We start from the raw sequence: 115,343 nt of genomic DNA, 5'->3' as shown, positions 1-115,343 counted from the left end.
GAGGTATTTTTTTAATTGTTGGATTAAGGATGAAATTTCCTGGTTTTTCTGTTCCAGTTCATTTTCTATCGTACTGCTGTGTTCGGCTACCGTTTCATACAAAATCTTTAAATCATGTACCTCCCCTAATAGGTCTTCTTTTTCTCTGGACCATTCGCTATTTGGGGTTTCTGGATTATTACCATACTGAGCCATAGGATTTTAAAATATTAAATCTTAATTTCCACTTCGTTCCAGAGCTTTTTAAAATTAGCTATTGATTTTTGCTGCCACGAGATCGATTCATTTCCTAAAACCGTAATTTTTGGATTTCCTTTTTTCTTGCAATTTAGAATAAAGAGACTAAGTGTAGTGATTCCCGAACTATTCAGGAACTGAAGGGGTTGCAAATCCAGGATGAGTGTATCAGTGGATGATTCACTGGAAGTTTTGAGGAATTGTGATACCACATCGTACTCTTTCATGTTTGCCAGGCGCATTGATCCTTCAAAAGTTAATGATGACTCTGACTGATTGTATGTTATTATTGAATCTCCAGCGTTTAATGTATTCATAAGATTATTGTTCAATGTAGTAATATGATTGAATAGTTACTTTATATTGTCCCGTTTCTTCTATGTGTCGAAATTGGGCTCCGATCTTCAAGTTATAATCTTTTACCAATAACAACAAACCAATTCCTGAATCTGATGTAGTATCAGATTTTGCTGCTAACGTTTTTATATAAAGTTCGTCGAGGTCTTTTGCTTCTGTAAGCTCCTTCAGATGCTTACGTAATTTTTGAAAATGGGATTCAGGGGTATAATTTTCAGTTTGAATCTTTAGGACCGTGTTGTACAATTTCATATGTATGCCAACTTCCGCATTTCTTTTCACAGAATACTTAGATGCATTTTCGATCAACTCGTTAAAAATTGTTGAAATAATATTTTCTTGTACACTGGGTTGGTCTTGTGTATACGCATAAAAGGCAGCAGCAAAATCAGCCATAATGCCACATCGTTTCCAATAAGCTATTAGATCTATGGGCCTTACTTTGATCGCTACATCACCTTCAGCTGGAATCGAGTCAGGGATTTTGTCAAATTCTCCAATGGTGTCAATAAGCATATTATATTGTTTTTAAATTTAAATAATATGACCTAATTACTAGGTTAAAATTTCTAGGGGTGTTCATATACTTTTGCGTTTTACAATCATGAGGGATATATCATCCAGGATGTTTTTATCCCCAGTAAATTGATAAATATTGTTATATATATATTCTACTATTTCATGTGATTTTTTACTATTGTGTTTATGTAAAAGTTCAACAACTCGTTCTTCTCCAAAAAATTCACCTTCTATATTTTCGGCTTCCGTTAATCCGTCAGTATAGAGGAGAAGGATATCATTTTCTGAAAATTCAAATTCCAATTCCCCTACATGTGGTTCTATGTCTTCAATCAACCCTACATAGATCCCCAGGTCGTCAGTTGGTATTATCTCTACCTCATTTTTACTGGAATTATATTTTAAAATATTTTCGTGTTGTCCGCATACGGTTATACTATTCTTGTTAAGTCTTGCCAAACACATCGTTAGGTTTCTGAAATCCTGCATACGATTTCGTATGTTTCTATACATGATAGTATTGATACGGTTCATAGCTTTCGTGAGAGTTACATCTCTACTTCCTGTGTCCAGGATGGTACGTATGGTACTTTGGACCATGAGCATTACCAGTCCGGATTGTAACCCGTGATCTGTGACATCACCGATGGCTAGAATTACTGATTCATCTTCCTGGGGTAGTACTTCGTAGAAATCTCCTCCGACTTCTGTCGCCGGGTCCATCCTCGCTGATATTTCAAGGTAATTAAACTGGTTGTAATCTTCTACTTTTGGCAAAAGGGTCATTTGTATTTTGCGTGCTACATCCAGTTCTAGCCCCATGCGCATATTTTCATTTTGAAGTTTATTTTTTTCGCGAGAGGCAATTGAAATTTTGTTAATTACTGCGGGAATCACACTGAGTACCCTGGATATCATATTGGATTCAAAATACACGGCAAGAAAAAGGGTAATCATAAATATAAACCAGACACTAGCAAATAGACCTATAGGAAGAGGGGCTAATTTATGTTCATTTAATTCTTCCAACCTTTTTACAGCATCAGGGTCTCCCTCGGAAAGGGATTCTTTAAACTCCTGCACTTCCTGGTTGGTAAGTAAATGGTATTCAAAGTTCTTTCCAATATTTTGGTATGCAATAAATAGACTGATGGATGAAATAATAAACCAACCTATTGCAGCATTTCTCCCTATTACTGTACCGACAATGAAAATCATTATGACAGAGAATCCAAAATCAACCAGGATACTTGTGGCCGTATTGATATTGGCGTGTACAATGAGCAACGCAAGAATTAGAGAGATGCCGATAGAAGACCAAGCCGTAAATCGGTTCATCCATTGTACGGGTTTAATTCTACCTAACAATACACGGGCATTGTAAAATACGGATATCGAATTGATAATGAGTATTATGGGGTACAGGACAAGGTCTCGAGCCGGATCGGGAAGCCTACCAAATTCAATAAGTTGTATAGTGAGGTGTAAAACAATAGCGGCGATAAACACAAAATTGAATGCTGTCAAAATCCTCCGTTTAGTATTTCTACTAGGTTCGGAAAGCATTTGACTCGCTTCCTGTAAAACATCCATTTTGGGTTTGTCTTCCTGCACGTTGATTATTTCTTTTTAAATATTCTGCTTTGTATTTCTACTGAAAGGGTAGAATTTGTATTAAAGTAATGTTGTTCAGCCGCTTCAAATTGATCCTTGACCTCACTTCTTTGTCCCAAAAAGGAAAACATACCCCATAAAGACCATTTCCCTAACTTGTAGTGTCGTTCATTTAATTCTGCTTTTTGATCAGTTCCTGTGTTATCTACTTTCAGGTCGTCACTTATTACTTGTTCGAATCCTGAATCTTCCGCTAATATGTGGATCGAAGACATAACCATTCGATTCCCTTCATATATTTCATTATGGGCGTCAATGAGATCCCGGATCTTTTTGGGACCATCAAATGTGCTATCATTTACATCCGAAATATAAAGAATCCCCTCCGGTGATAAAATTCTATAAATTTCTTTTAGTGCCAGGAATGGATTAAGGAGGTGGATAAATAGAAAGCTACAAAGAACAATGTCTACAGATTCTGCTTCCAAATGAGTGTTATAAACAGTTCCTACTTTCCAATCCATCTCAGAGTGTGAAAATTTTGCGTAGGTAATTAATTCATCACTAATATCGATTCCCATTAAATTCCGGTCATTAGCTTCTTCAAGTTTTTTTAATTGAGAAAGATAAATACCGGGCCCACATCCAATATCTAAAATATTTTTGTGTTGCGGATAGTCAGCTAACAGTTTTTGCCATATTCCTTTTTGGGATTTATACAACATCCTGGCTTGTGCAGACAAACGCGGCAGTTCATCCTGGAGGGAAAGAGGTTTTAAATAGCGGTTGACCTGATCACCTTTTAAACTCAAATATTCTTTTAGAATTTCGTGCTTCATTATGTGATGGGTCATATCCGGTAATGAAATATTGAGTGTCTCAGACAATTTTATACTTTGAGACCTCAATTGAGTTGCCACCTTATCAATGATGTCCTGGTCGTCCATTATCAAAAGGAAACCATCCCCATCCTCACTGCTGAATTCTTCATATCTATTAAAGCGATAAGAATTGATGTAATAATTTTTTAATCTTTTGTGCGGCCCCATTAATATAGCAAAAATACAATCTGGCTGGAACAGCTCATAAGAGCTGCGCATTGCATGTGCCAGCATCAAAGTAGAATATCCCCGGGAGCGGTATTCAGGTAATTCGACCCTTCTGGAAAATTGTATTAAATAGGGCCTTTTGGAATTAAGTTTTATTTTATTTTTTATAAAATCATTATCATTTTTAAATGGAAAAATACTTACACTTGATACTAAGTATTTTTCCTCAAATAGCCCTAGATGTAATCCTTTTTCATCAGCTGGAGAATCTAATACAAATTCATCCAAACCCTGTTCCTCAATAAAAACAGCTCTGCGAAGGCTTTGTATTTCGCTACGGTAATTTTTATAATCCAACCACTTTAGCGTTAGGTTGTTATTCTTTATGACTTTTCTTTCATATTGCATTCTTGGAGGTATCGTGTTTTGCGTGATCAAAATTAAAAATAATGCCAGTATTACCTTATTTTTAAAGGAAAAAGATTAGGATACTTTGATATTTTAAACAATAGTAACTTATATTTGCGTCCAATTTTAACAGCACATTCTATGCCTAAAGATCAAAGTATTAAGTCTGTCCTTATAATTGGGAGTGGTCCAATCATTATCGGTCAAGCCTGTGAATTCGATTATTCAGGGTCCCAAGCATCTCGTTCATTACGCGAAGAAGGAATTGAAGTAACACTTATTAATTCCAATCCCGCGACGATAATGACCGATCCTGTTACTGCGGATCACATATATCTTCTTCCATTGGAACCGGAAAGTATAGAAAAAATTCTTCAGGAGAGAGACATTGATGCTGTCTTACCCACCATGGGTGGACAGACTGCTCTCAACCTTGCTATCGAAGCGGGAAAACTGGGAATTTGGGATAAATATAATGTCCGGCTCATTGGAGTGGATCTGGAGGCCATTGAGGTTGCAGAGAACAGGGAAGCTTTCAGAAAGCTTATGGTGGAGATCGGAATGGGGGTCGCGAAATCTTTTATTGCAAATAGTTTTTTGGAAGGAAAAGAAGCTGCGCAAAAAATTGGATTTCCCCTCGTAATAAGGCCATCCTACACCCTGGGTGGTACCGGAGGAGGTTTTGTGATGGAAGAAAGTGAATTTGAAGAGGCGCTGAGGAGAGGTTTAGATGCATCTCCTACGCATGAGGTATTAGTTGAAGAGGCTGTTTTGGGATGGAAAGAATACGAGCTTGAATTGCTAAGAGATCGGAATGATAATGTAGTAATTATTTGTACCGTGGAGAATATGGACCCCATGGGAATACACACGGGCGATAGTATCACTGTCGCTCCAGCAATGACGCTGGCAGATAGTACTTTCCAGGAAATGAGGAATATGGGCATTGTAATGATGCGCGCTCTTGGTAATTTTGCAGGAGGATGTAATGTCCAGTTCTCTGTAGATCCTAAAACTGAAACGATTATTGCTATTGAGATAAATCCCCGGGTATCGAGATCATCTGCCCTGGCTTCCAAAGCTACGGGGTATCCTATTGCAAAAATTGCTGCCAAGTTGGCCATTGGATACACACTGGATGAACTGGGTAACCAGATTACCGGGAATACTTCAGCTTTATTCGAACCTACTTTAGATTATGTAATTGTCAAAATGCCCCGGTGGAACTTTGATAAATTTTATGGATCCAGCGATAAGCTTGGTCTTCAAATGAAGTCAGTAGGAGAGGTAATGGCTATTGGAAGATCATTTATTGAAGCGCTACAGAAAGCTTGCCAATCCCAGGAGAACAACCGTATGGGACTTGGTGCAGATAAAAAGGAATGGATAAAAACAGATGATATCCTTCAGCGATTGGAACAACCCTCAGATGATAGGGTGTACCGGATAAAAGATGCTCTTCGTTTGGGAGTGCCCATTAGTACCATACACCGATTAACCGGAATGGATCCTTGGTTTTTGAATGAAATAAAGAAGTTGGTAAAGTTAGAGCAGCGATTAATGCAATATAATGTAGCAGAGGATATTGATGCTGATTTTATGCTTGAACTCAAACAACACGGATATTCAGATGCCCAGATTGCGTGGTTAATGAGAATCGGAGAAGATGAGGTATCTAGTCGACGTAAGAAACTGGAAATTAAGAGAACATACAAACTTGTTGATACTTGTGCAGCAGAATTTGAAGCACAAACTCCTTATTATTATTCCACTTTTGAACAGGAAAATGAAAGTACACCGTCAGACAAGAAAAAAATAATTGTTCTGGGTTCCGGTCCCAATAGAATTGGTCAGGGTATTGAGTTTGATTATTGCTGTGTACACGGTATTCTGGCTATCAAAGAAGCGGGATATGAAGCAATTATGGTCAATTGTAATCCGGAGACAGTGTCGACAGATTTTGATATCGCGGATAAACTTTATTTTGAGCCTGTTTTCTGGGAACACCTTGAAGAAATAATAGAATTAGAACAGCCGGAAGGAGTGATTGTGCAGCTGGGAGGGCAAACAGCTTTGAAGTTGGCAGAGAAGTTCTATGAGAAAAATATACCTGTCATTGGAACAGATTTTAAATCACTGGATTTGGCAGAAGACCGGGGAAGGTTTTCAGATATGCTCAAGGAATTGGGAATACCATATCCCAAATACGGTGTAGCGGATGATGTGGATGAGGCTATTAAAATTGCCAATAAGGTTCAGTACCCTGTTTTGGTCAGACCTTCTTACGTTTTGGGAGGGCAACGGATGCGAATTGTGATTAACGACAGGGATCTGGAACGCCATGTGCTTAGTATTTTCAAGCATTTACCCGATAATAAGGTTTTGATCGATCACTTTTTGGAGCGGGCACGGGAAGCAGAAATTGATGCGATCTGTGATGGTGAAGATGTACATATCATGGGGATTATGGAACATATAGAACCCGCAGGTATTCACTCAGGGGATAGCAGTGCCGTACTACCCACTTATAGTCTCCCAGAAGCAGTAGTTCAAAAGATGGTAGAATATACGGAGAAATTAGCAAAAGCCTTGAATACCAAGGGATTAATTAATATACAATTTGCTATACACAACGATGTAGTATATGTGATAGAGGCCAACCCAAGAGCCAGTAGAACTACTCCGTTTATCGCCAAAGCGTATGGAGTACCGTATATTCAGATCGCTACCCATATAATGATGGGAGATAAAAAGTTGAAAGACTTTAAGATCGAAAAGAATTTGGAAGGATATGCAATCAAGATTCCGGTATTTTCTTTTAATAAGTTCCCGAATGTCGATAAGAGTCTGGGTCCTGAAATGAAGTCAACGGGAGAAAAGATCTATTTTATCAAAGATCTTCAGGATCCGTATTTCAGGGAATTGGACAAAAGACGTTCTATGTACTTGAGTATGTAATGCAAGTGGCCTTCGAGGTGAGCAATAGCCACAGAAATCTATGTATTGTAAATGAAAAACATGAACCTGAAGGCAGAGATTCGTCTGCTGTCGCATGAATTCTTTCTGTTTTGGTATTGGAAAAGTTTATCAACTTCCAATTAATTGTATCAAAATAATTAAATTTGCATTTGAATCAGGTTTATAGGGAATCCGGTGATTTGAAATGTAGTACCTTGTGTTCGTTATTACAAATACATTTTTGCATTTTCAAAAATTCCGGAGCTGTCCCCGCAGCTGTAATTCTTTGAGCTTCGAATGTTTTTTTATAATGTTTTCGAAGCCTTTTGGGCATTGGACCACTGCAATGATTTTTATAGGAAATATCATTTCGGGAAGGTCGTCCAAAATTGAAATAAATCTTCACAGATAAGATCACAAAGAAAAGCCAGAAGACCTGCCTGATTTATTATTTAATTCCAGGCTTTCGGGAGAAAAGCACTGAATTGTATATCCATCGAATCATGATTCAATGGAGTGCATTTCTTGTTTTGTCCTGATGTGAATAAAGTAAATAGTATCAGGCATTTAATTTATATATTATTTTTTTCGTTTTACTTGATCACTTCGATTGATTCCCAGGAAATAGATACTGCTATCGAAATGTCAGTCATAGAGATTGAAGATCAAAATGTCCTTACGCGTCAATACGATTCAGTAGAATTTAATGAAATATTGGAATTCCAGCATTCTCTTTCTGGTGTTTTGCGGAGTAAGTATAATGTGTATTTCAAGGATTACGGTCCAGGAAGTTCATCTACGATAGCCCTCAATGGGGGAAAGGCAAGTGAAGTGGCTTTGGTATGGAATGGAATACGATTGAATAACCCCATGCTTGGGCTTAATGACTTTTCAATGATCCATGCTTCGGATATTAGCTCATTGAAAATGGTAGGTTTGACATCTAATAATATTTATGGAGCAGGGTCCGTGGCAGGAACAGTTCTAATAGATACGGATGCCGGGAAGGGACTATATTCCAGTGGCATTAGCAGTGGTTTTTCTACTTTAAACCAATGGAAAATAAATCTTAAACTGGGCTGGAAAGTCAGTGAGACTAATCATAAAATTTCATTATCTACCTTACAAGCCCAAAATAACTATAAATACGAAGATAGATCCGGTGCTGTAAAGCGTTTGCCTCATGCCAATCATCATTACTATAATGCCAATTATGACTTCAATTATAAGTTAAGGGGAAATGCAAAAATAAAGGCCTCTATCTGGGTGAGAGATCAATTCAGACAAATCCCTCCCATATTAACAAGTACCTATAATGATGCAACACAGGGAGATCAGTTTGTCAGATCAATGGTTCAATATTCAAGTATTTCAACGCATCACTTATGGGATGTCCGTGCATTTTATTCCATTCAAAATCAAAACTATACCGATCCGGCAATAAATTTGGATGCCCATCATCAATTTGATAATTTCCAGTTAAGGATTGACAATCAATGGCTGTTACCCAACTCTTGGTCCCTGCGGTATGGTAGTAATTACAGTTATTTTTCTTCCAGATCTGATAATTATCGCGATCCTTTGAAAGAATCAAGGATGGGTATTTATGGGCAGCTTTCTAAACGTTTAGATAAGATTCCGTTAAATGTTTCATTTTTGATCCGGCCGGAGATAATTTTTGGATATTCGCAAGATTTAGTGGCGGATGGAAGGATAAACTATGAACTTGATAATGGGGGCAATATTGCCGTTTATGGAGGGAGGAATGTAGTCTTACCTACCTTCAATGACAGGTTTTGGGAGCCCGGGGGAAATCCTGAGCTTCTACCGGAGAGAAACTGGATGTATGGAGTACAATATCAATTTGAACTGCCATATCAATTAAACTCCAGGATTGAAATCTTTGGAAGAAGTGCCACGGATTGGATTCAATGGTTGCCCAAAGGAGGGATTTGGAGTCCAGATAATTACCATAAAGCTCGCAATTACGGTGCCAAATTATATTTGGAAAAGAATCTGAATCATTTTAAAGCGCAAGTGGGGTACCAGTGGGTAAGAACATATTTACTAGAGAATAGAAATGAATATAAACAGACTATTTATACTCCGAAGCATTTGGCTTCTGCAAATTTTAGCTATGATTTTGCACGATTTTTTTCGGCCAACGTTGATTTGGAGTATACTTCAAAAAGGTATACACTTTCAGACCACAGTGACTATTTACCGGGGTTTTTCCTTATTCACCCTGCACTTCAATTCAGGTCAGGGAATGGTAAATGGAAAGTTGTAGTGGGCATTCAGAATGTATTAAACCATCAATACCAGGGAATCAAGAATCGCCCCATGCCGGGGACAACATTTCAAATAAATACAAATTATAATTTTAACTTATGAAACATTGCAATCAGATTTTAATTTTAGCAGCTCTGGGAATGGTCTTCCTGACTTCGTGTGAAAAGGATCCGGTAGGGCAGGGGGAACCGGAACCAATAACTTTTGAGGAAGGAATATTCATTAGTTGTGAAGGAGCTTTTGGCCAGGGGAATGCTTCGGTTCGATTTATACATCCTCAGGGATTGGTAAATGGAGATATATACAGTCAGGTTAATTCTGAAGATTTGGGTGATGTATTGCAGTCATTAAGTTTTATAGACGAAAAGGCTTATTTAGTGGTGAATGGTGACAAAAAAATAGTTGTTGTCGATCAAAGTAGTTTTGAGAAGCAAACCGAGATTACCGGTTTTAACTCACCTAGATATTTAGTAGAAAGTGATGGTTTAGGATATGTTACTAATTATTATACCGATTATATCCATGTTGTTGATTTAGGGACAAATGCGATTGTAGATAGTATTGATCTTGGCAAAGGTTCTGATCTTGCTATGAAATCCGGCAATACTTTTTGGACGATTAGCCCTAAAGAATGGATGGGTAGCGATGTAAACCATATTTATAGTGTGAACTTGACGGATTCTACTGTTGATTCGCTAGAAGTAGGATGGAATCCATCTACATGGGCGTGTGATGAAGGTTCAGATATGCTTTATGTATATTGTCAAGGAAAAGAAATTGATAATGGAGATGAAGGTGCCCAAATAGTATCCATTGATTTGATTTCAGGGGAAGTGGTGAATACCCATGACTTGGGATATACAAATAAAACAAGTGTAGTATCATATGATTCTTTCAGGGATCGTGTATTATTTTCCCAGGAAGATGGAATATATTCCTTTGATGTGAATACAGCGACAGTTTCTTCGAACCCTTTGATTCCAATTACAGATATTGACTATATCTATTCAATCGCAGCGTTCCCAGCCTCAGGGGAAATATTTGTGGGAGATGCCAATGATTTTTCAAGTGCGGGGGATATCTTCCAATTTGATACGGATGGCCAATTAATTGGACAGGCACAGATAGGAATTGCCCCCAATGGCTTTTACTTCGAATAGATTAAATACTTTGTTATAGAATGTGATAACCCTTGCTATAACCAAGATATAAAATGAGGGCTCGATTATAGAGCCCTCTTTTGTTTTATTTTTTCAGGGCATCCCGTATTTCCAAAAGGACATCCAATTCAGATGGTCCTGCGGGTTCCGGAGCTGCTTCCTCCTCCACTTTTTTCTTTTCATTGATTTTATTCAGGGCCCTGACGATAATCCAGAGAGCGAAGGCTACCAGTATAAATGCAATTAGGGCATTTATAAAATTTCCGTATGCTAACGCTACCCCTCCAGACTCCCTGAATGCATCCAGAGAAGTTATTTCATCTACGGATGTTACTCCTTCGGGAAGCGTAGTAGGAGCCTTTAACCTGATAAACAAGTTTGCAAAATCCGGCATATTAAATGCGGCTGCAATAATAGGAGTTACAATATCGCTGACCAGGGATTTGACAACTGTACCGAAGGCAGCACCAAGTACAATACCAACAGCCATATCTACCATATTCCCCTTTACGGCAAATTCTTTAAAATCTTTTATCATGCCCATATGTAAGAAATTTAATTAGGTAATTATTTTGTGTATATGTGTTTTGTGCTATAATATTACGATGTTTTTATTTTAATAAAAAATTGTTTTTTTGATCTGAGTCATATAGAATATTATAATGCAATTAAAAGTTTTTACGCTTTTAAAAATCAAAAGGAAATAATAAATTGTTCTGTGGAGGAAGCTTCTCTTTTGAAATAGCTATTTTTTTGATAACTTAATGCCCTCAATTACAAACAATACATCATGAATAATAAGACGAGAAGAGATTTTATAAAATCTTCAGGAACATTGGCATTGGGAAGTGCTATTTTGCCAACCGTTGATCTTTCGGGAAAAAGTATGGAGAACAAACCAAACAAAGTATTAAAGGTAGGTTTAGTCGGATGTGGTGGCCGTGGAACCGGAGCTGCTGCCCAGGCAATGAATGCAGACCCTGATGTCGAATTGATAGCTATGGGTGATATTTTCCCCGATAAATTAGAGAATTCGTATATGGCGTTGAAGGAGGAAAATCCTGAAAAGATGAAGGTTGATGCGGATCATAAATTCATAGGATTTGATGCTTATAAGAAAGTAATTGATTCCGGAGTTGATGTAGTTTTGTTAGCTACTCCGCCTTGTTTCCGGCCGGATCATCTAAAGGCAGCCATTGCTGCGGGTAAGCACGCATTTTGTGAAAAACCCGTCGCTGTGGATGCACCCGGTGTGCGAAAGGTAATTGAAGCAGCTAAAGAAGCTGAACAAAAAAGACTTTCCATTTTAAGTGGATTTTGTTACAGATACGATATTTCCAACCGTGCAATATACGATCGCATTTTTAATGGTGATATCGGAGAGATTCGTAGCATTACTACTTTCCGATTTGGTGGGGAGTTGTGGTCAAGACCAAGAAAAGCAGATTGGACCGATATGGAATATCAATTGAGAAACTGGTTGTATTACAATTGGCTATCAGGTGACTTTATCACGGAACAAGCTGTCCATAGTCTTGATCTTATGTCCTGGGCTATGGGTGACGAGGTTCCCCTAAAAGCTATAGGAAACGGTGGACGTCAGAAAAGAACGGATCCTATTTATGGAAATGTGTACGATCACTTTGCTGTAGAGTATGTATATAATGGGGGAATAAAAGCGAGTCATTTTACCCGTCAACAGGCTGGATGTGCAGGAAAAAATACGGTTGATGTTTTTGGTTCAGACGGACATGCTTTTTTCAGACCTGGGCGTGAATGGGAGATTACAGGTAAGAATCCGTGGAAATATGAAGGGGAGCGCAATAATATGTACCAGACAGAACACGATGAATTCTTTGCGGCGATAAGGAATGATAAACCAATGAATGATGGGGTCTGGATGGCCAATAGTTCTATGCTGGCGGTGCTGGGAAGAATGGTTGGTTATAGCGGGCAGGAAATTACCTGGGATGAAGCTATAAATTCCGATGTTAAACTGGGACCTGATATTGAAGATTATGATTGGGACCTTGAATGGCCGGTATCGGATGTTCCTGTTCCGGGCATCACACAGGTTCTGTAAGATGGTAGCTTTTGGATGATATAAAAGTGATTTATCGTAAATTGTGAATGTGGCACTTCGTTTTACTTACATTCACTGTAATTTAAAATAGAAAATGTTTAAGTATCTTTCAGTCCTTTCCGTTGCTCTTCTGACGTTTACGCTTGCGGCCCAAAATCCATTATTTGAATTCGGGGAAGTTATTCCACTGGACCAAGCGCTTCTTACAGAGTCCGGCCGTTCACAAAATCTTATAAAATGGTATAATGTAAACACCGAGGAATCCACCTGGGAAAAGAAGGACGATATTTTGGTGTGCTACGGAAACCCCATTGGCGTTGTAAGAAGTGAACAGCAATTCGAAAACTACATCCTGCATGTAGAATGGAAGCATATGGAGCCGGGTGGTAATTCCGGAATGTTTATGTGGAGTAGAGCCATACCGGGGGACAATCGTTTACCTGATGGTGTGGAGGTTCAAATGTTGGAATTGGATTGGGTAAATTTGAATACCCGGAATGGAGAAAAGCCACCTATAGCCTATGTCCACGGAGAATTATTCGGCGTAGGAGGTGTACAGACAACCCCAGATAACCCGCGGGGCTCCAGGAGTAAATCTATTGAAAACAGATGCAAGCCCAGAGGCGAATGGAATACTTACGATGTAGTGTGCGTCGATGGTGAGATAAAGTTATCCGTTAACGGTAAATTCGTCAATGGAATTAGCAAATCGACACAGAGAAAAGGGTACATGTGCCTGGAATCTGAAGGTGCGGAGATCCATTTTCGAAACCTGAAAGTTATAGAATTACCTGGAGGAATGGCTAAGGGAGAATAGTGCCTGAAGTATTTGAAGTATCTAAAGTACTTCTAAAACTAGAGCTCACGAACTACAACTTTAGGCACTCATAACTTTGAATATTTCAGGCACTTATCCCTTCAACCATTTATCCATCCATGCAAATGCATCTTCCTGCATTTCGGCGTCAAATTTATGCGGACCGGAGTACATTTTTGCTGAAAACGTATCGGAAGATCCGGCTTTTGAATAAACCCCTTTCAGGATTTCTACAGCTTTTTTCATCTCAGGAACAGTATAGAGACTGTCCTCAGAATTATTGAGAACCATGGTAGGCAAGGGAACTCGCATCCCAAGAATTTCTGGGAAATTCATATATTTAGGGAGCACAGGGGTATATGTCATCCAGGTATGGGTATAAGATTTATTGAGCATAAAATCTTTCCAGGTACTCATAAATCCGACGCACACCGCACATTTAATTCTGGAATCAAGTCCCCCAAGATAAACAGTCCTCAGCCCACCCCCTGATAGTCCGGCGCACCCTATTTTGTCGCTGTCCACATCTTCTCTTGCACTCAAAATATCCAGCGCTAACTGATCTTCGTAAAGAAATATTCCCGGCCAGGTATATCCCCCTGAAAATAGGGATTTGGCCATGATGTGTTCATGGTTGCCTGCCCATGTATTATACTTTTCTATATTCTCACTATTTTCGGGATTGGAATCGGTCAATCCATCGGTATTACATTCACCCCAGGGTATATCCGAAATGTCATCATATTGTACTCTACGGGTACCAAATGTAAAGGTGTCGTGGACTAATACAGCATATCCCTTTTTTGCGATTTCGTTGGCCCATGCTTTCCCACTGTAATAATGATCCTGATGATAATCCATAAGTGGATGATTGTCCCCTGTTTTAGTGATTTTTCGGCGACCAAAATACTTATTCCCGCCATGGTCATGGAGCCCCAAAATGGCAGGAAGTGGGCCTTTTGCTCCTATCGGTTTTAAAAACAAGGCTTTTGCAGGCCGACCATAAGGTAAGTCCCAGGAAAGTTCATCAATTTCGAGCCCATCGTATTTGTATTGATGTATTAATTTGGGGTTGGGTGAAAAATCAATTTGGGGAGAGGCAATAAATTCTTCGATCCTTGGAAGTATTTGGGTTTTCCATGATTTTATATCCTTCCACCTGTCATTTCTGAAAGAATATTCGCCAGCATCGTGATGGTTGAGTTTCCATAATTGTGGTCCGTATTGGCCAATTATACTTTTAGGTGATGAAGGATCCGGGCTTTGAGATGGTTTCATGGCAAGTGGTGATAATAGAGTTTGGTATTTTATAAAATTAGGGGTAAGAACTAAACCATAAAGAGCTGAAAATTTATTCCAAAATGTCCTTCGGGTAGGATTTGCTAAAGTGTTTGGCTTTCTATTTTTCATTTTGGCATATTTAATCTTAGATTATCTCCCCCTTTCAACCGTATTCATTTCATTTCCCCGGTCTTTGACGAGGTCTGCATTTAAAAAATCCCGATTATCCATATTTTCAAGGATCACTCCTGAAGCTTTGTCGACTTCAACTTTTAAACGGTTCGTTTCAAAATCCAATATGTGGCCTCCGGACTGCTGATCTTCGGAAAGATAATGAAAATGAAATCCGGGAACATTCATCCTGTCAATGTATTCCGGTAAATAAAAACCTACTGCAACGCCAAGCGTTTCTTCAAATGTAAATTCATGTTGATTGTCAGCCAGATAGTCTACTAAAGGCGGGTAGGGTTTTTGGGCTGGGGCAGGAGCCCGGGTATGCATCCGGGAAAATGGACCCGAAATGCGGATAGCATATAATTCGTTTGAATGCAAATTATTCCCAATCCATTCTTCGAATTGCTCGTAGTTTATTGCATTTCCGCTCCATTCAAAAATGGTGTCGGGTTGAAAGTGTTTGACAAATGCAAGCGGTGTTTGTTCGGAATCATTTACAGGGTGTACCGATCCATCATACCTTATTTTAAAAACTTCTCCATCGTTCATAAATAATTCCCCGTCAATCCTGTTAAAAGTACCTAAACCGAGATTACCTTTCGATTTGATTTCGCCAAAAGTCATCGTTCCGTCATATACACCCGCCAGTAGTGCATCAATGATGGAATATTGATACAGGTAGTCATTGTAATCAGAGTCAACAGGGTGGCTTATTAGTTCTTTATTTTCTGTATTTTCATGTGATCCACATGCCAGGGTAAATAAGCACAACAATGAATATATTTTTGATGTAACAGAGGATTTGAACATAATTTATAAAGCCTTAAATTTTTAGAAATAAAACCACATAGAGCTTGTTTAAACTTGCCTTTTGTAGTCCATTAATAGATTTTTCCTGAAGGATGCCCCTGGCAAAAAAAAACTTTCAATGAATTCCCTTTCCTCCTTTCAACCATCGAGGTATAGAGACTAATTATTTATCAATTTCATTGCACCTTCAGAATATCTTTCCCCTGCGATTGTAATGTTATCAGAAAGATCAGTTATTTTTTCCAACTCTTCTACTGTTAATTTTATATCGACAGCTTCTGCATTTTCACGTAAATATTTTATTTTCTTGGTTCCCGGTATGGGTAAAATATCATTCCCCTGGTGTAGTAACCATGCTATTGCCAATTGTGATGGGGTACAATCTTTATCATGGGCAATCCTTTTTAGTTCATTTACGAGTTTCAGGTTTTGCTCTAAAGACTCTTTTTGAAACCTGGGTAAGTTTACCCTGAAATCATCTTTACTTTCAGGTGCTTCTGTGATATTACCGGTAAGTAATCCCCTGCCTAATGGGCTATATGGAACAATGGATATATTCAGATCTCTACATGTTTGTAAAATTTCGCCTTCAATATCTCGTGTAAAGAGTGAATATTCAGATTGTAATGCTGAAATAGGATGCTCTTTATTGGCTTTTTGTAAAGAGTTGGAAGAAGCTTCGGATAATCCCAGGTACCGAACTTTTCCTTCCCGGACTAGCTCTCCCATTGCCCCGACGGTCTCCTCTATTGGTATATTTGGGTCAACCCGATGACTGTAATACAAATCGATGGTATCAATTCCCAAACGCTTTAGACTTGCTTCACAGGCTTCTTTGGCATATTCGGGATGCCCGTCAAAATAGGTTTTGTACGTTTTCATATCCTTGGGATTAAAGTCTTTATTGTACCGAAAACCGAATTTAGTAGCAATAAAAACTTTTTCCCTGTTCGACCTAATGACTTTTCCAACGAGTTCTTCATTGTGGCCCTGGCCATACATATCAGCCGTATCCCAGAAATTAATTCCCAATTCAAGGGCTTCGTGAAGTACTTTTGTGGAATGTTCGTCGTCCCTGGGCCCGTAAGCAAAACTCATGCCCATGCATCCCAATCCAATGGCTGATAATTTTTCATTTGTGTTAGCGAGATTACGATATTGCATTAAAGCTATTTTTAGTTTTATAATTTAATTATTAGATTTATTACGAATGGTTTTCCCGGAAAACTGAATATATTTAAAAATCTTAATTGAGACTTATATCAATGAAAATTAAGAAAGCTATTTTGTGATTAGTCTCAATAATAGTATTTTTAGCCTTTGGTATAGTTTTTTGCAACTCTATTCGTTAGTAGCATTGTTACAAAAGAAATGGCTAATTCCTGAAATTGCAAAACTTCCCTTCAAAAAACCACAACATAATTATTGAATTTACTTAAATTATTGAATGAAAAAAATACATCGAAGAGATTTTTTGAAAAGTTCTGCTATTTTATCCGGTGGTATTATTACGGGACCCCAGTTGTTCAATCCTGTTGATATTCTCCCGAAAAGACGATTGCAAATTGAAAAGGTATTCTCTACCTTTGAACGAGAGCCGCTGATTCATTCTTATGGTTTTAAAGGAGGGTATATTACACGATTATGGCAGATAGTATCCAAATTAGAAGGCAATGGTCAATCCGGAATAGGTCTCGGGGTGCAAAGCCCGTTGTGGTCAGATTCCAGGGTAGCAGGTAAGTGGGCTGAAGGAGGGAGTAATTCTCTTATGTATAACTTGACGACAAAAGCCATACAGCTTATTGAGGGAAAGTCCTATGCTTCTCCCATAGAAATGGTAGACGACATATTGGATGAGGTATATGAATATGGTGTAAAGATTACCGAGAATAAAGATTTGAGGAAAACCTTTGCACTGAATGCACTGGTGTCAGTAGATAATGCGGCCTGGGTATTATATGCTCGTCAAAACAACTTGAGTTCTTTCGACAAAATGTTACCCAAAGAATATAGTCCGGCACTATCTTATCAGCACAAGAAAGTGGCAAGCATACCTTCAATATCTTACTCAACATCTGAAAATGAAATTAAATCTCTCGTTGAAGACGGCTATTTTTTCATCAAAGTGAAAATTGGTTACCCGGGGGATCAGAAAGAGATGGTAGAAAAAGATATGGAGCGGATGACTTTAATTCACTCCTTGATTGGTGACGCGCGCACCAATAATACCAAGGACGGGAAAATCAGGTATTATCTGGATGCTAACGGAAGGTACGAGTCGAAAGAAGCATTGTTGAAACTTTTGGATCATTGTGAAAAAATTGGAGCAAAGGATCAGGTCGCTATTGTAGAAGAACCGATTAATGAAGATTTGGATATAGATGTTTCGGATATCGATTACAGGATAGCTGCAGATGAAAGTGCTCATACCTATGAAGACGCCTTGAAAAAAATTGAAATGGGGTATACGGCGATTGCCTTAAAACCGATTGCGAAAACCCTTAGTATGACTCTGAAGATTGCTCAATTGGCGTACGAAAAAGAAATTCCGTGTTTGTGTGCAGATCTTACTGTTAATCCGGTTTTAGTGGATTGGAATAAGTCTGTAGCTGCCCGGTTACATCCGCTTCCGGGTGTGGATGTAGGGTTGCTCGAAACCAATGGACACCAAAATTACCGAAATTGGTCTACGATGCAGGGATATCATCCGAAAGGAGACGAATCCTGGACGCACGTAAACAACGGAGTTTTTGAAATAACGGAGGGTTTTTATAATAAAAGCGGTGGAATCCTCAAGGATTCTAAACACTATACAAATCTATTTAAATAATGCATTATGGATCGTAGACAAGCACTTAAGAATACTTCCCGGATTATCGGGGCAGGGGTGTTTGCCCCTGCAATTTCGGTTTTTTTTCAGGGGTGCAATGATTCTGATATTCCTCAAGATGGACTACCTGTGGCATTGAGTTTGTCCCAATTTACAACATTAACCATTTTATCGGATATCATTATTCCCGGCACGAAATCCGCTTCGGCTTCAGATGCCAAAGTGCCGGAGTTTATAGATCTATTAGTGGCAGAAATTTTTGATTCTGAGTTATCAAATCAGGTCCAAAAGGGATTAAAAGAAATCGAAAACTATATTCCGGATAGCGGTCACCATCCTTTTTCTAATCTTTCTGCAGAAGAACAAGTTTTATTTATACAAAAACTGGACAATGCGGCCTATGGAAAAGGGGAAGTTGGTAAGTTTAAAAATGATCTACTGGAAAACTATAAGTCGATAAAAGGCCTCGTCCTTATGGCATATTTTACTTCGGAAAAAGGGGTAACTGAAAACCTCGATTATGCACCAGTACCTGGAGAGTATAAAGCGTGTATAGAGGCACCGGAAGAACCACTTATTACTATAGGAAATCATATGTAAAAATATAAAAATGGCTATAAATACATTCGATGCAATAGTGATTGGTTCTGGAATGACTGGGGGATGGGCAGCAAAAGAATTAACTGAAAAAGGACTTAAAACACTGGTTCTGGAAAGGGGAAGGGAGGTGAAACACCTGGAGGATTATCCCACTACCAATATGGCGCCATGGGAATTCAAGTATCGAAAATACGACGATCCCAAAACCAGGAAAGAATATCCTATCCAAAGCAAAAAATACAATTTTAGCGAAGCGTCAAAACATTTTTTTGTCAAAGATATCGATCACCCATATTCCAATCCGGAAGACAAACCATATTTATGGTTCCGCGGTTACCAAACAGGGGGAAAGTCTTTGTTATGGGGTAGGGGGTCTTATCGATGGAGTGATGTAGATTTTGGAGCAAATAAACGGGATGGAGTAGGAGTGGATTGGCCCATCAGGTACAAAGACATAGCTCCCTGGTATGACTATGTAGAAAAGTTTATTGGTGTAAGTGGCAGCAAAGAAGGAATATACGATTTTCCTGATGGGCAATTTTTGCAGCCCCTGGAAATGAATTGCACCGAAAAGGAAATAAAGAAAAGGATTGAATCTCATTATCCGGATCGGAAAATGATACCTAATCGTGTAGCTCATTTGACAAAAGTAGAGCCCGGACAATTCAAGGGCCGGTCACAATGCCAAAACAGGAATTTATGTCATCGGGGGTGTCCTTTTGGTGCCTATTTTAGTAGTAACAGTTCTACATTGCCTGCAGCTCATGATACAGGAAACATGACATTGCGTCCTCATTCTATAGTAGAATCCATTTTCTACGATAAAGATACTAATAAAGTATCCGGCGTACGAGTCATTGATGCTGTTACCAAAGAAGAGATGGAATTCAAAGCAAAAGTGATTTTTCTTTGTGCTTCGACATTGCCCTCTACAGCATTATTAATGCGATCTACATCTGATCGTTTCCCGGATGGATTGGGCAATTCAAGTGGAGTGTTGGGGCATTATTTAATGGACCATCACAAAAATGTAAGTGGTTCGGGTCATTTTGAAGGTTTTGAAGATAAAACATATCGAGGATTCCGGCCAAGTGGTGTAACTATTCCACGTTTTCGAAATATTCACAAGCAAGAAACTTCTTACCTTAGAGGATTTGGTATATGGGGTGGTGCTTCCAGAGGTGGATTGAATTTTAATCAGGCGGGAATAGGTAAAGAACTCAAGGAGAAAATAGTACAGCAAGGACCCTGGCGATTTGGTCTTTCAGCGTATGGTGAATGTTTGCCTTATCACGACAATAAAGTCGAATTGGACTATAATAATATGGACCAATGGGGCCTACCAACCTTGCGGATTACAGCTGAATTCAAGGAAAATGAATTTGAGATGCGTAAGGATATGAAGGCGCAGATCCAGGAACTCCTTGAAGTGGCTGGTCTCAAAGATATCAGGGTATCTGACGCTACACCTATTCACGGTGATGCCGTACATGAAATGGGTACTGCGCGAATGGGACGTGATCCCAAAACTTCAATGCTTAATGGGTATAATCAAAGCCACGATATACCTAATCTATTTGTCACTGATGGATCTGCTATGCCTTCCTGTGGACACAAAAGTCCTTCGCTTACATATATGGCATTGACAGCGAGGGCATGCGATTATGCAGTGAGGAAATTGAAGAGTGGTGAGATATAAATTCGCCTTTGCGAATCATCTACTCTTTATAATGGGGTTAATTGTGCTTGTATCCTTTGTAAAAAGAACTGTCCCATATCTCCAAAAGCAATAATAGATAGCAGGTAGTTAAACAAGAATTTCTTATAAATTTTTAGTAGTTTATAGCGTATCAAATATTGTACGCTATAAAACAGGCATTCATGAAAAGATCACAGAATTGGACGGAGACTTATACCCGGCTTTCAAAAGTTGATCGCGTGCAGTCTTTGGTGCCTGAGGATCTGGAAATTCTAGCTACATCCGCATACCTGACCGGTAGGGAAGAGGAGTGTATTGATGCAATGAAACGTGCACAAGCTGTTTATTTATCTCAAAATTTAATTCACAAGGCAGTCAGGTGTATTTTTTGGCTTGGGTTTATCCATTTAAACAAGGGGGACAAGGCGCACGGTAGTGGTTGGATTACAAAGGGAAAAAGGCTTCTTGACAAAGAGGATCAAAAAAGTGCAGAATACGGATTGCTCCTTATTCCATTAGCCCGTGGAGCTTTATCCGGTGGGAATGTTGCGAAAGCAATGAAACTCTTTGAACAAGCCGTGTCAATTGGAGAACAATGTAATGATGCCGACTTAAAGGCAATTTCACTATTTGGGTATGGTCTGGCTATGGTTCGCCAGGGAAATGTTAACAAAGGGATTAGCTTACTCGATGAAGCCATGATAGTTGTAGAAAGCGAAGAGGTACATCATATTGCCAGGGGAATTGTATACTGTGGAGCACTTTCAATTTGCAGAAAGGTGTGGGACTTACAAAGAGCAAAGGAATGGACGACTGCCCTAAGCAAATGGTGTAATTCACAGCCTGACCTCGTTCCATTCAGAGGCCAATGCTTGGTTCGTAGGGCGGAAATTTTGCAGCGATTTGGGGATTGGACGGAAGCTATGAAAGAAGCGGAACTGGCATGTATCCGATTTAGAACCTCCCTTCCCTCAGCTACCGGGGAAGCGTATTATTTGCAGGCTGAATTGCATCGGTTATTTGGTGCATTTGAAAATGCGGAAAGCTGTTATAAGAAAGCTGCCAAATGGGGAAGAAACCCTCAACCGGGACTAGCGCTGCTCCGTCTGGTGCAAGGGCGCATTGATGTAGCCGAAACTTCCATAAGAAACAATTTACGGGAACTTAAGGATCCCATGGTTCGGGCCGATCTCCTCCCAGGTGTGGTGCGAATTATGATTGCTGCCGGGCAAAATAGGGAGGCACGTGAGGCAACCGAAGAATTAAACGAAATCGCTTTTGACTTTGATGTGCCCTACCTTTATGCTATGTCATCCTATGCGCTGGGAACCGTTCTTTTTGCCGAGAAAGACTTTACTCAAGCCCTGGAGCACCTGGAAAAGGCACTAGAAATATGGATTAGTATGGACTTGCCTTATGAAACGGCACGGACTCGGGAAGTGAAAGGTCTCATTTATAGAAAAATGGGGGATAAAGAAAGTTCGGATATGGAATTTGTTGGTACAAAATGGACTTATGAGCAGCTTATGGCTAAGCCTGATCTGCAAAGAATAGAGCGATTGGAGAATAAAAGAAAGAACCGGGATGTGTATGGTCTTACTCTTCGCGAGCTCCAGATTTTGCGCCATGTAACTTACGGAAGGACTAATAAATCCGTAGCCTCTGAATTATTTATCAGTGAACGAACCGTAGATCGCCACATGAGTAATATTTTTAATAAACTCAAAGTAAATTCGAGAGTGAAAGCTACCGCTTTCGCTATTAAACACGGAATCTTTGAATAATAAGCCCATTTAATCAGACCTGGAATAAAATATGATTCTTCGTAGCATTTGTGCCACCGGTATAGCTATGGCGACATGCGGTCGAAGAAAGAGGTACGGCCCGCACTTGAAGTGAAAGCGTTAAGAATTTTTGAAACCCAAGGCCTTCGAACCCATAAATTAGAACAATTGTTCAACTTATTTTTAATACAAGGTATGTGCGAAGGCAATCGACAAAATAGGTGGGAGCGGGGGCCTGCTATGAGAAAAAGCAATTATTTTGTCTTGAATTTTCATCCCTTTGTTTCAAGACAAAGGGATAAAAAGGGCAATTGACCACTTCTGAATCTAGATTTGTTTCCATCAACTAACTTTGGATTATTAATTCTCTTTCATTTTCGCCACTTGACCCTACCTATAAGTTGCCGTATTCATTTATTCTCAAAATTATAAATTGGGGGCACGCAAATAGGATGAATGAAATTATGATTTACAATAACTTGCGTAAGGTATACTGAGTCCCACTAAAAAATTATTCACATTAAAAAGCGTGTGGACATATTGCCATAATTTTTGGTATTGGTGAGGTGAAAACCTAAACTATGTCCTCAAAATATGAAAACCTTTAAATTTATGAATGCAAAAATATCCCGGAATTTCTCACACTAGTGTTTGATGCACTAAATTTATGGGTAGAATTACCCATTTTTTACACCGTTAAAAATTGGGTAATCTCACCGATGCGATAAAGCTCCTGTCATTAGTAGGTTTGCCTAAAATAATATTAAGATGAGATATCCATCAGGTTTAGTACAGGGGGCAGTTCTAACTTTTGTCTTATTGGGAATGCAAATAATTGCTCAAACCCCATCATCAGCCACGAACAAGGAAAGGCTCCCTATCATTGATATGCATATGCATACGGGAATGCCTCACGAAGTACCTCCGGGGATACCCGCTATTTGTCGTCCGGTGCCTTGTGAAGGTGAAGGACATGCAACAGTTGATTCTAAGGAGTTGATGAAAAAAACATTGGAGATTATGGACCGCTACAATATAGTCAAGGGGTTTCTCAGCGGTGTGGATCTGTCAGCTGTAGATCAATGGAAAGCTGCTGCTCCTAAACGATTTATTGCTTCACCGTTTATTTTTAAAACTGGAACTCCTGCTTCCGAGGAACTAGAACAAGACATCCTGACCGGACGATTCGGTGGCATAGGTGAGATCGGTGCTCAACTGAATGGTGTTCTTCCAAACGATCCTTCACTGGAACCCTATTTTGCTATTGCTGAAGAGCACGGTCTTCCTGTTCTCATTCACACTTTGGGTATCGGTCCATACATGCCTCATTTCCGTTCTGGTGCAGGCAGTCCTTTACTGCTGGAAGATGTTCTTGTTCGTCATCCGAAGTTAAGGCTCTTTGTTGAAAATGCCGGTTACCCCTTTCGGGATGAGATGATCGCAATGATGTATCAGTATCCCCAACTTTATGCTGATGTATCCACAATTTCCTGGGTCATTCCTCGCACGGCTTTTTATGATTATCTCAAGGCCTTTATCAGGGCTGGTCTCGGGAAACGTATAATGTTTGGTTCGGACCAAATGGTTTGGCCGGAAAAGATTGGGGAAGCGATAGAAGCTATTGAGCAAGCACCTTTTTTGACAGAAAGACAAAAAAGGGATATTTTTTATAATAATGCTGTGTACTTTCTCCGGCTAGAAGATAATTTCCAGAAATAAAACCGAAAATTATTTCGAGTGGGGTTTAATTTCTCTAACAAAATAAAAGATGCCCCAAGCCAGATATCCAGCTTCGGCGCCTTCTACCCAGTGTCGAAGTCCTGATTTCATATTGGCAATGTACTCGGAGCTAATGGTGCTGACCAATTGTTCTTCGTACTTCTCCGTATTTTTCAGTACGGTAGCATAATGGTTTCTCAATTGAATAGTGAGATCTTCATATTTGACCATTTTTAGTCCGTTTTTGGCCCCTTCCGATTCGTAAAATCCGGGAGAGCCAAAGGCTGATAAGTGGATTCTCCTGAGAATATGGTCGAGGACGCCTTCGGGACATTGGTCGGATTGCATCGGGTCTGTAAAGATAAATTTCCCTCCGGGTTTGAGTATTCGAGAGACTTCTTTGATTACCTGTTCCCGGTCAGGGCTATGTAAAAATGCATCCTGAGACCAGGCTATATCAAAAGAATTATCATCGAAAGGGATGTCTTCAAAATAACCATCAATGACTTCAATTGTATTGTCATAACCTTTTTCCTTATTGAGTTGGCGCGCCTTTTTATTTTCTACGTCACTCAGGTTCAAAGCTGTGACACGACAATTGAATAATTTGGCCAAATAGCGCGCCGCTCCACCATATCCCGAACCTAAGTCAATGACTTTGTCGTTGGCTGAAATTTTACCAAGGTGTGAAAGCATTCGCTCTTGTGTCCTTTTACTGGCATCAAATATTTTATCGTTTTCAGTTTCATAAATTCCAACGTGTATATCTTCGCCGCCCCATATTGTAGCATAAAAATTATCTGCGTCCTCACTATTGTAATAATCTTTCGCAACATCAGCAGCCTGAATCTTTGATTCGTTCATCTTTTAGTTTATTATTGAGATAAATACTTTTTTTCCGCTACGTGAATGTAAAAATCGGGTTCTTCCCTTTTCTCTGTTTCCTGAAAATCACCGTAGGTATTTATCCGTTGGAAACCAACTTCTTTCATTAGCCTTTGGGTGTATTTGCACCTTAGTGGAAACATATTAAGGTAATACACAGAATCATCTTCAAAGTGGTAGCGGAACCTTGCCAACCCATCGTCTGTGTACTCTGGTTCAACCTCTACATCGTTTCCACAATAGTAGTACTTGTGTTTGCTGGAATATCCTGAATCCAATATTGCGTCGTAATTTCTTTGGTCGAGGATTAAAATACCATCGTGGCGAAGAACTGAATAAAATTCAGCCAAGGCTTTTCTACGGTCATTCTCAGAAAAGAGGTGAGTAAATGAATTTCCCAGACAGATTACAGCATCAAATTTTTCATGGATTCCCTGATTTAGCCATCTCCAGTCTATTTGTACCGTTTGCAATAAATGTCCCATCTCTTTTCCATTTTCAAAAGCACGATACAGCATTTCAGGGCTGCCATCGGCACTGACTACATCGAATCCTGCTTCCATTAACTGGACTGAATGATATCCAGTACCGGTAGCTACATCCAGTACCCTTTCTACCCCTTTTTTCTTTAGGACATCTATAAAAAAAGTACCTTCACCCCTGGATCGTTCATGCCAATTAATTAGCTCATCCCATTTTTTTGCAAATTTTTCAATGTATTCCAATTGATATTGATCGCTTTCCCTGACTTCAAGGGGGTTGCTTCCATAGTCTTGCTTTTCGAGTTTTCTCACGTGAAAGTTTTTTTAATTTTTGATAATATTTTACCAATCAATGTTCTGCCGAACAAAATGACACCAATATTGAATTACTGAAACAAACCATCAAAATTTATTTAATGGGCAGCTAGTGTCCAAAGGAGATAATATCGCCCGAAAATGATGTCATTTTCGTTCTCCATTCTTATAACCAGAGTTAGATGAATTTTTAAGACCCAGAGCACTTGAGAATAGGTAGATTCGACCCCAAGGGGGCGAATACCTAGTGGACTATTTAGTACTCTTTTTAGGAAGAAGATCACTGTTTTCATGTGATAACTCCATAATACACATTCTCAAGCTTGGATCAAGAAGTCGAATCTACTGTGTTCACTCCCTTTGCTTATCCCGATACAGCTTCAGAAAGCTGCCCTGCATATTTCCCTTCTGATCCCTCTGAACCTATAACTATCATTCGAGCTAAGGTTAAATCAATATCCTTAATAAAAGGATTAATTCCTAAATAACCAAATGAACCTTCTGGAATTAAAGATTTAATAACCAATGAATTGGTGAAAATTACTGGCACTCAGTGAAGAATTAGAAAGACAAAATACTTCTTAACCCGGAATTAAATACAAATAAGATTAGCCCCAATGGGATGCCTATGGCATAAGGCTAAAAGAGTTAACAAAATGAGGTTCTTTTCAGCCCGAGGACTCGGGGGCTCATGACAATTTATGGAAAGATCGTCAGTCAGTCCCGTCACTTAGTGATCCCTTTTGGGGCATTAACTGCGGGATGACGAGAACCGTGATGTGTGGTTTTGTTAGATAGAAATATTGTATTGAGTGCTACTACCCTTGATCAATAAACGTTAAAGGCATGTCAGATCCCGCTATTTTCAGAATGGCAGAATAAATATATTCACACACTTTTTGATGACCTTCAAAATTGATTTTTTCTACTGTATCCTCAGGACGGTGGTATTGGGGATGTCCTCCCGTGTGAAGTCCAATTACAGAAATTTGTTGCCGGTAGAATGATACGTGATCAGATCCACCCACACTTCCCGCGTGGACTATGGGCGTTAAGCCCAGATCTGGAGCATTGTTTTTCATGAGTTCTACCCCTCCCGGAAAGGTGCCTGCCCCGCCCATATAAATATGATTTTGATTATTCAATCGACCGACCATATCCATATTTATCATCAATTTTATTTGTTCTGCAGGTATGGGCGGGTTTTGCGCAAAGTGCTTACTTCCCAGCAGTCCTTGTTCCTCTGCCCCAAAGGCGACAAAAATGATACTTCTTTTTAGTGAGGTATTATTATGTGATAGTTTTTCGGCTATTTCCATCAAAGCAGCTGTTCCACTGGCATTGTCATCGGCCCCGTGATGGATCGCTACGGTGTCTGGTGCTTTGGACGATGGTCCTCCCATCCCAAGGTGGTCATAATGGGCTCCCAATACGATGTACTCATTTTTTAAACGAGGATCATTTCCTTGTATCATACCCACTACGTTCCAGGTCTTTACAGGGGGCATTGATTCCTCCCCTTTTTTGACCCGTATTTTAGCTTTGAAGTCCTGGAAAAAGCCACCTTTCATTTTTTGAAGTCCCGAGCTTTTAAATTCCTTCTTTATATATTTTATGACTTGTTTATTCGCTTTTGTACCTGGGAACCTTCCCATGTTTTCTTCCGAAGCCAAAAATGAAATGTGATCTTTGAGTTCGGTAATAGTAATATCTTCCTGACTAAAGAGGGTAGAAACGGACGTAAATATGATCAATGTATAAGTAGAAATCTTTTTAAAAAAAGAAATAAAAATTGTTTCCATTACAAAGTCTTTAGTTTGCCAAAGATAAGTTTAGTTTCGAGTGTATACAACATAATTCGCAATTACTCCTATTGTCCTATCCAGATTTCACTTTATGAATCTTACAAATATTCAAACCATGCTATCAACATGAATGTATAAGTACTTTGAATACCGTCATTTCCTAAATCGAGAGCAACTTGAATCAGCCACCAAGCTTTCTTCTATCGCCCTTTCGATCCGGAAATGGACCTCATTAAAGTCTATATTGTCCATTATAGTTTCTGGAAGCCTTGTTATATCACAGAAATATTGACATATAGTTGAATCACCCTTCCGGGTGCAAACAGTCAGAAATAATTTAACAACAACCGTGATATAGCTCGCTGTTTTCTCCCGTAACCCCTATTAGCCCACAGGGATAGGTGAAGACAGTAAGTATGACGCCCAAAAATTTTCAATAACTTTAATAGAAATTCTAAGGTATTGGTGCATACACTAGGGTTGTTTTTAGAGATTACATTTACCTGTTTGTGATTATTCAATGAGAAATCGATTCCTTGATTAGCCAAGGTTGATTAAAAAATTGGATAAAAGGGTGATATTTTAGATTGTCGATCCACGTAATAGTAAAATGCAGAATGATGAATCAGGATATATCCACATCGAATGAACGAGAAGTTTTATTTAAGCGATTGTATCGCGAAGTTTTTCCCGAAGTGGCTACATTTATTCAAGCCAGAGGAGGAAATCTGGAAGATGCCCGTGAAATATTCCAGGACGGATTAATTGTATTGTACGAAAAATTGATTAGCAACCATTTTCAGGTGGAAACCAATGAGGTAGTTTATTTGATGGGGGTCGTGAAATATCTTTGGTATGATCGATACCGAAAAAGTCAACGCTATGTGAAAATGGATATTCACGATGTATTGTCAGAAAAGTCCGAGATTAAAAAGGGAGGCTTTTCCAAAGGAAGGATGCTCATTTTGCTTGAACAATCGGGCAAAAAGTGCCTGGAGCTATTAAAATTATATTACTATGATAATGTTGTAGACATGGAAGAACTGGCCCGCAGATTTGGGTTTTCAGGTAAGCGATCAGCTACGGTACAAAAATATAAATGTCTGGAAAAGGTAAGAAATTCGGTAAAGGAAAAAACACTACAATATGAGGACTTCATGGCGTGAAACGCAAAATATCGAAGATTATATTTTTGACAGATTATCCCCGGAAGATCGAATTCTAATAGAAACAAATATTGATGGTTCTGTAGAATTGAAAGAAAAGTTGCAATTGCAAAAGCAATCCTATGAACTGATAAAAGAATACGGTCGAGAAGTACTTCGAAAGGAAATCAATGCTATTGACAGGGAAGTTTTTAGCAGTTATCGGCACAACAAGTTGAGGAAGAGAATCTTGAAGATATTTTCAAACAGCAAGTAAATGTAAAATGAATATTTCAGCACATACCATTCCTATGGTCATTGACAATAGCGATCGAAGTGAACGCGCTTTTGACATTTATAGTTTATTACTGAAAGAGCGTATTGTCTTTCTGGGTTCGGCTATTAATGACCAACTGGCTAATCTTATAGTTGCACAATTATTATACCTTAATAGCCAGGATTCCAAAAAGCAAATTGACCTTTACATCCATAGCCCGGGCGGAAGTGTTTATTCGGGGATGGCTATTTACGATACTATGAAAATGATTTCGGCCCCTGTATCTACTGTCTCCGTAGGCTTTACGGGGTCTATGGCAACGGCGCTGTTGACTTCAGGAGCCAGGGGGAAGCGGTACGCCCTTTCTCATTCTACAATCCATATGCATCCGACCAGTGGTGGGGCAAAAGGATATACGGAGGACGTCCGAATTGCGACAAAAGAACAGGAACGGTTGCAAGTTCAATTGTTTCATATATTGGGAAAAAATACAGGGCATACCTGGCAGGAAATCGAAGAAATGTTTCTTCGGGATAAATTTATGAATGCTCCTGAAGCGTTGGAAATGGGGTTAATTGATGAGGTGTTGGGAGAGACCAATGATATTTTGAGAATTAATATTCCTGAAGTCAAGGTTTCCCTTCAGGATCCTTCGGAGAATTGATTTTTTGTATTTGTATTTTTAGGTATTTGAGATTTCATATCAAAATGCCGATTAAAGAATTCATCACACCATAGACAAATATTCCCTAATTTCATCGCCCTTTCAAAACCTTCATCTGCAGATATTCCGATGCTTTCACCCATGCCGTAAGCATTTCCTTTATTAAGTTTTTGCATGACTTTGGAGGACGAAACCCTTTGGAGTACTTCAGAAATTTTTTCTTTGCGCGCATCGCCCATTGGTTCTACCGTACCCGGGCAACAAGGGTTGATTTTCCAGAGCTGTATAGACAGTTCCTGCATGACACTATTGTCTGTAGAGTCAAGAAAACTAATAGCTCCGGAATGGAGTTTACAAAAATTATAATGTCCATCTTTCTTCCAAATGTTGTTGTCAAAGGCCCGGCCCCGGGCCCAATTGCCTCCCAGCCACATTTCTTCAGTGGAACCGAAAAACCCGTAGGTGCGTGGTAATTCAGAAAACGGTTTTTGAATTTCGGGAGCTCCTTTGTGAAATACTATTCCGTGGTCTTCAAACATTTGTGCCAGTATAGATTTTCTTTCTCCTTTTTTCTTGTGATAACGGTCTATACTGGCGATAGAAAATCGATTGACACCTTTGTCCAATAATATCTGCAGAATAGCCTTTGTAAGCAGATCGCCATTGAATTGTAAAGTAATGAAAGTATTACTTGCGTATTTTTCTCGAAGTTTATCTAAAATGGCATATAGCAGTTTTTTGTCGGCCAAAGGTTCACCACCACTCAGGATTATTTGATCCAATTTCCCCGGTAGGTTGTCAATTATAGCCATACAATCCTTGTGTGAAATTCGTTCTCCCTTTGGACCGCTGCTGTTGTAACAATGATCGCAAAAGTCATTGCATAGTTGGGTGAAGACCCAATAAATACAGTGGTAATTTTCAAAAGGGTTGGCATTGAATTGTTGTTCGCTATTCATTGTGAATCAGCCTTTGATCCCAGCACTCCTTCCATAGCTTCCTCCACTAAATTTTTCCTTTTTTCCAACCCGATTGACAAAGGTAATTGTGCCAGCCCCAAAATCCTGCGTAATATTTCCGCTCCGGTAAATTGCTGCTGTAAAACTATGTCAAATGCGAGTTGGTCTGCGTATTTCCGCAATGCGTATTCAATTACTTCCCGGGGTTGGTCGGCCAGTTTCAAATGGGCGATCATTACCCCAATCTCGTATTCGACGGGACCGAAAAAGCAAAACTCCGGATCGATGATTTTGATCCCATCTGTAGTTTTTAACCAACTGCCAGGGAAATAATCACCGTGAAGGAGATACTCTCCATCTGATAAATATATCTTCCCAACTTCCCGAAGGACAGTTTGCAACCTGGTGTTTCCTTTTACAGCTTCGCCCACTGCTTTCAGGCCCGGTAATATGTTATCCAGATCCAGCCCATTATCTGCTAAGTAGGGATAAATGAAAATATGTTCATGGTTGAGCTTTCGCATTTTTTTATTGGAAATATAAGTGGGAGAATTTTCCCGGGTAATAGAGGAATGTAATTCAACTAAAAATGATGTAAGAACGTCAATTTTACTTTTTGAAAGTTTTCCGGTGTCCCGATATAGATAGGTGAAATCTACTCCGGCACCGAGATCGTCCATCATCAGCACATTATTATTGGGATCTACTTGTAGAAGATTGGGCATCATACTTTTTAAATACTCATTGCTTCCAATAAGCTTATAAAACTCTGCTTCCCTTAGGGCCCGGGTCTCAGGAGCAGAGACAGAAGGATACTTTTCTACGTAATCCCGGCTTTGTTTGATGATAAAGCTTCGGAGGTTAGTCTTGACCCGTAAGGTGAAGTTCATATTCCCATCGCCGGGTTTTTCAAGCCCTTCTATTGTTTCCTTAGGATGTAACCATTTTCTTGCTTTCAGGTATTTTTCTACAAACTCTTTTTCGTGCTTTAAATGTATCATGTACCGGTATTAAATGGTGCTTTATATTGTTTTTTAATCTAAAAAGGTTCTAATCAATTTATCATGGTAGCCTTTCACTACATCATAGCAATACGTGACAGGATATCCCGGACCCTTATCACAGATCAGGTACTGTTTGTACCCCGTAGAATTGTCATTTCCCAGTGTGTCATCAGGGTGAATTTCCAGACGGGCGTTTAAAGAATCAAAAATTATATCGCCGGGGAAAATGATGAAATGGCTGGCCAATACATCAAAAGGGTTGAATCCGGGGGCGCCAAGTTCCTGCCATTGTCGGAGCCAGGGACCAGAAGCCTCAGTGAGCCAGGCATTGGCTGGGCTTCCGTCGTCCAGTTGATCCAGGTCTTTATACGTGATCCATACTTTACTTGATATTTCAAATGGGCAAAGGACTACCGGAACCTCATTTTCAAATAAAATCCGAAAAGCATTATTATCAAGATCAAAATTGAGATCCCTGGCGCGGTTGCCTTGATTGCCAATATTGAAATAATCGGTGGGTTTTCTTCGGCCGGCTACAAGGACAACTTTCTCAATCTGTGACTTGACATCCGGATACGTAAGCAGCAACAAACCGATATTGGTGGCTGGGCCAATAGCCATTATTGTCATTTTTTGCTTATTCAGCGCATCATACAGGGCATCCACTGCTTCATTGGATTCTACGCTAGCCAGGTCAATCGCTTTTTTAGCTCCTTTGTATACAGGGATATTGTTGGAAGCAAATGATCCGGCCATTTTTTGACATAGTCCATATGCATTTTCGATTAACGTATTGCCGAATACGGCACTGATTCCGATAATATCTACTTCCGGGGATTTCATAAGTTGGAGAACAGCATATCCATCATCTACATCACAGTACCCTTCCCGTGTATGCCGTTTCATGCCAACGGATAAATCCGTATCGATCCATATTTTTTGTTTTGTCATATTGAATTGTTTTCTTCTACCGATTCACCGGTTTTGAGCTTATCCCAAAAAAGGATTTCATTCTGAACACCTGTTCCGGGATCATTAATAAATTCTTCTTTTGAATCGTATACTTTCAGATTGCCTTCCTTCATTAAACCAATTTGATCTCCCATCAAAAGTGCTTCTTTTAGGTCGTGTGTTACAAAAATGGAAGTAATGTTGTATTTCCGGGACAAATTCTTAAACAGTTTTTGCATTTTATTTCGGGTTAAAGAATCCAGACTCCCAAAAGGTTCATCCAAGAGAAGTAATGACGGATTGGAGATAATGGCACGGCCAAATGAAACCCGTTGTCTTTGCCCCCCGGATAACTCGTTGGGCATTTTATGATCCTGACCACTCAGTTCGAGGTTATCAAGCATTGTTTTAACTTTCGTAATTATTACCTTTTCCGGTAATTTGCGAATATGAAGGGCAAAAGCAATATTTTCAAATACATTTAAATGGGGGAATAGCAAGTCTTCCTGGTATAAGTAAATCGTATTTCTTTTTTCAGCCTTTTCCCGGGTAATATTTTTGGCATCGAGGAATATCTCCCCTTCCTCCGAAGACTCCAGGCCGGCTATGATTTTGAGCATTGTGGTTTTTCCGCACCCTGATTTACCCAGAACACTTAACGTTAGGTTGGCGTCCAGGGAAAAATTCAGATTTTTAACCACCTTTTCCTTTTTATAGCTTTTTGATATGTTTTTTATTTCGAGAAACATTATACCCTGTTTTTAAACACGTATTTTTTGTTAATATACAAAAGTAAAACGGGGGGAAATATCAAGAGGCAGCTGCTAATGGCACCATAATAGTAATTTGCCTCCTTAATAAATAGAAATACCTTGATGGTAAGGGTCTGGACTTTCCCCACCCCTATAATTGAAGTGAGTCCATATTCAAACCACGAAATCAGAAAGGTTTGAAAAAAGCATATTAACAGCATGCTTTTTGCCAGTGGGAATAAAACCCTTGAATATTTTTGCCATTGATTCCCACCTAGCGTAGCAACCAAATCTTCGTAGCTTTTTATTTTTTTATTCCAAAAGCTGCTAAAAAAAATCAGAGCATATGGAAAAGCTATCAAAAATTGCGCTATTATAACTCCTGTGATATTTCCAAATATTCCCATTTTCAAAAAAAAGAAACTCAAACAAGCACCAAAAACGACAGGAGCAAGTATGTATGGGAAGTAGGTAAATAGATTTAGCCATTTTCTTTGGGGGTGGTAATACAAGGATCGGCTTATCAGAAAACCGAACAATGTAGATACTATTCCGACAGATAACGATATCAGGAGGGAAATCAAAAAGCTATGTAACAGGCCTGTTTCCGATCGGAGTATGGTTTGCCAATTGTCCGGACCAAAGTATTGGGGGAGGATATTGGGAAATCGCCATTCCGGAGCCATCGATAACAACACCAAAAATATGAATGGGAAGAATATCAAAATGGTCAAAAAAACAAGAAATATATGTTTACTTTTAGGTTTCATGGCTGATCTTTTTCTTTGGTAAAAATAAAATCAAAGCTGCCAGGGAAACCATTATCGTATACATCACAGCAATAGCGTAACCTTCTGATATTTTCGTGAGATCGTATTGCTTGATTTCACGGATTATTAATACAGAAAGCATTTGGGGGTGTTCTTGTCCCAAAATAAGGGGGACCTCATACGATCCGAGTAAGAATATAAAATACAAAACGATAACGATCCAGGTTTTTTTCAGGAGGATGGGGACAATGATCCGACGAATAACCTGAGTAGAATTAGCTCCCAGTGATTTGGCCAGGGATGATAATTGCTCGATATTTTCATTTTTATAAACACTGAGGAAAAGTAATAGAAAGAAAGGTAAAACCAGGGTGATAAAAGCCAATACGATTCCAATGGCATAAGTGTCGTTGACCAGGTCAGGAAATCCGGAGGCACTTTCAATCCATCCTAATCGATGAAAAATCCGAGAAAACAACCCTCCTTTTGATAGGAGTTGGAAAGTAAAAAAAGCAGTTACAATTCCCGGAATCGCCAGTGGCAGATATATTATAAAAGAAAAGAACCTGGATTGGAAATTCCTGGTAAAGTTAATTGCTAACCATAACGCGCCACCAACCGAAAGAATTACAGATACAAGGGCAATAGACATACTATAGCCGAGTGATTTTACAAAATCTCCGGAATGAAACACGGATTTCCAAAAGAGAAATGTGAATCCTTCATTTAGGATACCAACTATCCCAAAACTGTATAGTACAGCATATAGTAGTGCCCCAAAAAAAGGTACCACTCCTATGAGAATAAAAAATACTATTCCTAGTTGGTGCTTGCTAATTTTCAATTACTTTTTTTCTAAAATCGTCATATAATCGTATCATATACTCAGGTGCAGGCTCCGGAAATGCATAATTTTCTAAATCCCTCAGAGCCGGCCCATATTTTCTGCCCGAAGCACTATTGAAGGAATCTTGCCATTCAACCGGCAACCTGTTTATATCAATCACCGGGTTTGCATCCATACCGTCTGCATGCGATTTCTCGAATTGAGCCTCAGGCGAAATCATAAAATTGATGACTTGCATAGCTCCGGCTTTGTTGGGACTGTTGGATAGAATTCCAAGGTAATTAGTATTTTTTATGGTACCGTTGTCCCATGGATAGACCCGGGTCGATTTTGGGTATAATCCGCTTTTTACTTTTTCTTCTATTCCTCCTTCCCCAAAACCGTAGTCAATATACAATTCTCCATTGGCAAAAAGTTGACTGACTTTCGATTGTTCTTTGGGGAAGGTGGTGCCTTTTTTCCAAAAGTATTGTTTATTTGAATTAATATAGTGCCAGAGTTGTGAAGAAAGATCGTTGTATTTTTCAGCGTTGAATGGGCCGTTAAGGCTATTAGTCCCTCCTCCGAGTTCTGCAAGGAAGCTTTTTAGTAAAGTCATTCCGGTAAAATCATTTGATATTGTAAAGGTACCCGGATATTTTCTCACATACGATGCTAATTCCCGGAGATTTGAAGGTGGTGAGACTATTTTAGAGGTATCATAGACCATAGCGAACTGGCCGATACTCCAGGGACATTCCATATAATTTACCGGTTGCTGGAAATCAGTATTGATGTATTGATCCTCAAAGTCAATGTATTGAGCATTGGGAAGTTTATCAACAAATGGTCCCCAAAGGCCTTTAATTTTTCTGAGTTGGAAGAATGTTTCCCCATTTATCCACACCATATCGATTTCTCCATTTGATATACCCGCCTGTTTTTCTCCCATTACTAATTGCACTATTTCAGCGCCCTGACCGCCACTAATTCTAAGATCGATATTAAATCGTTTCCGGACCTCCGGAATAAGATAGTTGTTTATGTAATTATTAATCACAGGACTTCCCTGCCACATCATAAAATTGACTGTCGTCCCTTCAGATTCTTCTGCGATATACTCCCAGTCTTTGCCTAAAAGTTGATTCTGTATATCTGGAGATTCATTACTACAGGAACTTCCCGCTATAATAAATCCAGCGAAAAAGATAAGTAGATAAGTATATTTTAGAGTATTTAAAGATTTATCCATCCGTATATTTTATTTTTCCCACCAACCTTTGGTGTTAATATTATCTCCGCCGATCTTGCTAACTGCCTCCTGGTAATTTTCTGCATTTGTTGCTTGCTCAGACTCAGGATACAAGTATCGAACCGGGTATTGGTCATTGTTGAGATTGTCTGGTCCGGGTTTTACAGAGGGAATTCCTGTTCTCCGGATATTAAACCAGGCTTCATGCCCTATTCCGATCAAAGAAAGCCATTTTTGAGTTAGAATTTTTGTAAGATTTTCGTTCCCGTCCAGGGCTACTGCACTTTGTTCTAAGTAGTCTTCCGGAATTCTTACGCCATAGTATTCAAAACTGGCGCGTATAGCTTCTTTATAGTAATCTTCAGGATTACCCGGAATAAATCCTCTCTCAGCAGCTTCGGCCAATGCAAATTGTACTTCAGAATACTGCATATATTGGGCGTTTATACCGTCTGGTACATCCCTGAAGATTGATCCGAAAAGCGAAATATCACTCAAATTTATGCCTTTGGCACTAATCGTTTCCCGGGTTTGGCCATTTAGGAGTCCTTTGTATTGCGGATTCCCATTTACGACACTTTGTTCGGTTGGTTTGTACAACACCTCTACTCGGGGGTCATTCCACAAACTTAATACCGAATCTACCGTACGTGTCATGCGGTGCTCCTGGTAAAGACCGAGTGCTGCTTCTGACATAGGCCATTGATTGGGTGCAGAACTGAGGTACGGAATTACCGCATTATGGTCATTTGATGAAATGAGTTTTCCGGATTGGGCAAGGTCCTGAATTTCGGAGTAATCCTGAAGACGCTTACTGATCCTTATGAGGTATCGCAGCCTTAGTGAATTAGCAAATCGTACCCAAAGATCCAGGTCGTTGTCGAACATGATGTCCCCATTAATAGAAGATGAAGTGTTTTCCAGTGTATTAGCTGCATTTTCAAGCACTGCTAAAATACCGGTCTCCGGATCCGTATAAATGGCTTCCTGTGTCTCGTACTCGGGAGAGAAGTTTCCATCGATTGCTTGAATAGCTTCGGTATAAGGGACATCACCCCATAGGTCGGTGAGTTGAGAAAATAGATAACTAGCCATTATATCGCCTACAGCCTGGTATGCATCATTAGTGCCTTCGAGTTCTTTGATAGATCGGATGTCAGATAATAGTCTGAAAATATGATCCCAGTAAGCACTATTGCCCCCCATTTCATACCGGTCAATTCTTTCAAATTCCTGACTGGCAGCAAACTGTGCAAGATAATTTGCCAAGCGAAACCCCTGATCATAAGTACTCATGTCTGCAGCTTCGAAAATGACATTGGTCAATAGAAACTGGGGGTGCACTTGCTGAGGGGAATTTGGGTTTTCATTGAGTTCTTCAAACCCGGAGGTGCAAGCATAAATAATAAAAAATAATATAGATAGTTTATAAATATAGATTTTCATGAATTGATTTTTAAAACTGGGTCTTTAAACTGATTCCAAAACTTCGGGTAGATGGATAGGAAATATCTTCAACACCGTAGATTATATTTCGCTCCTGAAAGGCATTAAGTTCGGGGTCAAAATGCGGGTTTTCCGTAAATAATAAAAGATTTGTTCCCACAATCCCCACTCTTATATGCTGAAACCCAATAGCTTTTACGGCATTATCTGGGAGGCTATAAAACAGACTCACCTCTCTGAGTTTTAGATAGGATACATCGTATAATGCACTTGCCTCATTGCCCCGGTCGTAAAAGTTGTTGTAAAATTGACTGGCGCTGACGGAAGTTGTATTAGTCACATATTCAGGACTCTCATCAGTTCCAATATTAACTATGCCTTTACCTACGATTCCTTCTTCCCGGCCCGTTAAGGTCTCTTTGAGCACACCCGAGGTGCTGGCTATTGCTTTTGTCCGGGATACTATGGTGCCTCCTTTTCGGCAATCCAGTAATAGCGAAAGGGTCAAATTTTTATAACTGAACTTATTTTTTAATCCCAATATGAAATCAGGATTATAATTGCCAAGCAATCTCAGATTCCCATCCTGTACAGGAAGGCCGTTGGGTCCGTAAACAATCTGACCTTCAAATTCTTCAAATCCTGTGCCATACATATCACCGACTCTTCCATTTTCACGGGCGATGTAAAAAACGGTATTAGAACCACCTCCACCTCCAAATATTTTTGCAGTAGCCGTTACAAATTGGTCAACTCCTTCCGGGAGTCTGGTAACTACACTATTGAAAGTCATAAAGTTGGCAGATGCTTGCCAGGTAAACATACCGCTTTCGAGAATATTAGCACTCAACATGGCTTCTAATCCTCGTGTGCGAACTTCTCCTCCGTTCACATTGTAATTTTGAAATCCTCCTGCAGAAGAAATTGGCCGGGAAATAATCTGGTCAATACTTACATTTTGATAAATGGACAGATCCGCCTGAATTTTGTCTTCCAGAAACCAGGCCTCTATGCCTGCTTCATAACCATTGAGCCTTTCGGGTTTGAGGTTGGCATTTTTGAGGACGGTTTCATTCGTTACTTTAAAATTACTTCCGTAATTCTGGTTGAAGAGATAATTCTGTGCATTTTGATAAGGCTCTGTGTCATTGCCTACACTGGCAGCACTTAGTCTTAATTTGAGGTATGAAATAGGTGCAGGTAAATTCAACCGATTTGAAATTATATAACTGAGCCCGGCGGAGTAGTAACCAAAAGAATTGTTGTTGGCAGGAAGTGTGCTACTCCAATCGTTTCGGAAAGTCAGGTCAAAATATAATGAGTTTTGCATAGCGATATTTCCGGTAGCGTAAACACTATTAATTCTCTTTTCAAATATTTGGCTATTCCCCTTTAAGGGAGTCCGGGAATTGGAAAGACTGTAAATCCCCGGGATAGCTAATTGAGAAGCTTCCGAGTACTGGTAATTGATTTCCTGGTCAAAGCGGTTTACCCCTCCTGCAAGGGTATATCGCCAGTTCTGGCCCAATTTTGATTGGTACGAAAGATGGGCATTTAGGTTGAGTTCATTAAATTTTACTTTATCCTCCCTATACGATCCCTGTGGATTGGCATTGGTACTTACCGCTCTTCGAAAAGAACGATCGTCATTATATGCGTCCAGCCCGGTTCGAAAAGTGATACTCAGTTTATCTGTAAACTTGTAGGAAGCAGAGCCGTTGGCCAATACCCGGTTTTTATTAAAACTATTAGTGTTTTCAAACAATGTCAGATAGGGGTTGGTAATCCACAAATAATTAAAGTCGTAATGTTGGATACCATCCTGGCCTGCCTGCCAGTAATTTCTAAGAGATTGGATATTAGTTTGTCGACCTGTCCAAATAAAACCATACATGGGGTTTTCATAGCCATAGCCCAGGTTGGGCCGGTTTGTACTTCGGGAATTTATGTAATTTAAAAATGCATTTACACTCAGTTTATCATTTGCATTCTGATCAAGGCTAATGGATAATCCGTCCCTTTTTAGGTCCGTATTGGGCATGATCCCTTTATTCCTTAGATTACTGTAGGCAATTCTGGCGCTACCTTTTTCCCCGGAAGCATTGAGTGCAATATTGTTCTGAAAAGTTAAACCGGTTTCCAGGAAATTTCTAACGTTGTCGGGGCGTGCCACCCATGGAGTTGGTGTGATGGGTGTATACGTTCCATCGGGAAGCGTTCGGGCGATGACGTCCCCTGCACGGACGGGATTGCCTTTGCCATCTACGGAGGGACTGTCGAATTGGGCGATCATTAAATCCTGATCGAGACGGGGGCCAAAACTACTGATTCCACCGTCATTAACCCCTCCACCCTGGCCGTTTTGAAATGAGTATTCCCCATTTGATCCACCGCCATAAGTGTTTTGATAATCGGGGAGGGTGAGTGGTGTTTCAGCCGTAATGGAACTGCTTGTAGTTATTCCCAATCCTTTACTTTTCCGGCCTTTTTTTGTTGAGATAAGAACAACCCCGTTGGCTGCTCTTGCTCCATATAGTGCTGCTGATCCTGCTCCCTTTAGTATGGAAATCGATTCGATATCATCGGGATTAATTTCGGCACCTCCATTTCCGTAATCTACTTCCTGGAGTGCCCCGTCATTAGTTAATTCACTTGTGATCAATTCGTTGCTTACCGGCATACCGTCCACTACAAATAGCGGTTGATTTCCACCACTCAATGAATTCTCCCCTCGAATGACGATGCGGGAAGAAGACCCTACTCCGGAAGAACCGTTGGTGATCTGGACGCCAGCAACCCTGCCGGACAAACTGTTGACCAGGTTAGTGGAAGGTACATTTGTCAATTCTTCCGAATTCAATTCGGAGACGGAAGACACCAGGGATTGTTTTTCTTTTTCGATACCCAGAGCAGTAACTACGATTTCGTCAATGGTTTCAGATGAAAGATTCAATGTAATAACCCCGGGAATATTGCCATTGGTAATAGTTATGTCAATGGTTTCATAACCTACTGAAGAAATACGGAGAGTGAAATCTCTGGAGCCCATGCTTAATTCAAAATATCCGTTCTCATCGGAAATGGTATAGTTCTGGGTGCCAAGTTCATTAATTGTGGCGAAAGGAACTGGATCTTTATTGACGTCTATAAGTTTGGAAGAGTATACCTCCTGGGCGTATGAAACCTCAATTAGAAATAGGAATATAGATAGTAAGATAATTCTCATTACACTAATTATATTATTTAATTTAAGAGTTTTAGAGCCTTTTTAATATTGTTATATACCTGCTAATGGATTTTCCACGAAGCGACATCATTGGTTAAACATGCTCTTATTGGTTACTTACGGAAAATACCCTTGTGCAGATTTATTGAGGGTAGATCTTTATTGAAATGATTTTAATTTGGCTGGAGGAGCCCTGAGAGGAAGGTGGTAGATGTAAAATGCAGACTTAAAACTTTGATATAAATTTGCATGTTGGATCTTCGGTCGAAATAAAAGGTTTTGTAATTTTCTAGCGAAGATTGATTTGGGCTTATGGGCAATAAAACATGTAATATCCTTTTTGGAATCAATATCAGAGTGTGTTTCAAGGCAATAAAATCCGATATTGTGGTCTTTTAATTTTTGTTGGATTGTAGCAAAAAGGTTAGTTTTTAACCACGGTAATTCCTTAAAACCAGAGGGATTGAATAACGCGTTATTGATGCCAATTAAATACACCCCACCGTCTGTTGCCGGCCCCAATACGATACCCTTTTCCTGTACTTGATATGAGGCGTTTATAAGGTCATTTACAGATAAGTCCGGACAATCATTTCCAATGGAAATAACATTCTCGTATCCCATTTCAAAAGCATCCGAAAACGCATTTGTTAATCTTTCGGAGAATCCTTTTCCTCTTTGAACGGATTCATCAAACCACAGGACATCAATGCCACTTTTCATTGCTACTTCCCGCGTACGGGAAATAAGTAAATCGTAAATTTTACTGTTTTTATCCTGATTGCTAAAAAAAGATAGATTCTTTCTCTCCTGTTCTTTTTTGGATGAAAGGGAAAATACCAGTAGGGCGGTATTCATTGTATTTTTTGTATCTTTTTTTACCACGAGCGTAAATGTAAACTATTTTTGATAAAAGGTATCTGCGTTGATTTGTCTTAATTCTGTAAGTATTATCTGATTACCGTCGAGATTTATTTTATTTGAATGCCTTTCAGATTTCAATAAGGATTCCTCAGACCAGTATAATTTCTAGCCCATATTTATTTCTGCCTTCTTCTTGGGAAGGTGTACATCCCTGTTTTATATTTTTCAGACTCCTTTTGATTTCGGCTTGTTGAAAGCCTGTTAAACTATCCCTCTAATTGTTTTTCGAAGTGCTTGAATATTTAATAATTATTTGATAACGCCAGTATCAGTATGCTTTGTAAGCTATTCAATGCAATCTAATTTGAACGCTTTTTGTGCCGTGACTTAATACCTAAGGTATAAAAAATAGAAGAAATTTTATCTATAAAAGCTACTTACCCCACTATTATTTTGAACTAAATGGAACTTTATAGCCAGTTTTATATTTTGAAATCATATTAAATCACTGCATCCTTCCACTGCCAAAGATACCTGCTGGCTGTTGTGCGATATGGGCGCCAGGGTTCAGCTATTTCAAGTAATTTTTTATTTAAAGCCCTTCCTTTTTCTCTTACGCTGTATAATTCGATCATTCCATTTTTAACCACCAGGTCATCTAATGGAAGAACATCGGGACGTTTTAGTGTAAACATTAAAATCATTTCGACTGTCCATTGCCCAACTCCTTTGATTTTCGTTAATTGTTTAATGATCGTTTCATCCGTTTCTTTTTGCCAATCGTGGTTCATCAGGTTTTTATCAATAAAAAAGTGCGCTACGTTCTGGATGTATCCCAGTTTTTGTCTTGAAAGGCCTGCACTTTTCAAGATTTCCTGAGGTGTATCAATAATACTTTTTGGCTCTGGATATTGATTGGGGAATAATTCTAAAAATCGACCGTGAATTGCGGAAGCAGATTTTCCTGAAAGCTGTTGGAAATTGATTGAGCGGAGCAGCGCTTCATAGACCGAGGGCTGTGCGGACCGGGGCTTGAGTTCCGGGGTTTTTGAAATTAGTTCTTGGAGGATGGGGTCTTTGGATAGGTGTTTTAGGATCAATGGATTCATAATAACTGAATGTAAGAATTTATTTAAAATTTAGAGTGCCTAAAATGATTGTTTTTATTTTTCTGATTGTCAGTTAATTATGGATTATATTGCTTTTGTAGATTCTGTAATGAATGTGAAGAAGGGATATATTTAGTTGATTATTAAGTAGTAAGTTGGGATTGAAATTAAAAATTTAATCATGGAACATACATTAACCTGGAACCCTGGTTTCTACAACAACAAGCACGCATTTGTTTTCAATTATGGAAGAGGGCTGATCGATCTATTGCAACCGAAGAAAAACGAGCGTATTCTTGACCTGGGTTGCGGAGCTGGGCAATTGACTGATGCAATTTCAAAATTCACCACAGATGTTGTCGGAATAGATAATTCTCCTGAAATGATCGAGGATGCAAGGAAAAGTTATCCTGATATTGATTTTCGGGTTATGGATGCTTCAAATTTCTCATTAGACAAACCTTTTGATGCCATATTTTCCAATGCGGCGCTGCACTGGGTGAAGAAATACAAGGAAGCAGCAAGATGCATGTATGATAACCTGAATGAAGGCGGCAGGTTGGTTATTGAAATGGGGGGGCACGGCAATGTAGAGACAATAACAAATTCTTTGCAAAAGTTGCTTTCCAAAAAGGGATATCTGGAGCAAAGCCGTTTTTTCCCCTGGTATTTTCCGACTATGGGTGCGTATGCTGCCGTTTTAGAGAATGTGGGATTTAGGGTATTGGTCGCTCAACATTATGACCGCCCTACGGAATTGGCGGATGAAGCGACAGGGATAATGGATTGGCTGAATATGTTTGGGGATGGTTTTTTTGCAGGTGTGGATGAAAAAGATCGCGCTGAAATTATTCACGAAGTACAGGAAGATGTAAAACCCGAATTATTTCACGATAGGAAGTGGTATGCGGATTACAAAAGACTGAGAATATTAGCCCATAAACATTGATGTTTCAAATACTAACATTAAAGCCATGGTCGAAGAAATTTGTCAGCCCAATCCACCTGCTTATAGAGAGATTGCCGAGGCGACAGAAAAATCCGGATTTACCATGCCTTTTCTACTCAAAAAGGGGAATACCGACTACTGAACCTTCCTTTATTTTCTGGCTTCCCAGGTACAGGGGTATTTGGAGTGGTTTGAGAAAAGTAAGGATCTCCTCTAAAGTTCAAATAAGCAGTAATTTAGAAATTTTGCAATCTCTTTATCTTTACTCCTTATCAAAATTAATGCTATATTTCATCTAATGAGATTCTTACTATTTCTTTTTGTCTTGAGTAATTTTGTTGGAAGTACCAAAGCCCAACAAAATTCCAGGTGGTTTGAGCCCAAAACCTTAGATACAATGCTTACCTTTTCGGACACTGTTGAGATCACTTTAAAGAATACAGAGCCGGTTGCTTTTGACGAATATTTTATCGCCCCTGAAATTTTAGATACATTGATCCAATCAAATGCTAATTATTACAGGAGAGCTTTGGCCATTGAAAAACATCAAATGAAAACATATGGTGATATTTTCAAAAAAGACACAAAAGGACTTCATCTCAAGTTAAGTAATGGAGCTTGGATAATTCTTACCCCTCATCCTAAATCAGATAGTGAAAGTTTTACATTTGAATATTTCTTTCGGGACCACGGATATTATTCCGTCCGTGTGCAGTACAGTGAAGGGAATAGATACGACATAGTAAATTATAATACCGGTAAAGTCACACATCTTTTTGGAAGGCCGTATTTCTCCCCGGATGGTCACTACATGATCTCAACAAGTGGGGATATTTCTGCAGGGTATAATTGGAATGGATTTCAATTATTCCAAAACAATAACGGACATTTGGAGCTTTTAGGAAGTTATGAACCCGTTCGGTGGGCTCCCGATGCCGGGAAATGGATAGATGAGAATAAGTTTGTATTGAAATGTAGGACTACTGAAATGAAAGATGGACTGTTTTATTATGTTCCATTTCATGCGGAATTGAAGATAAACTGAATCCTTTATTCTATGGTTTTAATCAAGGCTTCTTTCACTTTATTAACCATCAAGTCCTTTTCCGTTGAAAAAACCACCGTAGGTGTGCGCCCTGTAAGTGTACTTACAGCTTCTTCAATATCATAGGCGGAGCAAGTATTATCCATTAAATCCAGTTTGTTGATCAGGATAATTGCTTTTTGCCTGGGTGCCAACATGAGATTGTGGAATCTCTCTGCTATAATTTTATAATCTTCCGTTATTTCGGCCATCATTATTACGATATCTGACTTGCGGACCTGGTTAATTACCTTGCTTACATTTTCGCTGTATTTACCGCCTTCTTCACGGGGAAGAGAAAGAATACTTTCAATCCGGAATTCTTTTCCTTCAATTGTGAGGGAATGACCGTCTTTGGAAGTATCAAATTTTGAAATCAAACTCTTTTTACCGACATTCTCAGGACCGACTATGGATAAAGTATAGGATTTAATTGCGTTGACCATATTGTATTTATATTCTAAGGTTTTAAAATAGAATAAAGTTTTATTATTTGAAAGGTTAACCGAAAATTAATTATTTGTATTCGATGAAGACCTTACTTTTGTGGTAAATATTTTCGCTATGAAATTGATTATTACCATTGCTTTTTATTTAGGTTTTCAGACGCTGTTTGCCGGCGATATTGAAGTAGCTGTGCATCGTGGTGCTAATCGCCATGCTCCCGAAAATACATTTCCAGCTGCTCATCTCGCTGCCGAATTGGGAGGGGATTTCCTGGAAATAGATGTGCGTCAAAATAAGGATGGTGTTTTCTTTAATTTTCACGATGCCACGATTGATCGGACTACGGACGGAAGTGGACAATTTTATGATTTGTCAGAAGAACAGATAGTGAAACTCGATGCTGGAAGTTGGTATCGTCATTCCTATAAAGGAGAGAGGGTTCCTAAAGTAGAAAAGTTAATTAAAGAAATGAAAGGCAAGATCAAATTTTATTTTGATTTTAAGCATGGGGATATTGAAGTGTTTATTGACTTAATCCGCCAGTGGGGGGTTGCGAAGGATTGCTTCTTTACACTGAAAAAAGAGGACATTCAGGCTGTAAAAGATGCGGGATTAGACTTTAAAGTAAATATTTCAAATATTGAAGAATTAAAGGAGGTAGATGAAAAATGGAGTCCTCCCATCGTAGAGATAAGGGCTCCGGACCTGACGGATGAATTGGTCAGGGAAGCGCATGACCGGGGAATAAAAGTGATGCCGTATGTGCCGGGAGATCAATTTGAATTGTATCGATATTGTCTGAAATTTGACATTGACATGATCAATTTGGACAATCCAGATGTATTTCGCGAAATGGAACGCACCGGAAAGTACCCTGATCCCAGTTGGGTAGCTCATCGTGGTGGCATTGTCTCAGAAGAATATGAAGAATACAATCCCGAAGGAATCAGGAAAACCTTTGAAAATCCGGACTATTCGGGAGTGGAGATTGATATATGGGAAACCATGGATGGAGAATTGGTTGTCCATCACGATAAAGACCTTGAAAAAGTATTTGGCGTGGATGGTACTATAGAAGAATCTACACTAAAGGATTTAAAAAAGCTAGAATCACTTAACGGGGGGTACTCTATTCTTACATTGGAAGAATACCTTGAGCTCGTACCTGAGAATGCTTACCTGATGCCGGATATAAAAACCAGTAATCCCGACGGAGAATTTTACCAAAACCTGGAAAAGATTATCGAAAAGAGGCATAGCATGAGGCAATGTATTTTTCTTGGATCGAAACATAGAGATCGATTCTGGGGGCAAGTGCGATTTAGTGCTGGAGTGGATGACATTCCGGAAATATTTGAAAAATGGAAGTCTGGAGAAGATGTAGCATGTCACTATTTTTTATTTGATATTGCGGCAGACATGTCTCCCAATATGATCCGGTTGGCACAGTCGATGTCAATGGAAGTAATACCGGGGGTGAATACCTTTCGATATAAACGTGAAAATTATCTCTTGAGCGGACTGCGAGATATCCGGTACTTTCGTAAACTAGGGGTGCGGACGTTTCAGATTGATTCGGTGTACGATGGGGTACAGTTTGTGGAGAAATCGGATTGATGATCAGACAAGCCCGGAAAGAAATGGGCCTTACGCAAGGACAGCTTGCCCAAAAAAGCGGAACCACCAAGCACTATATTTCCCGTTTGGAAAACAATCGAACCGGTATTGAACTGGCTACGCTCAAAAGGATTATCGAAGGTGGATTGGAGAAGCATCGCAGGATTAGTATTCTTTAATTATGCGTAAAAAAGAAGTACTGCATGCATAAAACAGAACACCTCCTTGTATGAATATTTGACTTTATGGATCGAGATCTATACAATAGAATTCAATCTCTTCAAGATTAACAGAGTTGACCATTTCCTTATTTTTGAAAAAGAGATTTTTGCCCGTCACTGAATATTAAGAAATATATAAAATTTTACGGAAATTGTTAAAATATAGATGTATTTACAGGCTTTCAAACTCCCACCTCTTTCCACATCTCCAGACACAGCCCCACCTCTTTTATAAAGTGATTGCATTCTTCCTGACTTTCGAGAATGAATGCGTTTTCTTCTAATTTTCCTGTAACTACTTCCATTTCTTCTTTAGATTCGAAAGTTAATGAACGGAATGAGTTGTTGTAATCCTTGGCACGCGATTCATATATGGATTGATTGATCCATTTTTTGGTATCGATACTTTCCTCCAATAGCTCCTGCCATTTTTCCGGATGGCCTTTTAAAGTGATATGAAAAACTTTTTCATAGGCTGCTACAGCATGGATCAATCGGTTTTTAGGATAATTTTTTGCCTCCATTGTGTAGAATTGGTGAATATTATCCCATGTGTTAATTGTTCCGGATATAATATCCTTTTTCAACCTGTTTATGGAAGTCTGAGGGATGAGTTGGCCCCCAATATTTTCCCACTTTTCGAGAGGAAATGAATCACTTAGTGTATTATGTAATTGCTCAATTGATTTTTTATTCTGGATGTTCAAAAAATTCAGTGCAGATACAACGACATTATACCTGATCAATTTTTTAAAAATATGATATGCTTCATATATTTTTCGGATCACCACTGGGCGAGTACTGTTTTCCAGGCCGAATGACAGTACTTCTTGTCCTTGAATAACCTCCGGATGATGAGACAGAATTCTTCTTCCTTCTGCCCTGATGGAATCGATATTTTGAGACTGGTTGCTAAATATTTTTCCTGCCCAATATTCGAAATCCCTTATGGCGCATACCATTTCCGATACACTGTCTGGTTCCAGGAATTGATAGTGAAGCATTTGTCGTTTCTTCAAACGCTGGTCTCTTGCATAAGACTTTTGACAATTTCTCGCCAATGCATACATATTGTGGATAAACCAGTAGGCCGGCATAATTACCAATCGATTATTTTTTTCATCATTGGATACCAGTGAAAACGGAATGGTAATATTGAGTTCGGCTGGGTAATTACCTTTGGCAACGAGAACAAATGAGGCGAAATTGGAATTGTGTTTGAGGCTTACGCACAATCCCGGCCAAAATCCCCTTCCCGCTATGAGTTCTCCATCTGCCGCACGGGAATTGTGGTTGGAGCCGATGGTAGCACCGGCGGCCATGTTACTCTGACCTTTTACCAGTGATGCACACAGGAATGAATTATTGTGATGTTGTTCATGTCCCGGAAAGATCAAAGAATTCAAAACTTCACAGCATGAAATGGTGGCATTGTTTCCGAGAAAGGAATTGATAAGGCGGGCCCCATATTTTAATTGCGAATGAGACGCCATTATAAACCTAACGGCTTTGACGCCATAAAATATCCGACAACCAAAACCGATAATTCCATTGACAAGTTCACACCCTTCACCGATTTGAGAAGGAGCTTCTGCGCTGGAGCGAATGGTTATGTTTTTGATTTTATTGGCCCCCTTAATATAGACACTTGATCCGATTTTAGCATCTTTGATCATTTTTGTGTTCTTTATCACGGTATGAGAACCTATTGTGCCATAATATCCGGGTGTAGGGTCAAATCTTTTATCAGTAAACTCTACTAAACGAGACTGAAGTTTTTTATCAGAGCGGTAACGCGACCATAAATATGCATCTCCAGGTAGAATTCCTTCAAATGGAATGATACTCCGTCCTCCATTTTCGTTGCAGAGTTCAATAAATATTCGCTTGGATTCACCCTCCCCTTTTTTGATCATTCCATTACCAAATTTGGCTGAAGGCGTGGTGACTAATTCATTGATGTTGACTAACATTGCTTCATCCTCTACAATATAGTGGGACATATAGTTTACATTTTCGACAACTATATTATTTCCAAAATCGCAACTGATAATTGTACTGTTGTAGATGCCTACAGGCATAAGTAGATTGTGGTGTTCCAGTGCGTATGGTTCAAGGTTCCCAATACGTACTAGTCCAAAAAAATGGCAATTTACTACCAGGTTGGGATTAAATATTTCAGATACTCTGATATTATTCCAATCGTCTGCTGTATTCCTGTTATGCACGAGTGTTTCTATCTCTTTGGCAGTTAGGTTCCTATAAGAATGGATCCGTTTATTTTGTATATTTCGAATATGGTATTCATCATTTTTTCCATTAGTTCCTTTTTTCTTAACAAAATCATAACCTAATTGATGAATTGGTTTTTTTCGGATCGTATGCATACATGATAAATTTTATTCGACTGTTACAGATTTAGCCAGGTTCCTTGGTTTGTCTACGTCAATTCCTTTTTTAGTGCCCATATAGTAGGCGAGAAATTGCAAAGGGACTACCGTAAGTAAGGGACTGATTACCGGGTCACATTCGGGAATTTCGATGTATTCATCCAATATTTTTTTGGTACGCGAATCTCCTTCTGTAATAATTCCAATTACCTTACCTCTTCTTGCTTTAATTTCCTGGATATTACTCATTATTTTTTCATAGCATTCATCATTTTTCAAGGCAATAAAAATTACCGGAACATTGTCCTCTATCAGAGCAATGGGACCATGCTTCATTTCTGCGGCGGGATACCCTTCGGCGTGTATGTATGAAATTTCTTTTAATTTAAGAGCTCCTTCAAGTGCTATGGGAAATTGGTATCCTCTTCCGAGGTACAGGCAATTCTGAGACTGGCAATATTTTTCAGCAATTGAAGAAATATTGTTGATTTGTGTCTCGAAGATTGTCTCTATCTTTTTCGGGACAGACTGAAGTTGGGATAGCAGTTCTGAGTATTTTTTCTGAGACAGTAATTGTTTTTCTAATCCCACCTTCAAGGCGATCATATATAGAACGGCAAGTTGACCTGTAAATGCCTTTGTACTTGCTACGCCAATTTCTGGTCCGGAGTGCGTATAGGTGCCGGCATGGGTAATCCGGGAAATGGAAGAACCTACGACATTGACAATGCCAAATAAAAATGCATTTTGCTCTTTTGCTTTCTCAAGGGCTACTATAGTATCTGCCGTTTCTCCACTTTGGGAAATGGCAAAAATGATATCATTGGAATCTAGAATTGGGTTTCTATATCTGAACTCCGATGCATAATCCACTTCTACGGGAATGCGGCATAAGTCTTCAAAAATATATTCTGCTACAAGTGAAGCGTGCCATGAAGTACCGCAACCAATCATAATGATTCGGCGGGCAGATACAAATTTATCCAGATGGTCTTCTATTCCCCTAATTTGTATAGAACTGCTTTCTTCAGTAATTCTGCCTCGGAAACAGTCGCGAATTGTGTCGGGTTGCTGATAAATTTCTTTAAGCATAAAATGTTCATACCCTCCCTTTTCAATAGCTGCAATTTCCAGGTCAAGTTTTTCAATTAACGGCGTCTTTCGTTCATTTCCAAGATTTTTTAGGATTAATTCTCCTTCTTCGATAATTACTAGTTCATAATCGTTGATATATACTACATCTCGTGTATGGTCTACTATAGGAAGTGCATCTGAAGCCATAAAATATTCATCATCCCCTATACCTACCACAAGGGGACTTCCTTTGCGTGCTGCTATCAAAGTGTTGGGCCTTTCCTGGTCAATTAGAACAATGACATAAGTACCGACAACCCATTTTAATGCTATTCGCACAGCTTCTTCCAGGTCAAAATGGTTTTCCTGCTTTATACTTTCAATAAATTTCAATAAAACTTCCGTATCTGTTTCGCTTTCCAACGTATACCCTTTTGTAAGCAATTCTTTTCGTATTACGTCGTAGTTTTCAATAATACCGTTGTGTACCATGGCAATTTTCCCGTCTGAACTAATGTGGGGATGGGCATTGATGTCGTTCGGCTCACCATGTGTGGCCCAACGAGTGTGTCCGATGGAAACCTTGCCTGGCATATGAGTGCCCTCAAGAGCTAATTCAAGATCTTTTATTTTCCCTTTACGTTTCAATAATTGTAGGTTTCCATTCAGGACAGCGATTCCTGAGCTATCATATCCTCTGTATTCCAGCCTTTTGAGGCCGTTCAATACTAATGGAGTGGCATCCCGATGGCCGATGTATGCTATAATCCCGCACATGAACTATTTGAATTTGATTTTTGTGAATGATACAATGCAACCGAAAAATACTATTGTGTGATGTTGTTTTATAGTACACACTTCTTAAAACATAAAACTCCAAAAAATATTTTATTATGTAAAATTCTATTTTACAATAAGTCTATACATAATAAAATTTGTTATGTGTAATTAGTGGATTGTGTGGAGTGTTGTTCGTACACACTTTTTTGTGTAAAAAAAACTTAAAGTTTACCGTTGGCCAAATTTCACCGGTCCTAAAAATTAATAGCCTTTTTGTTCCAATTATACTGTTTCAATGGATATGTGAATACGGTATAGAAGGGAATAATGCACCGGATAGAATAAAGATGCATTGGAAATGCCCAACTTTTATTCAAAAAATCTTAATGAAAGTTTTGATAAAAAAAGAGCAGCCATTACATTTGTCTTAAATTTATTAAGACTAATTTTAAATAATAGAAGATGAGATATTTTTTTACCATTTTTTTTTCTGTTTTTTTTGTTTTGTCGACAATGGCCCAATCGGGCAGTATTAGAGGAACAGTATTGCGTAATAACGGTAAGCCGATAGTACAGGCTTCTATTCTCTTAATTGAAGAACAGTCCGGTACAATTTCAGATAACTTTGGAGAATTTAAATTCGATAATATAGAGGCCGGAGAATTCACATTGAAAGTCAGTTATATTGGGATGATGACCGTGGAAAAAAAGGTTATTGTAGAAGCTTCGGGAAATACGGATGTGGATTTTATCCTAGAGCCTACTTCGCTTTCCATAGAGCAAGTTGTGGTAAGAGATAATCGGGGAACTCGTTATAGCAGAGAAGAATCTGATTATGTGGCGAAGATGCCACTGAAAAATATAGAGAACCCACAAGCATATAGTACGGTTACGGAGCAGTTACTGAAAGAACAAAATGTAACTAATTTTGATGATGCTTTAAAAAACGCTCCCGGCGTTTCCAAATTATGGGAGTCAACGGGAAGAGGAGGTGATGGTGCGGGTTATTTTTCTATGCGGGGATTTTCAATCCAACCTACCCTTGTGAATGGACTTCCGGGATTGACAAATGGAAGCTTGGACCCGGCAAATATTGAAAGGATAGAGGTTCTGAAAGGACCATCAGGGACATTGTTTGGAAGTAGTTTGGTTTCGTACGGTGGTTTGATTAATACCGTAACCAAAAAACCGTATAAAGGCTTCGGGGGCGAGGCGAGTTTTACGATGGGGAGTTTTGGACTTAATCGAATCACTGCGGATGTTAATACTCCCTTGGGCGAAAATAAGGAAATAGTACTTAGAGTCAACACCGCTTTTCATTCTGAAACCAGTTTTCAGGATGCGGGCTTTAAGAAATCCTTTTTTGTTGCTCCTACGTTAGCTTACACGGTGAATGAGAAGTTATCATTTCTGGTTAGTGGTGAATTTTTGAGTAGTGAAGGGACGAATCAAACGATGCTTTTCCTGAATCGGTCCAGCCCATTGGAATATGACAACATGGAGGAATTAAATTATAACCCTAAGCTTTCACTGACGAGTAATGAAATATCCATCCGCAATCCCAGATATAATCTAAATGCCAAAATGAGTTACAAATTATCGGACTCCTGGACTTCTCAAACAGTGGTATCCCGGGGTTCTGCCCAGTCTTCAGGCTATTATACCTATTTATGGGATGCCGCTTTGACAACGGGTGATTTCGAATTATATTTAAGTGATCAAAATGCCAATACGTTATCTACGGATATCCAGCAGAATTTAATCGGCGATTTTAATATTGGAACTTTTCGAAATCGAATGGTTATTGGACTTGACTATTTTAACCGTAATTCCATTACCAATAGCTCCGGATATGTCTGGGTACATAATGTAACACCGCAGGGAGAGGTCAATTATATAAACTATTATACAGGTGACACCCTGGCACCTCGATACCTTTCGCGACAATCCATTGATGGATTATTAGAAAATGCTTCGAGGAATCTAAGCAATACAAGGGAAGAGATCTACAGTGCATATTTGTCGGATGTGATCAATATTACGCCATCTTTGTCGGTAATGGCAAGTTTACGTGTTGATCATTTCATAAATGAAGGTAGTACAATAACAGCGGGGGATGGTTTTAGCCAAACAGCATTATCCCCTAAGTTTGGTGTTATATACCAACAGGTCTTGAATCAATTATCACTATTCGCTAATTACCAAAACGGGTTTAATAATGTGGCCCCAAGGCAAGTCGCGGATGTAGATGGTAACAATCCCCGGGTCAAAACATTCACCCCGGAACAGGCAAATCAGTGGGAGGTCGGTATGAAAACACATTTATTTGCGGATATTTTAACCTCTACTATTAGTTATTATAACATTAATGTTTTTAATAAAGTGTTGATGGACCCTTCCAACCCTAACAATTCTATCCAGGGAGGTGAAGTTGAAAGTCGTGGATTTGAGGTGGATCTGGTCGCCAATCCCTTCCCGGGGCTTAATTTGATTATGGGCTATGGATACAATCAAAGTGAAGTGATAGAAGGACCAGAGAGCAGTACTTTTGAGGAAGAAGGAAAAAGACCCGGTGAAGCGGGACCCAAAAATTTATTTAATGCCTGGGCTACCTACCGTTTTCAAAATAACGCCCTAAGAAATTTTGGGGTGGGCTTTGGTGCCAATAGTGCCAGTGAGCTGTTGGTAATGGATAGCGAAGCCATAGGCCGTTTTATTGTTCCGTCATATACTGTGCTGAATGCGTCATTGTTTTACAACCACGAAGATTTTGAAGTTACTCTAAAATTAGATAATCTGGCCAATAAGGAATATTACAAAGGGTGGTCAACGATCAATCCACAAATGCCAAGACGGTTTTCGGCGTCTCTCAGATATACGTTATAAAATTTAGTTTTTACGGGTTCGTTCGTACCCGGATAAACGTTTCATGCAATTAAGGCCCTGGTTTGTTTCAGGGCCTTATTTTAACAAAGGGAGTCCTCTCTGAAAAAGTTTATTTATTATTTATTTTCGAAAGTGAGGCATGATCAAAAGTTTGTAGCTTTGTCTTATGGCTAATATATCTTCCAGGGATCTGGGAAGTGAATCAATTGGAAAAGTACTTATTAAGCAAGCAGTACCTGCTTCGATAGGAATACTTGTAATGTCACTGAATATCCTGGTTGATACCATATTTGTTGGTAATTGGATAGGTCCTACTGCCATAGCTGCAATCAATGTTGTCCTTCCGGCTTCTTTTTTTATTTCGGCATTGGGAATGGCTATTGGAATTGGTGGGGCATCTATAATTTCAAGGGCTCTTGGAAAAGGGGACCCGGGGAAGGCTAACATTACCTTTGGAAACCAAATTACCCTTACTTCTTTTATTACTATTGTCGTAGTATTATTAGGTTTGAGTTATGTGGATTTGATTGTTCCCGGGTTTGGTGGAAAAGGTGAAATCTTTGAACCTGCCAAAATATATTTCAAGATTGTCTTATATGGTGTGCCTGTTTTGGCAATGTGCATGATGGGGAATAATGTAATAAGGGCAGAAGGGAAACCTACTTATGGAATGTATGCCATGTTGATCCCTTCCATTGGCAATCTTATTTTGGATGTTGTTTTTATAAACATTCTGGATATGGGAATGTATGGCGCTGCATGGGCGACTACAGGATCATACGTGCTTTGCTTTATGTATATAGTCTGGTTTTTTACTTCGGGAAAATCGGAATTGAAATTAAATTGGAGTTACCTTCGATTGAGTTGGGGTATAGTTAAGGAAATTTCATCCCTGGGTTTTGTGACCCTGGCACGCCAGGCTGTAGTGAGTATAACTTATTTATTCGTCAATAATATACTTTTTAATATTGGTGGAGAGGCTTCAGTGACTATATATGCTATTATTGGAAGGATGTTGATGTTTGCATTATTTCCTGTACTTGGTGTTACCCAGGGGTTTTTGCCTGTAGCGGGATTTAATTACGGTGCGGGTAAATATGGTCGTGTGATCGAAAGTATAAATGTAGCAATCAAATATGCAGCTGTACTGGCTTTAGGTGTTTTTACATTAATAATGATTTTTCCGGAAGCTATTGTAAGTGTATTCACAGAAGATGATTTCGTGGTAAAAGGTACTCCCGGCGCTATGCGTTGGGTCTTTGCGGCAACCCCGGTTATAGCTGTGCAATTAATTGGATCGGCTTATTTCCAGGCTGTAGGCAAAGCGGTACCGGCATTCTTCCTTACATTATCCCGGCAGGGATTTTGTTTTATTCCGTTGGTGTTAATTTTGCCCAGGTTCTATGGTGAGCTTGGTGTGTGGATGTCCTTCCCCATTGCTGATGTACTCTCAACCATAGTGACAGGATACTTTCTCAATAGGGAGGTAAGGAAAAGATTAAAACCGAAAATAGTGCCGGATTTGATGGAATCATAGTAAAAATGGAGATAATTTTCTCGGTTAATGACCGTAAATTCTGAGTGTGTACAATTGGATTTCCAGGACTTGGGAATGTTAGTTTTTAATCTTTTCATTCCATTTCATAATCAGTAAGTTTTGAAGGTAAAGTGTGATCTTATACCCGGTCTACTTCTTCCCCGCTATGCGTTCTCCAAAAGTAAAGTTCTGCATATTTCCCCTTGTATGCATTCATTTTCACAAATTCCATTACTATAAAATTTTCAAACAATGCTCTTATCTCATTGAGATCGGTCAGTTGGGTTATAAACAGGTTGATTTGCGCATTTCAGACACTTGTATCAAGAGAATAATATTTAGTTTTGGTAGTACTTTCTTTTCTGAGATTTCTACTAAAATCTCCGATCCTATTAATGACAAATCTTTTTTCAAGTAAATCGAGATAACGTCCCAAGGTTTTAGCATCTAAATTTACCTGAGTGGCTTATTCATTTAAAGAAACTTCGTTATCAACCTGAAATGCAAGTCATTCTTATAAAATTACTTGTCGCTGTGCTCCCCTGCTATTATCCAGTTTCAAAATATCTTTGAGAAGATATGAATCTGTAAGTTTATTGAGAAGGAAGATTTTCTCATTAGTTGCCTGGTAGTTAAGACTTCGGGGTACGAACCAAAACGTAAGAAATCTTCTTCCTGTTTTTTTAGTTCAAATTTATTATAATGATTCCTCAATCCCATTAGGGAAAGAGGGTAAAGTGTAATAGTTCTTCTTCTGCAGGTCAAGGACTCGCCCAAACCTAGTGATAAGTGGAATGAAAAAGAGTCGGTCGCAATAATGTATTAGTTGGTTTGATGGTCTATTAAAAGTGTCAACCCCATCCAATATTGCCAATCCGTTGAGTTTCATAGATGGTAAGGAGTTTGTACCCCTGAACATATTCTTTCAATCGCTGGTGATCCTGGGAGTCAAACAATAGTCTTGCCGGACCCTATCCCCGCTGCCCAATTACTATTCTAATGAAGTTTCCTGTAAATAATTCGTAGGCCGTGTGGTTTTGTCTACACGTCAGGGACCGTAAATAATCTGGGTTTTTTATGATGTAAGAGTTCCGCAAGTTGATAGATTACGGTTGTAATAAGCCATTTTGTTCAATTATTGGAGTGTGAATCCATAAATTCATTGAATTTTATAGAATTAATACATTCAAATGAGCCATAAATTTGGTGTATATCGTTAATTAAATTTTAAAAATAACAAATGAAATAATGGAACGATTATTGATCGAATATTTTTAGTAATTTTGTATATTTAGAATTTACGATGAAAAATTTATTACATATTATGCTTTTGATTGCAGTATTACTTAGCTCTATGAGCTTTGTACTGGATAAGCATTTTTGTAATGATGAACTCAAATCCGTGTCCTTTTTCCTAAAGGCTGAAAATTGTCATGAACAACAGAAGACAACCTGTCCCATGCATTCCGCTCAAGATAAAGAAGACCGGAAGAACTGCTGTGACAATAAGACTGAACTGATTAAAGTAGATATTGATCAGAATTTTCATCCTGCAGAATACAAGGAACTTAATATCAATGTTCTTGTTTCCATAGTTCTATTCTTTGTAAAGGATCTTGTGACAGTTCAGGTCACACCCGATTTTGTAATAAAAAACTGGAATCCTCCACCCCCTGCTGATGTATATCTTCCTATGCATCAGTCTTTCCTCTGCTAGTCGTATACATGGTATTTCTTAATAACCTTGGTTGAAAGTGTAATCTTTTACCAACGGGTTTTCTAATTGTCAAAGAGAAATTTTGACTATTCTTTATACAATGTATATCTAAACTATGCTCAAAAAATTTATTAATGTCTTTTTGGACAATAAGATAATAGTGGTACTGTTATTTTTTATTTTCGTTGGATGGGGTGTAATTACTTCCCCATTCGATTATAAAATTCCATTTCTTCCTTCGGATCCCGTTCCGGTCGATGCCATTCCCGACCTGGGAGAAAACCAACAAATAGTTTTTACTGAGTGGCCAGGACGGTCACCTCAGGATGTGGAGGATCAAATAACGTATCCCCTGACCAGTGCTTTATTAGGAGTTCCCGGGGTGAAAAGTGTAAGGTCAAGTTCTATGTTTGGCCTTTCATCTATTTATCTCATTTTTGAAGAAGATGTAGAATTTTACTGGTCACGGAGTCGAATACTAGAAAAACTTAATGCATTGCCTGAGGGAGTAATACCGGATGGAGTTTCCCCTGCATTGGGGCCGGATGCTACTGCTCTTGGACAAATTTTTTGGTATACGTTGGAAGGTAGGGACCGAGAAGGGAATCCGACCGGAGGATGGGATTTGCACGAATTAAGGTCTATCCAGGACTTTTATGTAAAATACGGGCTATCAGCAACTCAGGGAGTTGCGGAAGTGGCTTCTGTTGGGGGATTTGTCAAGGAGTACCAGGTAGATATGGATCCTGAAGCAATGAGAATACATGGCGTGTCCATAACAGATATAATGAACGCGCTCAAAAAGACGAATAGTGATGTAGGAGCACAAACCCTGGAAATAAATAATGTCGAGTATTTTATTCGTGGATTGGGGTATGTCAAATCCATTGAAGATATCGAACAGACGGTTCTAAAGGAGACAGAGACCATTCCCGTTACTGTTTCTCAGGTTGCAAAAGTTAACATTGGGCCTGCCACGAGAAGGGGAATCCTGGATAAATCAGGAAGTGAGGCTGTAGGAGGAGTTGTGGTAGCACGCTATGGTTCAAACCCAATGGCTGTAATCGGAAACGTTAAAGAAAAGATTGCGGAGATATCAAATGGCTTGCCGAGTAAGACCCTTGAAGATGGAACGGTTAGTCAGGTGACTGTAGTTCCATTTTATGACCGAAGTGAATTGATCAATGAAACGATAGGGACGCTGGATGAGGCTTTGAGGTTGGAATTGTTGGTATCCGTAATTGTGATAATTCTGCTCCTTTTTAACATCCGCTCATCAATTATCGTATCGCTTAGTATTCCTATCTCGGTATTATTGTGTTTTGTAGCTATGAAGTATTTTGGGGTAGATGCCAATATAGTTGCTTTGTCGGGGATTGCTATTGCTATTGGAACTATGGCGGATATGGGAATAGTCGTAGTCGAGAGTGTAGTAAATCGAAGGGAGGAGTTTGGAGAAAAGGAAGAACTGTTGGACTCCATCCGGCATGCTACTCATGAAGTAGCAGGCGCCATAACTACGGCAATGGCTACTACTATTATAAGCTTTTTACCTGTATTTGCTATGGAAGCTGCTGAAGGGAAGTTGTTCAGGCCTTTGGCCTTTACGAAGACTTTTGCCCTTATGGCATCTATCATTGTTACCCTTGTTATCGTACCCACATTTTCTTATTGGATATATTCTCTTAGGAGTAATTATAAATGGTCGCGGATTATCGTTCCCCTTGGTTTATTTATAATGGGTGCCGGATGTTTTTTCTTCTCCCAGAATATGATCGCCTGGGTTCTCGTTTTAGTTGCTTTTCTCTTATTAATTGTGGAAGTAGGAAGACGTCTTCTCCCGCAAAGGAAGCAGCATTTTTGGAAGATCATACTCAGTGTCGGTTACGGTTTTATTGGAGTATTAGTCTTGGCAAAGTATTGGATCCCGTTGGGAGTGGAGCAGGGACTGTTGGCGAATGTGGTTTTCCTTACCCTAGTCATAGGAGCCCTGGTAGGAGTTCTATATAGTATTATGGTGTACTACGAACGATTGTTGAGATTTGTGTTCAAAGTCAGATGGATTTTTCTGATCGTGGTCGTTGGAATGATCTTTATGGGTGTGCGTATAATGATGAATACGGGTAAAGAGTTTATGCCTTCTTTAGACGAAGGTTCTTTTTTGTTAATGCCTACTTCTATGCCCCACAGCGGAGTGCAAGAAAACTTGAAAAACCTTCAATTACTGGATATGGCTGTGACGTCAATTCCGGAAGTGAAAAGTGTAGTAGGTAAGGCAGGGCGAGTAAATAGTTCTTTGGATCCGGCACCGCTGTCCATGTATGAAAATGTGATCCTCTATGAACCCGAGTACAAGACTAATGAAAAGGGATATCGAATACGCTTTAAAGTTGATGAGCAGCGCCACTTCATTCGTAATACTAAAGATGAACTTATTCCAGACCCCAATGGCCAGTATTATCGGAACTGGAGAGCCCATATTAATAGTCCTGATGATATATGGAATGAAATTGTAGAAGTTACCAAATTGCCAGGGGTGACATCAGCTCCCAAATTGCAGCCAATTGAGACTCGTTTGGTCATGCTTCAGACGGGGATGAGGGCGCCCATGGGTATTAAAGTTAGAGGGAATAAACTCAATGAAATTGAAGATTTCGGAAGAAACCTTGAACCTATTCTAAAGGATGTTGATGGGGTCAAGGAATCCGCTGTTTTTGCAGATCGAATTGTAGGAAAACCTTACCTCCTGATTGATATCAATCGCCAGGCTATCGCTCGTTATGGATTGACAATCTCTGATGTTCAGAATTATATTCAGGCTGGAATAGGGGGTATGAAAATGTCGCAAACGGTGGAAGGAAGAGAGCGATATAATATCAGAGTGCGCCTTCCCAGAAGCTGGAGAAATAGTCCTGAGCAGATCCAGCAGATTCTGATCCGGACGTCTTCAGGTGCTGAAATTCCTTTGAGTGATGTAGCGGATATTAGATATGAACAAGGACCACAATCCATAAAAAGCGAAGATGGTTTTCTAGTAGGCTATGTATTATTTGACAAAGAGGATGGATATGCTGAAGGAGAGGTGGTAGAAAATGCTCAGGCAGCTATCGAAGAGGCTATTGCAAAGGGAAAATTGGAACGTACGGCTGGAATTAGCTATGCTTTTGCGGGGAACTATCAACAACAGATCCGGGCCAATAAGAAACTCACACTCGTATTACCGATTTCACTTTTGGTAATTTTCCTTGTATTATTTTTCCATTTCAGATCGGTTCCGGTGACGGCAATGGTGTTTAGTGGTGTCTTTGTAGCTTTTGCAGGGGGATTTATAATGATTTGGCTGTATGGCCAACCCTGGTTTATGGACTTTGATATGTTCGGAAGTAATATGAGGGACCTATTCCAGATCCATGAAATTAATCTTTCTGTCGCCGTCTGGGTGGGCTTTCTTGCTTTGGCTGGTATTGCTACAGACGATGGGGTACTGATGGGGACTTTTATCCAAAACAGCATACGTCAAAATCAACCTCAAAACTATCAGGATGCAGAAGAATCAGTAATACAGGGGGGACTCCGTAGGGTCCGGCCGGCGATGATGACTACTGCGACAACAATTCTTGCATTATTGCCGGTGTTATCCAGTACAGGAAGAGGTTCTGATATTATGGTGCCTATGGCGATTCCTTCCTTCGGCGGGATGGTATGGCAAATTATTACCATGTTTACTGTTCCCGTCCTGTATAATTTTTATATCCGCTGGTCACTCCGCAATTCCAAACTTGTAAAAGCTTAAAATCGATGGAAATGAAAGTAATTATTAAAATAATATTTTTTAACATTCTGCTTCCCCTTCCAATGTTTTCCCAGCAACTCGATAGTCTTTTGCCAATGTTGGAAGCGAATAATCCGGGATTAGAGGCGATTCGCCAGGACTATGCTTCATCCCAATTTACAGCGGATCAATTTAGTGATCTTCCGGATCCTCAAGTATCAGTTGGTGTATTTCCTTTGCCGGTAGAGACCAGATTAGGGCCCCAGCAGTGGAAAGTAGGAATTACACAAATGTTTCCCTGGAACGGAGTGCTGGAGAATCGGGCGGAAGTAGCAAGAAGGGAGTCGGAGCTGAAAAATTTTGAAAGTAAAATTGCTAGCGAAGATTTGGCGCTACTGTTTAAGAAGCTATACATCCAGGCCTGGCAGTTGAGACGTCAGAAGGAAGTAATTGAAGAGCGATTGCCGCTTTTGGAATCCCGCTACGATCTCACTTTGAGAATGGCAGAACACGGAAAGACAAGTAGCTCGGATATATTTCAGGTACAAATGCTTATTAATGAAATAGAGAATTCAATTGATGTTGTTGAACAACAAAAAGTGCAAATCCAAAATAAACTGAATAAACTCCTGGGACGCGATCTGGGCGATAGTATTTCTATTGTTGGTGATTTTTCTGCAACCGTGGAGGATCATTTGATTGAATCCCACACGGAAGATGATCTGGAGTCTGTCCCAGACTTCATGATTTTTGAACAACAGCGAAAAGTGTCTGAGGCAAAAATTGAAAGAAATAAAAGTGAGAGATATCCCACTCTCGGTTTAGGAATTGATTACGTAGCTATCGGTCGTCGAACAGATGCTGATCCCCAACATAATGGGAGGGATGTAATTATGCCCATGGTATCTGCCAGTATACCGATTTTTAACAAGAACTACGAAGCCAAAGATAATCAGGAACGGGCCAAATTGGTTTCTTTCGATTTGTATGAAGAAAATAAACGAAATGAAGTAAATGAAATCATTTCATCTGCCAAAACAGAAGTATTGGTGCAGAATAAAAATTATAAATTTTACGCTCAACAGATTGAAGTGATAAAACGCACACTCAGAGTGCTGGAGGCCCAATACAGCGCTGAGGGCAATAAATTTGACGAACTAATTCTATACGAAAATAAGATAATCGATTATCAATTGAAGCAAGTAAATGCCATTGCTCTTTCTCAGATTGCAAAATCTGAAATTGAACGGTGGATCAGTAATTAAAAATATTTAACAGATGAAGACGAAATATATAATATTTGGAATTTTATTTATTGCCGGGGGAATACTGGGTTGGGGAATCAGCCATTTCGGAAGATCCGAAAAGGAAACTCATAGCCACTTGGTCTCAGAAGAGGAAACTATATGGACTTGTTCTATGCATCCTCAGATCCGGAGAACAGAACCAGGCAAATGTCCGATTTGCGAAATGGATCTCATTCCTGTGGATGACAGCGGAAATAGTTCAGTGAAGAATAACCCCCTACAGCTTACAATGACTCAATCTGCGGTTGAGCTTGCCAATATTCAAACCACTCAAGTAGGAAGTTCTGTATCCGTTGGTGATGCTGCTGACCCACTATTTTTAAATGGAAGAATACAAGTCGATGAGCGGAAGGTTTTTTCTCAGACCGCTCATTTTCCAGGGCGAATTGAAAAACTGAACGTGAAATTTGCCGGAGAATATGTGGAAAAGGGAAATGTGATTGGCGAGGTATATTCGCCTGAAATTATTACAGCCCAACAAGAATTGCTGGAAGCAAAGAAGCTATTAGAGGTAAATCCTGACCTGATAAAGGTTGCTCGTAATAAGTTGAGATTTTTAAAAGTATCTCAAGAATTTATTAACAATGTAGAAACGAGAGGAGTGGTGATAGAAACCTTACCTATTATTGCCGAAGAAAGTGGGTATGTTTTATCCAAAGATATTGAGGAGGGTGACTATATTTCTTCTTCCCAGGTTTTATTTAAAATATATAACCTGAGTTCGCTTTGGGCTGTATTTGATATATATGAAGAGAACTTGTCTTCGTTTTCTGTTGGGGACAGGATCAGATTCAAAGTACAGGCATTGCCGGGGAAGGAATTTACTACCCGGGTAGACTTTATTGACCCGGTTTTGGATCCGGCAACAAGGGCCGTTAAAGTTCGAGGGCAGGTTATTAATTCCGGAGGATTGTTAAAACCGGAAATGTTGATACGAGGCACTTTACAAAGTTCAAAAAACAAATTGTCCGAAGAATCCTTATATGTTCCCAAAACGGCAGTTCTATGGACCGGTAGATCATCTGTAGTTTATCTCAGGGACAAATCCCAAGCCATCCCCACTTTTGAATACCGGGAAATTGAATTAGGGGATGTGGTAGGTAGTTCATATCAAGTGAAAAACGGATTACAGGCTGGTGATCAGGTGGTGACCAACGGTGTTTTTGCCGTGGATGCCTCTGCACAACTAAATAATCAGAGAAGCATGATTAACCAATCCGTAAAAGTCAAAGGTGATCAAGTTCCGGAAAATATTCATCCTGACTTTTCAGGAGAATTGGATAAAAGCCATCGCGAATCTTTAGATAACGTGATAGATCAATATCTTGATTTTAAAGATAAACTGGTGGCGGATGATAAAGATAATATTCCGGGAACCATAGAGACGATTATATCAGGAATAGACAGGATGCCTGAGGCTGATATTTCCCAGCAGTGGGGAGAAGTTTGGAATGAATTCAGATCCGAATTGGAGGCCAGCGCCAAACGGTTGCCTCAAGTCAATTCGATAGAAGAATGGAGGGCAATACTCAAACCATTGTCCGAAACCCTGATCGCACAAATCAAGACCTTTGGAAACCCGGAAACCGGTACCGTTTATATCCAACATTGTCCAATGGCGGACGATGATCAAGGGGCTAATTGGTTGAGTTTACATCCAGACATAGAAAATCCGTATTTCGGTGAAAAAATGCTGAAATGCGGTTCAACAACCGATAGTCTTTTACCAATTAAAGAATTAAAGCAATAAAAATTTTATTAAACAATTGAAATTTATATTTATGAAAAATGTATTTGTAATGATTTTAGTGCCTGTATTGGCGTTATTTATCGCTTCTTGTAATAGTTCATCGGAAAATCAATCCACGGATAAAGAACATACCGAAATGCATGAAGATCATAGCGGTCACAATCATGAACATACCACAGAAGGAAAGGGTGATAAATCCGGCCCTGAGTATACGTCGGATTATGTATGTCCTATGCATTGTGAAGGAAGTGGTAGTGATAAGCCCGGAAAATGCCCTGTTTGCGGGATGGAGTATAAGAAGAATGAAGGCTGATGTTTGCCCCGTTCTTCGGGGCCGGAAGCCCTTTGCATAAAGCTATGGCATCCGAAGGGGTGACCGAAGCTGCGGGTTGTGGAAAATCAGGTAGTATTTAAAAAGAAAAGCCATGAAGGAATGTTGTAAAACAGGGGACGAGAAACCGGAACCGTGGTGGAAAATTTGGATCAACAAGGTTGTGTTGGGTATAATAATATTATTATTTGTTATTATAATTGCCATACGCACTTGTTGAAATAAATCAACGGTTATTCAAGCTTTCGCTTCAATCCCCTTTTACAGCTTTCGGCCAGGTAGGGATGATTCAGGGCTTTTTCGATGAAGCTTTTATCATTACCATGGTACAATTGCTGAAAGACGGTTTGCAGGTTAATCCGGTAGGAGTCTTTTTGGATAATTTTCAGGGTGTCTCCCGGCTCGACATATCCTGGAGTCAAGACTCGTACGTAGGTGCCAGAGTGTCCAAAGTTGATAAAGTCTTTGATTACTCTTTGATTGCCGAAGCGGACGCCGAGTTTGTAGCAGGGCTGCCTGGGTTCTGAAATCTGGATTTCGGCTTTTCCTACACGGATAATATCACCAATATTGAGGTCAGACTCTTTAAGGCCATCTACGGAAACATTTTCGCCGAACATTCCCCAATTCCAGGGAAGGTCAGGGTATAATTGTTTCCAGTAAGGGTAGTGATCGGTCGAATAGAGATAGCAGGCTTTGTCAATGCCGCCGTGGTGTTTACGGTCTACAACGCTGTCACTTTCTACATCCGTTATTCCAAGGTAGATAGCAGAAGGAGTTGGCATTTTATAGATACCTGTAGATACATTTTTACCACGCCATTCTATTATGGTAGGTTGGCCGGTATTGACAGAACGTACTTTCATTTTTTCAGGTTTAGACCATAAATTTATATAAGTTAAATTGAGGATAATGCAATATACATAATCCCGGCTCGAATTTTACCGGTTTACCATCATTTCATTTAATGAATAAAATAAGCATTCAATTATGGAAAATCATCACCATCATCAAGAAGATCACCAAAACCATTCACATCAAAACCATTCCAATCATCAAAATAATCACGGGGATCACCATGGACACATGATCCGGGATTTTAAAAGACGCTTTTGGATTTCATTGATTATTATGATTCCGATCGTCATTCTGGCGCCCATGATTCAAGAATTACTGGGATATGAATTACGATTTCCCGGGGATCGGTATGTCCAATTTGCCCTTTCATCCATAGTGTTTTTCTATGGTGGATGGCCATTTTTAAAAGGATTGGTAACAGAAGTAAAAGACCGTCAGCCCGGGATGATGACTTTGATTGCCCTGGCTATTTCTGTGGCATACTTTTATAGCTCTGCCGTTGTTTTTGGACTTGAAGGTAAAATATTCTTTTGGGAACTGGCCAGTCTGATTGTTATTATGTTATTAGGCCACTGGATTGAGATGAAATCTGTAATGGGCGCTTCCAATGCTTTGCAGGAATTGGCCAAAATGATGCCCTCAAGTGCCCATCGAATAAATGATGCCGGTGAATCCGAGGAGGTAAAGATATCGGAACTGGAAATCGATGATGTGATTTTAGTCAAACCCGGGGAAAAGATTCCGGCAGATGGCAGGGTATCGGATGGGGAGAGCCAGGTCAATGAAGCTATGCTGACCGGGGAATCTCGTCCTGTGACTAAAAAGGAAGGTGATGAAGTTATCGGGGGATCTGTAAACGACTATGGATCTCTGGAAATTATTGTTTCACGTACGGGAAAGGATTCGTACCTTTCCAAGGTAGTGGGAATGGTAGAGGAAGCCCAGAAAACAAAATCCAGAACACAAAATCTGGCCAATCGAGCTGCTGGGTGGTTATTTTACCTGGCCCTTGGATCAGGTATATTGACCTTGATTGTTTGGCTTTCTTTAGGGGAGGATTTTGAATATTCACTGGAGAGAATGGTGACGGTGATGATCATTTCATGTCCCCATGCTTTGGGTCTTGCTGTTCCGTTGGTAGTAGCTATATCTACGTCGGTATCGGCACAGAAAGGATTGTTGATTCGCAACAGGACAGCTTTTGAAAATGCCCGGAAAATTAGCACTATCATATTCGATAAGACGGGTACACTGACCAAAGGGGTGTTTGGTGTTACCAGGATACAATCGGTTTCAAAAGGGTATAGCGATGATGATATTTTAAGTATAGCTGCTTCAATCGAACGTCATTCCGAGCATCCCATTGCCGGGGGAATAGTAAAAGAAGCTGAGAATAGGCAATTAGAATACAGGGAAATACGAGATTTTAAAAATATTACCGGGGAAGGAATACAGGCACGTATGGGGGAAGACAAAATTGTAGTGGCCGGGCCCGGTTATTTGCATGAGGCTGGAATCGAACTGCCTCAAGATTCTTTCAAAAGTGAAGCGGAAACAGTAGTCTTTCTTTTATTTAATGAAGAATTAATAGGCTTTATCGCCCTGGCGGATGAAATTAGAAAGGAGTCATACGAAGCGGTGAAAACACTCAAAGAAAGGGGGATCAATGTAGTAATGGCTACCGGTGATAATGAAAAAGTTGCTAAAGCGGTCAGTGAAGAATTGGACCTGGATGGATATCATGCAGAGATCCTTCCCGATGGGAAACAATCCATTATAAAAGACTTACAGGAGCATGGGGAGTTTGTCGCTATGACAGGAGATGGTGTTAATGATGCGCCGGCATTGGCACAGGCTGATATTGGAATAGCGGTGGGGTCGGGTACGGATGTCGCAGCGGAAACAGCGGATATTGTTTTGGTAGAAAGTAATCCCCAGGATATTAAAAACCTTATTTTGTTCGGAACGGCTACTCATCGTAAAATGATTCAAAATCTGGTTTGGGCATCAGGTTATAATATTATTGCCATACCATTGGCTGCGGGCGTACTATCTTCCATAGGCGTTGTATTGAGCCCGGCGGTTGGTGCGGTACTAATGAGCTTGAGCACTGTGATCGTAGCAATTAATGCGCAACTTTTGAAAAAGAAGATTTAATTTACACTTTTAGGAAAATATTCTTTTTGTAGAGGTAATATAGAACCAACCATTTAACCATTAAATAGCAAATGGCCATAACGACCAGGCTATACGTTTCCCCGGCCAGTTGTCCCGCCCATTGAAAAAAAGCGTTTGTAGTATACCGCCAGTCAATAAAATGACCGGACATATAAATAAGGATGGAATTCATACCGATTACCCTGAAAAAAAATGCCCATTTTCGGTACCCTTTTACATCAATAATGAAGTAAAACAGGGCGAGTAGTAATAGACTGATTCCTCCAGTAAGGAGAACAAATGAACTGGTCCATAGATTTTTATTAAATGGGAAATCCAAATTCCATAAAAAAGCCAGGACCAGGCTGGCTGTCCCTGCTATAGTGAGCCATTTGGTTTTGTCTAATCCGGAAAAATCTTGTTTTCTGAGAAGTATCCCTGCAAAAATTCCCAGTAATCCCGTAGCTATGGCGGGAATAGTGGAAAAAAGGCCTTCGGGATCGTGAATGTCTTTGTACAACCTTCCCGGCATTATCAACCGATCTATATAGGATGCAAAATTGCCTTCCATGGTAAGATCCCCAGCCGGGAAGCCAGGTGCGGATGTAAATTTGAGGAGTAACCAGTATCCGGCCAATAACCCTCCGAACCATAAATATTGACTTTTACGATTGGCATACAGATAAATAATATTTGCGAACATATAGGCGAGGCCAATGCGTCCCAGTACACTACCAAACCGTATTTCTGACAGCGGTTGTATCTCCAGGCCATTGTTGTAAATAATACCGAAAAGAACCAGGATCATTCCCCGTTTGATAATATGATTGAGTATTTGTTTTTGACTACTTCCCTTGTTCAACCTGTTTTGCACAGAAAAAGGAGTTGATACCCCGGCCATAAATAAAAACAAGGGGAAAATCAGATCGTAAAAATGAAATCCATTCCAATCGGGATGGGTTAGTTGATTAGCTATTCCATTAATGATCGGAGACTCTGTGACTTTGGCTAACCGATGAAAGAAACTGTCAGCACCGATAATCCAAAACATATCAAATCCCCTCAGGGCATCCAGGGAATATAATCTTTTAGCTATAAATTGTTCTTTTGTTGAGGCGGATTGATCTTTTGACATTTTCAATTCGATTGATTGTTATTCAATATTCTTTAATGTCATAAAGGCATTTTCGAAATATGAGATGGCCAAATGTAAAAAATGTTTTTGAAATGTTATTTGCTTTTTTTGCAGAAATAGATTTTTTATTCTGAAAAATGAATATCTCATAGCTGCTGGAGGTATGACTTTTCATTTATTCAACCTTGAGTCTCATTTTAAAATATTATGTGTGCGCACACTATTTATTTTTTTTGCGAAAGGATTTGCATTATATTGAGACTTGAAAAAATTAAGATACTATGAATCGTCCAATTCTTCTCGTTATAGTTTTGTTTTTGGGATTGAGAATGAATGCTCAGAGCCCCAAAAATATTTCGATTATTCCAAATCCTTCTGAAATTGAGGTGAAAGAAGGTAATTTCAAAATCAATGATTTTACTAAAATTGTTCTGAAGGGTGCAGGTGCGGAGAATATAGCCGTTTTATTGAATACTTGTTTACGCGAGCGGTATGATTTGGAATTGGACGTTGTAAATACACTCCCTGAAGAAAATTTTATTCTACTCAATACGGCATTGCGGATGAAACTTCCCGATGAGGGGTATCAACTTTTTTCGGAAGAAAGCGCCATAAGGATTAATGGTGAACCTGATGGGGTTTTTTATGGAGTACAATCCCTCCTTCAGATGATAGAATTCGGGCCGGATGGTTTGACTGTACCTGCTGTTCAGATAAAGGACGAGCCTAATTTCGTTTATAGGGGATTGATGCTGGACGTTGCCCGTCATTATTTCTCCGTGGTAGAAATTAAAAAAATTATTGATGTGATGGCTTCCCTGAAGTTAAATACATTCCATTGGCATCTGACAGATGACCAGGGATGGAGATTGGAGATAAAGAAGTATCCGAAATTAACAGAAATTGGCGCTTACCGGGATTCTACGATAATCGGACAATATCACGATTTTAAGCCTTTTATTCATGATGGAGAACGACACGGGGGATATTATACTCAGGAACAGGCGCGGGAAATAGTGAAGTATGCTTCTGATCGCCATATAACCGTTATCCCTGAAATTGAGTTGCCAGGTCATAGTTCGGCAGCATTGGCAGCTTATCCTGAATTGGGATGCAATACGGGGCCTTATGAAGTACGTGGGGTCTGGGGGGTCCACAAGACTATCTATTGTCCAAGGGAAGAAACCTTCGAATTTTTGGAAAATGTGCTCCATGAAGTAATGGAGATATTCCCCAGTAAATACATCCACATCGGAGGAGACGAGGCGCCAAAAGACGAATGGGAGAAGTCTGCCATAGCACAACAAGTTATGAAAGAAAATAATCTGGAGGATGAGCACCAACTTCAAAGCTGGTTTATAACCCGAATTGAAGAATTTCTCAATGAGCACGGACGGGCGCTGATTGGCTGGGATGAGATTTTGGAAGGCGGACTGGCACCTAATGCCACAGTGATGAGTTGGAGAGGTGAAGAAGGAGGCATTGCAGCAGCGCAAGAAAAGCACGATGTCATTATGACCCCTAATAACTTTATGTATGTAGACTATTACCAGTCTGAATTAAAGGAAAATGAGCCTCTTGCCATTGGTGGGTTTTTGCCGCTGGAAAAAGTATATAACTATCATCCTGTCCCGGAATCTCTTTCAGAAGGTGAAGCGAAATATATTTTGGGTGTTCAGGCTAATATGTGGACGGAATATGTCGCTACAAATAACAAATTAGAATATATGTTGTTTCCCAGGGCTATTGCCATGGCTGAAGTAGGATGGACAAAACCCGAACATAAAGACTTTGCGGGATTTAAAACAGAACGCCTGCCGGTTTTTCTCAGGGGATTGGAAGATGATAACGTATTCTTCAGGATACCGGAAGCGGAAGTAAAAATTAGCAATGATAATGCCACCGGTAGAAGAAAAGTGGAAATCATACCTTCCGTGAAGAATTCGCACATATATTATACTATTGATGATCACAAAGCGGATCGAACCGCAAATGAATATGACCGCCCTTTTTTATTGCCGCATACACAGGATAGAGGGTTGACATTAAAATATATCCAGGTAACTCCCGGAAACAGGGCTAGCCAAGAATTTAGTATTGAGGTGGAGTAGTGCTTTAACCAGATAAAGATTGTCCCATGGGGATGCCTATGGCAGAGATTATCCGACCCCTCCAGGGTCGTTAAAATAATCGTCATTATTTTCTGATATATTTCGACCCCGCTGGGGTCTTTGGTACAATCCCAGCGGGATTGGAGTATGTTAGCCAATATAATTAAGGTTGATCATCGACCCCGGAGGGTGTCGGATTATTTTTTAAAGATATCTCAATTCTTTATCTAGGAGGTGGGTAGTATTACAGGATATAAAGAAGCAAGTCGAAATATAATTTCAAAACCAAATATATATGTTTGGAAATTCCAAAGTAAATATGTTTTACTTTTGCTGCTATTCAAACAATAGATATGTATAACAGCAAAGAGGCATACATCGGCGTAGACCTAGGAGGTACTTCAATCAAATGTGGGGCCATAGAAGTGGCTGGGAATATTTTAATTGACAACAAAAGGCCAACCGAATCCGGTATATCAGCAGAACATATTTTAGGGAATATCACTGCTAGTATTAATGATACGAGAAAGGTCGTGGAAGCCGATGGGTATAAAGTAAAGGCTGTGGGTATTGGTTCTCCCGGCGTAATCGATATTACCACCGGAAAGGTATTGGGAGAGGCAGATAATCTGTCGGAGTGGAATGGATTGAATTTGGCCGAAGCAATTTCGAATACCGTAGATCTTCCCGTTTTCGTCGATAATGATGCGAACCTAATGGGGCTGGGTGAATTTAGATTCGGTGGAGATTACAGCGATACCGGGAATATTGTTTTTCTTACAATAGGGACCGGGATAGGGGGTGCTATTTTCATTAATGGTGAATTATATCGCGGAGCTAATTTCGCAGCTGGGGAATTAGGGGGGCAAATTATACAGTTGGAAGGGGAGACCGGATTCTGGGAAGATTTCGCAAGCACTTCTGCTATGGTACATACATTCAGAAATGAATTGGAAAGGTTGGGCGTAAGTTCCGAAGGGGTGGATGGAAAATATATATACCGCCGGTATGTGGATAAAAATGCCCTGGCCGTTCGAATATTTGAAGAACATACACGAAGAGTAGGAATGGGTATAGCCACACTGGTTAATATTTTCAATCCCGAAGGGGTGATAGTTGGTGGAGGAATTTCGGAATCGGGTGACGAGTATTTTAATTTAATTAGAAAATCCACTTCTCAATATTCTATGCCGGCATGTTTTGCAGGGGTGAAGATCTTACCTGCACGGTTGGGGAATAAAGCCGGGTTTATGGGCGCTGCGCATTATGCATATTTACGCATAAAAAAAGCCCCTGACTTGATAATCAGAGGCTAAAATTCTTAACGTATACTGGATTGTTTATAATTTTTGAATTCTTTGTGTATACTCTCCAATTTTTAAAATATATACACCACTGATCAAAGAAGAAATATCTATTGAAGTATTGATATTTGCATTACTGTCATTTTCTTCTTCGTAAACCAACGATCCCAACATATCATATATTTTGATCGATTCCTGAAGCTTTGCCGCTTTATCCGCTTTAATATTCAGAATACCGTGTGTAGGAACCGGGTATGCTGAAATGTCTGTCAAAGCTTCGCTTAAGGACAATTGTATACTCTTCGTGTACGTTATTTCGCCGTCCAGGTCCGTATGCTTGAGCCTGAAATACCCGGCATTTGTTCCTTCTGGCCATGCTACTGTTTTGTCGTAGCTGGAAGCTGCGCTTCGAGAATTAGTACTTATGGCAGTGACCTGGTCCAATACTGAATAGTCATAACCGTTGGCACTAAATTCGATATCATATACGCCCTGACCTTCATCGACGGCGGTCCACGAAAGGTCAACCGAGCTTTCATCGTTGACGGAAGCCAGAAATTCAAGGAAATTAATGGCTAAGGCTTCACCTTGGGCATCGAAACAACTGGATTCACCTTGTGGAATGGTGCTGCTATTAAGATAGTACGTACTTGGATCATCAACGCTACCATTTACAAAAGTTATGTCAAAACTTGATACCTCTTCAGTATAAAAAGTTACTGTTGCAACGTTTCCGCCACAATTGGTTTGACAGGTGTCGTTTGAAACCGCAACAACACCACCATTGGTATTATGTGTTAAAACAGAGGATCCAAATAAAGAATATCCAGCAATATCCACTCCATTCACTTCTATACTTCCGCCCAGTGGGATTTCAAAAGTGAAGAAGGTTGCGACATCAATAGGTTCACCTGTTACAGAATCCAGGAAAGAATACATTACGGTAGCCATCTCTCCAGAATCTACATCATTAAATTGAAATCCCGCTGGACCACCAGTATTAGCGACAATTAATCCATCCCCAAAGTCACTGCTAGCTGTTGACGCACTTACATTAATCACAGTATCAGATCCAATAGTATCGACTGATGTGTAAAGTATTTCCTCACCAGGTTCACCACTACTTGTATATAAAAAAGTATTCAACTCTGAGGTGTCCTGGCTACAAGGTTCTTGGCTGAACACATTGAGAGATAGAGTCAGTAAAAATAGACATAGGGAGAAAGTTTTCATTGTAGATGATTTTATCGATATAAAAAATTTTTCTTCAAAAGGGCTTGTTCCACGATTATACATTATTGCCTTCATAATATAAAACATATTTTAGATATTAACATATCTTTTTAATACTATTTCTCTATGAGGTTTCAATGCATATAAGTAATAAACGGGAGATATTTTAGAATAATATGTGGTAATATGTTAAGAGTGAGTTTGCTATACGATTTTAACTTTATCGTTCTTTTAATATAGTACGCGTCAAATCTGTATATTCTTGTCATAGAAGAGGGTTGAGATGTATTTAGTATTTTGAAATGTAAATATATTTTTGGATCTAAAAACTGTAAAAATATGAATGCAGCAATTGATTGGATCCGGTGAAATTGGTTCTGGCCCCATTAATGATAGGAAACCTTACATTTAAAACCGGTTGAAAAAAGGGACCTTAATCAATGTATTTCAATTCGTCTTGTAATGTGCGCAGGACAATAGTGAGCAAAAGAAATTCATCTTAATAATCAGCTTTATATTATTAATTTTAGAATTCAAGATTATACTAATCCTGACTTTTAGATTTAAAATTTGATAGAATACTCTGGATTTTTATTTATAATGTGGTGTTAATCTGTGAGGTTTTGTTTCTTGGCCGATTGATGGTTTTATCTTAGTAATGAATAAAAAAGATTCTGATAAATCGCAACGAAGTTTTTTCGACGAAATGTTTACGCAGCATTATCCTGTGCTCTATCGATATGGGAAGCGGATAATTGATGATTCAATTCTAGTTGAAGATGCGATTCAAAATGTATTTGTCAGATTATGGGAAAAACGGGATACCCTGGAAATTAATTCTCACTCTGCTTATCTGTTAGCTTCTTTGAGAAGGGAAATTCTTGGATTAATCAATGAAAACAGAAAGGAGACTGATAAGGTCAGTTATAACCCGGACGTTGAAATCCGTTTTGAAGATGATGATTTTCTGGAGAAGAGAGAGGCCAAAAGATTACGTAAGGAAAGAATATCTGCGATCCTGAATAATTTGAGCAGTCGGCAACGGGAGATCATTTACCTTCATTTCTATGAGGGAAAACCCTATAAGGACATTGCCAATATCCTGGATGTCAATTACCAATCTGTTGTGAATAATCTCCATCGAGCCTTTTCCAAAATCCGGAAGGTGGAGAATGAAAAGAAATAGTTATGGAATATATTAATAGGCAAATTGAGAATCAACTGAAGGAGGCAGTAGAACAACTTACAGTTATAGGAATAACGGGGCCGCGACAGTCAGGAAAATCTACACTCCTTAAATTTCTTTTTCCGGAATATGCCTATAAAAATGAAATCGACCTGATTAATTAAAAAGCATCGGAGTCGCATTTAGTCGATTTTAAAGTGCGTAAAAACATAAAAAAGTCGGATGTTCGAACGGTTGATAAATTTTCAATGCCTGATAAAACCATTCATCACCGGCTTGTAAGTTGTTTTGAGCGGGAATTGATGATTTCTCCCACTACGAAGAATATCCCCTGGTGGAAAATTAGGTCGGTTGTATAATCCATAAACCCATTACGGAATAGAAGAGGTAGCAATCTTTGCACGACTGTCCTTTTTTCCCTTTATGGCAGTAAGAAAATCGATATAATTCTCTTATGAATATATTCTCCTTTTAGCTACCTAATATTTTACCGCTGCAACAACATTAAGAGACCACTTTGTGGTGAAGCCATTCTAAATGAACAGACACTTGATTTATTATAAAACCTATAAACTATAGGAGAATTCTTCCCGTCGGATCAGAAGGAAAGATGTGCGAAAGGTATGAGACGGTCTGCAAAATATTTTTATGTAATTTATACATTTTAAATATTAAAATAACTTGAGTTCGACAGAGAAAATAAGAGCTCTGAAGGAGCGAAATATACCTAACCCTGGGTGCCAACCCAGGGCGGTATACAAGTGAAAACATCGTTTCTGGCATTAAATTCCACAAAGTGATGCCTTGGGCATTGCCTTTTTTGCAAAAAAAATGCCAGAAACAATTATTCGTCGAGTTCGTGTTGAAATAATATTTCGATCAACATCTTTTTTTTTAACTTGAAGAAATTATATTGTATGTTTGTATATTTTTTTGGTGTTTAATTTCGACATGTGGATTTTTGTCAATTCTTTATTAATTTTTTTCAAAAAAAAGTAAAACTAAGTGAGTATTAAATTCTGATTTTCCCCTCTATATAGCCAAACGATTCATTTAAACTTACGATATACTTTAAAAAACAGAATCAATAGAAAAAACTATGGAAAAAAATCAGGTTTTAGAATATTTGCTTCAAAATGAGGATTTTCACAATTGGGTGATTAGTGGAGATAATGACACCTATTGGAGTAATTGGCTAAGTGAGAATGCGGATTTTAGAGATGAGTTTGATGAGGCAAGGGAAGTAATACAAAGTTTGGCCTTTGAGAAGAAAGGAATCTCCCGCCAACAAATTGAAGTCGCCCGGGTGAAGTTTTGGGAAGCAGTGGACAGCGATCCGGTTAAATCGGAACCGGCAAAAATATTCCCGATTTTCAGAAGGTGGGTGTCTTATGCAGCTGCTATTGCCTTAGTAGTCTTTTCTACCTGGGGCGTTTATAATTTGCTTCTATCCGGACCATCTGCAGATATAATTTCAGAAGAAATAGTAGACCAGGTTCGGGAAATTGCCCTTCCGGATAGCACTATAGTGACCCTGAATACTAATTCAAAGATTTCATATGATTTTGAAGAGGCCAAGAATTTAAGAGCTGTAATTTTGGAGGGAGAGGCTTTTTTCAATGTTACGAAATTGAATGTAAATAACAAACCGCAAAAGTTTGAAGTCAAGACAAAAGATTTAACAGTTAGCGTATTGGGTACTTCTTTTAATGTGGATGAAGGTCCATTGGGCACAACGGTGGTGCTGGAAGAGGGTTCAATTGAGTTGCGACTGGAAGGTCAGACCACTTCTATATTAATGGAGCCGGGTGATAAAATCGTATACTCTAGAGAAGAAGGTATCATTGATGAGCGGTTGGTCAGTCCTGAAAATTATTCCTCCTGGAAAAATGGGGTGCTTACTTTGGATGGTAAAAATTTGGGAGAGGTATCGAACTGGTTGGAAAGAAGATATAATATTGAAATTGATATAGCGGAAGACCGCAAAAATATAGGTCTTAGCGGGTCGGTATCTACCGAAGAACTAAGTGAGGCAATAAAGGCAATTTCGTTAGCTGCAGGAGTGGAATCTACACAAATTAACAATGAGAAATGGAAATTAAATTGAAAGGATTATAAATTGAATTTTAACTAATTAACAAATAACAATAATGGGATTTTTAAAACGAATTTTTATTCTCACGATAGTGGGAATAGTAGGAGGGGTTTACCCCAGTCAGTCGCAAGAGAGTTTTACGATGTTGTCTGTGAATAACCTGGATCTTCAGAACAAAGCAGAAAAAGTAGAATTAAAACAGGTGATTAAAGAAATTGAGGAAAGGTACAAGGTTAATTTTGCGTATCAATCAGGTTTATTGGATGGAAAGTTTATCATCTTATCCGATAACCAGACAATGCCACTTGGACAGCGCTTAAATTATTACCTAAACCAAAATTCTCTGGATTACCAAAAAATAGGTGAGCGCAACTATGTGATTTATAAGAAGAAGCCCAGGAAAAATATTGAAAAAGGTGTGGCACCATATCTTAAAAAAGACAATTACTACTATATCAAATATTCCTGGGAAGAAAGTGAGCCACCTATTCAAGGAACGGTAGTCGACGAGGAAGGGGAGCCGTTAATCGGTGCAACTGTACAGGTAAAAGAATCTCCCGGTAAAGGTGCAATCACTGATTTTGAAGGAAAGTTCTCCTTCGATGATGTCGATGGTGGTGCTACTTTAATTGTATCTTTCGTAGGGTATGAAACAATAGAGGTGCCGGTAAATAACCAGGGTGAATTAACGATTACATTGGCTCAAAACTCCGAACTATTGGACGAAGTGGTAGTGGTCGGATATGGCGTACAGAAGAAAGTGGATGTGACGGGTGCGGTAGGAACGTTGAAAGGAGAAGATGTCGCCGATCGAAAAGCGGTACAGGTTTCCCAGGCTCTTCAGGGGTCAATGCCGGGGGTGATGGTGACAAGGGGTAATAATGCACCGGGTGCAACTGCGAATATTAAAATTCGTGGAGTTACAACCATTGGAAATAGCAATCCATTAATTATAGTAGATGGTGTTCCGGTCGACAATATAAATGATATTAATCCCAATGATATTGAAGATATATCAGTATTAAAGGATGCGGCTTCGGCTTCAATTTATGGATCCAGGGCGGCAGCTGGGGTTATACTTGTTACGACAAAAAGGGCTGAAGATGGGCAATTTAACTTGAGTTATGATGTAAATTATGGGATAGAACAACCAACAGCTCTTCCGGACTATGTCGGACTGGAACGATATATGGAAATGACTAATGAGCTCAGGTGGAATGATAACGGAAATAATGCTGATGAATTTCCTACATATTCCGAGGACTTAGTAAATAATTACAGGGATCTTAATCAAGAAAACCCCAACCTATATCCTATAACAGATTGGGTGGATTTAATAATGAAGAAGAATGCTCCCAGGCAAAGTCATGTTTTGAGTATGTCAGGAGGTACAAAAGCATTGAAGACGAATGCTTCTATAGCTTATGATTTTGTTGAAGCATTATATGATGGTAGGACATATGACCGTATTACGGCCAGGGTAAACAATGATATTGAAATAAATGATTATTTGAGAGCCAAGGTTGATTTAAATTATAAGCTTACCAATTCAGAGCAGCCAAATATAGATCCGATGTATAATATGCTGATTGCAGCACCTATTTATGCGGCTATGTGGGATGACGGCAGAGTAGCAAGTGGTAAAACCGGGAACAATATATATGGAAGCTTGAAATATGGTGGTTTTAATGATCAATCATATCAAGCAATAGGCGGACGTTTAGCCCTGGATTTCGAGCCCATTAAAAATCTTGTTTTTTCGGGTGTTTTTTCACCGAATATACGCTATGATAAAGGTAAGAATTTTCGAAAACAAGTTCCTTATTATGCTGCTGATGATCCCACTGCTTTAGAAGGATATTTACAATGGAATACAACCACACGGTTAGCAGAATCCAGAAATGAAGGAGAGCGATATACCACTCAGTTTTTGGCTAATTATAATGCTGATATAGGGAAACATTCTTTGGGTTTATTGGGAGGTTATGAGAATTTTTATAGCAGGAATGAAAGCCTTAATGCATCAAGGGATCAATATACACTTACTTCCTTCCCCTATTTGGATCAGGGGCCTTTAGAATTGAGAGACAATGGTGGAGGTGCTTATGAAAGTGCATACCGTTCTTTCTTTGGAAGGATTACTTATAATTATGACAGCAAGTATTTTGTTCAGGCGAATATCAGACGCGATGGATCTTCCCGGTTTCACGAAGACTACCGTTGGGGCTCCTTCCCTTCTATATCTACGGGATGGGTAATATCCAGGGAGCCGTTCCTGGCAAACAATCCTGTACTTTCGTTTTTAAAATTAAGGGCATCCTGGGGTAATCTGGGAAATGAGCGTATTGGTAATTATCCTTACCAGGCCACTATAGCATTTAGTAATGCTTTGTTTTACAGAGGAAATGAGGTGGTTTCTGAATTAACAGCTGCCCAATGGGCATATGCTATTCAAAATATTACCTGGGAAAAAACGGAGTCATATGATGTAGGTGTTGATGTGAATTTTCTGGAAGACAGACTTCAGGTGACAGCAGATTACTTTTACAAGACGACAAAGGACATGTTATTAGCACTGGAAATTCCAGATTATATCGGATTTGACAATCCCGATCAAAACACTGGAGTAATGAAAAGTGTGGGTTGGGAGTTCCAGGCAGCGTGGCAGGATTATATTGGGGATTTTGACTATTCCGTTTCTTTTAATTTATCTGATTTTACTTCTACGATGGGAGATCTTGGTGGAACTGAGTTCCTGGGGGATAAAATTAAAATAAAAGGAAGTGAATTTGATGAGTGGTACGGATACAAAACAGATGGTCTTTTCCAAACACAGGAAGAAGTAGAGAATTCTGCAACGATTAATGCAAACGTAGCCCCGGGAGATGTCAAGTACGTGGATATAAGTGGACCTGACGGGGAACCGGATGGGACTATTTCCCCTGAGTACGACCGTGTCTTATTGGGGGGATCTTTGCCGCAAATGATATTTGGAGGTAATATTAAACTTGGCTATAAGGACATTTCCCTTAGAGTTGCTTTCCAGGGTGTAGGCAAACAAAATGCCCGAATTGACCCAATAATGGTAAGACCTCTTTCGGAAAACTGGGGCAATATCCCGGCTATTTTGGAAGGTAATTACTGGAGCCATTATAATACAGATCAGGAAAATATGCAGGCTAAATATCCAAGACTTACTCGTGTGAATGAGTCTTCAAACTTGACTATGTCTGATTATTGGTTATTTGACGGAGGATACTTTAGAATTAAAAATATAACGCTGGGGTATGACCTTCCAAAAACAATTTTCAAGAGTGTCGGAATAGAAGGGATCAACGCTTTTGCCAGTGCATCTGATTTATTTACGATTAGTAATTATCCCAAAGGTTGGGATCCTGAAGTTTCTAGTACTGGTTATCCGATTACTACGCAGTTGCTGTTTGGACTTTCTGTAAAATTTTAAATTGAAAACAATGAGAAGTTATATAAATATTTACGCAATACTATTAATTGTATTTTCTTCCTTAGTAGCCTGTAATGACCTCAATCTCGATCCTCTTTCACAAGGTTCTTCAAATAATTGGTACAATAATGAAGTGGAGATCAATATGTCGGTAAACGACTTGTACAAAGATGCTTTCTGGGGTTTGGACAATACCGAATGGACTGATGACTGGATTTATCGTGAATCTTTAACGCCTATCACTTCAGCTACTATAAATGGTGAATGGGGAACCATCAATTCTATTTGGGCGAATTCCTATAAAGCTATTACCAGATCTAATACTCTAATACAAAATTTGGAATCCGGAGAAATAAACATACCTGCTGAATTGGTTCAGCAGTATATTGCGGAAGCCAAGTTTGTCAGGGCATCTCAATTCGCAAAACTAGTATCTCACTTTGGCGATGTAGTATATTTTACGAATACGCTAGATTTGGATGAAGCATATTCCTTGGCTAAAACGGATAAAGAAACGGTTTTAGAGGCAATATATGCAGATTATGATGAAGCTATAGAAAGTCTTCCTGTTAGTTATTCGGGGTCTGAAATTAGCAGGGCAACGAAGGGAGCAGCAATGGCTTTTAAAGCAAGAATTGCACTTTACAGTGGCGATTGGGATATCGCACGCGATGCGGCAAAGGAATGTATGGACCTAGAGCAATATTCCTTATACCCTAATTATGAAGAAATATTTTATCCGAGCACAGGTAAGACTGATGAAACGATTTTTTCTATACCGCGATCAGAGGAATTGAATTCTTACAATGGTGATGCAAGAAACTACCTGCCGAGAAATTCCGGCGGTTGGGCTGCAAAAGATCCTTCATGGGACCTACTATGTGCTTATACTTGCACAGATGGTTTGCCCATCGATGAATCTCCATTGTTTGATCCTCAAAACCCTTTTGAAAATAGAGACCCAAGATGCGGATATACCATTGTACCTTTTCAAACACCTATGTTGGGTATAATGTATCAGCCCCACCCCGATTCGACAATGGTGTTAAATGTCAATTCAGGACAGTACCAAACGAATAATGATACAAGGTCAAATCAACAATATGCCTCATTTAATGGCTTAATTTGGAAAAAAGGTATTACGCAAGATTGGTCAGACAATTTCAGGGAAGATTCCGATATTATTTTAATGAGATATGCTGATGTGATGTTAATGTATGCAGAAGCAAAAATTGAATTAGGGGAGATTGATGAAAGTGTACATCAAGCTATTAATTCAATTCGGGCACGAGCGTATAATGTTGATATTACTGATGCAGAATCCTATCCTGCTGTTACTACCCAAGATCAGGATGAATTGCGTCGAATAATCAGATTAGAACGGAGAATGGAGTTTGCATTGGAAGGTTTGCGCTACATGGATCTAATTCGGTGGAGATTAGCTGAAAAAGCATTGAACAGACCTAACTATGGAATGTTGGATGTCGCAGAATTAAAAGAAAAAGTGGTTGATCAAGGGTTGTGGTTTTTTCCTTCCACGCCCGAAATTGATGAAGATGGGATTGCCGATTTTTCTGAAATGGCGGATGCCGGCTTGATAAAACAATTAACTAACCGACAATTTGATGCTTCGCGACAATATTTATGGCCAATCCCTACAAAAGAGGTATTGATAAATGATAACCTTGAGCAAAATCCAGGGTATTAAAAAATAATCAAATTAATTGGAAAAACTGACCGGGCTTTTTTCCCTTCACAACTATGAGGAAAAGTCCGGTCTTTTCGAATCAACGAACATAAAATGTACTATAAATATATATTATTGACTTTTTTCTTTTTTTTGTCGGGTTATAATATTTACGGGCAACACGACAATGTTAGCGGAATATACCCCCATTTGACTATGACTGCTGATCACTATCCACGTACTGAAGCAGGGATAGGAGCGGTAATGCCGTGGGCTAATCGGCTATGGGCAGTAACTTATGTGGCGCATCTCTCCGGTACAGGGAGTGGAACTGGTTTGTATGAAGTGGATGAAAACCTGGAACTGAAGCAACATCCAAAGAGCGTAGTCGGTACTTATGCCAACAGGTTAATTCATACTCCGAGTATGCAATTGGCGATTGGACCTTATTTAATTGACACCCTGGGGGATGTCCGCTTAATTGAGGAATTTAAAAATCATCGACTGGCGGCAACAATGACTCATCTGGCAGATCCGGAAAATAAGTTGTATTACCTGGCCATGGAAGGGGAATTTTTTGAAGTTGATGTGCACACACTGGAAGTAACCCGCTTGTTTCAGTTAATGGATGAATTACAGGAACCGAAAGGATCCAAACCTCATTTTAAGAGTGGATTTACAGCTCAGGGTCGAGTTGTTGTTTGCAATAATAGTTATAATGAAATGGATTACTCAGGGGATTGGAGTGCCGGTCGATTGGCAGAGTGGGACGGCAGTGGTGAATGGAAGATATTGGAAGAGACAGCATTTACGGAAGTTTGGGCTGCAGGATCTTTTGGCCAGCCCATTATTGCCACAGGCTGGGATAAAGCTTCTGCCATTATGCGTGTATTTATTAATGGGAAATGGAAGAGATATAGGCTTCCTAAAGGAAGTCGAACTTTCGACCAGACTAGTTGTACCGAATGGATGCGTGTCCGCGAAGTGGAAACAGAGCGTGCCTTGATGGATTGTCACGGTTTGTTCTATGAAATAGGAATGCATACATATGGTGATGAATTGTGGGCCATAAGACCTGTGTCCAGTCATTTACGGATCATCCCGGACTTTTGTTCATGGAGAGGAATGCTTGTCTTAGCAGGAAATCAAGCTACACCGATGAAATTTGGTCCCCAGGATCGCAATCCTTTAGCCGGTCAACCGCAAGCAGGATTATGGTTTGGGAAAACAGATGACTTGTGGTCTTTTGGCAAACCATCAGGTACTGGAGGGGTTTGGATGAATGATGAAATACAGGCGAATGAGATTTCGGACCCTTATTTAATGTATGGATTTGACCAAAAAGTACTACATGTTAAAAACAATAGTCGTTCGGGGGTAAATTTTGTGCTTCAAGTTGATTTTATCGGGAATGGTGATTTTGTTAATTACAAAACAATATCTGTTGAAGGGAATGAATACGAAGCGGTTACTTTTCCGGAGGGTTTTAGTGCTCATTGGGCGCGGATAAAGGCTGATACGGATTGTAATGCTACTGCTTATTTCATTTATAATTAATTAAATTATTAGATCATAAATTATATGAGAGAAAAAATTTTAAAAAGTATTTATATAGTTATTGGATTAAGTATATTCCTTTCTTGTCAAAACAATAGTGTACAGAAAAAAGAAAAAGCGCCTCGACATATTAGCGGCATTTACCCCCACCTGGCATATTACAATAATGAAGGGGAATGTGGAACAGGTGCTGTTGTTCCCTGGGCAGACCGGTTGTGGGTAATTACATATGGTCCTCACTTACCCTTTGGTTCTTCTGATAAATTGTACGAAATAACGCCTGATCTTGAACAAATTGTAAGAGATGAGAGTATCGGGGGAACACCGGCCAACCGGATGATTCATAAGGAGAGTAATCAACTATTTATCGGTCCTTATGCCATTGACGAAGACCGGAATGTGCGGGCCATACCATATGAAGAAATGCCGGGCAGGCATACAGGACTGGCGCGACACTTGACAAATCCAGCAGAAGAGATTTACTTCGGGACTATGGAAGAGGGATTTTATGAAGTAGATGTCAATACACTTGAACCAATGATGCTTTTTGAAGATGGAAATGTCAATCGGAAAAAAGGTGAAATGGCTCAAGAGGCAGAGTTGTTAAAGGGAGCTCATGGAAAAGGCTTGTATTCGGGACAGGGGGTTTTGGTGTATTCTAATAATGGTGAAACAGGTCAACAGGCATTAAAAGATTTTGATATAGAGTCGGGAGCATTGTATGAGTACGATGGGAGTGATTGGAAATTAATCCGACGGAATCAATTCGTAGAAGTGACAGGCCCTGGGGGAATTCACGGTAATAAAAACCCGGAAACAGACCCTATCTGGGCCACAGGATGGGATCATAAATCTGTGTTGGTAGGTGCGCGATCAAATGGTGAATGGTCTTTTTACCGTTTACCAAAAGCTAGCCACAGCTATGATGGTGCGCATGGATGGAACACCGAATGGCCGAGGATAAGAGATATAGGAACGAAACAAAATCCAGATTATCTGATGACGATGCACGGAATGTTCTGGAAGTTTCCTGGAACTTTCAAACCTGGGGCTAATGCCGGTATTCGTCCGCGGTCTGCTTACCTAAAAGTAATAGGAGATTTTGCCCGTTGGAATGAACGTCTGGTATTCGGTTGTGATGATTCGGCACAGAAAGAATTTTTAAATAAAAGGAAAGCAAAAGGAGATATTGAAGGCCCGGGTCAATCCAACTCCAACCTTTGGTTTACATCCCTTGATGCCCCGGACAAACAAGGGCCTGTAACAGCAGAGGGAGGGGTATGGCTCAAAGAAAGAGTAGTAGGGGGCGAAGTTTCTGAACCCTTTTTGTTTGCCGGATGGGAAGAAAGGTCTGTATGGATTCACAATGGTGGTGATAACGAAGTCACATTTTCCTTTGAATGTGATGTAGAAGGAAATAACAACTGGTCCAAACTTGAAAATTTAACCGTTCCGGCTCAATCGAGTAAAGAATATGTTTTCAATGAAGAGCAATCCGGAGAATGGGTGCGGGTAAGTGTTAATAATTCTACAGAAGCTACAGTGCATTTTACCTATAACGATATTGATGACAGAATCGAATCACCGAACCCGATCTTTAAAGGACTTTCACAAGTCAACGACGAAAAGTCTACTGGAGGTTTGCTATATGGATTGGGGGACAATCGCAGGGCTTTGGGTATTCTCGCAGGGGAATGGAATGGAAATGATTTTTCAGAGAGAGGATATTATGAATTGGACGGAAAATTGAACCTGGTCAGAAAAGCCGATACGGAAACCGCTGATTTTATTCGAAATAAATTTGCTATTCCGGAAAATGTAGTCTCTGTGGATGAAGCTTCTGTTCTAATAATTGACGATAAAGGACGCAGATGGCGGTTGCCGAAGGGCAATGAAAGTTTTACAGACCGTATAAAAAATAATACGTTGCGAATTTGCAGGGAAGTGGCAACAGAAAGAGATTTACTGAGCGTACATGGAAGTTTTTACGAGTTGCCAGCTGAGAATGCAGATGGTTATGCTAAAGTAAGACCTGTAGCTTCACATAATTATAGAATTCATGATTATGCTTCGTATAGAGGCCTATTAGTTATGACCGGAATAACAGAAAATGCTCAAAATGGGGAGCATATTATCCAATCGGAAGATGGGGAAGCTAAAGTATGGGCAGGAACCATAGATGATCTTTGGAAGCTTGGTAAACCTACCGGCAGTGGTGGGCCCTGGAAAAATACCCCGGTAAAGGCTGGTGCACCTTCTGACCCTTACCTTATTGGATTCTATGACGAAAGAGAATTGAAGCTGACCAATCACAGTGAAGGACCCGTAAAATATACCATCCAGGTAGAACCCGTTGGCCATGGACCATGGATGAATTATAGAGAAGTTACATTGGATGCAGGAGCGTCATTTGACTATAAATTTCCAGAGTCTTTCCAATCGCGATGGATTCGCTTTGTGACAGATCGCGATGCGGAGGCTACAGCGTGGCTGGAGTATAAATAATTATATGAAATTAAATCGGAGAAATAGTATCTTGTTTTATGTTTTCCTGGTGATTTTTGTCTGTCCTACCGGGATTGTTATAAGCCAACAATTAGGCAATAAGCCCAACATTCTCTGGATCATCATTGAAGACCTGTCTCCCGATTTAGGATGTTACGGTAATAATTTAGTTAAGACACCTAATATTGATGGATTGGCTGATCAAGGATTACGATTGTCTAATGTTTTTGCAACGGGTGTTGCCTGTTCGCCCAGCCGTACCGCTTTTGTGACCGGGTTTTATCAAAATTACCTGGGGGCACACCATATGCGTTATCCGGATGAACTAAAGCCGGCCCTTCCGGATTCCATTGACCCTATTCATATCCATTTAAAAGAGTTTGGATACCAAACGGCTAACATTAAATCTTTTCCGGGGAATGGAAAGACGGATTGGCTATTCAAATACAATACCGATTCGTACGATTTTGAAAAATGGGAAGAATTGGATTCGGATCAACCCTTCTTTGCCAGGATCAACCTGAGGTTAACGCACCGTCCTTTTGAACAAGATGAGGAATATCCTGTAAATCCGGATGAAGTTATCGTTCCTCCATACTATCCGGATCACGTTGTAGCCAGGAAAGACTTCGCCAATTATTACGAATCTATTCAAGTAATGGATCGCCAGATCGGGAAGATAGTTGAAGATTTAAAGGAGAGTGGCCTGGATAGAAATACACTTATATTTTTCTTTTCAGATCATGGACGGCCAATGACCCGTGCAAAAAATTATCTCTATGATTCAGGGATTCAGGTACCGTTAATAATATCAACTTTAGATGATAATCTTCGGTTAAAACTCGGTCTACAAGGGCAAAATGAATCCTTGTTTAGCTTAATTGATGTTACTGCTACCACTTTGGGCTTGGCCGGGGCGGGTTCTGTCAGAACACAAGGTATTTCTATATTGGATGAACCTGAAGGAAGGGAATTTGTCTGGGCAGCGGCCGATCGGATCGGGGAAATCCATTTTAAGTCCAGGATGATACGCAATGAAAAATACAAATATATACGAAATTATCATCATGATTTTTCTGTGAATTCAACTTCAACTGCCCATCGGAAGGGACGGCATCCTATATACCATTTGTTGAATATAATGAATGAAAAAGGACAATTAAATCCCGACCAAAAAAAGCTTGTTGAACCCATGGTGGCGGAAGAATTATATGATGTTTCTTCTGACCCATTTGAATTACACAACCTGGCAAGGGACCCGGATTTTTCCATTGCACTGGACCGTATGCTTAGAACGCTGAACCATTTTACGAAGGAGATAAAAGATAGGGGGATGGAACGGGATTCGGATGAAATTGTCCAGGTTTTTAAAAAGTACGGAGAAGATTCGAATATGAGAAACGAAGCTCGGATTCTGGAATTAAAGAGAAAAGTATTTCAGCTTGTTGAGGATGATAAGTAAATAATCTGAGATAATATCTGTTGGAGCTGAGGTCAGATTTTTAATTATCCAGTTGAAACAGAAAGAAGTTGTTTAATTGGTGAACGTAAAGACCCGGGTAGGGTCTTAATATGTTAGAAAAAATTATATAAGACAATCGACCCGATAGGGGTCGGATTATCTGTTTCAATATTTTATATTAATTTAATTACCAAAAAAATTATGGCCAACAAGTATTCAAAAATATACCTGCAAATTATTTTTGCCGTAAAGAACCGGAGGGCATTGTTAAGAAAACCTTGGCGTAGTGATGTCTTTGCATATATGGCGGCCGCATTAAATAAGCGAGGGAATTATTCCCTGGCCGTAAACGGTAGTTTTGACCACGTTCATTTGTTTTTTGACTACAAAGGGAAGGAATTGATTAGTGATTTGGTGAGGGAAATCAAAAAATCAAGCAATGAATTTATAAAAAATCGAAAATTAACTCGATTTAAATTTGAATGGCAATCGGGTTATGGAGTGTTTTCTCATGGTTATAGGGAAAAGGAAGCGATATATGCAATATATAATGCAACAGGAAGAACACCATAAAATGGTTAACTTCAGAGATGAATATTTAGTTTTTTTAAAAGAGTATAAAATTGATTTTAATAATGAATACGTATTTGATTTTTTGGATTAGACAGGTAATTAGTGCGACCTCTCTGAGGTCGAAATTATGGGTTACTTTATTGGCTAACATATTCCGACCCCTATGGGGTCTTTGGATATTGGCAAAGAAATCCGGTCGACTCCCAATTTTTAGCATTTTTATTTGTCTGCTGTCGTTTCAGACCGCGGCATTTTCTCAATCCTTTCTAATAGAAGCTGAAAGTTTTGACGGGAAAGGGGGATGGGTAGTTGACCCTCAATTTGTAGAGCAAATGGGGTCTCCGTATTTGCTGGCACACGGACTGGGAGAACCGGTAGAAAACGCACAAATGGAAGTTCAATTTCCAGGTGAGGGGAAATACCACGTATGGGTTCGGACGAAGAACTGGGTACCGGGGGACTGGGAGGCACCCGGTCGATTTCGTGTGAAGGTGGGAGATGAGGTGCTAGACCAGGAATTTGGATTGACACCGGGGTGGTCCTGGGAATATGGCGGAGAGATTGATATTAGAAGTGCCAGGACTAATGTGGAGTTAATAGATCTGACGGGATTTGATGGTCGTTGTGACGCGCTATATTTTAGCAGTGAAAAAGTGGCACCACCGGCACGTGGGGAAGAATTGGCTCAATGGCGAATGGAAGTACTCAACATGAAAAATGCTCCTGAGCTTACAAAAAAATATGATTATGTTGTAGTAGGGGGAGGAATTGCGGGTTGTGCCAATGCCATTGCAGCTGCGGAACAGGGGTTGAAAGTGGCATTGATTCATGATCGACCGGTCCTTGGGGGCAATGCGAGTAGTGAAATCCGGGTACACACGCTGGGTATTTACGGATATTTTGAACGAATTCTGAGAATGCTGGATACGAAGCATTATCCGAATGGTTCACCGGAAGCGTATGCGGAAGATATGAAACGGCACAAGAATGTGGAGAAATACGACAATATAGACCTGTATCTGAACTACCGTGCATACGATGCCAATGCCAAGGACAATACGATTACTTCCGTCGATGCAAGGCATACTTCGGAAGGTAACCGTATACGTTTTGAGGCTCCTCTTTTTGCTGACTGTACCGGTGATGGCTGGATTGGATTTTGGGCCGGAGCGGACTTTATGTACGGACGGGAAAGTGTGGATAAATTTGATGAAGGCTGGGATGAATTTGGTGAATTATGGAGTCCGGAGGAGCCGGATGGTGCGGTGATGGGCTCTTCGGTTTTATGGAGGGTATATAGAGATGATAAGGACTATGAATTTCCTGAAGTTCCGTGGGCTATGGAAGTTGCGGGTGATCATGCGGCAGCACATGGAGAATGGTATTGGGAATATTCGAGTGCGGATGTTCACCAGATCCACGATGCGGAACAAATCCGGGATCATATGCTTCGGGCGATATACGGCTCCTTTGCTAATGAGAAGCAAAAGGAGGGGTCAGAAAGGCTTCGTTTTGAGTGGATATCGTATTTGGTTGGGAAGCGCGAATCGAGGCGATTGGTAGGGGATTATATTTTCACATTCAACGATGCGAAAAGCGGACGTGAATTTGAGGATGCGGTTGTGAAAGAAGTGAGGGAGGTGGATGTCCACTACCAACAGGATCTGAAAGACGCGACGAAACCCGATTTTCTTTCCAAAGCGATGTTTTATAAAACGGACATGTACTATATACCTTATCGCAGCTTATATTCCAAAAACATCAGCAATTTGTTTATGGCAGGCCGCTGTTTTAGTTGTTCCCATGTAGGGTTGGGTGGTCCGCGGGTGATGCGGACGACAGGCCAAATGGGTGCAGCGGTAGGGTTGGCGGCCTCGGTTTGTGAAAAATATGATATTAATCCGCGGGATGTGTATGAAAAGCATTTAGACGAGTATATGGAATTAGTTCGCACAAGTACAATGGCGGAAGACGCCAAGAACTAAACTATTTTGTATTATCGAAACATTGGTAAGATAAGCTGGGTATCTAAATGTTATAATAAAAAAGACAAGGTAATTGTGTCCGTCAATGAAGTTTTTGAATTGCTTGGTAATGGAAGTATTATTTTAGGTCAAGAACAATTCGAGTTGGGCCATAGTGAATTTAAAAGAGATTTTAGATATGATGAATATTCTGAGAAGTAATAATTTATCCGGGAAGTCGGGCTTAGCAATTTCACCGATTCTGCCCGCAGGAGCATCCGCCCGGGAGAACTTACCAATCCCTCAACTATTGCGAAGGATTGCTAAGCCCCGAGGAACTAGGGGATTGGTCCCGTAGGGATGCCATTGGAATAAGCTTGGAATAAAACTTAGAGAAATGCTATCGAAATTATCCATATTGATCTTATTTCTGTTTTGTCGGTTTTACCTTTTCTATAGTGGAGAACCAGAGCACCGCCCGTTGAAAATAGTAGATGGGTGGGATTTATCAGAGGTTTCGTCAGAGGAATCGGCTTTTTCACTAGTAGATGATTCCACACTGATAGAATACAATGTGGTGAGATTGCATGATGAAGAGGAGTTGCCGCAGGCATATATGTCGGAAATTGTAACCCCGGTTTGTGATGATACACTATGCGCATTAATGAATATACGTGTGTACTGGAATTTGTTGGGGAATTATATTGGTTATGATACCATTTCAGGGAAGCCATTGACGAAAAATGATCATATCGAATTTGAGGAGGAGGATTATGTCAAACTGCATAAGCTGTTAGTGGATGATAATTCAATTATCAAGCGGAAAGAAAAAAAGGAGTTGTTTGACCAGGAAAAAACCCGTGTTTCGGAAGTGGTAGATGCTGTGACGGGAGCGACTGCGAAAGAGGTTAAAGAAGCCGTAGTTGACGGCGCTCTGTATTCGTGTTATACTTTATACCATATTGTTCATGGTCCGCTGTCCGATTCCATTCAAAGCGACATGGAAAGCCATTACAATATATCGCTACAAGAGAAATTATTGGGGTCCTTACATTCCGATTATCAATTGTATGCCCTTAAGAGGCTGGATGAAGCTGAATTTATGACCTATCAAAACCGGATTATGGACTTAATTCGAGGGGCTATTCCGCTCAATAGGTTGTATATAATGAAAAAGATGCCAAGTGAAATGTGGGCTGAACGATCGACCCAGGAGACCATATCGGGTTATTATTCCCAGCTGGAAGTTAACAGTCAATCTTATTTTTTGCGCAAGCTGGAGGAATTGGGAGATATAGACGGTAAATGCCTGTTAAATTTATCCGGTAATGTTGAATCGATGAGCCGAAACCAGTTAAAATCTTATATACGGATACTTTCGAATAATGAGGAAAGAATTACACAGGAAGTATTGCAACAAATAAATTTGGCATTGGAGAGTGGGAAACAATATTACGGGTATTTAATGGAAGAGTATTTACATTCCAACGATTTCATACGAAAGAATCAAAATTGATATGGGATTAGTACTTCCCTATAGTGGGTTTTTTATACTATTTCTGTTCGCTGTTTTATTTAATGATAGTAGCCAATCCCCTGAATTTAGAAAGCCGGTTATGGAGTATACTACTATTAAATCCGTGAATGTGACAATAGATATGGTATATTCAAATGATAGTGTGCCCAGGTATTATGCAACTACCCTGGAATCACCGATATGTATGGATGAATTATGTAATCCTATTGCTATTGAAATAGAATGGGATCTGTTAGGTAATTTTAGAAACTACCATGAACTAAAAAGTAGTCCCATTACTAAATTTGACCACGAACCTTTTGAAAAAGAGGATCACGAAAAACTGAAAAAGATATTATCCAACAAGTCTTCGCTATTACAGGATTATAGAATGGAAGATTTGGTTGATACTACTCGGCTTGTATATTCAGAAGAGATTGATGGGATGACGGGAGCAACCAGCAAAACATTTGCCAACGAAGTAGTAGGCGGGGCGATTTATACCTGCTATACATTGTGGCATTTTGTTAATGGGCAACTCGATGAGAAATTACTTCACTATACAGAACAGATTCTGGATGAAACAGTACTCCTGGAGATGTTGCAGTCCGGAAAAGAAGAATATTTACACTATGTGCTTGATAAAAAAAGGGGGATTTTTTCAAGTAAGGTGAATGAGGTTATAGGGGATTTAATTTGGGAAGGGGAGCCTGTGATTGCTGTAAAGGCAGTAAATGTAGTGGAAGAAAATTATTGGGGGGCTGATTCTATAAAGCGAGTTTTAGAAGATAGTTTTTCCGGTTTGGAAACTCCCGTTCAAAACGCAATAATCCAGCAAATGACAAAGGTTTCAATTACGTATAAAACTTTAGAATACTTTGTAGAAGTATTGCCGGAATTAGGGGACAGGAAAAGGAGGTTAGTCTATAAAATTTTCGAGGCACACTCAGATTTATTTGATGTCAATTTGAAAAAAGAGTTGCACAAAATATTTAAAGGAGATCGTTTCCCGATGGGAGGGGAAGAATACAAGTTGTTAAGTGGATTAGGGATTAGTTATTAAAAGAATTAAACAGAAATACGAAACATGAAGAATAGGAGGTCATTTTTAAAATCGGTAGGAATTGGGTCCGGGGCATTGTTTTTTAATCCGGAAATGGGATTTTGCAAGTCTTCTGAATTAGTCAAAGAAGAACTAGAAAATAACGGGGTAGATGTATACCGGGAAAAAGAATACGATGTTGATATAGCTGTTATCGGAGGCGGGATTTCCGGGATTTGCGCTGCGATTGCTGCGGCTCGCAACGGGTCGTCTGTAGTATTAATTCACGATCGTTCTCGCCTGGGAGGCAATGCAAGTAGTGAAATTAGAATGCATGTTTCAGGTTCCAGCGTATTGGAGACCGTATGGAGAGAGGTGGGGATACTGGAAGAAATGATGTTGGATGATTCAGTTACCAATCCACAGAATGCCTACCCCATGTGGGATTTTGTTATGTATAATAAAGTAATATCCGAACCCAATATAACGCTGCTGTTGGATACGATGATGTATGAGGCTGAAGCGGAAAACAATGTCATTTCATCTGTGAAGGCATTTTGTTCGCAAACAGAAGAACTATACACGGTCAAGGCGAACCACTTTGCTGACTGTACAGGAGATGGAACATTGGCTGCATTGGTGGGTGCAGAGTTTATGAGAGGCAGGGAAGCTAAATCAAAGTGGGATGAGTCATTGGGGCAAGACATAGCCGATGAGGTGGGAATGGGGAATAGCCTACTATTTATGGCAGATAAATTCGATGATCCTATGCCTTATACACCGCCGGATTGGGCCAGAAAATACACATTTAAAGACTTTGAACATAGGGGTATTCGCTCTATAGAATACGGGTACTGGTGGTTGGAACTAGCGGGGAAGTATGATATTATTAATGATGGACAAATTTTACGGCACGAATTGTTAGCTGTTCTATTTGGGGTTTGGGACTATATAAAGAATTCGGGAAATCATCCGGAGTCAGAAAACTGGGCATTGACCTGGGTGGGGATGATTCCGGGGAAAAGAGAAAGCAGGCGTATAGTCGGTGATGTGATTATGACTCAACGGGATACGCAAGTACCACAAAATTATCCGGATCGGGTAGCTTACGGTGGGTGGCCATTGGATGATCATCCGGCAGAAGGTATGGATGATACTTCGATCAAACCCAATCGGGCAGTACACCTCAAGGGCCCCTATTCCATACCATTACGATCCTTGTACAGCAAGAATGTCCAAAACCTATGGATGGCAGGAAGGAATATCAGTGTTTCCCACGTTGCCTTATCCTCTTCCCGAGTTATGGCGACTTGTTCAACCTTGGGCCAGGCAGTAGGAACGGCCATGAATTATTGTTTGAAGAGGTCTATTTCGTCTCGAGAACTTGCTACTACAGATACGGTCCTGAAGGATTTTCAACAAAAACTGCTTCGCCAGGACCAATCGATATTAAATGTGGTTAATGAGGATGGAGATGATTTGGCCAGAAAAGCATCACTTTCTTTTTCTTCAGAGACAGAAGAGGGCCCGGCTAAATTTATAATTGATGGGTACAATAGGAAAGTAGAGGATGGGAAGTCTCATCAGTGGCAGGCCGAAATGAACGGCGGTCAACCCTGGGTAGAATTAAGGTGGAATTCTCCGGTGAATTTAAATACGGTTGAATTAACTTTCGATACGGGGCTAAATCGATATTTGAGGATATCGGGTCAAAAAGTTGTAATGGAAAATCAAATAAGGGGAGCTCAGCCGGAGACGGTATCCGATTATAGAATTGAATTTTTTTACAATAAAAAACTTGTATATTCGGATTTTATTTCAAACAATTATTATCGAAAAGTATCCCATGAGTTTAAGGAAATTAAGACAGATGCTTTACGGATAACGATATTCAAAACTCACGGAGATCCTTTGGCAAGGATATTTGAAGTCAGGTGCTACAACGAATCATAATTTTGCGGAGCCCTGGTATTTAATAAATTGAAAAACGGAATAGGATGTATTTGTTTATTGGGTCCCTGGTGATCCTTATATTGGGGTATTTTATTTACGGGCGAATTATTGAGAAGTTATTTGTAGTGGATAGTAATTCTACAACGCCTGCGTATAGCCAAAATGATGGTGTGGATTATATCCCATTACCCTGGTGGAGGGTATTTCTTGTGCAGTTTTTGAATATAGCGGGTCTTGGACCTATTTTTGGAGCAGTGGCTGGCGCCATGTGGGGACCGGTAGCGTTTTTATGGATTGCCCTGGGATGTGTTTTTGCCGGAGCGGTTCACGACTTTTTCTGTGGCATGTTGTCTTTGAGGAACAACGGACTAAGTATTTCAGAGGTAATTGGTAAATACCTGGGATTGGGTATGAAGCAATTTATGCGCGTAATCACAGTGGTTTTACTTATTATGGTAGGTGTTGTTTTTATTATGGGGCCTGCAAAGATATTGGCTGAATTGACCGAAGGATGGGGTAGTATGACCATGTGGGTAGCTGTAATATTTATTTATTACCTGGTTGCTACGCTATTACCTATAGACAAAATTATCGGTAAGTTATACCCGGTATTTGGCTTTGTTCTTTTATTTATGGCTGTAAGTATCCTTGCAAGCATGTGGTATCAAGGAGTGAGAATTCCCGATTGGAATGTGGGGTTGACGAATAATTTTCATAACAACCCTTCCGGATTTCCGATTTTCCCCATGTTATTTGTGACGATAGCGTGTGGCGCCATTTCGGGATTTCATGCCACACAATCTCCCTTAATGTCCAGGTGTCTACAGAATGAGAATCAGGGGAGAAGAGTTTTTTATGGAGCTATGATTGTGGAAGGAATTGTAGCTTTAATATGGGCTGCCGTGAGCATGAGCTTTTTTGGAGGAATAAGTGAATTGAATGAGATAATGATAGCAAATGGCAATAATGCAGGCTTTATTGTCAATGAAATTTCTGTTGGATTATTGGGTACATTTGGGAGTATCCTGGCTGTTCTGGGAGTAGTGGCAGCGCCCATTACCTCTGGTGATACAGCTTTTCGCAGTGCCCGGTTGATAATTAGCGATTTTATGAAGATGGAACAGGGGGCTATAAAAAATCGACTTATCATTTGTCTACCGCTTTTTGCTATTGCCTGGGTTATGACCCAAATAGATTTTGGAATTATTTGGCGGTATTTTGCCTGGTTGAATCAAGTCGTAGCTACAGTGGTACTTTGGGGTGTGTCTGTGTACCTGGTGCAGCAAGCCAAGAATTTTTGGATCACCCTTATTCCCGCTATTTTTATGTCCATGGTTGTATTTACCTATTTCCTTTTTGCAGGAGAAGGGCTTGGATGGTCGTATGAATGGGCATTGGGTATAGGTTCAGTGATCACATTGGCACTTACTGTATATTTTGCCTGGTATACCGTGAAATTGAATAGGAGACGGTCCGGTAGTTTTAAGGCGGTTACGGAATAGTCAAATTGGTTATAATAATGTATATTCATATGTATAATATTTTAAAATGGCAGGAATAGAAAATAATATTGTTAACTATTTAATGTCCAATAAAGCTCGCCTTTTAAAGTAGTATCATTTGACACGGCTAGGGATATTTGGGTCTTTTGCCCGTGGTGAGGCTTCGGACGAAAGTGATATTGATTTGATTGTAGTGTTTGAAGAAAATACCAGGGATTTATATTCTCAAAGAAGAACTTCGCGAAGAATTGAACAAGAAGTTTGGCCGTCTCCTGTAGATATTTGTAGAGAAAAGTATATTAAGCCGATGTTTAAGGAGCAGATACTAGCAGAAGCAATATATGTTTAGTACTTCACATAAAGATTTTAGCTGTTTGTTGAACATAGTTGATTGGAGATAAAAAACCCGGAATGTCCTAAAACACCTCCGGGTTACAATAATTACGGGATAATTCTGTGTTATACCAAATAGACTATAAAATGCTATTTAAATTGAACGTCTTTTCTGCGATAGCCTTCCTGAGGAAGGCAGGCTTCGTTAAAAAGCCTCGTCGTCCCGTAAGCATACGGGATGACTTCGTTTTTTGCCTCACTCTCACAGAAAATCCAAATCAATTTTATGCTACATCCTATGATCTATTTGGTATTATATAAAAATAGGGTTAATCTTCAGGCCAATATTCGTTTATTTTGCCTTTTAGGAATTGAACGCTTCTTTCGAGTTGATCCATGCCATCTACACCGTCTTCGATACTGATCCAACTGTCAAAACCCACTCGTTTTAATTCACTAAAAATGGCGTCGTAGTCATTCAATCCTTTTCCAATTTCACCATGGCTTAGCCTCTTGGCATACCCCAAAGCTCCGCCTTCTTCTTTTCTCAAATCTTCTAATGTCCCTTCTTTTAAATACCGGTCGCTAGCATGCATGGTAACTACACGATCAGAGACTCTTTTTAGCAGTTCCAACGGGTCTTCCGCAGCGAGGTAGGTGTTGCTGGGGTCATAGTTTACTCCAAAGTTTGGATGGTGAATCCTATCTACCAGGGGACAGAATATCTCCATTTTTTGAGCAAATTCCGGATATTCCCAAAAGTCATCTTTGTAGTGGTTTTCAATTATTAGAGTGATCCCTCTTTCTTCGGCAAATGAAAGACAAGCTTCAATAGAATCCACGGCATAATTTATCCCCTCTTCTACGGAGAGTTCGGGACGTTTTTGTCCGGAAAGAACTCTGCAATATGAGCCTCCCAGTTCGTGCGTCATTTCGATCCAGAATTTTTGTTTTTCTATTTCTTTCGCCCGGAATTCGGGATCCGGGTGGGTAAAATCCGGAGAGCAGCACATCATGGGTATTTCTTTACCATGTCCTTCGACTTGTTTGCGAAATTCACTCCAGTTTGACCGGTCTTGCATTTCAATAAATCCGGAGTACCACTCTAGTCCGTCAATATCTAATTGGACAGCTAATTCGATCCATTCGGACAATTTCATAGAACCATCCTTGCAGAGAGCCTGTATAAAAGCTTTGGGAAATGCAGCTAATTTTGGCATATTCGTTTAATTTTCAATTTTTAATACCCATCCCGTAATCATTTGGTACTTGGGGTTTGGGATATTTGAATTGGTTATTAGTTACTTTTTACGTTTTGTATAAATCCTTTCCATTTTAAGGAATCGTTGTTTCATCTTTGGGGGCATTCCTACCCAATAGTGGATATTGCTCCAGTTCAACAGTTTGGCCGCTAATTGGACCACTTTCATCAGATAACCAATAAATAACGGCGGCAGCAATTTCTTCCGGCCAAATAATTCTTCCGGCCGGAGCATACATTTTGGGTAGATCTTCGTACCAGGTATCAGACAAATTGTGACTTTTTTTTCGTTCTATTTCCTTTTCAGTAAGGACCCAGCCGGGATTAATTTGGTTTACGCGGACTCCTACCTCTCTAAAGAGTGCATCACCCAAATTCCGGGTCATGGTCATCATGGCCCCTTTACTCATACTATAAGCCAATAAATTAGGCTCTCCACTCCAGGCATTTACGGAACCAATATTGAGAACGCAGCCTCTGGTTTCTGTTAAATGGGGTAAAGCCGATTGGATCAAAAGGTAAGGTGCAAAAGTATTTACAGAAAATACTTCTTCTAATAATTTTAAATCAGTATTGTGTATATCGGATGCAGGAACCCAGGCAGCATTGTTTACGATGGCATCCAATTGGCCATAGGCTGTTATAGCTGCTTTGACCAGCCTTTCGGCTGATAAGGGGTCTGTTAAATCATCCAGATGCAAAACCCCATTTTCTGGGCCAATTTCTTCTATCACTTTTTCCCCTGCTTCTTTTTCACGGCCATGCACTATTACCCTGGCTCCTTCTTTGACACAGCGAATGGCAATCGCTTTACCAATCCCAGTCGTACTTCCGGTAATAATTATTACTTTGTTTTTTAATCGCATACTACACAGGTTTTAATACACTTTTTACTACTTCTCCTTTGTGCATTTTTTCAAATGCTTCGTGCCAGTCTTCGATACCCCAGACTCCTCCAATTATAGGTTTTACATTTAGGGCACCGCTTGTAAGTAAAGCAATTACTCGTTCCCAAATCGGCCAGTTGTGACTAAAACTTCCCTGCAAAGTAGCATTTTTCTGAACCAGTGGATCCAAAGAAAATCCCAACGGATCTTTTCCCCAACCGACTTTCGAAATGTGACCATTAGGACGAACGAGGTTAATAGCATTTTTGAGCGTTATGCTTACACCGGCAGCATCTATTACCATATCTGCACCAAGACCGTCTCTCTCAAAAGCCCATGAAGTAGCGTCTTTTATAATAGGGGTACATCCATAGCTCTCTTCCGCTATTTTCAATCTCCCTTTATCTGCTTCCAGTCCGACTATAGCGACTTCTGCTCCACATAATCGGGCCATGGCGGCACAAAGTATACCAATAGTGCCTGGTCCGAGAACGACAACTCTGTCTCCGGGTTTAATATGCCCATTTCCAACAACTGCATTGAAAGCTACGCAACAAGGTTCTGTAAGACAAGCTTGTTCGAATGACAATGAATCCGGTACTTTATGTAAGCACCTGGCCGGAACTTTTACATATCGGGTCATGGCTCCATTTACGCCATAGCCGAACCCCTTCCGGGTAGGATCCAAATTATACAAGCCTTGTTTGGTCATGGGGTTTTCTTTGTCGATGACTGCAGCCGTTTCACTAACTACTCGATCCCCTTCTTTCCAACCTTTGACCTGTTTACCCAAAGCAACAATGTGACCTCCAAATTCATGTCCGAGGACTACAGGGTAATTAACGGGCCAACTGTGGTCTGCTGTCCACTGGTGTAAGTCACTTCCACATACCCCTACATTGGCTACTTCCAACAAAACATCCTCGTCTCCTATTTCAGGTCGGGGAATTTCCCGTATTTCTACAGATCCTTTTTCAGGTGCAAAATTTACTACGGCAGCTGAATTCATATTCTCTAGTTTTTAATTTTCTGATTTATATTTTTACATCCCCGTAGGCATGTACTTTTTCGCATATTAATCGAAGTGATCCCTCCAGGTCTCCATCTGCTGTCTTGAATGCGTCAGCGTCTATGGTCAAAGGTGCACCCAAAACCACTAAGGGGGCCCCGTATTCAGGACATTGAATGGCTTGTTCAAGGGAAAGGCCACCCACAGCCTGAACCGGAATATTGACCGCTTCTACTACTTGTTTTAATTGATCAAGAGGACTTGGCATTCTGTTTCCAGCAGCAGCAATTCCTCTTCTTTCATCATAACCTATATGGTGTATAACGTAATCACATCCCAAATCTTCTAATCTTTTAGCACCCGCTACCATATCAGGACAACCAAGGTTGTCACCCATTACCTCTGCTCCAAAATCTTTACCAGCCTGAACAACACATTTTATGGTTTCTTCATGAGCCCGGGCCATCACCACTACGTGAGTAGCACCTGCTTTTGCCATCATTTCTGCTTCCAGGTATCCTCCGTCCATGGTCTTTAAATCTGCTACAATAGGAGTGTCCGGGAATGCTTCTCTCATTTTCCGTACTCCGTGGAGTCCCTCGGCAAGAATGAGAGGTGTACCTACTTCTAGCCAGTCTACACCGGCTTTCATTGCAATTTCTGCGGTTTTCAGGGCTTCATCTATATTGGTCAGGTCAAGTGAAATTTGAACAATTGGTTTCATCTTTTATATTTTTCTTTTTTATAATTCTTACTATTGAAACGAATTATTATTTTAAAAAGACTAGTTGCTTTTTAATAATATTTATTGTTCCGTCAGTTGCGATTTTTGTTTTGAAATATCTTGATTCTAATAAATAGTGTTTTATCACTCTCGAATTATTTGCAAATATCAGAAAATATCTTTCGAAATAACGTTGTAAAATATTTCCATTGATGGTATTATCTTGACTTTTTTGGGATATTCAAAATTTACTTTTTTTTAACGGAACTTATCAAAGTAATTAAGCATTTACTGGCTATAAGTGGCCAGTGGTAATTAGTTAATGGGGACAGTAAAAAAATATAAGAAACAACCGAAGAAAATCTCCCGGATCCAGGACCTGGATTTGTCGGCTATATATAGCTATAGGGATTATCTCAGATGGGAAATTGAGGAACGGCTGGAACTGATCAAAGGGAAGGTGTTTCAAATGGCGGGTCCGAATACATCTCATCAAAGAGTATCAATAAATATCTCTGGCGAATTATTCCAATTTTTGAAGAGAAGGAAATGCGAGGTTTTTGCAGCCCCTTTTGATGTCCGGCTTCCTGTAAATTCGAAAAAAGATAAGGACATTTTTACAGTTGTCCAGCCGGATATATGTGTAGTTTGTGATCCTGAGAAGATAGATTTCAAAGGTGTGATTGGCGCTCCCGATATCGTAATTGAAATCTTGTCTCCCAGCAACAATCAAAAGGAGCTTAAGGATAAATACGAAGTTTATGAGGAAGCCGGAGTCCGTGAATATTGGATTGTGCATCCGGAAGAAAGAACGATTTTTCGATACATTTTGGATGACACCGGGAAATTTCAACCGACCCCACTTTTGACCGTAGGTGATACCGTTTCTTCAGAAGTTTTACCGGGAATAGACCTGGATTTGACCGAGGTTTTTGATTTTCCCGAATACCATTAATTTATTTTCTTTTTTATTTTGACCGACTCTGTGAAGCAGAAATTATTTCTTATGCAGATAATTGACCTGTTCAAATTTTGTCATTGATTATGATTACATCCAAAAATAATATCCTTTGACTAGTCCAATTAATGGTTTCAATCGTTCAAAATATATAGAATTTTAAAGCGAATTGTCTAAAAATCAGCCATACGGATGCGATACCTGGCTAAAAAAGTATTATGAAAAGTCAATTGAGTACGTATGTAAATATTGCTTTAATTGAATTATTTTTAATAATTAGTTTATATATGCGAAAAATACGGGATTAAATTATGTTTCAAATTAAAGAACAGACAAAGAAATACGATGTGTGTATTGTTGGGTCGGGAGCCGGGGGAGGAATGGCTGCAAAAGTGTTGGCTGAGGCAGGGTTGCAAGTAGCTCTTGTAGAGGCCGGACCTGATTTTGATCCGGCCGATCCGGAGACTCAGACACAGATGAAGTGGCCCTGGGAATCCCCGAGGCGTGGTGCCAGTACAGATACCCGTTCCTTTGGGGATTTTGATATGGCGTATGGAGGATGGGAGATAAACGGTGAACCTTACACTCGAAAGGGTGGTACTGAATTTGACTGGTTTCGATCGAGAATGGTTGGAGGTAGAACCAACCATTGGGGAAGGATTTCCCTTAGATTTGGCCCCCTGGATTTTAAGCGGAAGGACTTTGACGGAAAAGGGGATAATTGGCCCATTGGCTATGAAGATGTAGCCCCATATTATGATAAAGTGGATAAGTTGGTAGGGGTATTTGGTACCCGGGAAAATATTCCCAATGAACCCGATGGGTATTTTTTACCTCCGCCCAAACCGAGACTTCACGAACTATATCTAAAAAAAGGATTAGGTAAGATAGGAATTCCGGTTATCCCGGCACGAATGTCGATGCTTACAAAAAAGATTAATAATAAAAGGGGCGTATGTTTTTATTGTCGACAATGCAATCGCTCCTGCAGTGTTTATGGTGATTTTTCGTCTTCTTCTGTGTTAGTACAACCCGCGCTGGAGACAGGAAATGTGGATATGTATGTGGACGCCATGGTGCGGGAAGTTTTGACCGATGATAACGGAAAAGCAACAGGTGTATCCTACATAGATAGACTGGATAAAAAAGAATATTCGGTCAAAGCGAAGACAGTTATTCTAGCTGCAAGTGCATGCAGTACGGCGCGAATTTTACTTAATTCCAAATCGGCTCAACATCCTAATGGTTTGGCTAATTCCAGTGATTTGGTAGGTAAGTATTTACACGATTCCACAGGGGCATCCCGAGGTGCAATCTTACCTGAACTGTTGGACCGGAAACGATATAACGAAGATGGAGTAAGAGGTATGCATGTCTACACACCGTGGTGGTTAAATGATAAAAAAGATTTGGATTTTACCAGGGGGTATCATATAGAATACGGAGGGGGAATGAATATGCCGCTGTACGGTTTTGGATTTGGTATGGAAAACATGAATGGAAAGGTACCTGATAAGGATGGAAAACCGAAGAAAGCGGGTGGTTATGGTTTGTCATTGAAAGATGATGTAAAGCGATTTTTTGGTGCCCGTATAGGGTTTGCAGGACGAGGGGAGTCCGTTCCACAAAAGGATAATTACTGTGAAATTGACCCCAATACCGTAGATCAATACGGCATTCCGGTATTACGGTTTAATTATAATTGGACGGACGATGAAATCAACCAGGCTAAGCATATGCAAGATACTTTTGAAGAGATTATAGACTCATTGGGGGCTGTTCCTCTGGGAGAACGTCCGGGTAAAGAATCCAATCACGGTCTGGAGGCGCCGGGACGGATCATTCATGAAGTAGGTACAACCCGTATGGGTACGAATTCAGGTAATTCTGTTACCAACGAATTCAATCAGACGCATGATGTCAGTAATTTATTTGTAATGGATGGAGGTGTATTCGTTTCCCAGGCGGATAAGAATCCAACGTGGACCATTATGGCACTGGCCTGGAGGGCATCTGAATATTTAATTGATGAACTTAAGAAAAATAACATTTGATATGGATCGACGAAATTCACTGAAATTGTTAATAGGAGGTTCTGCAAGCGCTGGTGTACTTTTGACAGGATGCGAATCCGGAATAAAAAGTAGACCCAAAGGCGACCCCGGAGATAAGTTAGAAAATGACTTGGGATATGGAAGGACCCCGGAAGAATTAAGGCGTGATAAAGAATTACTGTCACAAAAGTATTTTACGGACCGGGAAATGGCAGTTCTTGTAGTTTTGTCCGATATCATTATACCTGCAGATGAAAGTTCTTCTTCAGCGAGCGAAGCTGGGGTGCCTGAATTTATTGAGTTTATGGTCAAAGACCGGCCAATGTATCAAACACCCTTGCGGGGCGGACTTCGTTGGATGGAACATGAGAGTAATAGACGTTTTGGAAAAAACTTTGTTGATATATCCGGTGAAGATCAAATTGCTATAGTGGAGGATATAGCGTATCCTGAAGAAGCTTCCGAGAACATGACCCAGGGAGTCAAATTTTTCTCCACGCTAAGGGATTTAGTGGTGACCGGATATTTTACATCAAAGGATGGAATAGATTACCTGGGTTTCAAAGGGAATACCCCTAATGTCTGGGACGGTGTTCCAGAGGAAGTCCTTGCAAAGCACAACGTGAAATATGATGAGAAAACACTACGGGAATGCATCGATCAATCGACCAGAAATGAAGTGATGGATTGGAGCGATTATAAACTGTAACTTAATATTAAATCCAACTAGATTTTTTATATCGTATAATTTTTCCATATTTATTTTATGGAAATAAAAGCAGTAATATTTGATATGGATGGTGTTATTTCTCACACCAACCCCCATCATAGTAAAGCATTTGAGAAAGTTTTTGCCAAAAGAGGATTGTATCCTACTGAAGAAGAATATGCAGCCCATATGTATGGGAAAAATAATAGATACATTTTTACTCATTTTTTGAATCGTGAAATTTCTGAATCAGAACTGAATAAATTAGAAGAGGAAAAAGAAAGCCTGTTTCGGGAAATATATCAGGATATTGTTGAACCCATAGACGGATTACTTCCTTTTCTAGAAGATATCTACAGGCAAGAAAAGAGAATAGGCGTAGCCACTTCTGCTCCCCGCGCCAATATGGATTTGATTATTGATCGACTGAGTATTCGATCAAAATTTATGTCCCTATTGGCAAGCGAAGATGTCAATACCCATAAACCTGACCCGGAAGTTTATTTACGTACTGCCGATAATTTAAAAGTCAACCCGGAAGATTGTCTTGTTTTTGAAGACTCAGCATCAGGGGTTCAGGCTGCCATTAATGCAAATATGAAAGTAGTAGGTGTACTATCTTCGCATCACCCCACTGAATTACCAACATGTGATTTTTATATTGACAACTATTTGGATCCGCAAATGGATAAAATTGGAGAGATATTGAATATTTGAAATCATACAGTTGTAATCAAATATATAAATTTTTTTTTGCGGAAAGTTAATAATATAAATATGGATCTGGAACAACTATTGATTGATAGGAGCGGAAATCGTTGTGAGATAAGTGGAAAAAATGGGGCTTTGAAAGTATATACTCTTCCGCCGGCGGATGAAGGAAACGAGGAAAATAGCATTTTGATCGATGAAAATTATCTGAACCAAATGCTGGGCAATACAGACATAAATCCAGTGGATTGGCAATGTCTGAATGAAAGCATATGGTCGACAATTCCTGCCATCCAGGTATTATCATGGAGAATGTTACAAAAACTAAGATCTGAAAGCTGGGCTTTGAATTTATTGGATATGGCTTATCTGGATGAAGAAACCCTACAATGGGCTAAGGAGGGGCAGGAAGAAGCGCCAAATGGTTCAGCAAAGCATCTGGATTGCAATGGGGCGGAACTTCAAACGGGCGATACAGTGGTATTAACAAAAGATTTAAATGTTAAAGGGGCTGGATTTACTGCGAAAAGAGGAACCGCTGTCCGGAGAATTTCACTTGTTGCGGATGAACCTACGCAAATAGAGGGAAGGGTTAATGACCAAAAGATTGTTATTTTAACGGAATTTGTGAAAAAATCCAGGTAGAAAATCCGATAATTCGTATCCGAAAGGTGATATTTTTTACCCGATTCATGTGCCTGTGATGGTCTGTGCTCAGAATCTGATTTTATACGATTTTCGTCTAAATTAATATTTGTGTTAAATTAATTTTTTGTGTTTGCATTAGTGTGTATTACATATATGATTTATGCTTATTTGTGTAAAAGTGCTGCAAATCTCGTCTAAATCTCGTCTAAATCTCGTCTAAATCTCGTCTAAATCTCGTCTAGAACCCAATAGCGACTTTTATTAATCGTAATAAGCTTTTCATTTTTCATTTTCTGAAGGAGGTTTTTAATCTTATGTTCTTTCTGGTTTTCGTCTAACACGGCAGGTAATTTATTCATCAATAACTTTTTAAAATCTGATTTTCGTGCTTTTCCAAATTCTTCAAGGTACTTAACAATAAGATCTTTGTAGTAATTTTCATCAAAGCCCTTCCATTTAATATACTCTCCTTTTTCATTAGTGGCCAAAGCTACTTTAGAAGAAATGTGGAAATTGGGTTTCCTGCCTTCAACTAATTTTTTAGATCGTAAAATCTTGATTTCATTTTTAGTCAATTCCTTCTTTTTAGCCACTTTATCCAATAGAATAATTTCATCTAAAATGAGTTCGGGCATTTGGGCTAATTTGCGGGCATAGTTAATATCCAGAATTTTTCCAATAATAGTGACTTGTACTTTATTGTTGGATAAATCGTATTCAGGTAAGGGAAAAAACTTGTGTCTTTGGATATTGAACATGCGTTTTATACCACTTCCTATGGTATCGATCATATTCAAATTGACCATGGCATCTGATAAAAATTTATTGCGATAAGTAGATTCCGGAGCATCGGCTTTAATAACATATTCTACACTTTGTGGAATAAAGGATCCTGCGTTAGAAAATGTTAAGGAAGCATTTTCGCTTTCTACGACAAGTATTTTACCACCCAATGTGTAGTCTTGATGTGCAATGCAATTGTTCAGCGCTTCACGTATTATATATGGGTCATATTGATCTACTTCATCGGGGAAAAGTGATCCATCCTTTATATAGCGGTATTTTAAGTTTCTGATTTTATTGTAAAGTTTCTCCACATTTATTAAAAGTGGACAGAAAAAATGCTCGTAATCCTTTTCAATATTGAAGTTGTCTTTCAATATCCATGATATTTTGGATGTGGAAGGGGTGATAAAATGTTCGGATTCAGGTTTTCCAAGAAGCAAGATTGCGGTAGGAGTTACTTTGCCTTTTATTGTTATTTTTGCTTTGTTCAAGAATACTCTATCTGACCACTCTTTAATTTGTTTTTTTAACTTTGGATTTTTTTGAGCAAATCTTATTCGGGCTTGTCGAATCGCCTCCTTTGATAAATCATCGATATTAGCATTAGGGATAACTCGCGCACTCCAATCCTGCTGGTTTGCTTGTTTTCGGATCGTCATGTATTCATCGTTATTCAAAGGGCCAAGACTTTCTCCATCTCTTCCGTAATTAAACCCCTTCCAGGATACAGGCATACCCTGTGGTGCTGCAGGTATCTCAAAAAGAAGTACTTTATTTCCGTTCTTTATTACTTGATTGATATTTGTGAAATTGGTACGAGGTGAGGTGTGCTGGGCAATTTCTGTTTTGTAATCGTTGAGTTGATTGTCAGTGATCTCTGTACCTATTATAGAACGGTCATCGGCTACACCAAAAACCAACCATGCATGGGATTTGCCCAGTAAATTAGCTTCATTACTTAGAGCGGAAAAATACTTGCCCAATTTATCTTTATTGAATTGATTCCTAGCTTTCTTAAATTCCACAACCTCATTTTCCACCGAAACCGATAATAACGTATCTAAAATAGATTCCATTTAATAATTATTTGTTAATTGAAATTGGGTTTTTGTCTGAAAAATTATCCACTCGTCAATATATTTAATATAGTATTCAGCCCCAATATTATCGTTAAAATAATGATTAGACCGGTTACCATGTTTTGAATTAATGTATTCTTGTTATTACCCAAAATTGCTTTTTTATTTACGGCCCACCAGAGGAATATAGCTATTACCGGAAGTAATAAACCGTTAGCTACCTGGGCGAACTGAATAAGGTCGATCGGACGAATGTCCAGTGAGGAAAATAAAAGACCGATGAATATGATAAACATCCAGACGGACTTAAACTTCCAATTTCTTATTCCGTATTCCCAACCAAAACAACCTTGGGCTACATAGGATGCTGCCAGCGGGGCTGTAATGGAAGAAGTAATCCCTGCTGCGAATAAGCCAATTCCTATCAGGTATTTTGCCCATTGACCAAAAATAGGTTCTAAACCAATCACCATATCCAGGACATTATTTATATCGCTTAATCCACTACCGGCTGAAACAATGATTATAGAAATAGAGATCAGACCTCCGAGCAAAATAGAAACCACAGTGTCGATTCTCGAGGATTTAAGGTCAGAACTTTTTCCCCACTTTTCCTTTACAAGGGACGAATGGAGAAATAAATTGTAGGGAACAATAGTAGTACCAACTAAGCTGATGATCATTAACAATCCACCCTGGGGGATTTGAGGCACAAAAATATTTTGAAATATTTGCGAAAGGGATGGGTGTATGAGGACAGCAGCTAGGATGAAAGAAAGACTCATAAGGATTACAAGACCAATCATGCATTTTTCCAGGACTTTATAACTTCCGATATACAGGAAGGAAAATGCTACAATCCCCGTTAAAAAAGGATAAGGGAGGGTTGGGTTAGGACCTAGAATAGCTTCCAATCCCAGTGAAGCACCGCTTAAATTACCAGCCTCATAAGCTGCGTTTCCTATTACAATAGCAGAAAAAATCAAAATAATTGCTGCTGTTTTGATATACTTGTTTTTTATTTGCTGCTTTACAATTGAGGGGATGTTTTTTTGAGAAATAATGCCAATTCTGGAAGCCATTTCCTGTAACACTATAGTAGCGAAAATAGAAAGCAACATCACCCATAGCAAAGAATATCCAAATTTAGCACCTGCTAATGTACATACCGTCACTGTACCAGGACCTATAAACGCAGCGGCTACCAGTGTGCCGGGATCGATGTTTTTTAAATAGTTTTTCATCAGTCAGAGTGATTGAGTGCGTAAACTGCAAATGAAGCTAACCAATGGGTTCCTTCGTAATTATTATCTACTATGTGTGGCAATGAATAGGAAATATGGGAGTTTGCTAATGTTTTCAGATGCTCAAGGCCTTCCATTTCCTCGGATATATTGTACAGGCACCATGCTCTGCTGAAATTTACTCCGTCAAGGTGTACGAGTTTCCCGTCTGATCGGTCTGAAACAATACCCGGTTGTAATATAAAGTCTGACTGGGATAATTGAGGAAGGAAACTTTGAATCCATTCAGAAAATTCTTCGTTGGACAACACTTTTTTCATGATGTTTGCTTCTTCCAGGCAAGGAGAAAGGAAGTCAAAGCCACTGGGTTCCCAATCAATAGGGCAGGATTGATCGTTAATATAGAAGTCCCGGGCTCTTTGGGAGATTAAGTCTTTTAATGGAGCATGTCCTGTAGTTTGTGCAAAGTCCAAAGCAAAGGACATACCAAACGCTGTGTTAGAATGTTCACCTACTCTTATAGGATAATGAAGTTTAGGTAAGAATTCCAGGTAACGCTGAACGATATAATCTGTTAATGGCTGCAAGTTTTTTTCTAATCCTTTAGCGAAAGGAGATTCCCAGGTATGTAATTCCTCAGCTAGTTTTAGTAACCATGCCCACCCATATGTTCTTTCATAATTAGGGTCTTTTCGAAAATAACTGAGTTCGGATAATATATTTTCTCTTGATATGTTCTGATAAAGTTTTGCTTTTATCGATTTGTGGTCGTCAATATCTGGAAACTCTTTTAGCAGCCGGACAAGCATCCAGTGTCCGTGGACGGATGAGTGCCAGTCAAAACAACCGTAAAATGCGGGGTGCAACTCCCGGGGCGATTTGAGTCCGGTCGAATCCGAAAGAACTTGACTAAGCTTATTGGGATACTCGACCTGCATGCAGTGCAAGGGGAGCCGGGAGAGGCGATTGGCCTCCTCCAGAGTAAGTTTTATTCTCGGTGTTGTACTCACATCAGATTTTTCGTTTTTTGAATGACATCCTATTAGGATAAATGAAATTAGATAGATGCAGTAAATTTTCATGCTGTTTTCTACCAAAATAAGAAAGTTCAGTAATATACCGGCTTATGAGATTAATTCTACCTTCCAATAAACTCAATATCCTTTTCCATATCGTTTCCATTTTCATCTACTATGGTAATTTTGTGCATCCCTTCCGTTGTGATAATTTCCATTTTGTGAATTTGTCGGGTATATCCCAGGTACTCTTCATCAATAAACCAGAATACTTTCGTTCCGGGTTTTCGGTGAGCTAACTCAAATATCGTTGGATTGAGGTACCCATCAAGGTCTTTGGCCAGGAATATTTGCATTTTCTTCGTAGGATAAATGAGTTGCATTTCTGTGTTTTCATTGTTATTGCAGGATTCCATGAAGGGGGGGAGTGATCGATAATCCGGATTGTTGGTTTTGTAATACCATTCCTGTACAGTAGGAAGAACGAACCATTTTTCTTCTTTCATGAGATGGACCGGGTAACATCGACTATTAACTTGATACTGTTTTGTCTCATCTAGATGAATTTTATGGTGATAAGGACAAGATGGAAATTTCAAACCATTTTTTACCACATTCATTTCTTTTATCCCGGAACAATTTACTGAAGCCCTGTAACCGCTTTTTGAGCAAGTATTTATAGTAGTTAGATCCATTTCAGGAGAATAAAACCATGAAGTAGGAGGTAGAAGATCAAAAGCATCAAATAATATGGGTGCTGCGGTCTGGATACCGGTTAATCCGGGTCTTCCTTCTCCATCTGCATTACCTGCCCAAATTCCTACAATATACTCCGGGGTAATTCCTATGGCCCACGCATCCCTGAATCCAAAACTGGTTCCGGTTTTCCAGGCTATTTTTCTCGAAGAATCAAAGATTTTCCATGCTCCTTCCTGAAATGGCCTGTTTAACCCGGTCAATACTTCAAAGGTTTGGTATATGGACCCTTTGCCAAAATCATTTAGCTTCCTGGTTATTTTTTCGTCTTTATGTGAGTATGTTATCGAGGTTATTGGTTCTTCCCTAAGTTTTTTGGCCATAAAATAATAGGCCAGACAAAGTTCCCAAAGGCTGGATTCGGCGCCTCCCAGTATAAGTGACAGGCCGTAGTGGTCCGGGCCTTTGTCAATTGATTCGAGTCCCAACCTTCGTAATCGATTGTAGAAGGGAGGAATTCCATAGTCTTGCAACATTCTCACAGCAGGAACATTCAGGGAGCGGGTAAGTGCCTGGTCCGCCGGTACAGCTCCACTATAGGTTTGATCAAAATTTTGAGGCGCATATCCGGAAATGCGGGTAGGAATATCTTCTATTAGGGCCTCGGGTAGAAGCATGCCCTCTTCGAGCATAGCTGCAAACAAAAAGGGCTTAAGAGTACTGCCCGTACTACGGGGAGCCGTAATGATATCCACACTGCTGCCACTTCCTTCCTCTTTGCATTGGGTATTACCTATGTAGCCTTTTACAGTGGCATTTTTGACATCGAGTACCAGAATAGCCCCATTGTGAATTTCGTTTTTTGAAAGAGAGGAGTGGTAACGGTCGATTAGTTGAGTAAGTTGGTCCTGCAATCCGGCATCTATTGTAGACGGTATGATTTGCCCATCTTTACCCTCGGCCATTGCTTTATTCAACAAGTGAGGTGTTGCTTGTGGAAGGGGGTGTGGTTTGTCGGGCAATGGTTCGGATTTTGCCAGTTCGTTTTCTTCTTTTGTAAGAATGCCTTTTCCCATTAGCTTGTCCAATAGACGGTTGCGTTTTTCTTCCAGTTGCTTTTGGTTCTTTCCCGGGTAAATTAAGGAAGGGGCATTGGGAAGAACTGCCAGTGTAGCAGTCTCTGCCCAGGACAATAATTCAGGAGACCTTGCGAAGTATCTCCAGGATGCTGCCTGAAGCCCTACAACATTTCCCCCGAAAGGGGCGTGGGAAGCATAGAGCCGAAATATTTCAGCCTTAGAAAAACGCCATTCCAGGCGTGTTGCCAAAATAATCTCCTTGACCTTTTCCAGGTAGCTTCTGGGCTTATTTTTGCGAGAAAGTCTGATTACCTGCATAGTTAAAGTGCTTCCACCGCTTTGAATTTTTTTTGAGGTCAAATTTTGCCAGGCTGCTCTCATTAGTGAGACCGGGTTAATACCCGGGTGGTAGTAAAAATATTCATCTTCGAAATAACGGACAGCTGTTTTGTATTTATAGGGCAGGGAATCCATTTCAGGGAACCTCCATTGGCCATCTTCCGCGATTCGGGCAGAGAGTATTTGTCCTTGTTTATCCTCTAAGACAGTGGAAGTCGGATCGTCAAAAAGCGGAGCAGGAAGTAAGAAAAAACAATACCCTATCAGGAGTGTACCTGATATCAAAAGGGAAAAAACTACCCATTTTCTTTTAAGATTGTTACATGTATATTTCAAAATATCAATTCCTTATTCGATCCCCGGTTGTACGACTTTTACCCATTTACCCGGGGACTTGGCATGAATGGACCGGTCGTACATGGCTTCGCAATATATACCTGGTAAATAAAAGGTGCCGAGGTAACTGGCATTGAGTATAGTCGAAAACGTTTTGCTTCCGTTGGGTTTTAAGTCGAAATATTTATAAACACGGTCATCCCTGATATCCTCGTATTCCGGGGAATCTGAAATAAAATTAGGCGACTGAATATCCATGCGGGTATTGCGAATTTCCCATCCTGAAGGAAAAATTTGTGTAAGCGCCAGTTCTTCGTATGTACCCCTGAGCCCGGGATTTGAAACGGTTACTTCACAAATAAAATCCGTCCCCTGGTCTATAGCTTCCTCTGTTATTTCTTCTCCATTCAAAGTAAGGTAACGTGTAGAAAGATGAAGATCGCTGGTTTGTGCACCTACATCATCTCTCAAAGGGATCCCGGAAGTCTGTACCCGAATGAAGAGGTCTTTTGAACCATTGTTCCGAACCGAAATATTCCCGTTGGAATTAGATATGAAATCCAAATGTTCCTGGTAAATCGGTTTTGTCGATGAGATATCCTTGGATTTTCCATTGATAGTTATTTGGAACTCGGTACCGGAACCCTGGTCTCCATCGATGAACTTGCTAATGGCCAGCAAAGAGTAAGCAGTAGACTGGGTACTTAACCAGCGCTGCGAAGCCAGTTCTTCAGCTACCTGGTCAAAGATTTTTTTACCCCTTACTTTATCATTTAGGAGAGACAGTACTTCAAGTATCATGGCATGGTCTCTCAAATCGCTGCCAAAAGTATGACCCAATTCATGGTATTGTTTAACATCTGTGGAAATGTTGTCTACAATATTTAGGGCCGTTTCTTCTTTTCCGGCCAGGAAATAGGCCCCGGCCAACCTCCATTGGGCTGCAATAGAAATCCGGGAAAGTTCCTTAAGTCGGTTCATAGCTCCCATTTCGGGCTGTCCGGCGAGTGCTAGTGTGTAAAGCCGGTACGCTTGTACTAATTCACCATTGTAATATCCGCTATTCCGACTTTGGGAAGGAGCCCATGTGTTTGCTGAGAGTTTTTGGTACCTCAGCCATTTCTCCATACCATTTTGGGGAATGGAATATCCCTTGCTTTTTGCTTCTAACAAAAAATGCCCGATGTAATTAGTGCCCCATTCTGAAGTTTCACTATAGGCCCCCGGCCAGTAACTAAAACTGCCGTTTCCTATTTGAAAGCCCTTTAGGATATCTATACCCGCAGTAATATTATTTTGAATCTCTTCTTGTTGGGTATTTGTCAGTTCCAGAATCCCGGGAAGGTACAATTGTGGAAATACCGAAGAAGTAATTTGTTCCAGGCATCCGTGTGGATACCGGATCAAGTATTGCATCCTTTGTTCCAAATTTAGAGGAGGAATGGATGATATTTCCACAACACCCTGGTTTGTACCCGGAAGTCCTAATGAACTGTATTCCGTAGAATAGGTAGTTTCCGGGGTTATAACTCCTTCCTCGACATGGGAAATTTCGGCACTGGGCGCCCTTACGGCCAGTTCAATTTCATCCGTGGCGGATTGTCCTCCACTTGTAGCACTAATTTTTACTTTTCCGATTCCAATGGCTTCAGTAACATCCAGGTCAAAATTGATGACTTTTTCTCCTGTCTCATTGAACTTTACGGTTTTAGTGGTCGGCCCATTATTCTCTAGCAATTTATTGGGTTCCACTCTTATGGTAACGTTCTTTATATTGGGATCCATCGCAAAAACAGTGACCGGTAATTTCACCTGCTCTGAAGGCCCCAATACCCGAGGAAGTGTGGCCAGAACCATTAATGGTTTCTTTACAGGCGTTGTTTTTTCGACTGATCCGTAAGCTTGATTTTCTCCGGCTACTACCATAGTTCGCACGGAACCTACATAGTTGGGCATCGTGAAAGTATGGCTTTTTTTCTCCCCTTTTTCCAGAGAGTAAGGTCCAAGAAATTTTACAACGGGTTTGAAGCGGTTGACTTTGTTGGCATCGTTGGGTTTGATAAACTCATCACCTCCCAAAGCCAATAGACCGGCCATTTCACCTGAAAATGCCCCGATAACATATTTGTACATGTCCCAGGTTTTGATGCCCAAAGCTTCTTTTGAATAAAAGTACGACCAGGGAGCCGGGGTACTGAAGCCTGTGAGGTCTAACAAACCTTCGTCTACAACTGCTATCGTGTAGGTCATAGCTTTGTTATTGGCTTCGGAAATTTCAATGGTTACGGGCTTTTCCGGTTCCAGTTCGTCAGGCATTGAAAGTTGGGGATTTAAATGTGTATTGGGGTCTTCTATCTCAATGGATTGAACCCCATACATTCGAATGGGAAGGTCATTTTTCGTGTTTTCATGTGGTTGGATAAGAGATACGTTTACAAAAATATTTGGAGCCATTTCGGGTGTAGCATCGAAGTCAAAGCTATTGTTTTCGTTTGGTGTAACCCAAAATTGATCTATAATTTCTGATCCGGTTTCAATACTAACCAACGCTCTCCCCATTTGAAATTCCGGAAGAGAAATCTCAATATTTTCACCCACATTATACTTTTCTTTATTGCTGCTAAATGTCAACATTTCAGCACCTTCTGGACGATCTCCACTGTTGTCCCACCAACCTTTGTATGTGACATAGAATGTTTGCCCGGTACTGTGCCCAGAAACGGGATCTGTGATTCGAATTAGTTTTCTTCCGTAAAGGTCTTTATTAAAGTTTAATTCATAAAGTGCTTTCCCGTTTAAAGTGTTTACATAATCTGTTTTTATCAGGTTCGCGCTTTTATTGGAAATGTATCGGGATAAATCATCATTTTCAGCACGTTCCCACCACCATTGCCATTTTATATCAAAAATTTCAATTTTTATTCTGTTGCGGTTAACGGGATTTCCATTCTCATCGAGGGATACTATAGGGATAAGGTTGGTTTCATTGGAATATAAAGCGCCATTATATCCATTACCTTTTGGAATTTTAATTCCTACATAACTGTTATAAGGAGAATAGTAAATTGGATGGTTATCCACACTAAAGTCACCACTTTTTTCAAAAACCCTGATTTTGTAATTAGCACGTAGCATACCCGGAACATTTTCTGAAATCTCAATGGAGGGATCAAATATTACATTTCC

87 protein-coding genes, 1 pseudogene and 1 riboswitch (2 of these 89 running past the window's edge) are annotated in these 115,343 nt (G+C 39.7%); of the genes and pseudogenes, 47 read left to right on the top strand and 41 right to left on the bottom strand.

Annotated features, from left to right (window positions below):
* The 5 genes from LVD47_RS06245 to LVD47_RS06225 all read right to left on the bottom strand — a co-directional run.
* A protein-coding gene (locus LVD47_RS06245; protein WP_236974703.1) for an adenylate/guanylate cyclase domain-containing protein crosses the window boundary here: on the bottom strand, positions 1-195 show its 5' end (the start). 792 nt of this gene lie to the left of the window's left edge; 195 of the gene's 987 nt are visible here — the first part of the coding sequence; the start codon lies at positions 193-195; its stop codon lies beyond the left edge, outside the window.
* A gap of 14 nt (positions 196-209) precedes the next feature.
* Positions 210-554: a slr1659 superfamily regulator gene (locus LVD47_RS06240; RefSeq protein WP_236974702.1), complete on the bottom strand. Its 345-nt coding sequence runs from the start codon at positions 552-554 to the stop codon at positions 210-212.
* A gap of 4 nt (positions 555-558) precedes the next feature.
* The gene (locus LVD47_RS06235) at positions 559-1,110 is read right to left on the bottom strand and encodes a DUF6272 family protein (protein ID WP_236974701.1); all 552 of its coding nucleotides are present in this window, start codon (positions 1,108-1,110) and stop codon (positions 559-561) included.
* A 63-nt stretch (positions 1,111-1,173) separates the two neighbouring features.
* Positions 1,174-2,727: a PP2C family protein-serine/threonine phosphatase gene (locus LVD47_RS24025; RefSeq protein ID WP_236974700.1), complete on the bottom strand. Its 1,554-nt coding sequence runs from the start codon at positions 2,725-2,727 to the stop codon at positions 1,174-1,176.
* A 5-nt stretch (positions 2,728-2,732) separates the two neighbouring features.
* Complete coding sequence (locus LVD47_RS06225; protein ID WP_236974699.1) at positions 2,733-4,184, bottom strand: class I SAM-dependent methyltransferase; 1,452 nt, start codon at positions 4,182-4,184, stop codon at positions 2,733-2,735.
* Between the two features lie 141 nt (positions 4,185-4,325).
* Here LVD47_RS06225 and carB point away from each other — a divergent pair, with 141 nt between their 5' ends.
* From carB to LVD47_RS06210, 3 genes are all read left to right on the top strand, one after another.
* Positions 4,326-7,142, top strand: a complete 2,817-nt coding sequence (gene carB, locus LVD47_RS06220) for a carbamoyl-phosphate synthase large subunit (protein ID WP_236974698.1) — start codon at positions 4,326-4,328, stop codon at positions 7,140-7,142.
* Positions 7,143-7,302: 160 nt separating this feature from the next.
* Positions 7,303-7,600: riboswitch (cobalamin riboswitch) on the top strand.
* 82 nt (positions 7,601-7,682) lie between these two features.
* Positions 7,683-9,536, top strand: a complete 1,854-nt coding sequence (locus tag LVD47_RS06215; RefSeq protein WP_236974697.1) for a TonB-dependent receptor plug domain-containing protein — start codon at positions 7,683-7,685, stop codon at positions 9,534-9,536.
* Positions 9,533-10,594, top strand: a complete 1,062-nt coding sequence (locus tag LVD47_RS06210) for a YncE family protein (protein ID WP_236974696.1) — start codon at positions 9,533-9,535, stop codon at positions 10,592-10,594. Before LVD47_RS06215 ends, LVD47_RS06210 begins: the two co-directional genes overlap by 4 nt.
* An 85-nt stretch (positions 10,595-10,679) precedes the next feature.
* Here the strand turns inward: LVD47_RS06210 and mscL are convergent, their stop codons facing one another.
* Entirely contained in the window at positions 10,680-11,138 is a 459-nt protein-coding gene (gene mscL, locus LVD47_RS06205; protein ID WP_236974695.1) for a large conductance mechanosensitive channel protein MscL, read from the bottom strand.
* 246 nt (positions 11,139-11,384) lie between these two features.
* Between mscL and LVD47_RS06200 the strand changes: the two genes are divergently transcribed.
* Both LVD47_RS06200 and LVD47_RS06195 read left to right on the top strand, forming a co-directional pair.
* Complete coding sequence (locus LVD47_RS06200) at positions 11,385-12,677, top strand: Gfo/Idh/MocA family protein (RefSeq protein WP_236974694.1); 1,293 nt, start codon at positions 11,385-11,387, stop codon at positions 12,675-12,677.
* 94 nt (positions 12,678-12,771) lie between these two features.
* A complete protein-coding gene (locus LVD47_RS06195; protein ID WP_236974693.1) occupies positions 12,772-13,494 on the top strand; it encodes a 3-keto-disaccharide hydrolase in 723 nt (240 codons plus the stop codon).
* 93 nt (positions 13,495-13,587) lie between these two features.
* Here LVD47_RS06195 and LVD47_RS06190 read toward each other — a convergent pair whose 3' ends face one another.
* The 3 genes from LVD47_RS06190 to LVD47_RS06180 all read right to left on the bottom strand — a co-directional run bounded on the left by LVD47_RS06190 (position 13,588) and on the right by LVD47_RS06180 (position 16,923).
* Positions 13,588-14,904: a dienelactone hydrolase family protein gene (locus LVD47_RS06190; protein WP_236974692.1), complete on the bottom strand. Its 1,317-nt coding sequence runs from the start codon at positions 14,902-14,904 to the stop codon at positions 13,588-13,590.
* A 21-nt stretch (positions 14,905-14,925) separates the two neighbouring features.
* Positions 14,926-15,759, bottom strand: a complete 834-nt coding sequence (gene budA / locus LVD47_RS06185) for an acetolactate decarboxylase (protein ID WP_236974691.1) — start codon at positions 15,757-15,759, stop codon at positions 14,926-14,928.
* Between the two features lie 159 nt (positions 15,760-15,918).
* Positions 15,919-16,923 (bottom strand): aldo/keto reductase, encoded by a 1,005-nt coding sequence (locus tag LVD47_RS06180; RefSeq protein WP_236974690.1) that lies wholly within the window; start codon positions 16,921-16,923, stop codon positions 15,919-15,921.
* Between the two features lie 283 nt (positions 16,924-17,206).
* Here LVD47_RS06180 and LVD47_RS06175 point away from each other — a divergent pair, with 283 nt between their 5' ends.
* From LVD47_RS06175 to LVD47_RS06155, 5 genes are all read left to right on the top strand, one after another.
* Positions 17,207-18,589, top strand: a complete 1,383-nt coding sequence (locus tag LVD47_RS06175) for an enolase C-terminal domain-like protein (protein WP_236974689.1) — start codon at positions 17,207-17,209, stop codon at positions 18,587-18,589.
* A 6-nt stretch (positions 18,590-18,595) separates the two neighbouring features.
* Positions 18,596-19,189 (top strand): gluconate 2-dehydrogenase subunit 3 family protein, encoded by a 594-nt coding sequence (locus LVD47_RS06170; RefSeq protein WP_236974688.1) that lies wholly within the window; start codon positions 18,596-18,598, stop codon positions 19,187-19,189.
* Between the two features lie 10 nt (positions 19,190-19,199).
* Positions 19,200-20,888: a GMC oxidoreductase gene (locus LVD47_RS06165; RefSeq protein WP_236974687.1), complete on the top strand. Its 1,689-nt coding sequence runs from the start codon at positions 19,200-19,202 to the stop codon at positions 20,886-20,888.
* A gap of 182 nt (positions 20,889-21,070) precedes the next feature.
* Positions 21,071-22,672: a helix-turn-helix transcriptional regulator gene (locus LVD47_RS06160; RefSeq protein WP_236974686.1), complete on the top strand. Its 1,602-nt coding sequence runs from the start codon at positions 21,071-21,073 to the stop codon at positions 22,670-22,672.
* A gap of 768 nt (positions 22,673-23,440) precedes the next feature.
* Positions 23,441-24,391, top strand: coding sequence for an amidohydrolase family protein (locus LVD47_RS06155; RefSeq protein ID WP_236974685.1), 951 nt, complete (start codon positions 23,441-23,443; stop codon positions 24,389-24,391).
* A gap of 9 nt (positions 24,392-24,400) precedes the next feature.
* On the opposite strand, the gene LVD47_RS06150 is transcribed toward LVD47_RS06155, so the two are convergent.
* From LVD47_RS06150 to LVD47_RS06135, 4 genes are all read right to left on the bottom strand, one after another.
* Positions 24,401-25,255, bottom strand: a complete 855-nt coding sequence (locus tag LVD47_RS06150) for an SAM-dependent methyltransferase (protein ID WP_236974684.1) — start codon at positions 25,253-25,255, stop codon at positions 24,401-24,403.
* An 11-nt stretch (positions 25,256-25,266) separates the two neighbouring features.
* Complete coding sequence (locus LVD47_RS06145; protein ID WP_236974683.1) at positions 25,267-26,070, bottom strand: glycine/sarcosine N-methyltransferase; 804 nt, start codon at positions 26,068-26,070, stop codon at positions 25,267-25,269.
* Positions 26,071-26,437: 367 nt separating this feature from the next.
* On the bottom strand, positions 26,438-26,623 hold the full coding sequence (locus LVD47_RS06140; protein WP_236974682.1) for a hypothetical protein: 186 nt from the start codon (positions 26,621-26,623) through the stop codon (positions 26,438-26,440).
* 268 nt (positions 26,624-26,891) lie between these two features.
* The gene (locus LVD47_RS06135) at positions 26,892-27,875 is read right to left on the bottom strand and encodes a M20/M25/M40 family metallo-hydrolase (protein WP_236974681.1); all 984 of its coding nucleotides are present in this window, start codon (positions 27,873-27,875) and stop codon (positions 26,892-26,894) included.
* Between the two features lie 623 nt (positions 27,876-28,498).
* Here LVD47_RS06135 and LVD47_RS06130 point away from each other — a divergent pair.
* The 3 genes from LVD47_RS06130 to LVD47_RS06120 are packed head-to-tail and all read left to right on the top strand — an operon-like array spanning position 28,499 to position 29,964.
* Positions 28,499-29,044 (top strand): RNA polymerase sigma factor, encoded by a 546-nt coding sequence (locus LVD47_RS06130; RefSeq protein ID WP_236974680.1) that lies wholly within the window; start codon positions 28,499-28,501, stop codon positions 29,042-29,044.
* A complete protein-coding gene (locus LVD47_RS06125; protein ID WP_236974679.1) occupies positions 29,025-29,300 on the top strand; it encodes a hypothetical protein in 276 nt (91 codons plus the stop codon). The genes LVD47_RS06130 and LVD47_RS06125 overlap by 20 nt, the downstream gene beginning before the upstream one ends.
* Positions 29,301-29,307: 7 nt before the next feature.
* Complete coding sequence (locus tag LVD47_RS06120) at positions 29,308-29,964, top strand: ClpP family protease (RefSeq protein WP_236974678.1); 657 nt, start codon at positions 29,308-29,310, stop codon at positions 29,962-29,964.
* Here the strand turns inward: LVD47_RS06120 and LVD47_RS06115 are convergent.
* The 11 genes from LVD47_RS06115 to LVD47_RS06065 form a co-directional block, all read right to left on the bottom strand.
* Positions 29,943-30,923 carry a radical SAM protein gene (locus tag LVD47_RS06115; protein ID WP_236974677.1) on the bottom strand — a complete coding sequence of 327 codons (981 nt, stop codon included), beginning with the start codon at positions 30,921-30,923 and terminating at the stop codon, positions 29,943-29,945. The two genes, LVD47_RS06120 and LVD47_RS06115, sit on opposite strands and share 22 nt — an antisense overlap.
* Positions 30,920-31,924 (bottom strand): phosphotransferase, encoded by a 1,005-nt coding sequence (locus tag LVD47_RS06110; RefSeq protein WP_236974676.1) that lies wholly within the window; start codon positions 31,922-31,924, stop codon positions 30,920-30,922. The genes LVD47_RS06115 and LVD47_RS06110 overlap by 4 nt, the downstream gene beginning before the upstream one ends.
* 33 nt (positions 31,925-31,957) lie before the next feature.
* Positions 31,958-32,878 carry a nucleoside hydrolase gene (locus LVD47_RS06105; RefSeq protein WP_236974675.1) on the bottom strand — a complete coding sequence of 307 codons (921 nt, stop codon included), beginning with the start codon at positions 32,876-32,878 and terminating at the stop codon, positions 31,958-31,960.
* Positions 32,875-33,627: an ABC transporter ATP-binding protein gene (locus tag LVD47_RS06100; RefSeq protein WP_236974674.1), complete on the bottom strand. Its 753-nt coding sequence runs from the start codon at positions 33,625-33,627 to the stop codon at positions 32,875-32,877. Before LVD47_RS06100 ends, LVD47_RS06105 begins: the two co-directional genes overlap by 4 nt.
* The gene (locus tag LVD47_RS06095) at positions 33,627-34,400 is read right to left on the bottom strand and encodes an ABC transporter permease (protein WP_236974673.1); all 774 of its coding nucleotides are present in this window, start codon (positions 34,398-34,400) and stop codon (positions 33,627-33,629) included. The genes LVD47_RS06100 and LVD47_RS06095 overlap by 1 nt, the downstream gene beginning before the upstream one ends.
* The gene (locus LVD47_RS06090; protein ID WP_236974672.1) at positions 34,390-35,244 is read right to left on the bottom strand and encodes an ABC transporter permease subunit; all 855 of its coding nucleotides are present in this window, start codon (positions 35,242-35,244) and stop codon (positions 34,390-34,392) included. Before LVD47_RS06090 ends, LVD47_RS06095 begins: the two co-directional genes overlap by 11 nt.
* Positions 35,234-36,478 (bottom strand): ABC transporter substrate-binding protein, encoded by a 1,245-nt coding sequence (locus LVD47_RS06085; protein WP_236974671.1) that lies wholly within the window; start codon positions 36,476-36,478, stop codon positions 35,234-35,236. Before LVD47_RS06085 ends, LVD47_RS06090 begins: the two co-directional genes overlap by 11 nt.
* A 9-nt stretch (positions 36,479-36,487) precedes the next feature.
* Positions 36,488-37,924 carry a SusD/RagB family nutrient-binding outer membrane lipoprotein gene (locus LVD47_RS06080; RefSeq protein ID WP_236974670.1) on the bottom strand — a complete coding sequence of 479 codons (1,437 nt, stop codon included), beginning with the start codon at positions 37,922-37,924 and terminating at the stop codon, positions 36,488-36,490.
* Positions 37,925-37,934: 10 nt separating this feature from the next.
* Positions 37,935-41,150: a SusC/RagA family TonB-linked outer membrane protein gene (locus tag LVD47_RS06075; RefSeq protein WP_236974669.1), complete on the bottom strand. Its 3,216-nt coding sequence runs from the start codon at positions 41,148-41,150 to the stop codon at positions 37,935-37,937.
* A 159-nt stretch (positions 41,151-41,309) separates the two neighbouring features.
* A complete protein-coding gene (locus LVD47_RS06070; protein ID WP_236974668.1) occupies positions 41,310-42,008 on the bottom strand; it encodes a TIGR04282 family arsenosugar biosynthesis glycosyltransferase in 699 nt (232 codons plus the stop codon).
* 506 nt (positions 42,009-42,514) lie between these two features.
* Positions 42,515-43,123, bottom strand: coding sequence for a DNA-3-methyladenine glycosylase family protein (locus tag LVD47_RS06065; protein ID WP_236974667.1), 609 nt, complete (start codon positions 43,121-43,123; stop codon positions 42,515-42,517).
* 181 nt (positions 43,124-43,304) lie between these two features.
* Here LVD47_RS06065 and LVD47_RS06060 point away from each other — a divergent pair, with 181 nt between their 5' ends.
* The gene (locus LVD47_RS06060; RefSeq protein WP_236974666.1) at positions 43,305-44,072 is read left to right on the top strand and encodes a methyltransferase domain-containing protein; all 768 of its coding nucleotides are present in this window, start codon (positions 43,305-43,307) and stop codon (positions 44,070-44,072) included.
* A gap of 298 nt (positions 44,073-44,370) precedes the next feature.
* Positions 44,371-45,117, top strand: coding sequence for a hypothetical protein (locus tag LVD47_RS06055; RefSeq protein ID WP_236974665.1), 747 nt, complete (start codon positions 44,371-44,373; stop codon positions 45,115-45,117).
* 5 nt (positions 45,118-45,122) lie between these two features.
* Here the strand turns inward: LVD47_RS06055 and LVD47_RS06050 are convergent, their stop codons facing one another.
* On the bottom strand, positions 45,123-45,602 hold the full coding sequence (locus LVD47_RS06050) for a P-loop NTPase family protein (protein ID WP_236974664.1): 480 nt from the start codon (positions 45,600-45,602) through the stop codon (positions 45,123-45,125).
* Between the two features lie 118 nt (positions 45,603-45,720).
* On the opposite strand from LVD47_RS06050, the gene LVD47_RS06045 reads away from it, so the two are divergent.
* A complete protein-coding gene (locus tag LVD47_RS06045; protein ID WP_236974663.1) occupies positions 45,721-47,220 on the top strand; it encodes a glycerophosphodiester phosphodiesterase in 1,500 nt (499 codons plus the stop codon).
* On the top strand, positions 47,220-47,399 hold the full coding sequence (locus LVD47_RS06040) for a helix-turn-helix domain-containing protein (RefSeq protein ID WP_236974662.1): 180 nt from the start codon (positions 47,220-47,222) through the stop codon (positions 47,397-47,399). The genes LVD47_RS06045 and LVD47_RS06040 overlap by 1 nt, the downstream gene beginning before the upstream one ends.
* 224 nt (positions 47,400-47,623) lie before the next feature.
* On the opposite strand, the gene LVD47_RS06035 is transcribed toward LVD47_RS06040, so the two are convergent.
* The gene (locus LVD47_RS06035) at positions 47,624-49,828 is read right to left on the bottom strand and encodes a DUF4954 family protein (protein WP_236974661.1); all 2,205 of its coding nucleotides are present in this window, start codon (positions 49,826-49,828) and stop codon (positions 47,624-47,626) included.
* A gap of 12 nt (positions 49,829-49,840) precedes the next feature.
* Positions 49,841-51,682, bottom strand: a complete 1,842-nt coding sequence (glmS, locus tag LVD47_RS06030; RefSeq protein WP_236974660.1) for a glutamine--fructose-6-phosphate transaminase (isomerizing) — start codon at positions 51,680-51,682, stop codon at positions 49,841-49,843.
* Positions 51,683-52,147: 465 nt separating this feature from the next.
* On the opposite strand from glmS, the gene LVD47_RS06025 reads away from it, so the two are divergent.
* Positions 52,148-54,571 (top strand): TonB-dependent receptor, encoded by a 2,424-nt coding sequence (locus LVD47_RS06025; RefSeq protein ID WP_236974659.1) that lies wholly within the window; start codon positions 52,148-52,150, stop codon positions 54,569-54,571.
* A 166-nt stretch (positions 54,572-54,737) separates the two neighbouring features.
* Entirely contained in the window at positions 54,738-56,108 is a 1,371-nt protein-coding gene (locus LVD47_RS06020) for an MATE family efflux transporter (protein ID WP_236974658.1), read from the top strand.
* 139 nt (positions 56,109-56,247) lie between these two features.
* Here the strand turns inward: LVD47_RS06020 and LVD47_RS24390 are convergent, their stop codons facing one another.
* Positions 56,248-56,361, bottom strand: a complete 114-nt coding sequence (locus LVD47_RS24390) for a DUF4143 domain-containing protein (protein ID WP_255785033.1) — start codon at positions 56,359-56,361, stop codon at positions 56,248-56,250.
* Positions 56,362-56,418: 57 nt separating this feature from the next.
* Positions 56,419-56,556, bottom strand: a pseudogene (locus LVD47_RS24385) (DUF8612 domain-containing protein); the annotation flags it as partial.
* Positions 56,557-57,411: 855 nt separating this feature from the next.
* Here LVD47_RS24385 and LVD47_RS06010 point away from each other — a divergent pair.
* The 5 genes from LVD47_RS06010 (at position 57,412) to LVD47_RS05990 (ending at position 64,967) form a co-directional block, all read left to right on the top strand.
* On the top strand, positions 57,412-57,825 hold the full coding sequence (locus LVD47_RS06010) for an HYC_CC_PP family protein (RefSeq protein WP_236974656.1): 414 nt from the start codon (positions 57,412-57,414) through the stop codon (positions 57,823-57,825).
* A gap of 115 nt (positions 57,826-57,940) precedes the next feature.
* Positions 57,941-61,618 carry an efflux RND transporter permease subunit gene (locus tag LVD47_RS06005; RefSeq protein ID WP_236974655.1) on the top strand — a complete coding sequence of 1,226 codons (3,678 nt, stop codon included), beginning with the start codon at positions 57,941-57,943 and terminating at the stop codon, positions 61,616-61,618.
* 11 nt (positions 61,619-61,629) lie between these two features.
* On the top strand, positions 61,630-62,862 hold the full coding sequence (locus LVD47_RS06000; RefSeq protein ID WP_236974654.1) for a TolC family protein: 1,233 nt from the start codon (positions 61,630-61,632) through the stop codon (positions 62,860-62,862).
* A gap of 13 nt (positions 62,863-62,875) precedes the next feature.
* On the top strand, positions 62,876-64,654 hold the full coding sequence (locus LVD47_RS05995; RefSeq protein ID WP_236974653.1) for an efflux RND transporter periplasmic adaptor subunit: 1,779 nt from the start codon (positions 62,876-62,878) through the stop codon (positions 64,652-64,654).
* Between the two features lie 31 nt (positions 64,655-64,685).
* Positions 64,686-64,967, top strand: a complete 282-nt coding sequence (locus LVD47_RS05990; RefSeq protein WP_236974652.1) for a heavy metal-binding domain-containing protein — start codon at positions 64,686-64,688, stop codon at positions 64,965-64,967.
* A gap of 251 nt (positions 64,968-65,218) precedes the next feature.
* Here LVD47_RS05990 and LVD47_RS05985 read toward each other — a convergent pair whose 3' ends face one another.
* Positions 65,219-65,851 (bottom strand): MOSC domain-containing protein, encoded by a 633-nt coding sequence (locus LVD47_RS05985; RefSeq protein WP_236974651.1) that lies wholly within the window; start codon positions 65,849-65,851, stop codon positions 65,219-65,221.
* A 124-nt stretch (positions 65,852-65,975) separates the two neighbouring features.
* Between LVD47_RS05985 and LVD47_RS05980 the strand changes: the two genes are divergently transcribed.
* Positions 65,976-68,000, top strand: coding sequence for a copper-translocating P-type ATPase (locus tag LVD47_RS05980; RefSeq protein ID WP_236974650.1), 2,025 nt, complete (start codon positions 65,976-65,978; stop codon positions 67,998-68,000).
* A gap of 1 nt (position 68,001) precedes the next feature.
* Here LVD47_RS05980 and LVD47_RS05975 read toward each other — a convergent pair whose 3' ends face one another.
* Entirely contained in the window at positions 68,002-69,135 is a 1,134-nt protein-coding gene (locus LVD47_RS05975) for an acyltransferase family protein (RefSeq protein WP_236974649.1), read from the bottom strand.
* Positions 69,136-69,416: 281 nt separating this feature from the next.
* On the opposite strand from LVD47_RS05975, the gene LVD47_RS05970 reads away from it, so the two are divergent.
* Positions 69,417-71,246 (top strand): beta-N-acetylhexosaminidase, encoded by a 1,830-nt coding sequence (locus LVD47_RS05970; RefSeq protein ID WP_236974648.1) that lies wholly within the window; start codon positions 69,417-69,419, stop codon positions 71,244-71,246.
* Between the two features lie 353 nt (positions 71,247-71,599).
* The gene (locus LVD47_RS05965) at positions 71,600-72,562 is read left to right on the top strand and encodes an ROK family protein (RefSeq protein ID WP_236974647.1); all 963 of its coding nucleotides are present in this window, start codon (positions 71,600-71,602) and stop codon (positions 72,560-72,562) included.
* Positions 72,563-72,586: 24 nt separating this feature from the next.
* Here LVD47_RS05965 and LVD47_RS05960 read toward each other — a convergent pair whose 3' ends face one another.
* On the bottom strand, positions 72,587-73,783 hold the full coding sequence (locus LVD47_RS05960) for a T9SS type A sorting domain-containing protein (RefSeq protein ID WP_236974646.1): 1,197 nt from the start codon (positions 73,781-73,783) through the stop codon (positions 72,587-72,589).
* Positions 73,784-74,441: 658 nt separating this feature from the next.
* On the opposite strand from LVD47_RS05960, the gene LVD47_RS05955 reads away from it, so the two are divergent.
* The 15 genes from LVD47_RS05955 to LVD47_RS05885 all read left to right on the top strand — a co-directional run bounded on the left by LVD47_RS05955 (position 74,442) and on the right by LVD47_RS05885 (position 96,637).
* Positions 74,442-74,969 carry an RNA polymerase sigma factor gene (locus tag LVD47_RS05955; protein ID WP_236974645.1) on the top strand — a complete coding sequence of 176 codons (528 nt, stop codon included), beginning with the start codon at positions 74,442-74,444 and terminating at the stop codon, positions 74,967-74,969.
* A 2-nt stretch (positions 74,970-74,971) separates the two neighbouring features.
* On the top strand, positions 74,972-75,133 hold the full coding sequence (locus LVD47_RS05950; RefSeq protein WP_236974644.1) for a hypothetical protein: 162 nt from the start codon (positions 74,972-74,974) through the stop codon (positions 75,131-75,133).
* A 935-nt stretch (positions 75,134-76,068) separates the two neighbouring features.
* Positions 76,069-77,076: a FecR family protein gene (locus tag LVD47_RS05945; RefSeq protein ID WP_236974643.1), complete on the top strand. Its 1,008-nt coding sequence runs from the start codon at positions 76,069-76,071 to the stop codon at positions 77,074-77,076.
* Between the two features lie 43 nt (positions 77,077-77,119).
* Positions 77,120-80,527 carry a SusC/RagA family TonB-linked outer membrane protein gene (locus tag LVD47_RS05940; protein ID WP_236974642.1) on the top strand — a complete coding sequence of 1,136 codons (3,408 nt, stop codon included), beginning with the start codon at positions 77,120-77,122 and terminating at the stop codon, positions 80,525-80,527.
* A 10-nt stretch (positions 80,528-80,537) separates the two neighbouring features.
* The gene (locus tag LVD47_RS05935; protein WP_236974641.1) at positions 80,538-82,235 is read left to right on the top strand and encodes a RagB/SusD family nutrient uptake outer membrane protein; all 1,698 of its coding nucleotides are present in this window, start codon (positions 80,538-80,540) and stop codon (positions 82,233-82,235) included.
* Positions 82,236-82,328: 93 nt separating this feature from the next.
* A complete protein-coding gene (locus tag LVD47_RS05930) occupies positions 82,329-83,771 on the top strand; it encodes a hypothetical protein (protein ID WP_236974640.1) in 1,443 nt (480 codons plus the stop codon).
* Between the two features lie 24 nt (positions 83,772-83,795).
* Positions 83,796-86,276 carry a hypothetical protein gene (locus tag LVD47_RS05925; RefSeq protein ID WP_236974639.1) on the top strand — a complete coding sequence of 827 codons (2,481 nt, stop codon included), beginning with the start codon at positions 83,796-83,798 and terminating at the stop codon, positions 86,274-86,276.
* A gap of 4 nt (positions 86,277-86,280) precedes the next feature.
* Positions 86,281-87,738, top strand: a complete 1,458-nt coding sequence (locus LVD47_RS05920) for a sulfatase family protein (protein ID WP_236974638.1) — start codon at positions 86,281-86,283, stop codon at positions 87,736-87,738.
* Positions 87,739-87,939: 201 nt separating this feature from the next.
* Complete coding sequence (locus LVD47_RS05915; protein WP_236974637.1) at positions 87,940-88,311, top strand: transposase; 372 nt, start codon at positions 87,940-87,942, stop codon at positions 88,309-88,311.
* A 62-nt stretch (positions 88,312-88,373) separates the two neighbouring features.
* Complete coding sequence (locus LVD47_RS05910; protein ID WP_236974636.1) at positions 88,374-90,296, top strand: FAD-dependent oxidoreductase; 1,923 nt, start codon at positions 88,374-88,376, stop codon at positions 90,294-90,296.
* 376 nt (positions 90,297-90,672) lie between these two features.
* Positions 90,673-91,791, top strand: a complete 1,119-nt coding sequence (locus LVD47_RS05905; RefSeq protein ID WP_236974635.1) for a hypothetical protein — start codon at positions 90,673-90,675, stop codon at positions 91,789-91,791.
* A 1-nt stretch (position 91,792) separates the two neighbouring features.
* On the top strand, positions 91,793-92,854 hold the full coding sequence (locus LVD47_RS05900; protein WP_236974634.1) for a hypothetical protein: 1,062 nt from the start codon (positions 91,793-91,795) through the stop codon (positions 92,852-92,854).
* Between the two features lie 24 nt (positions 92,855-92,878).
* Positions 92,879-94,786, top strand: coding sequence for an FAD-dependent oxidoreductase (locus LVD47_RS05895; RefSeq protein ID WP_236974633.1), 1,908 nt, complete (start codon positions 92,879-92,881; stop codon positions 94,784-94,786).
* A 44-nt stretch (positions 94,787-94,830) separates the two neighbouring features.
* Complete coding sequence (locus LVD47_RS05890) at positions 94,831-96,288, top strand: carbon starvation CstA family protein (RefSeq protein WP_236974632.1); 1,458 nt, start codon at positions 94,831-94,833, stop codon at positions 96,286-96,288.
* A 118-nt stretch (positions 96,289-96,406) separates the two neighbouring features.
* Complete coding sequence (locus LVD47_RS05885) at positions 96,407-96,637, top strand: nucleotidyltransferase family protein (protein WP_236974631.1); 231 nt, start codon at positions 96,407-96,409, stop codon at positions 96,635-96,637.
* A 313-nt stretch (positions 96,638-96,950) separates the two neighbouring features.
* Here LVD47_RS05885 and LVD47_RS05880 read toward each other — a convergent pair whose 3' ends face one another.
* From LVD47_RS05880 to LVD47_RS05865, 4 genes are all read right to left on the bottom strand, one after another.
* Complete coding sequence (locus tag LVD47_RS05880; RefSeq protein ID WP_236974630.1) at positions 96,951-97,841, bottom strand: sugar phosphate isomerase/epimerase family protein; 891 nt, start codon at positions 97,839-97,841, stop codon at positions 96,951-96,953.
* 115 nt (positions 97,842-97,956) lie between these two features.
* The gene (locus LVD47_RS05875) at positions 97,957-98,748 is read right to left on the bottom strand and encodes an SDR family NAD(P)-dependent oxidoreductase (protein ID WP_236974629.1); all 792 of its coding nucleotides are present in this window, start codon (positions 98,746-98,748) and stop codon (positions 97,957-97,959) included.
* A 1-nt stretch (position 98,749) separates the two neighbouring features.
* Complete coding sequence (locus LVD47_RS05870; protein ID WP_236974628.1) at positions 98,750-99,778, bottom strand: zinc-binding dehydrogenase; 1,029 nt, start codon at positions 99,776-99,778, stop codon at positions 98,750-98,752.
* 25 nt (positions 99,779-99,803) lie between these two features.
* Positions 99,804-100,502, bottom strand: coding sequence for an orotidine 5'-phosphate decarboxylase / HUMPS family protein (locus LVD47_RS05865; protein WP_236974627.1), 699 nt, complete (start codon positions 100,500-100,502; stop codon positions 99,804-99,806).
* Between the two features lie 322 nt (positions 100,503-100,824).
* Here LVD47_RS05865 and LVD47_RS05860 point away from each other — a divergent pair, with 322 nt between their 5' ends.
* The 5 genes from LVD47_RS05860 (at position 100,825) to LVD47_RS05840 (ending at position 105,579) form a co-directional block, all read left to right on the top strand.
* Complete coding sequence (locus LVD47_RS05860) at positions 100,825-101,457, top strand: Uma2 family endonuclease (protein WP_236974626.1); 633 nt, start codon at positions 100,825-100,827, stop codon at positions 101,455-101,457.
* Between the two features lie 311 nt (positions 101,458-101,768).
* Complete coding sequence (locus LVD47_RS05855; RefSeq protein ID WP_439651989.1) at positions 101,769-103,514, top strand: GMC family oxidoreductase; 1,746 nt, start codon at positions 101,769-101,771, stop codon at positions 103,512-103,514.
* 1 nt (position 103,515) lies between these two features.
* Positions 103,516-104,223 carry a gluconate 2-dehydrogenase subunit 3 family protein gene (locus tag LVD47_RS05850; RefSeq protein ID WP_236974624.1) on the top strand — a complete coding sequence of 236 codons (708 nt, stop codon included), beginning with the start codon at positions 103,516-103,518 and terminating at the stop codon, positions 104,221-104,223.
* A 57-nt stretch (positions 104,224-104,280) separates the two neighbouring features.
* Positions 104,281-104,940 carry an HAD family hydrolase gene (locus LVD47_RS05845; protein WP_236974623.1) on the top strand — a complete coding sequence of 220 codons (660 nt, stop codon included), beginning with the start codon at positions 104,281-104,283 and terminating at the stop codon, positions 104,938-104,940.
* 60 nt (positions 104,941-105,000) lie between these two features.
* On the top strand, positions 105,001-105,579 hold the full coding sequence (locus LVD47_RS05840) for a PhnA domain-containing protein (protein ID WP_236974622.1): 579 nt from the start codon (positions 105,001-105,003) through the stop codon (positions 105,577-105,579).
* Positions 105,580-105,809: 230 nt separating this feature from the next.
* On the opposite strand, the gene LVD47_RS05835 is transcribed toward LVD47_RS05840, so the two are convergent.
* The 5 genes in view from LVD47_RS05835 to LVD47_RS05815 are tightly spaced (at most 56 nt apart) and all read right to left on the bottom strand, a layout consistent with a single transcriptional unit that may run on beyond the window.
* Entirely contained in the window at positions 105,810-107,444 is a 1,635-nt protein-coding gene (locus tag LVD47_RS05835) for an RNA/DNA-binding domain-containing protein (RefSeq protein ID WP_236974621.1), read from the bottom strand.
* Between the two features lie 44 nt (positions 107,445-107,488).
* A complete protein-coding gene (locus tag LVD47_RS05830; protein ID WP_236974620.1) occupies positions 107,489-108,691 on the bottom strand; it encodes an Nramp family divalent metal transporter in 1,203 nt (400 codons plus the stop codon).
* Complete coding sequence (locus LVD47_RS05825) at positions 108,691-109,773, bottom strand: DUF2891 domain-containing protein (RefSeq protein ID WP_255785032.1); 1,083 nt, start codon at positions 109,771-109,773, stop codon at positions 108,691-108,693. The genes LVD47_RS05830 and LVD47_RS05825 overlap by 1 nt, the downstream gene beginning before the upstream one ends.
* 56 nt (positions 109,774-109,829) lie before the next feature.
* The gene (gene pbpC / locus LVD47_RS05820) at positions 109,830-112,157 is read right to left on the bottom strand and encodes a penicillin-binding protein 1C (RefSeq protein WP_236974618.1); all 2,328 of its coding nucleotides are present in this window, start codon (positions 112,155-112,157) and stop codon (positions 109,830-109,832) included.
* 12 nt (positions 112,158-112,169) lie between these two features.
* Positions 112,170-115,343, bottom strand: the 3' portion of a protein-coding gene (locus LVD47_RS05815; RefSeq protein ID WP_236974617.1) for an alpha-2-macroglobulin family protein. It continues 2,388 nt past the right edge of the window; 3,174 of the gene's 5,562 nt are visible here — the last part of the coding sequence; the start codon falls outside the window, past its right edge; its stop codon occupies positions 112,170-112,172.

Origin of the sequence: Membranihabitans maritimus (assembly GCF_021729145.1) — a bacterium.
In the GTDB taxonomy this organism is placed as follows: domain Bacteria; phylum Bacteroidota; class Bacteroidia; order Chitinophagales; family Saprospiraceae; genus Membranihabitans; species Membranihabitans maritimus.
The sequence above is the reverse complement of the archived record's forward strand: the minus strand, read 5'-3'. Positions and strand labels throughout refer to the sequence as shown.

Excerpts from the sequence above, each read along its gene's own strand:
- LVD47_RS06240 (WP_236974702.1), bottom strand. The coding sequence starts at position 554 with ATGAATACATTAAACGCTGGAGATTCAATAATAACATACAATCAGTCA.
- LVD47_RS06235 (WP_236974701.1), bottom strand. The coding sequence starts at position 1,110 with ATGCTTATTGACACCATTGGAGAATTTGACAAAATCCCTGACTCGATT.
- LVD47_RS06225 (WP_236974699.1), bottom strand. The coding sequence starts at position 4,184 with ATGCAATATGAAAGAAAAGTCATAAAGAATAACAACCTAACGCTAAAG.
- carB (WP_236974698.1), top strand. The coding sequence starts at position 4,326 with ATGCCTAAAGATCAAAGTATTAAGTCTGTCCTTATAATTGGGAGTGGT.
- LVD47_RS06210 (WP_236974696.1), top strand. The coding sequence starts at position 9,533 with ATGAAACATTGCAATCAGATTTTAATTTTAGCAGCTCTGGGAATGGTC.
- mscL (WP_236974695.1), bottom strand. The coding sequence starts at position 11,138 with ATGGGCATGATAAAAGATTTTAAAGAATTTGCCGTAAAGGGGAATATG.
- LVD47_RS06200 (WP_236974694.1), top strand. The coding sequence starts at position 11,385 with ATGAATAATAAGACGAGAAGAGATTTTATAAAATCTTCAGGAACATTG.
- LVD47_RS06195 (WP_236974693.1), top strand. The coding sequence starts at position 12,772 with ATGTTTAAGTATCTTTCAGTCCTTTCCGTTGCTCTTCTGACGTTTACG.
- LVD47_RS06190 (WP_236974692.1), bottom strand. The coding sequence starts at position 14,904 with ATGAAAAATAGAAAGCCAAACACTTTAGCAAATCCTACCCGAAGGACA.
- budA (WP_236974691.1), bottom strand. The coding sequence starts at position 15,759 with ATGTTCAAATCCTCTGTTACATCAAAAATATATTCATTGTTGTGCTTA.
- LVD47_RS06180 (WP_236974690.1), bottom strand. The coding sequence starts at position 16,923 with ATGCAATATCGTAATCTCGCTAACACAAATGAAAAATTATCAGCCATT.
- LVD47_RS06175 (WP_236974689.1), top strand. The coding sequence starts at position 17,207 with ATGAAAAAAATACATCGAAGAGATTTTTTGAAAAGTTCTGCTATTTTA.
- LVD47_RS06170 (WP_236974688.1), top strand. The coding sequence starts at position 18,596 with ATGGATCGTAGACAAGCACTTAAGAATACTTCCCGGATTATCGGGGCA.
- LVD47_RS06165 (WP_236974687.1), top strand. The coding sequence starts at position 19,200 with ATGGCTATAAATACATTCGATGCAATAGTGATTGGTTCTGGAATGACT.
- LVD47_RS06160 (WP_236974686.1), top strand. The coding sequence starts at position 21,071 with ATGAAAAGATCACAGAATTGGACGGAGACTTATACCCGGCTTTCAAAA.
- LVD47_RS06155 (WP_236974685.1), top strand. The coding sequence starts at position 23,441 with ATGAGATATCCATCAGGTTTAGTACAGGGGGCAGTTCTAACTTTTGTC.
- LVD47_RS06150 (WP_236974684.1), bottom strand. The coding sequence starts at position 25,255 with ATGAACGAATCAAAGATTCAGGCTGCTGATGTTGCGAAAGATTATTAC.
- LVD47_RS06135 (WP_236974681.1), bottom strand. The coding sequence starts at position 27,875 with ATGGAAACAATTTTTATTTCTTTTTTTAAAAAGATTTCTACTTATACA.
- LVD47_RS06130 (WP_236974680.1), top strand. The coding sequence starts at position 28,499 with ATGAATCAGGATATATCCACATCGAATGAACGAGAAGTTTTATTTAAG.
- LVD47_RS06125 (WP_236974679.1), top strand. The coding sequence starts at position 29,025 with ATGAGGACTTCATGGCGTGAAACGCAAAATATCGAAGATTATATTTTT.
- LVD47_RS06120 (WP_236974678.1), top strand. The coding sequence starts at position 29,308 with ATGAATATTTCAGCACATACCATTCCTATGGTCATTGACAATAGCGAT.
- LVD47_RS06115 (WP_236974677.1), bottom strand. The coding sequence starts at position 30,923 with ATGAATAGCGAACAACAATTCAATGCCAACCCTTTTGAAAATTACCAC.
- LVD47_RS06110 (WP_236974676.1), bottom strand. The coding sequence starts at position 31,924 with ATGATACATTTAAAGCACGAAAAAGAGTTTGTAGAAAAATACCTGAAA.
- LVD47_RS06105 (WP_236974675.1), bottom strand. The coding sequence starts at position 32,878 with ATGACAAAACAAAAAATATGGATCGATACGGATTTATCCGTTGGCATG.
- LVD47_RS06100 (WP_236974674.1), bottom strand. The coding sequence starts at position 33,627 with ATGTTTCTCGAAATAAAAAACATATCAAAAAGCTATAAAAAGGAAAAG.
- LVD47_RS06095 (WP_236974673.1), bottom strand. The coding sequence starts at position 34,400 with ATGAAACCTAAAAGTAAACATATATTTCTTGTTTTTTTGACCATTTTG.
- LVD47_RS06085 (WP_236974671.1), bottom strand. The coding sequence starts at position 36,478 with ATGGATAAATCTTTAAATACTCTAAAATATACTTATCTACTTATCTTT.
- LVD47_RS06080 (WP_236974670.1), bottom strand. The coding sequence starts at position 37,924 with ATGAAAATCTATATTTATAAACTATCTATATTATTTTTTATTATTTAT.
- LVD47_RS06075 (WP_236974669.1), bottom strand. The coding sequence starts at position 41,150 with ATGAGAATTATCTTACTATCTATATTCCTATTTCTAATTGAGGTTTCA.
- LVD47_RS06070 (WP_236974668.1), bottom strand. The coding sequence starts at position 42,008 with ATGAATACCGCCCTACTGGTATTTTCCCTTTCATCCAAAAAAGAACAG.
- LVD47_RS06065 (WP_236974667.1), bottom strand. The coding sequence starts at position 43,123 with ATGAATCCATTGATCCTAAAACACCTATCCAAAGACCCCATCCTCCAA.
- LVD47_RS06060 (WP_236974666.1), top strand. The coding sequence starts at position 43,305 with ATGGAACATACATTAACCTGGAACCCTGGTTTCTACAACAACAAGCAC.
- LVD47_RS06055 (WP_236974665.1), top strand. The coding sequence starts at position 44,371 with ATGAGATTCTTACTATTTCTTTTTGTCTTGAGTAATTTTGTTGGAAGT.
- LVD47_RS06050 (WP_236974664.1), bottom strand. The coding sequence starts at position 45,602 with ATGGTCAACGCAATTAAATCCTATACTTTATCCATAGTCGGTCCTGAG.
- LVD47_RS06045 (WP_236974663.1), top strand. The coding sequence starts at position 45,721 with ATGAAATTGATTATTACCATTGCTTTTTATTTAGGTTTTCAGACGCTG.
- LVD47_RS06040 (WP_236974662.1), top strand. The coding sequence starts at position 47,220 with ATGATCAGACAAGCCCGGAAAGAAATGGGCCTTACGCAAGGACAGCTT.
- LVD47_RS06035 (WP_236974661.1), bottom strand. The coding sequence starts at position 49,828 with ATGCATACGATCCGAAAAAAACCAATTCATCAATTAGGTTATGATTTT.
- glmS (WP_236974660.1), bottom strand. The coding sequence starts at position 51,682 with ATGTGCGGGATTATAGCATACATCGGCCATCGGGATGCCACTCCATTA.
- LVD47_RS06025 (WP_236974659.1), top strand. The coding sequence starts at position 52,148 with ATGAGATATTTTTTTACCATTTTTTTTTCTGTTTTTTTTGTTTTGTCG.
- LVD47_RS06020 (WP_236974658.1), top strand. The coding sequence starts at position 54,738 with ATGGCTAATATATCTTCCAGGGATCTGGGAAGTGAATCAATTGGAAAA.
- LVD47_RS06010 (WP_236974656.1), top strand. The coding sequence starts at position 57,412 with ATGAAAAATTTATTACATATTATGCTTTTGATTGCAGTATTACTTAGC.
- LVD47_RS06005 (WP_236974655.1), top strand. The coding sequence starts at position 57,941 with ATGCTCAAAAAATTTATTAATGTCTTTTTGGACAATAAGATAATAGTG.
- LVD47_RS06000 (WP_236974654.1), top strand. The coding sequence starts at position 61,630 with ATGAAAGTAATTATTAAAATAATATTTTTTAACATTCTGCTTCCCCTT.
- LVD47_RS05995 (WP_236974653.1), top strand. The coding sequence starts at position 62,876 with ATGAAGACGAAATATATAATATTTGGAATTTTATTTATTGCCGGGGGA.
- LVD47_RS05990 (WP_236974652.1), top strand. The coding sequence starts at position 64,686 with ATGAAAAATGTATTTGTAATGATTTTAGTGCCTGTATTGGCGTTATTT.
- LVD47_RS05985 (WP_236974651.1), bottom strand. The coding sequence starts at position 65,851 with ATGAAAGTACGTTCTGTCAATACCGGCCAACCTACCATAATAGAATGG.
- LVD47_RS05980 (WP_236974650.1), top strand. The coding sequence starts at position 65,976 with ATGGAAAATCATCACCATCATCAAGAAGATCACCAAAACCATTCACAT.
- LVD47_RS05975 (WP_236974649.1), bottom strand. The coding sequence starts at position 69,135 with ATGTCAAAAGATCAATCCGCCTCAACAAAAGAACAATTTATAGCTAAA.
- LVD47_RS05970 (WP_236974648.1), top strand. The coding sequence starts at position 69,417 with ATGAATCGTCCAATTCTTCTCGTTATAGTTTTGTTTTTGGGATTGAGA.
- LVD47_RS05965 (WP_236974647.1), top strand. The coding sequence starts at position 71,600 with ATGTATAACAGCAAAGAGGCATACATCGGCGTAGACCTAGGAGGTACT.
- LVD47_RS05960 (WP_236974646.1), bottom strand. The coding sequence starts at position 73,783 with ATGAAAACTTTCTCCCTATGTCTATTTTTACTGACTCTATCTCTCAAT.
- LVD47_RS05955 (WP_236974645.1), top strand. The coding sequence starts at position 74,442 with ATGAATAAAAAAGATTCTGATAAATCGCAACGAAGTTTTTTCGACGAA.
- LVD47_RS05950 (WP_236974644.1), top strand. The coding sequence starts at position 74,972 with ATGGAATATATTAATAGGCAAATTGAGAATCAACTGAAGGAGGCAGTA.
- LVD47_RS05945 (WP_236974643.1), top strand. The coding sequence starts at position 76,069 with ATGGAAAAAAATCAGGTTTTAGAATATTTGCTTCAAAATGAGGATTTT.
- LVD47_RS05940 (WP_236974642.1), top strand. The coding sequence starts at position 77,120 with ATGGGATTTTTAAAACGAATTTTTATTCTCACGATAGTGGGAATAGTA.
- LVD47_RS05935 (WP_236974641.1), top strand. The coding sequence starts at position 80,538 with ATGAGAAGTTATATAAATATTTACGCAATACTATTAATTGTATTTTCT.
- LVD47_RS05930 (WP_236974640.1), top strand. The coding sequence starts at position 82,329 with ATGTACTATAAATATATATTATTGACTTTTTTCTTTTTTTTGTCGGGT.
- LVD47_RS05925 (WP_236974639.1), top strand. The coding sequence starts at position 83,796 with ATGAGAGAAAAAATTTTAAAAAGTATTTATATAGTTATTGGATTAAGT.
- LVD47_RS05920 (WP_236974638.1), top strand. The coding sequence starts at position 86,281 with ATGAAATTAAATCGGAGAAATAGTATCTTGTTTTATGTTTTCCTGGTG.
- LVD47_RS05915 (WP_236974637.1), top strand. The coding sequence starts at position 87,940 with ATGGCCAACAAGTATTCAAAAATATACCTGCAAATTATTTTTGCCGTA.
- LVD47_RS05910 (WP_236974636.1), top strand. The coding sequence starts at position 88,374 with ATGAATACGTATTTGATTTTTTGGATTAGACAGGTAATTAGTGCGACC.
- LVD47_RS05905 (WP_236974635.1), top strand. The coding sequence starts at position 90,673 with ATGCTATCGAAATTATCCATATTGATCTTATTTCTGTTTTGTCGGTTT.
- LVD47_RS05900 (WP_236974634.1), top strand. The coding sequence starts at position 91,793 with ATGGGATTAGTACTTCCCTATAGTGGGTTTTTTATACTATTTCTGTTC.
- LVD47_RS05895 (WP_236974633.1), top strand. The coding sequence starts at position 92,879 with ATGAAGAATAGGAGGTCATTTTTAAAATCGGTAGGAATTGGGTCCGGG.
- LVD47_RS05890 (WP_236974632.1), top strand. The coding sequence starts at position 94,831 with ATGTATTTGTTTATTGGGTCCCTGGTGATCCTTATATTGGGGTATTTT.
- LVD47_RS05880 (WP_236974630.1), bottom strand. The coding sequence starts at position 97,841 with ATGCCAAAATTAGCTGCATTTCCCAAAGCTTTTATACAGGCTCTCTGC.
- LVD47_RS05875 (WP_236974629.1), bottom strand. The coding sequence starts at position 98,748 with ATGCGATTAAAAAACAAAGTAATAATTATTACCGGAAGTACGACTGGG.
- LVD47_RS05870 (WP_236974628.1), bottom strand. The coding sequence starts at position 99,778 with ATGAATTCAGCTGCCGTAGTAAATTTTGCACCTGAAAAAGGATCTGTA.
- LVD47_RS05865 (WP_236974627.1), bottom strand. The coding sequence starts at position 100,502 with ATGAAACCAATTGTTCAAATTTCACTTGACCTGACCAATATAGATGAA.
- LVD47_RS05860 (WP_236974626.1), top strand. The coding sequence starts at position 100,825 with ATGGGGACAGTAAAAAAATATAAGAAACAACCGAAGAAAATCTCCCGG.
- LVD47_RS05850 (WP_236974624.1), top strand. The coding sequence starts at position 103,516 with ATGGATCGACGAAATTCACTGAAATTGTTAATAGGAGGTTCTGCAAGC.
- LVD47_RS05845 (WP_236974623.1), top strand. The coding sequence starts at position 104,281 with ATGGAAATAAAAGCAGTAATATTTGATATGGATGGTGTTATTTCTCAC.
- LVD47_RS05840 (WP_236974622.1), top strand. The coding sequence starts at position 105,001 with ATGGATCTGGAACAACTATTGATTGATAGGAGCGGAAATCGTTGTGAG.
- LVD47_RS05835 (WP_236974621.1), bottom strand. The coding sequence starts at position 107,444 with ATGGAATCTATTTTAGATACGTTATTATCGGTTTCGGTGGAAAATGAG.
- LVD47_RS05830 (WP_236974620.1), bottom strand. The coding sequence starts at position 108,691 with ATGAAAAACTATTTAAAAAACATCGATCCCGGCACACTGGTAGCCGCT.
- LVD47_RS05825 (WP_255785032.1), bottom strand. The coding sequence starts at position 109,773 with ATGAAAATTTACTGCATCTATCTAATTTCATTTATCCTAATAGGATGT.